This window comes from Tardiphaga sp. 862_B3_N4_1, assembly GCF_051811085.1.
Taxonomy (GTDB): Bacteria; Pseudomonadota; Alphaproteobacteria; order Rhizobiales; family Xanthobacteraceae; genus Tardiphaga; species Tardiphaga robiniae.
The window spans coordinates 226,365-341,707 of the sequence record NZ_JBPWQB010000002.1 but is presented as its reverse complement, the minus strand read 5'-3'; the positions used below and the strand labels follow the sequence as shown (position 1 = coordinate 341,707).

At 59.0% G+C, this 115,343-nt stretch carries 97 protein-coding genes, 3 pseudogenes and 1 riboswitch (1 of these 101 only partly in view); of the genes and pseudogenes, 74 read left to right on the top strand and 26 right to left on the bottom strand.

The window, feature by feature from the left end; translation table 11 throughout:
* Positions 1-236 precede the first annotated feature (236 nt).
* A complete protein-coding gene (locus AB8B02_RS18880) occupies positions 237-1,193 on the bottom strand; it encodes a helix-turn-helix domain-containing protein (RefSeq protein WP_439064828.1) in 957 nt (318 codons plus the stop codon).
* A gap of 1,580 nt (positions 1,194-2,773) precedes the next feature.
* On the opposite strand from AB8B02_RS18880, the gene AB8B02_RS18875 reads away from it, so the two are divergent.
* On the top strand, positions 2,774-3,439 hold the full coding sequence (locus AB8B02_RS18875) for a response regulator transcription factor (protein ID WP_439064827.1): 666 nt from the start codon (positions 2,774-2,776) through the stop codon (positions 3,437-3,439).
* A 606-nt stretch (positions 3,440-4,045) separates the two neighbouring features.
* Here the strand turns inward: AB8B02_RS18875 and AB8B02_RS18870 are convergent.
* Positions 4,046-4,561: a Dps family protein gene (locus tag AB8B02_RS18870; protein WP_439064826.1), complete on the bottom strand. Its 516-nt coding sequence runs from the start codon at positions 4,559-4,561 to the stop codon at positions 4,046-4,048.
* 45 nt (positions 4,562-4,606) lie between these two features.
* A complete protein-coding gene (locus AB8B02_RS18865; protein WP_439064825.1) occupies positions 4,607-5,551 on the bottom strand; it encodes a sensor histidine kinase in 945 nt (314 codons plus the stop codon).
* 439 nt (positions 5,552-5,990) lie between these two features.
* On the opposite strand from AB8B02_RS18865, the gene AB8B02_RS18860 reads away from it, so the two are divergent.
* The 3 genes from AB8B02_RS18860 to crcB all read left to right on the top strand — a co-directional run bounded on the left by AB8B02_RS18860 (position 5,991) and on the right by crcB (position 7,809).
* Positions 5,991-6,740: a hypothetical protein gene (locus tag AB8B02_RS18860; protein WP_439064824.1), complete on the top strand. Its 750-nt coding sequence runs from the start codon at positions 5,991-5,993 to the stop codon at positions 6,738-6,740.
* Positions 6,741-6,883: 143 nt separating this feature from the next.
* A complete protein-coding gene (locus AB8B02_RS18855; RefSeq protein WP_439064823.1) occupies positions 6,884-7,354 on the top strand; it encodes a DUF1348 family protein in 471 nt (156 codons plus the stop codon).
* Positions 7,355-7,410: 56 nt separating this feature from the next.
* Positions 7,411-7,809, top strand: a complete 399-nt coding sequence (gene crcB, locus AB8B02_RS18850) for a fluoride efflux transporter CrcB (RefSeq protein ID WP_439064822.1) — start codon at positions 7,411-7,413, stop codon at positions 7,807-7,809.
* A gap of 125 nt (positions 7,810-7,934) precedes the next feature.
* Here crcB and AB8B02_RS18845 read toward each other — a convergent pair whose 3' ends face one another.
* Entirely contained in the window at positions 7,935-8,753 is an 819-nt protein-coding gene (locus AB8B02_RS18845; RefSeq protein ID WP_439064821.1) for an alpha/beta fold hydrolase, read from the bottom strand.
* Between the two features lie 266 nt (positions 8,754-9,019).
* Here AB8B02_RS18845 and AB8B02_RS18840 point away from each other — a divergent pair, with 266 nt between their 5' ends.
* From AB8B02_RS18840 to AB8B02_RS18810, 7 genes are all read left to right on the top strand, one after another.
* Positions 9,020-9,541 carry a Dps family protein gene (locus tag AB8B02_RS18840; RefSeq protein WP_439064820.1) on the top strand — a complete coding sequence of 174 codons (522 nt, stop codon included), beginning with the start codon at positions 9,020-9,022 and terminating at the stop codon, positions 9,539-9,541.
* Between the two features lie 881 nt (positions 9,542-10,422).
* Positions 10,423-11,805: a cytochrome ubiquinol oxidase subunit I gene (locus AB8B02_RS18835; RefSeq protein ID WP_439064819.1), complete on the top strand. Its 1,383-nt coding sequence runs from the start codon at positions 10,423-10,425 to the stop codon at positions 11,803-11,805.
* A gap of 32 nt (positions 11,806-11,837) precedes the next feature.
* On the top strand, positions 11,838-12,824 hold the full coding sequence (cydB, locus tag AB8B02_RS18830) for a cytochrome d ubiquinol oxidase subunit II (RefSeq protein ID WP_439064818.1): 987 nt from the start codon (positions 11,838-11,840) through the stop codon (positions 12,822-12,824).
* Between the two features lie 188 nt (positions 12,825-13,012).
* Positions 13,013-15,325, top strand: coding sequence for an FdhF/YdeP family oxidoreductase (locus AB8B02_RS18825; protein ID WP_439064817.1), 2,313 nt, complete (start codon positions 13,013-13,015; stop codon positions 15,323-15,325).
* Positions 15,326-16,406: 1,081 nt separating this feature from the next.
* Complete coding sequence (locus AB8B02_RS18820) at positions 16,407-18,278, top strand: potassium transporter Kup (protein WP_439064816.1); 1,872 nt, start codon at positions 16,407-16,409, stop codon at positions 18,276-18,278.
* Between the two features lie 189 nt (positions 18,279-18,467).
* A complete protein-coding gene (locus AB8B02_RS18815) occupies positions 18,468-21,113 on the top strand; it encodes an MMPL family transporter (protein ID WP_439064815.1) in 2,646 nt (881 codons plus the stop codon).
* A 135-nt stretch (positions 21,114-21,248) separates the two neighbouring features.
* Positions 21,249-21,752, top strand: a complete 504-nt coding sequence (locus tag AB8B02_RS18810) for a hypothetical protein (RefSeq protein WP_439064814.1) — start codon at positions 21,249-21,251, stop codon at positions 21,750-21,752.
* 43 nt (positions 21,753-21,795) lie between these two features.
* Here the strand turns inward: AB8B02_RS18810 and AB8B02_RS18805 are convergent, their stop codons facing one another.
* On the bottom strand, positions 21,796-22,170 hold the full coding sequence (locus tag AB8B02_RS18805; RefSeq protein ID WP_439064813.1) for a winged helix-turn-helix domain-containing protein: 375 nt from the start codon (positions 22,168-22,170) through the stop codon (positions 21,796-21,798).
* 223 nt (positions 22,171-22,393) lie between these two features.
* On the opposite strand from AB8B02_RS18805, the gene AB8B02_RS18800 reads away from it, so the two are divergent.
* The 5 genes from AB8B02_RS18800 (at position 22,394) to AB8B02_RS18780 (ending at position 30,693) form a co-directional block, all read left to right on the top strand.
* A complete protein-coding gene (locus AB8B02_RS18800) occupies positions 22,394-22,921 on the top strand; it encodes a hypothetical protein (protein ID WP_439064812.1) in 528 nt (175 codons plus the stop codon).
* Between the two features lie 402 nt (positions 22,922-23,323).
* Positions 23,324-24,556: an MFS transporter gene (locus tag AB8B02_RS18795; RefSeq protein WP_439064811.1), complete on the top strand. Its 1,233-nt coding sequence runs from the start codon at positions 23,324-23,326 to the stop codon at positions 24,554-24,556.
* 257 nt (positions 24,557-24,813) lie between these two features.
* Positions 24,814-26,193, top strand: a complete 1,380-nt coding sequence (locus AB8B02_RS18790) for a cytochrome-c peroxidase (RefSeq protein WP_439064810.1) — start codon at positions 24,814-24,816, stop codon at positions 26,191-26,193.
* Positions 26,194-26,269: 76 nt separating this feature from the next.
* Entirely contained in the window at positions 26,270-27,544 is a 1,275-nt protein-coding gene (locus AB8B02_RS18785) for an efflux RND transporter periplasmic adaptor subunit (RefSeq protein WP_439064809.1), read from the top strand.
* On the top strand, positions 27,541-30,693 hold the full coding sequence (locus AB8B02_RS18780; RefSeq protein WP_439064808.1) for an efflux RND transporter permease subunit: 3,153 nt from the start codon (positions 27,541-27,543) through the stop codon (positions 30,691-30,693). Before AB8B02_RS18785 ends, AB8B02_RS18780 begins: the two co-directional genes overlap by 4 nt.
* Positions 30,694-30,709: 16 nt before the next feature.
* Here AB8B02_RS18780 and AB8B02_RS18775 read toward each other — a convergent pair whose 3' ends face one another.
* Both AB8B02_RS18775 and AB8B02_RS18770 read right to left on the bottom strand, forming a co-directional pair.
* Positions 30,710-31,867 (bottom strand): NAD-dependent formate dehydrogenase, encoded by a 1,158-nt coding sequence (locus AB8B02_RS18775; RefSeq protein WP_439064807.1) that lies wholly within the window; start codon positions 31,865-31,867, stop codon positions 30,710-30,712.
* Positions 31,868-31,917: 50 nt separating this feature from the next.
* Positions 31,918-32,313: a hypothetical protein gene (locus tag AB8B02_RS18770; RefSeq protein ID WP_439064806.1), complete on the bottom strand. Its 396-nt coding sequence runs from the start codon at positions 32,311-32,313 to the stop codon at positions 31,918-31,920.
* Positions 32,314-33,503: 1,190 nt separating this feature from the next.
* On the opposite strand from AB8B02_RS18770, the gene AB8B02_RS18765 reads away from it, so the two are divergent.
* Positions 33,504-33,770, top strand: a complete 267-nt coding sequence (locus AB8B02_RS18765) for a DUF3551 domain-containing protein (RefSeq protein WP_439064805.1) — start codon at positions 33,504-33,506, stop codon at positions 33,768-33,770.
* Between the two features lie 932 nt (positions 33,771-34,702).
* Positions 34,703-35,752 carry a cupin domain-containing protein gene (locus AB8B02_RS18760; RefSeq protein ID WP_439064804.1) on the top strand — a complete coding sequence of 350 codons (1,050 nt, stop codon included), beginning with the start codon at positions 34,703-34,705 and terminating at the stop codon, positions 35,750-35,752.
* A gap of 1,108 nt (positions 35,753-36,860) precedes the next feature.
* Here the strand turns inward: AB8B02_RS18760 and AB8B02_RS18755 are convergent.
* Complete coding sequence (locus AB8B02_RS18755; RefSeq protein WP_439064803.1) at positions 36,861-37,493, bottom strand: dihydrofolate reductase family protein; 633 nt, start codon at positions 37,491-37,493, stop codon at positions 36,861-36,863.
* Between the two features lie 402 nt (positions 37,494-37,895).
* Positions 37,896-37,977, top strand: a riboswitch (ZMP/ZTP riboswitch).
* 110 nt (positions 37,978-38,087) lie between these two features.
* Here AB8B02_RS18755 and AB8B02_RS18750 point away from each other — a divergent pair.
* From AB8B02_RS18750 to AB8B02_RS18730, 5 genes and pseudogenes are all read left to right on the top strand, one after another.
* A pseudogene (locus AB8B02_RS18750) lies at positions 38,088-38,382 on the top strand (transposase); the annotation flags it as partial.
* A gap of 415 nt (positions 38,383-38,797) precedes the next feature.
* Positions 38,798-38,953: pseudogene (locus AB8B02_RS18745) on the top strand (hypothetical protein); the annotation flags it as partial.
* A gap of 270 nt (positions 38,954-39,223) precedes the next feature.
* Positions 39,224-40,057 (top strand): MEDS domain-containing protein, encoded by an 834-nt coding sequence (locus tag AB8B02_RS18740; RefSeq protein WP_439064802.1) that lies wholly within the window; start codon positions 39,224-39,226, stop codon positions 40,055-40,057.
* Complete coding sequence (locus tag AB8B02_RS18735) at positions 40,054-41,994, top strand: PAS domain-containing sensor histidine kinase (protein ID WP_439064801.1); 1,941 nt, start codon at positions 40,054-40,056, stop codon at positions 41,992-41,994. The genes AB8B02_RS18740 and AB8B02_RS18735 overlap by 4 nt, the downstream gene beginning before the upstream one ends.
* Positions 41,995-42,651: 657 nt before the next feature.
* Positions 42,652-42,864, top strand: a complete 213-nt coding sequence (locus tag AB8B02_RS18730) for a hypothetical protein (RefSeq protein WP_439064800.1) — start codon at positions 42,652-42,654, stop codon at positions 42,862-42,864.
* Positions 42,865-42,960: 96 nt separating this feature from the next.
* On the opposite strand, the gene AB8B02_RS18725 is transcribed toward AB8B02_RS18730, so the two are convergent.
* The gene (locus AB8B02_RS18725) at positions 42,961-43,587 is read right to left on the bottom strand and encodes an isochorismatase family protein (RefSeq protein ID WP_439064799.1); all 627 of its coding nucleotides are present in this window, start codon (positions 43,585-43,587) and stop codon (positions 42,961-42,963) included.
* A 188-nt stretch (positions 43,588-43,775) separates the two neighbouring features.
* Complete coding sequence (locus tag AB8B02_RS18720) at positions 43,776-44,525, bottom strand: pirin family protein (protein WP_439064798.1); 750 nt, start codon at positions 44,523-44,525, stop codon at positions 43,776-43,778.
* A gap of 131 nt (positions 44,526-44,656) precedes the next feature.
* Between AB8B02_RS18720 and AB8B02_RS18715 the strand changes: the two genes are divergently transcribed.
* The 3 genes and pseudogenes from AB8B02_RS18715 (at position 44,657) to AB8B02_RS18705 (ending at position 46,646) form a co-directional block, all read left to right on the top strand.
* Positions 44,657-45,517: a LysR substrate-binding domain-containing protein gene (locus tag AB8B02_RS18715; protein WP_439064797.1), complete on the top strand. Its 861-nt coding sequence runs from the start codon at positions 44,657-44,659 to the stop codon at positions 45,515-45,517.
* Positions 45,518-45,788: 271 nt separating this feature from the next.
* Positions 45,789-46,133: pseudogene (locus AB8B02_RS18710) on the top strand (UbiX family flavin prenyltransferase); the annotation flags it as partial.
* A 63-nt stretch (positions 46,134-46,196) separates the two neighbouring features.
* Positions 46,197-46,646, top strand: coding sequence for a TIGR02444 family protein (locus AB8B02_RS18705; protein ID WP_439064796.1), 450 nt, complete (start codon positions 46,197-46,199; stop codon positions 46,644-46,646).
* Between the two features lie 462 nt (positions 46,647-47,108).
* Here AB8B02_RS18705 and AB8B02_RS18700 read toward each other — a convergent pair whose 3' ends face one another.
* Both AB8B02_RS18700 and AB8B02_RS18695 read right to left on the bottom strand, forming a co-directional pair.
* Complete coding sequence (locus tag AB8B02_RS18700) at positions 47,109-47,333, bottom strand: hypothetical protein (RefSeq protein ID WP_439064795.1); 225 nt, start codon at positions 47,331-47,333, stop codon at positions 47,109-47,111.
* A 657-nt stretch (positions 47,334-47,990) separates the two neighbouring features.
* Positions 47,991-49,010 carry a zinc-dependent alcohol dehydrogenase family protein gene (locus tag AB8B02_RS18695; RefSeq protein WP_439065896.1) on the bottom strand — a complete coding sequence of 340 codons (1,020 nt, stop codon included), beginning with the start codon at positions 49,008-49,010 and terminating at the stop codon, positions 47,991-47,993.
* Between the two features lie 99 nt (positions 49,011-49,109).
* Between AB8B02_RS18695 and AB8B02_RS18690 the strand changes: the two genes are divergently transcribed.
* Positions 49,110-49,967, top strand: a complete 858-nt coding sequence (locus AB8B02_RS18690; RefSeq protein WP_439065895.1) for a LysR family transcriptional regulator — start codon at positions 49,110-49,112, stop codon at positions 49,965-49,967.
* Between the two features lie 91 nt (positions 49,968-50,058).
* Here the strand turns inward: AB8B02_RS18690 and AB8B02_RS18685 are convergent, their stop codons facing one another.
* Complete coding sequence (locus tag AB8B02_RS18685) at positions 50,059-50,946, bottom strand: LysR substrate-binding domain-containing protein (protein ID WP_439064794.1); 888 nt, start codon at positions 50,944-50,946, stop codon at positions 50,059-50,061.
* Between the two features lie 181 nt (positions 50,947-51,127).
* On the opposite strand from AB8B02_RS18685, the gene dps reads away from it, so the two are divergent.
* The 6 genes from dps (at position 51,128) to AB8B02_RS18655 (ending at position 56,105) form a co-directional block, all read left to right on the top strand.
* Positions 51,128-51,607 carry a DNA starvation/stationary phase protection protein Dps gene (gene dps, locus AB8B02_RS18680; protein ID WP_439064793.1) on the top strand — a complete coding sequence of 160 codons (480 nt, stop codon included), beginning with the start codon at positions 51,128-51,130 and terminating at the stop codon, positions 51,605-51,607.
* A 10-nt stretch (positions 51,608-51,617) separates the two neighbouring features.
* The gene (locus AB8B02_RS18675) at positions 51,618-52,631 is read left to right on the top strand and encodes a zinc-binding alcohol dehydrogenase family protein (RefSeq protein ID WP_439065894.1); all 1,014 of its coding nucleotides are present in this window, start codon (positions 51,618-51,620) and stop codon (positions 52,629-52,631) included.
* A gap of 66 nt (positions 52,632-52,697) precedes the next feature.
* On the top strand, positions 52,698-53,222 hold the full coding sequence (locus AB8B02_RS18670) for a cupin domain-containing protein (protein WP_439064792.1): 525 nt from the start codon (positions 52,698-52,700) through the stop codon (positions 53,220-53,222).
* Between the two features lie 61 nt (positions 53,223-53,283).
* Positions 53,284-53,721, top strand: coding sequence for a GlcG/HbpS family heme-binding protein (locus AB8B02_RS18665; protein WP_439064791.1), 438 nt, complete (start codon positions 53,284-53,286; stop codon positions 53,719-53,721).
* Positions 53,722-53,851: 130 nt separating this feature from the next.
* The gene (locus tag AB8B02_RS18660; RefSeq protein WP_439064790.1) at positions 53,852-54,976 is read left to right on the top strand and encodes an L-dopachrome tautomerase-related protein; all 1,125 of its coding nucleotides are present in this window, start codon (positions 53,852-53,854) and stop codon (positions 54,974-54,976) included.
* A 31-nt stretch (positions 54,977-55,007) separates the two neighbouring features.
* Positions 55,008-56,105 (top strand): L-dopachrome tautomerase-related protein, encoded by a 1,098-nt coding sequence (locus tag AB8B02_RS18655; protein ID WP_439064789.1) that lies wholly within the window; start codon positions 55,008-55,010, stop codon positions 56,103-56,105.
* Positions 56,106-56,117: 12 nt separating this feature from the next.
* On the opposite strand, the gene AB8B02_RS18650 is transcribed toward AB8B02_RS18655, so the two are convergent.
* Complete coding sequence (locus AB8B02_RS18650) at positions 56,118-56,687, bottom strand: hypothetical protein (RefSeq protein ID WP_439065893.1); 570 nt, start codon at positions 56,685-56,687, stop codon at positions 56,118-56,120.
* Between the two features lie 494 nt (positions 56,688-57,181).
* Between AB8B02_RS18650 and AB8B02_RS18645 the strand changes: the two genes are divergently transcribed.
* The 4 genes from AB8B02_RS18645 to AB8B02_RS18630 all read left to right on the top strand — a co-directional run bounded on the left by AB8B02_RS18645 (position 57,182) and on the right by AB8B02_RS18630 (position 60,329).
* Positions 57,182-58,441, top strand: a complete 1,260-nt coding sequence (locus AB8B02_RS18645) for a tyrosine-type recombinase/integrase (RefSeq protein ID WP_120286960.1) — start codon at positions 57,182-57,184, stop codon at positions 58,439-58,441.
* A gap of 88 nt (positions 58,442-58,529) precedes the next feature.
* Entirely contained in the window at positions 58,530-59,069 is a 540-nt protein-coding gene (locus tag AB8B02_RS18640; RefSeq protein ID WP_120286959.1) for a lytic transglycosylase domain-containing protein, read from the top strand.
* A 194-nt stretch (positions 59,070-59,263) separates the two neighbouring features.
* A complete protein-coding gene (locus tag AB8B02_RS18635) occupies positions 59,264-59,539 on the top strand; it encodes a hypothetical protein (RefSeq protein WP_199711954.1) in 276 nt (91 codons plus the stop codon).
* Complete coding sequence (locus tag AB8B02_RS18630; RefSeq protein ID WP_439064788.1) at positions 59,508-60,329, top strand: IS110 family transposase; 822 nt, start codon at positions 59,508-59,510, stop codon at positions 60,327-60,329. The genes AB8B02_RS18635 and AB8B02_RS18630 overlap by 32 nt, the downstream gene beginning before the upstream one ends.
* A gap of 1,053 nt (positions 60,330-61,382) precedes the next feature.
* On the opposite strand, the gene AB8B02_RS18625 is transcribed toward AB8B02_RS18630, so the two are convergent.
* The 5 genes from AB8B02_RS18625 to AB8B02_RS18605 are packed head-to-tail and all read right to left on the bottom strand — an operon-like array spanning position 61,383 to position 67,286.
* Entirely contained in the window at positions 61,383-63,863 is a 2,481-nt protein-coding gene (locus tag AB8B02_RS18625) for a glycosyl hydrolase 2 galactose-binding domain-containing protein (protein WP_439064787.1), read from the bottom strand.
* Positions 63,864-63,896: 33 nt separating this feature from the next.
* Complete coding sequence (locus tag AB8B02_RS18620; RefSeq protein WP_439064786.1) at positions 63,897-64,889, bottom strand: DUF1839 family protein; 993 nt, start codon at positions 64,887-64,889, stop codon at positions 63,897-63,899.
* A gap of 3 nt (positions 64,890-64,892) precedes the next feature.
* Positions 64,893-65,822 carry an amino acid--[acyl-carrier-protein] ligase gene (locus AB8B02_RS18615; protein WP_439064785.1) on the bottom strand — a complete coding sequence of 310 codons (930 nt, stop codon included), beginning with the start codon at positions 65,820-65,822 and terminating at the stop codon, positions 64,893-64,895.
* A 5-nt stretch (positions 65,823-65,827) separates the two neighbouring features.
* Positions 65,828-67,021, bottom strand: a complete 1,194-nt coding sequence (locus AB8B02_RS18610) for an acyl-CoA dehydrogenase family protein (protein ID WP_439064784.1) — start codon at positions 67,019-67,021, stop codon at positions 65,828-65,830.
* 19 nt (positions 67,022-67,040) lie between these two features.
* A complete protein-coding gene (locus AB8B02_RS18605; RefSeq protein ID WP_309942668.1) occupies positions 67,041-67,286 on the bottom strand; it encodes an acyl carrier protein in 246 nt (81 codons plus the stop codon).
* A 499-nt stretch (positions 67,287-67,785) separates the two neighbouring features.
* On the opposite strand from AB8B02_RS18605, the gene AB8B02_RS18600 reads away from it, so the two are divergent.
* The 3 genes from AB8B02_RS18600 to AB8B02_RS18590 all read left to right on the top strand — a co-directional run bounded on the left by AB8B02_RS18600 (position 67,786) and on the right by AB8B02_RS18590 (position 72,098).
* Positions 67,786-69,591 (top strand): alpha/beta fold hydrolase, encoded by a 1,806-nt coding sequence (locus AB8B02_RS18600; RefSeq protein ID WP_439064783.1) that lies wholly within the window; start codon positions 67,786-67,788, stop codon positions 69,589-69,591.
* A gap of 122 nt (positions 69,592-69,713) precedes the next feature.
* Positions 69,714-70,895 (top strand): acyltransferase family protein, encoded by a 1,182-nt coding sequence (locus tag AB8B02_RS18595; protein WP_439064782.1) that lies wholly within the window; start codon positions 69,714-69,716, stop codon positions 70,893-70,895.
* A 204-nt stretch (positions 70,896-71,099) separates the two neighbouring features.
* A complete protein-coding gene (locus AB8B02_RS18590) occupies positions 71,100-72,098 on the top strand; it encodes an FkbM family methyltransferase (protein ID WP_439064781.1) in 999 nt (332 codons plus the stop codon).
* 164 nt (positions 72,099-72,262) lie between these two features.
* Here the strand turns inward: AB8B02_RS18590 and AB8B02_RS18585 are convergent, their stop codons facing one another.
* Together AB8B02_RS18585 and AB8B02_RS18580 are read right to left on the bottom strand one after the other, a co-directional pair.
* Positions 72,263-73,261: an aldo/keto reductase gene (locus AB8B02_RS18585; protein WP_439064780.1), complete on the bottom strand. Its 999-nt coding sequence runs from the start codon at positions 73,259-73,261 to the stop codon at positions 72,263-72,265.
* 23 nt (positions 73,262-73,284) lie between these two features.
* Positions 73,285-73,407 (bottom strand): hypothetical protein, encoded by a 123-nt coding sequence (locus AB8B02_RS18580; RefSeq protein ID WP_439065964.1) that lies wholly within the window; start codon positions 73,405-73,407, stop codon positions 73,285-73,287.
* Between the two features lie 193 nt (positions 73,408-73,600).
* Between AB8B02_RS18580 and AB8B02_RS18575 the strand changes: the two genes are divergently transcribed.
* On the top strand, positions 73,601-74,020 hold the full coding sequence (locus tag AB8B02_RS18575) for a BRCT domain-containing protein (protein WP_439064779.1): 420 nt from the start codon (positions 73,601-73,603) through the stop codon (positions 74,018-74,020).
* 83 nt (positions 74,021-74,103) lie between these two features.
* Here the strand turns inward: AB8B02_RS18575 and rpoH are convergent, their stop codons facing one another.
* Together rpoH and AB8B02_RS18565 are read right to left on the bottom strand one after the other, a co-directional pair.
* Positions 74,104-74,979: an RNA polymerase sigma factor RpoH gene (rpoH, locus tag AB8B02_RS18570; RefSeq protein ID WP_439064778.1), complete on the bottom strand. Its 876-nt coding sequence runs from the start codon at positions 74,977-74,979 to the stop codon at positions 74,104-74,106.
* 110 nt (positions 74,980-75,089) lie between these two features.
* On the bottom strand, positions 75,090-75,542 hold the full coding sequence (locus tag AB8B02_RS18565; protein ID WP_231081045.1) for an Hsp20 family protein: 453 nt from the start codon (positions 75,540-75,542) through the stop codon (positions 75,090-75,092).
* 242 nt (positions 75,543-75,784) lie between these two features.
* On the opposite strand from AB8B02_RS18565, the gene AB8B02_RS18560 reads away from it, so the two are divergent.
* The 13 genes from AB8B02_RS18560 to AB8B02_RS18500 all read left to right on the top strand — a co-directional run bounded on the left by AB8B02_RS18560 (position 75,785) and on the right by AB8B02_RS18500 (position 91,032).
* Entirely contained in the window at positions 75,785-76,111 is a 327-nt protein-coding gene (locus AB8B02_RS18560) for a hypothetical protein (protein ID WP_120286740.1), read from the top strand.
* A gap of 462 nt (positions 76,112-76,573) precedes the next feature.
* Positions 76,574-79,126: a bifunctional diguanylate cyclase/phosphodiesterase gene (locus tag AB8B02_RS18555; protein WP_120286741.1), complete on the top strand. Its 2,553-nt coding sequence runs from the start codon at positions 76,574-76,576 to the stop codon at positions 79,124-79,126.
* Positions 79,127-80,128: 1,002 nt separating this feature from the next.
* Complete coding sequence (locus AB8B02_RS18550; protein ID WP_120286742.1) at positions 80,129-80,740, top strand: TetR/AcrR family transcriptional regulator; 612 nt, start codon at positions 80,129-80,131, stop codon at positions 80,738-80,740.
* Between the two features lie 88 nt (positions 80,741-80,828).
* On the top strand, positions 80,829-82,559 hold the full coding sequence (locus AB8B02_RS18545; protein WP_439064777.1) for an FAD-dependent monooxygenase: 1,731 nt from the start codon (positions 80,829-80,831) through the stop codon (positions 82,557-82,559).
* A gap of 20 nt (positions 82,560-82,579) precedes the next feature.
* The gene (locus AB8B02_RS18540) at positions 82,580-83,593 is read left to right on the top strand and encodes an ABC transporter substrate-binding protein (protein WP_120286744.1); all 1,014 of its coding nucleotides are present in this window, start codon (positions 82,580-82,582) and stop codon (positions 83,591-83,593) included.
* A 19-nt stretch (positions 83,594-83,612) separates the two neighbouring features.
* Positions 83,613-84,371 (top strand): ABC transporter permease subunit, encoded by a 759-nt coding sequence (locus AB8B02_RS18535; RefSeq protein ID WP_120286745.1) that lies wholly within the window; start codon positions 83,613-83,615, stop codon positions 84,369-84,371.
* Position 84,372: 1 nt separating this feature from the next.
* Positions 84,373-85,164 carry an ABC transporter ATP-binding protein gene (locus AB8B02_RS18530; RefSeq protein ID WP_120286746.1) on the top strand — a complete coding sequence of 264 codons (792 nt, stop codon included), beginning with the start codon at positions 84,373-84,375 and terminating at the stop codon, positions 85,162-85,164.
* Complete coding sequence (locus tag AB8B02_RS18525) at positions 85,164-85,988, top strand: ABC transporter permease (protein WP_120286747.1); 825 nt, start codon at positions 85,164-85,166, stop codon at positions 85,986-85,988. Before AB8B02_RS18530 ends, AB8B02_RS18525 begins: the two co-directional genes overlap by 1 nt.
* A 9-nt stretch (positions 85,989-85,997) precedes the next feature.
* A complete protein-coding gene (locus AB8B02_RS18520) occupies positions 85,998-86,618 on the top strand; it encodes a glutathione S-transferase family protein (protein WP_439064776.1) in 621 nt (206 codons plus the stop codon).
* Positions 86,615-87,601, top strand: a complete 987-nt coding sequence (locus AB8B02_RS18515; RefSeq protein ID WP_439064775.1) for a Bug family tripartite tricarboxylate transporter substrate binding protein — start codon at positions 86,615-86,617, stop codon at positions 87,599-87,601. Before AB8B02_RS18520 ends, AB8B02_RS18515 begins: the two co-directional genes overlap by 4 nt.
* A 34-nt stretch (positions 87,602-87,635) precedes the next feature.
* Positions 87,636-88,607 (top strand): VOC family protein, encoded by a 972-nt coding sequence (locus AB8B02_RS18510; protein WP_120286750.1) that lies wholly within the window; start codon positions 87,636-87,638, stop codon positions 88,605-88,607.
* A 4-nt stretch (positions 88,608-88,611) separates the two neighbouring features.
* Positions 88,612-90,132 carry a bifunctional 3-(3-hydroxy-phenyl)propionate/3-hydroxycinnamic acid hydroxylase MhpA gene (gene mhpA / locus AB8B02_RS18505; protein ID WP_120286751.1) on the top strand — a complete coding sequence of 507 codons (1,521 nt, stop codon included), beginning with the start codon at positions 88,612-88,614 and terminating at the stop codon, positions 90,130-90,132.
* A gap of 42 nt (positions 90,133-90,174) precedes the next feature.
* Complete coding sequence (locus AB8B02_RS18500; RefSeq protein WP_120286752.1) at positions 90,175-91,032, top strand: fumarylacetoacetate hydrolase family protein; 858 nt, start codon at positions 90,175-90,177, stop codon at positions 91,030-91,032.
* A gap of 378 nt (positions 91,033-91,410) precedes the next feature.
* Here AB8B02_RS18500 and AB8B02_RS18495 read toward each other — a convergent pair whose 3' ends face one another.
* Positions 91,411-92,250, bottom strand: a complete 840-nt coding sequence (locus AB8B02_RS18495; protein WP_147421554.1) for a DNA-binding transcriptional regulator — start codon at positions 92,248-92,250, stop codon at positions 91,411-91,413.
* 295 nt (positions 92,251-92,545) lie between these two features.
* Between AB8B02_RS18495 and AB8B02_RS18490 the strand changes: the two genes are divergently transcribed.
* The 6 genes from AB8B02_RS18490 to AB8B02_RS18465 all read left to right on the top strand — a co-directional run bounded on the left by AB8B02_RS18490 (position 92,546) and on the right by AB8B02_RS18465 (position 99,059).
* Complete coding sequence (locus AB8B02_RS18490; protein WP_231079513.1) at positions 92,546-93,508, top strand: DUF6282 family protein; 963 nt, start codon at positions 92,546-92,548, stop codon at positions 93,506-93,508.
* Between the two features lie 54 nt (positions 93,509-93,562).
* Positions 93,563-94,903, top strand: coding sequence for an MFS transporter (locus tag AB8B02_RS18485; RefSeq protein WP_089265630.1), 1,341 nt, complete (start codon positions 93,563-93,565; stop codon positions 94,901-94,903).
* A complete protein-coding gene (locus AB8B02_RS18480) occupies positions 94,900-95,940 on the top strand; it encodes an NAD(P)H-quinone oxidoreductase (RefSeq protein WP_439064774.1) in 1,041 nt (346 codons plus the stop codon). The genes AB8B02_RS18485 and AB8B02_RS18480 overlap by 4 nt, the downstream gene beginning before the upstream one ends.
* 18 nt (positions 95,941-95,958) lie before the next feature.
* Positions 95,959-97,005: an Ldh family oxidoreductase gene (locus AB8B02_RS18475; RefSeq protein WP_120286754.1), complete on the top strand. Its 1,047-nt coding sequence runs from the start codon at positions 95,959-95,961 to the stop codon at positions 97,003-97,005.
* A 90-nt stretch (positions 97,006-97,095) separates the two neighbouring features.
* The gene (locus AB8B02_RS18470) at positions 97,096-97,998 is read left to right on the top strand and encodes a 3-keto-5-aminohexanoate cleavage protein (protein ID WP_231079515.1); all 903 of its coding nucleotides are present in this window, start codon (positions 97,096-97,098) and stop codon (positions 97,996-97,998) included.
* A gap of 14 nt (positions 97,999-98,012) precedes the next feature.
* A complete protein-coding gene (locus AB8B02_RS18465) occupies positions 98,013-99,059 on the top strand; it encodes a tRNA-dihydrouridine synthase (RefSeq protein WP_120286756.1) in 1,047 nt (348 codons plus the stop codon).
* Here the strand turns inward: AB8B02_RS18465 and AB8B02_RS18460 are convergent.
* A complete protein-coding gene (locus AB8B02_RS18460) occupies positions 99,056-99,877 on the bottom strand; it encodes an IclR family transcriptional regulator (RefSeq protein WP_089265626.1) in 822 nt (273 codons plus the stop codon). The two genes, AB8B02_RS18465 and AB8B02_RS18460, sit on opposite strands and share 4 nt — an antisense overlap.
* A gap of 262 nt (positions 99,878-100,139) precedes the next feature.
* Here AB8B02_RS18460 and AB8B02_RS18455 point away from each other — a divergent pair, with 262 nt between their 5' ends.
* The 14 genes from AB8B02_RS18455 (at position 100,140) to AB8B02_RS18390 (ending at position 114,446) form a co-directional block, all read left to right on the top strand.
* Complete coding sequence (locus AB8B02_RS18455; protein WP_439064773.1) at positions 100,140-101,036, top strand: DUF6282 family protein; 897 nt, start codon at positions 100,140-100,142, stop codon at positions 101,034-101,036.
* Between the two features lie 79 nt (positions 101,037-101,115).
* Positions 101,116-102,015 carry a hypothetical protein gene (locus tag AB8B02_RS18450; protein ID WP_093758665.1) on the top strand — a complete coding sequence of 300 codons (900 nt, stop codon included), beginning with the start codon at positions 101,116-101,118 and terminating at the stop codon, positions 102,013-102,015.
* Between the two features lie 39 nt (positions 102,016-102,054).
* On the top strand, positions 102,055-102,819 hold the full coding sequence (locus tag AB8B02_RS18445; RefSeq protein WP_089265623.1) for an HpcH/HpaI aldolase family protein: 765 nt from the start codon (positions 102,055-102,057) through the stop codon (positions 102,817-102,819).
* Positions 102,820-102,886: 67 nt separating this feature from the next.
* Entirely contained in the window at positions 102,887-104,038 is a 1,152-nt protein-coding gene (locus tag AB8B02_RS18440) for an ABC transporter substrate-binding protein (RefSeq protein ID WP_115031017.1), read from the top strand.
* A 5-nt stretch (positions 104,039-104,043) separates the two neighbouring features.
* The gene (locus AB8B02_RS18435) at positions 104,044-104,763 is read left to right on the top strand and encodes an ABC transporter ATP-binding protein (protein ID WP_244558396.1); all 720 of its coding nucleotides are present in this window, start codon (positions 104,044-104,046) and stop codon (positions 104,761-104,763) included.
* Positions 104,735-105,718 (top strand): branched-chain amino acid ABC transporter permease, encoded by a 984-nt coding sequence (locus AB8B02_RS18430; RefSeq protein WP_309945854.1) that lies wholly within the window; start codon positions 104,735-104,737, stop codon positions 105,716-105,718. The genes AB8B02_RS18435 and AB8B02_RS18430 overlap by 29 nt, the downstream gene beginning before the upstream one ends.
* A gap of 2 nt (positions 105,719-105,720) precedes the next feature.
* Positions 105,721-106,494, top strand: a complete 774-nt coding sequence (locus AB8B02_RS18425) for an ABC transporter ATP-binding protein (RefSeq protein ID WP_120286759.1) — start codon at positions 105,721-105,723, stop codon at positions 106,492-106,494.
* Entirely contained in the window at positions 106,487-107,374 is an 888-nt protein-coding gene (locus tag AB8B02_RS18420) for a branched-chain amino acid ABC transporter permease (protein ID WP_120286760.1), read from the top strand. The genes AB8B02_RS18425 and AB8B02_RS18420 overlap by 8 nt, the downstream gene beginning before the upstream one ends.
* 30 nt (positions 107,375-107,404) lie before the next feature.
* The gene (locus tag AB8B02_RS18415) at positions 107,405-108,103 is read left to right on the top strand and encodes an NAD(P)H-dependent oxidoreductase (RefSeq protein ID WP_231079521.1); all 699 of its coding nucleotides are present in this window, start codon (positions 107,405-107,407) and stop codon (positions 108,101-108,103) included.
* Positions 108,100-108,870: an SDR family NAD(P)-dependent oxidoreductase gene (locus tag AB8B02_RS18410; RefSeq protein WP_439064772.1), complete on the top strand. Its 771-nt coding sequence runs from the start codon at positions 108,100-108,102 to the stop codon at positions 108,868-108,870. The genes AB8B02_RS18415 and AB8B02_RS18410 overlap by 4 nt, the downstream gene beginning before the upstream one ends.
* Positions 108,871-109,364: 494 nt before the next feature.
* On the top strand, positions 109,365-110,891 hold the full coding sequence (locus AB8B02_RS18405) for a porin (protein WP_439064771.1): 1,527 nt from the start codon (positions 109,365-109,367) through the stop codon (positions 110,889-110,891).
* 223 nt (positions 110,892-111,114) lie between these two features.
* Positions 111,115-112,083 carry a Bug family tripartite tricarboxylate transporter substrate binding protein gene (locus AB8B02_RS18400; protein WP_120286764.1) on the top strand — a complete coding sequence of 323 codons (969 nt, stop codon included), beginning with the start codon at positions 111,115-111,117 and terminating at the stop codon, positions 112,081-112,083.
* Positions 112,084-112,177: 94 nt separating this feature from the next.
* Positions 112,178-112,939 (top strand): SDR family oxidoreductase, encoded by a 762-nt coding sequence (locus AB8B02_RS18395; protein WP_120286765.1) that lies wholly within the window; start codon positions 112,178-112,180, stop codon positions 112,937-112,939.
* Between the two features lie 91 nt (positions 112,940-113,030).
* The gene (locus tag AB8B02_RS18390; RefSeq protein ID WP_120286776.1) at positions 113,031-114,446 is read left to right on the top strand and encodes an aldehyde dehydrogenase family protein; all 1,416 of its coding nucleotides are present in this window, start codon (positions 113,031-113,033) and stop codon (positions 114,444-114,446) included.
* 671 nt (positions 114,447-115,117) lie between these two features.
* On the opposite strand, the gene AB8B02_RS18385 is transcribed toward AB8B02_RS18390, so the two are convergent.
* Positions 115,118-115,343, bottom strand: the end of a protein-coding gene (locus AB8B02_RS18385; RefSeq protein WP_439064770.1) for an IS110 family transposase. 827 nt of this gene lie beyond the right edge of the window; 226 of the gene's 1,053 nt are visible here — the last part of the coding sequence; the start codon falls outside the window, past its right edge — the gene reads right to left on this strand; it ends in the stop codon at positions 115,118-115,120.

Below are 115,343 nucleotides of genomic sequence, written 5' to 3'. Positions count from 1 at the left end.
TCTGCCATATCCTCGGTCATGCATTCCAGAACGCCGTGAACTCGGAGAGGTATGAGACACTGTGAGGATCGTCTCCAGTACAGGCCGCATTATAAGTACTGCGAAGTATTGTGCTACCGATACTATGGTGTCGCTTTCCTGATATGTTCTCCTCAAATGGCCCTATTTGGGAGCCTCTTCCCGCTCCGCCAGTTTGATCGAGCGGTAGGTTGCCACCATCAAACCGGAGAGCGGAATCAAACGCCAGACTGCAAGAGCACGTCTCTGGAAGCGGACGTTGGCTGGGGTGGCGTCTCTCGATCTGCTGATCTCCATCGCGCGGGAGTCGCGCGAACGACGCGCTTAAAGACGGTCGAAAAGTGAGCCTGAGTACAGAATCCAACTGTAAGGGCGACTTCCACCAAAGGCATTTTGGTAGTTGCCAACAAAAGTTTGGCTTGTTCAACACGCTGCAGCAAAAGATACTCCCGTGGTCTGTATCCCGTAGCGGCCTTAAATTGGGCGGCGAAGTGCATCCGTGACAGGCCAGAGACCCTTGCTAAATCGGACAACCGTATCCGTTGATCGAAATGCGTTCGGACGTATTCCTCAACGCGCTTGAGGCGCCATTTTGGTAGTACGCCGGATCGCGCATGGGAAAACGCGCAGCGCGCCAGGTAGAGTGCAAGCGTCTGAGCGACACTGCGCGCGAACGTACTCTCTGCATAAATTCCATCGTCATCCAAGGATCGCGCTAGCTGTTCTGCCAACGGGTCGCGAAGCAAAATCAAGTCATTCAAGCGCTCCGTAGGAAGGATCTCGTTACCCACGTCGCCAGCGAAGAATAATTCAGCTGGAATATGAAAGTGGATGAAGTCGAACGGTTCATGAAAGATTGCCAACAACTCTTTAGATGGTCCGCTCACGTAAAGAGTGCCGGTCGGCATAGTGCCGTCAAAAATCGTATGAGCACCGCGCATAAGCTCGATACGCGTGGGCTTTAAAGCAATAGCGACGAAAAATCGATCGCGTGGCGTGACGGAGCGCTCCTTTAAAAAACGGTTTTGCGGCCGCCGCCAACGCGTGACCGCAATATCGGTGTTTCTGTCACCGGAATGAAAGAGAGTGGGCCACGCCGACTCGTTGTGAAGAACATGCTCATGATTCACGTGAGTCTGGTGACATCGATCTTGGTCAAAGGCCGCTTCGCTCATTATCGCTGCTCCTCGCCGATTTAACATCTCGTCGCAGAACATAAGGCGAGCGAGAGCGAGAGACGATTGTACGATGGTGTCGCCAATACTTTGGTGTCGGGTGTGACATTGTGGGAGGCCGACGGGTCGGCGACCACGATGCGCGGGGAAACGCGGCGTCGTACTGGCCTCATACTACGATCAATAAAAGTGCATCGAGCGTCAGCCGGGATTCGCTCAAGAGCGTGGGCTTAACGGCGGATTAAACAGCTACATGCAAGTGCCGTCCTCGGCTCGATCGCGGGTACGTAACCGTCTATTCAACATTTGTTGCTGTCATGTACCACGCTATAGATGTACTCTTGAATCGGTAGGTGACACAACGTGACAACCTGTATTGGGCCTACGCCGACACGTCCCGCCGCGGGATCATCATACGACGATGTGAGGGCGAGCCGTCCGCCGGTGAACTGCGCGAGGCCGCTAATGGCGCTGCCGATTCGGTCGAAGCACGTACGGATCCTGGAGAGTCAGCTGGCCCGCCACTTAGCGATAGCGCCAGGCGCATTCGTGAAGTTGATGACGTTGCCCGAGACGCGAGTCGAGCTCTGAAGCTGGCTCGAATAGTTCGTGATTGTGAATGTACCGCGATCAAGCGATGTTGCCATACCAACCGCGCGGGACGCGGCGTGTAATTGCCCTTCGCTTGCCCGATGACAGGTTGGGCCATGCGCTCTCGTGCGCTTCTCTTCTTGCGGTAGGATGGGCTCCGGATCAGATCACAGAGTGGCTGGCCGCATGTCAGCATGCGGATGATCGATCCACCATCGTGCGCGTGACAAGTGCATAGGATATTCAGCAGCTGAATAATCAGACGTGGTAGCTTGCGTGGGGGGGGGTCGTCAGCAAGATGCAGCGGCGGTGGCCCCCAAACAAATGCCCTCCCGGTCCCTCTTGCCCTTGGGCTCGATGAAGCAGACGGCAATCGGCTTTGTTCGGCTCTACTCAGCGCGTTGTTTCCTCAATACGATGTTGTTTGCGGATCGCGGCTACGGCCGACCGAATGGGTGAACTTGCCCGCCTGCAAGGAGCTTGACGAACAGTCCTAAAATAGAATTAGAAAAACCCGGTCTGCCTAACCTATATCTGTACCGCGCGCAGACTCGGGCCGAGCGGTTCTTCACGAAGCTGAAGCAATGGCGCCTCGCAACACGATCGCTCGCAGCGAACTATCTCGCGTTCATTAAATTCACCGCTGATCAGAACTGGTTGCGTGCTGATGAGCCTACGTCCTCCACACTTAGTGAATTTCCCGGCCGAGCGCGGTTTGGTAAACGTGATTCACAATGTCGCATGAAGCGCGGTGCCTCGAGCAGTCGGTACGACACTTCGTGCGACGCTTCCAATGTTGCTGGCTCAGACTAACTAACCTTCTCTAAACACACACCTGAAGGAGCAGGTCGAGTGCTCACGTTTTCATCAATCGGCGATATCTAGAAGTAGAGCAATGGCCAGGCGCACGTATAAGTCGCGGGGTTGCATGCGACGATTGGACATGAAAATGTACGGTTTACGCAAGTCCCGGAGCGAGAACATCCTCTATGTCGCAATCTCGTCCTATCGTGTTTGTGGTAGACGATGACATCTCCGTGAGAGAGTCGCTGGAGGATTTAATCCGCCATCAAGGCTGGGTACCGGAAACGTTCGCCACTGCTCGAGAGTTCTTGTCGCGTCCACGCACGTTTGAAGCATGTTGTCTAATACTCGACGTTTCACTTCCGGATTTGAACGGCCTTGACCTGCAAACCGAAATTGCCGCTGATCGGATCGACATGCCAATCATTTTCATAAGCGGTGTCGGCGACGTGCCTATGACGGTGCGCGCTATGAAAGCTGGAGCGATAGAGTTTCTGACAAAGCCGTTTGGTAATGAGGCCTTGCTGTCCGCCGTCCGCGGCGCGTTGGAACGCAGTCATGCGACTCGTGACACGGAAGAAGAGACGCGAACTTTACTGGAACGCTACGCCTCACTGAGTCGTCGTGAACGACAAGTTATGGCGTTGGTCGTGATCGGCATGCTGAATAAGCAAGTCGGGAGCGAGCTTGGCATCAGTGAGATCACCGTGAAGGCGCATCGAGGCAGAGCCATGCATAAGATGGGGGCACGCACGTTTGCCGATCTGGTGAACATGGCTGCCAAGCTTCGAGCGCTGCCGGTGATTAAGGCGCGATCGAACGACACTCAAATAGACCTCGCAAGCGAATAGCTTGGGTGGCGTTAGCTTGATGACGTGGGCATGAGGTCGGTTCTCCGTTAACTTCATGACAGCGCGGCGACTACAAATAAAACTAGAAATACGACAAGTAGATCCCCTGGCATGGTTCTCGGCAACGGAGCCTCTCTTACTTGCATCTCGCGCTCCGCGATGCTGCGGAGCGGCAAGCCTGATAGCGCGCCCAACATTGCACCTAAGAATCCAAGAAACTCCAAATTCGCGATCGAGTCGACCGTCGCGCCGCAGATCGCAGCGGAGACAATGCTGCATACACAAGCGAACGGACGCTTAGCCGAATCGGATCGGTCGGAGTTGTTTCCGAAAAAATCTATGAACGTCGCAGCAATTAGCGCACAAAGCACGCACGGCCAAGACCAAAAGGAGAGTAAGCCGGCTGGCAGCGGAAGCGCCCCCGAAGAGATACCTAGGGCGAGCCCGGCAAGGGGGACCGACGGCCGGAATGCGCATGCCAAGCCGAGGAGAAGCGTTAAAAATAGAATCACACGATCCTCTATCGCTGGGAGTGCACTCAGTCCTGCAGATCGCCGGGACCAACACTGGCAGCTGTAGTGAGATTCCAGTGGACCACATCGATCGCTATTCGCGAGTGTCGCGGCTGCACTCGAAGAGGAACCAGATGCGTCGTTCCGTTTCGTCAATCCAATTCTCCAATAGGCTAGTCGTTGCGACGTCACCTAATTCGTCGCAAAGACTGTGTGTCTCCCGCATGCTCCGAACCAGTGATAGATTGTCATCGCGAAGCTCTGCCAACATGTCGAGCGGTGTGACGTAGTCGGCATCATTATCCAGAAGACGCTGTATCCTGCCAATCTGGCCGACTGATCGGAGAGTTGTTCCACCGATCTTGCGTACGCGCTCTGCAACCGGATCCGTCATTGCGAAAATCTGGTCGCCCTGCTCGTCAAGCATTAGATGGTAGTCGCGGAAATGCCGTCCTGACATGTGCCAATGGAAATTCTTGGTTTTCAGGTACAGTGCAAAGATGTCTGCGAGGGTCAATGTAAGCGCCGCCGCGATATCGCGTACAGATTCGCGGGAGAGGCTGGTCGGTGTAACAAGAGCGCTACCGGGAGTGACGAGTAATCTATCCATATCATTTCTCCATGTCTTGGCTTTGATAGTTAATTGTTTGGCGAATTAGATATCGCGTGGCGTTTTACGCTGCACCATTGGAATGATCAGCGAGATAGATGTGCCGGACCCGACGGTACTCTCGATTTTACTTCGCCCGGAAACGTCGGAAAGGAAGCGCCGGACCATAGCGAGCCCTAGCCCGGTTCCTCCGTTGCTAGCACGCGTCGAATAGAAAGCATCAAAGGCGCGTGTGGCGACGGCTTCGGACATGCCATGTCCTGAGTCAGATACCGTTATTACGACGTAGTGGGAATCATCCGTACGGGGGGACATTGACAAAGACGGAAGCAATTCCACGGATGTTTTGATGGTGATCCGTCCTTCGTCAGAAATAGCGTTCTTTGAATTTGTCACCAGATTGAGTAACGCATTCTCAAAGTCGAGGATATCACAGAAAATGAGCGGTCTCCGCAAAGAGAGAGCAAGCGACACGTCGATGTCGGAACCCGCTAATACAGAAAAGAGGTCACGCAATGATGTAATGGTCGCATTAACGTCGACCTCTTCAGCGCGATCGGATGGATGAACGGGTAGCTGGATCAACCGATGTATGACCGATTGAGCGCGATTGAGCGCGAGTGACGCTTTTTCGATGAGCCCCGGAATATCGGCGTCGCGGCCTAGTTTAGCGCGAAGTTCGATCAGCGAAAGCGCAGACGTCGCGACCTGAAAAAGATTATTGAGATCGTGTGCAAGGCCGTTCGAAAGCATGTGAAGGGCCTCGATTTCCCGAATGCCTGGCGCCACCGAGCCGATGTTCGGCACTTCTTCATGGCGGACAGTAACGAAGCGTTCGTCCTCCGTTTCCTCGCGCGCATCAATCTGGGGCTCACGAAGATCCACGATTAGTTCGGGAGATCCGCTTAAGGAGGCAATAAGAGGAAACATTGGGCGTAGGTCAGTGCTGAGGAAACGACCTTGCGTGGGCAGAAAGGATTCTCTTTCCATGGTATTCCCCTGTCAGAGACTAGCGGGTGCAGGATGCGCCGCTCGTCCATCACCGTATATTGAGAAACACGTCGCTTTTCCCAGATGGAACGGAATCAATAGAGATCGTCATCTCGACGGCCGGGCGTCGCGAGCAGCGACGCCGTGCAGATGCGAAACCCACCAAAGTACGTCGAAAGACGATGGCGGTCAGATGCATTCACCATTCTCCAGTGACCCAACGGCCGATCACACGTTGGGCAAGATTGGCGCGCGGTGAAACATCGGGAAGTCTCTTGAAATGACCAAAAAGATGAATGGTAAAGCGCGGGCCGCGGGGGCGGTAGGTTCGGAGCGGCGGTCCAGGGCGGCCGTTCTCAGGAGCATCCATCGTATGCAAGTGGCTAGACAGCTTGTTGGCCGAGTGTCTAATGACCTCGAAGCAAGACTCCACGGAGTCTTGAGCGCGCTTGACATTATGCACACGCGGATCGGTGAAGAAGAGCCAAAAGATCTCGGACCCTTGCTTGACGCGGCCGTTAGCTCGCTGCATCAGGCTGCAATACTCTCGCGTAAGCTAATGGCGGTTTCGCGCCCAAAGAAAAGCGAAGTCGGACCGGTCAGTGTCAATGCGATCCTTGCCGGTATGAGCGTGCTTCTACGCAGCATGGCCGGGTTTACGATTGATATTGAGATCGATCTCGGTAAGAACCTGCCGAACGTGTTTTGCGATCCCGGCCATCTCGAAACCGTGCTGTTCAATCTTGCGCTAGATGCGCGACATGCCATCATTGGCGCCGGAAAGATAATTATCGAGACGCGTTCTAACGTGGTGAGAGCAGAGCCCCAACATGTCTTCTTGCAAATCTGTGTCGTAGATACAGGCGATGTGGATCCTGCGACGTCTGGTGCTCGCCTGCTTGCTTGGGAAGCGAACACTACCCCGCAGCCTGACCGCCGCGCGTCAGTGGAAATGGCCAGGCACTTCGCGGCGGGGTTACGCGGCCGCGTCGTCGTAGATCGGCACCCGGACTCGGGCACTTCAATCACGGTTCTCCTTCCGATACAGCACGAAGACTACGGCAGCCGCAATCCTGCGGCAAAACCGGATCAAGAGCGCACTATTGTCCCAGAAGAGCTCGGCCAAGTGCCACTTTATAGTGTTATCCCGCCCTCATCCCACTTCGCATGTCGGATCGACCGGGCTTAGCGAACCTGCCTAGACTTGTATGCCGCCCCTCGAAGATCGAGCGTAGTGCGTTCGTATAATCCTGAAACGCTTTCAAAAGACGACAAGACACCTCGAGCCTATGCCGTTGGACATAAGTAACCGTAGACAGAAGGTGTATTGCAATGGAAAGCCGCCCGCCCTTACCACCCTTTAACCTAGAGACTGCGATTCAGAAGGTGCGCGGCGCCGAAGACGGTTGGAATTCTTGTAATCCGGGCAAGGTTGCACTCGTCTACACGCCAGACAGCTACTGGCGGAATCGTGCCGAATTCATCCGTGGCCGCGAAGAGATTGTGCGATTTTTGACGCGCAAGTGGCAAAGAGAATTGGACTATCGTTTGATCAAAGAGTTGTGGGCGTTTACCGACAACCACATCGCGGTACGGTTTGCCTATGAGTGGCACGATGACTCGGGAAGTTGGTATCGATCATACGGCAATGAAAATTGGGAGTTCGATTCGAACGGACTGATGCAACGCCGCATTGCGAGCATAAATGATCTTCCAATCAAAGAGGAGGAGCGCAAGTACCACTGGGATCGCACCAAGCCGCGTCCCTCAGATCATCCGAGTCTCTCGGATCTTGGGCTTTGAGTGTCTTAGGCTCGCGATCGTTTTCGCGAGCCGATCCAAGACGAAGGCATGATGAGATGTGGCGTACAACCTTGGTAGTGGCAGCTGGCGGCGCGTTAGGTTCTATTTTGCGATTCTGGATATCGCTGTGGCTGCTGCCCATCAGTAAAAGCTTGCCGTGGAGCACGATCTTAACCAACGTGATCGGCTCGTTTGCGATCGCTCTCTTCGCGGCGATCACCGCTTCAAGCGGCCGCTATCCGACGGCAGATCTGTGGCGGAACGCCTTTATGGTCGGTGTGTGTGGCGGCTTCACAACCTTCTCGTCGTTCAGCTTGCAATCCGTTGACCTGCTTCGCGCCGGGGCGCCAGTGCGGGCGCTGTTAAATGTCGGAATGTCGGTTGCGCTCTGCCTTACCGCGGCCATCGCCGGCTACCTTGTGGCTGATTGGCTCAGCCGGCCGTCGCCGCGATAGGGATAGTTCAACGGCGTATCTGTTCAGCTCCGAGTGCTACATAAAATCGACCCCAGCGAAACGCCGGAGTCGATTGATGAGCGTTAGTCGGCAAAGATAAATGGTCTGAAGATGCGCTAGGTCGGTTATTTGCAGAACGCCAGCAGATCTTCACTGACCTGGCTCTTGTGCGTCGTGCATAGCCCGTGGGGCGCGCCCTCGTAAACCTTCAAGATAGCTCCCTTGACGAGCTTGGCCTGGAGCGCACCGGCATCGTTGAACGGCACGATCTGGTCGTCGTCGCCTTGAATGATAAGCGTCGGCACGTCGAATTTTTTCAAGTCTTCGGTCTGATCGGTTTCCGAAAATGCTTTGACACAGAAGTACGCGCCCGGGAATCCAACCATCATTCCTTGTCGCCAAAACGAGTGACGAACCCCTTCTGAAACCTTTGCGTTCGGCCGATTGTAACCGTAAAAAGGCATGCTGAGATCCTTCCAGAACGCCGAGCGGTCGGTGATTATGCTCGTGCGCAGCCCATCGAAAACCGAGGTGGGCAAGCCACCAGGATTGGCCTTTGTCTGCAGCATCAAAGGCGGCACAGCGGCAATCAACGCAGCCTTCGCCACTCGCCTTGTGCCATGACGCGCGATATAGCGCGCGACCTCACCGCCTCCCGTGGAGTGCCCCACATGGATAGCGTCAGTTATATTCAATGCTTCGATCAGTTCGGCGAGGTCGTCAGCATACGTGTCCATATCGTTGCCATTCCACGGTTGGCCTGATCGTCCATGACCGCGGCGATCGTGAGCGATGCAGCGATAACCGCGCGAAGCCAGAAAAAACATCTGGTCTTCGAAAGCTTCGGATGACAACGGCCAACCATGACTGAAGACAACAGGCTGCCCGGAGCCCCAGTCTTTGTAAAATAGTTCTGTGCCGTCCTTGGTTTTGAAAGTACTCATGTTGATCCTCGGTTGTTTGGTTGGTGGGAGCAGCTCACGTTACTTGAGTGCGCCATAAAGTGTATTTCTGCATCCTCTATCCGTTACGGAAATGCACGCCAGGTTCGAGTCTTGGAGAATAATCCGAACCGAGAGTGCTGACGGGTCTAATCGCGCCGTGCCATTGCGCAAGAGATCGCACGGCCGTGCAAGACGCTGGCTTGGCGCAAGCATAGACAACGACGAAATAAGGATGGTTTGATCATCCCACCATTGAGGACAGTAGAATGCTCGACAACGCGCGTCTTCGCACGCCATTAACGAGCCAGACCGATTTAAGCCCCGACGCCGTGAGGCGTATCCCGCGCACTTTGAGAATTCTGTTGGCGGACGTCCTTGCCTTGTATGTAAAAATCAAAAACTTCCACTGGCATATGTCTGGGGCCCACGTTCGTGAATACCATCTCATGTTAGACGAACATGGTGATCAAGTGCTTGCCATGGTAAGCGAGATTGCCGAGCGTGCGCGCAAGTTGGGCGGATCCACGATTCGTTCTGTTGGCGATATCGTTCGATACCAGACGATCGCGGATAATGACGCAGATTACGTCAGTCCGCGAGATATGCTGGCTCAGCTGTGTGCCGATAATCAGAGATTAACACGTGAGATGCGTGCCATACATCGGCTCTGTGGTGAGTATGTTGATTTCGGAACAGCGAGTGCGCTCGAAAAGTGGATCGACGAGACTGAGCGGCGTACCTGGTTTCTTTTTGAAGCCTCCCAGAGTCGGATGAATTCGGACACTTGAATAGTCCATCGACATGACCAGCCGATGGAGTCAAAAGATCGAAGCTTCGCATAGTTTACGCGCTTATCTCAAAAGTGAAGCGCCCCGCGTCGCTAGGACCTGGCGCGTTCACACCCGGGCATTCGGTTCAATTCTCCGCACTAGACCTAGGCGAGACCCCTCTGGGTGTGGTCGCCTTTGCGGGTCAGAGCGATAACGGTCTAGCGTCAGCTCTGGAACCCTCGACTTTTGATGTTATTAGGCCGAGGTGTGGATCGTGCACCGCTCCTCGTCAACCGGGGCGGGAGTCAGCAACGGTGCGCGGGAAAAAGGGTATGACGCACCGGCAGTTGTTTTGATCGTCGGTCTTCTTTTAAGCGTGAGTCGCAAACCGCGCTCGGTGCCGCTAAGCGGGCCTGCGAGCGAGATGGCTTCGTTGTCGCAGCGACGAACCTTACTAACCTAATGCGCTGTTGCATTTGCCATGGTCGTCTTTCCTTCGACGTGCCTGCCGACAGGGAGCGCTGGATGAGCAAACCGGCGAATCATCTGTCGAGTAATATGACTGGGAAAATGCTTAGCATGCGTTGAGCTAACGCTTCGGTGACCGATTCTGATGGTGGACGCGCAGTAATGACGACGGCGACTTCGCGTCTTCTGTTTCGTCATCACAGCGCGGTTCGGCAATAAAGAGTCCCGCGGGATACAGTCCGTCGATACTCGCCACCTTTTGGATGTCTGTGGTGTCGTGTGCTGCTGATGGGAATGGAGTTCAAGATTAGCATGAGATGATTAATTCCATGCGTATTTGCAAGCCACGCGCCTTTTCGGAAGCCAGCGGGCACATGCACAAAGTATCTCCTGTGTCGCGGTCTATTATCTGGCCGCGGGGAGATCGATCGATGGATGAAACGGCTCTTCTTCTTTCACGTATCCAGTTCGCCTTTACTATTTCCTTCCACATCATTTTCCCGGCCTTCACAATCGGCCTTGCCGCGTGGCTCACAGTGCTGGAGGCGCTGCATTTGTACACCGGGCGGCCCGTGTATCAGACGCTGTTCGAGTTTTGGCTCAAGATATTCGGCGTGGCATTTGGTCTTGGTGTCGTGTCCGGTGTGGTGATGGGATTTCAGTTCGGAACTAACTGGAGTGTGCTGTCAAAGATGTCGGGACCGATCCAGGGCCCGCTGTTATCGTATGAAACATTCACTGCCTTCATGCTTGAGGCAAGCTTCTTTGGCATTCTGGTCTTTGGTAGGTCGCGTGTGCGTCCAGGTGTTTATCTGTTTGCGGCAGCAATGGTAGCACTCGGAACCGCGCTATCCGCTTTCTGGATCATGGTCAACAACAGCTGGATGCAGGTGCCGGTTGGTTACGTTGAGCAAGACGGGATGTTTGTGCCGACCGACTGGGGTCAGATTGTCGTTAACTGGGTCGTGTTTACGCGCTTCGTGCATATGTTGCTTGCGGCTTACTTGGCAGGCGCATTCTGCATCGCGGCCACGGGCTCATGGTATATGCTGCGAGGCATCTATCGAGCTGAGGCCCATGTCATGCTTCGAATGGGCCTTTTCCTTGCGGCCGTCATTCTGCCCGTGCAGGTCGTGTTCGGGCATTTTGTTGGCGACAATGTGCACCGATACCAGCCGGCCAAATTTGCGGCCATCGAGGCGCGCTGGCACGACGAGCAGCCCGCAAGTGAAGTGATCATCGGTATTCCGGATGCGACGACGGAATCGAACCTCTACGAAGTTAAGATCCCGGTGCTTGGCAGCATCATCGCTAGCATGAGCACGACCTCGAAGGAAGTCGGGTTGACGTCCTTCCCGCCTCAAGACCGGCCACCAGTGTTAATCCCTTTCATGACCTTCCGTGTCATGGTTGGCTGCGGATTAGTTATGTTAGGGCTGGCTTGGCTCGGATCTTGGCGTGTTGCCCGTAATAGGATCGAACGAGGCCGTTGGCTCCTGTGGTGCCTTTTCCTCAGCTTTCCGCTGCCATTCATCGCAACCCTAGCTGGATGGTACACTGCGGAAGTTGGCCGCCAGCCTTGGGTCGTCTACGGCAAGCTACGAACGGCTGACGCGGTAACCCCATTTCTCACGGCACATGCCGCGGCCACCACATTGGCATTGTTCGCCGCAGTCTATCTCTTCATCTTTTCGTTTGGCACCTACTATATCTACCGGCTCCTGCGCGCCGGCCCAGTCGGACGTCTGGCCACCGTGCCGGTGGATGCCGCGCCAAATCGTCCCATGTCGCTTGCCGATACAGATTCCGTTTGATGGCGCGTAATGCCCAAGCAAGAGGATAACCTATGCTGATGTACTGGGTTGCGTTGCTGGCGATCAGCATCCTGATCTATCTCTTGCTCGATGGCTTTGACCTGGGTGTCGGCATCCTGTTCTTGCTTCCGAACAGCGAGCCAAGGCGGCGCGCCATGCTGGGGGCGATCGCGCCGTTCTGGGACGGCAACGAGACATGGCTGGTCGTGACCGGCGTAATACTATGGGGCGCCTTTCCGATCGTCTATTCGACCGTTCTGTCGGCGTTTTATTTTCCGGTCGTCTTCATGTTGCTGGGTCTGATCTTGCGTGGTGTGGCGTTCGAATTCCGAAACAAGACGGTGCAATTTCGCTGGGTCTGGAATGTTAGCTTCGCCGGCGGCTCGCTTGTCGCCACGTTCATGCAGGGCGTGATGGTAGGAGCTCTGGCAAAGGGGCTGCCGGTTATGGACGGTGCGTACACGGGAGGAATGTTCGGCTGGCTCAGTCGATTTTCTGTTTTGTGCGGTGCAGGCCTTTGCCTGGGCTATTCGTTGCTTGGTGCCTGCTGGCTGGTAAGAAAGTGCAGCGGCGCGGTTCGCCAAAAGGCACATCGCCAGATACCGCTTTTAGCAATCGGAGTGTTGCTATTTTTGATCCTCGTCTTCAGCCACGCACTTTTACAGAATATGCCGATTCTGAATCGGTGGATGGAACGACCGTATCTGTTTGTCTTCCCAGCCATCGGCGCTGCCGCAGCCTGCGTGTTGGCCGTGAGTATACTGCGACACAATGATCACTGGCCGTTTCACATGGTCTCACTGATCTTCGTATCGGCGTTTGGCACGCTAGCACTATCGTTCTGGCCTTACATGATACCGTTTTCCATCACCATCGACCAGGCAGCAGCGCCGCATTCGACCCTGGCGTTCATGTTTTGGGGAGAGGGGCTTTTCATCTTTCCGCTGATGCTGATCTACACGGTCACTGGCTTTCGAATCTTCAAGGGAAAGTTAAGGCCCACATCAGGGCACTATTAACTTCGCGCGGACGTCAATAGGTCGCCGTTTGCGCCCGTCAAGCCGCATGGTCGTTGCCAGTAGCCAAGAATATGTGATGCTCGCTCCAGTGGACCAATTGCAAGGTGTAGTTCTGGAAAACGGCGGTCCATTTGAAGGACGATCGCGTCATCTTGGCTGCGGTGCTGTTTGAGAGGAGGAATGTTAAGATGACCAAGAAAGCCATTCGCAACTATCGCAAACCTGCCGGTGGTTGGGGGGCGCTGAAAGCGCTGAGTGAACTTCTTCTGGAACAGCGTGTCGCGCTTAAGGGTGCCGCAACGTTAAGTCGCATGAATCAGCCGGAGGGATTTGACTGCCCCGGCTGCGCTTGGCCGGACCCGAAGCACACGTCTTCGTTTGAGTTCTGCGAAAATGGCGGCAAAGCGATCGCCTGGGAAACCACAGCGATGCGCTGTACGCCGGATTTCCTGGCCGCCCACCCGGTAGCCGAACTAGCGGGATGGAGCGATCACGAGCTCGAAATGACCGGGCGCATCACGCATCCCATGGCCTATGACTCGGCGTCCGACTGCTACATGCCCGTGGAATGGAGCGAGGCTTTCGCGATCATCGGTCGCCATCTGAAAGCGTTGTCTAGCCCCGACTTGGCGGAATTCTACACATCCGGCCGGACCTCAAATGAAGCCGCGTTCCTGTACCAACTCTTTGTGCGCGAATATGGGACCAACAACTTCCCCGACTGTTCTAACATGTGCCACGAAGCCACCAGTGTCGGCTTGCTACAATCAATCGGGGTCGGCAAGGGAACGGTGTTGCTTGAGGATTTCGACAAGGCGGATTGCATCTTTATCTTTGGCCAGAATCCGGGCACCAACAGTCCGCGAATGATGACCAGCCTTCGCAATGCTTCACGACGCGGCGCCACGATTATATCGATAAACCCATTTCGTGAGCGCTCACTCGAGCGCTTCCAGGCGCCTCAAAGCCCACTCGAGATGCTCACGCTGACATCAACGCCGATCAGTTCAAGATTGTTTCAGGTACGTGTCGGCGGAGATGTCGCAGTGTTAAAGGGCATCATGAAAGTGATAGTGGAGGCAGATGATGCGGCCCATGCAATTGACCAACCATCACGGCTCGACTGGGATTTCATCCGCGGCCACACCGTCGGCATCGAAGCGCTTGTTCAGGATCTCAAGAGCACGCAATGGTCGGACATCGAGCGGCAGTCCGGCCTGACACGCGAAGACATGCAGTATGCTGCAAATGCTTATATGAAATCGGAACGGACGATCATCGTCTATGGCATGGGTATTACGCAGCACCGGTGCGGGACGCGCAACGTGCAGCAATTGGCCAATCTAGCGCTATTGCGAGGGCAGATCGGAAAAGAGGGCGCTGGCCTCTGTCCAGTTCGGGGGCATTCGAACGTGCAGGGCGATCGGACGGTTGGGATTACGGAAGTGCCGAGCGCGGAGTTTCTTGCCAAGCTGGAGCAGCGCTTCGGCTTCAAACCTCCGTCGGCGCCGGGGCACAACGTCGTCACCGCGCTCGAGGCGATGATACGTGGAGAGGTCAAAGTGCTTTTCGCAATGGGCGGAAATTTCGCCGCCGCAATTCCCGACTGGCAGATGACTCGCGCAGCGTTGCGGAACCTCGATCTGACTGTTCATGTCTCCACCAAGCTCAACCGCAGCCATCTTGTCCATGGTCGTGCAGCTCTGATCCTACCGTGCCTGGGGCGTACTGAGATCGATGTTCAGGAGGGGGGGCTTCAATCGATCACTGTAGAAGATTCTATGTCTATGGTACATGCGTCAGCCGGCCGTAATACTCCCGCGTCTGATCATCTTCTCAGCGAACCGGCGATAGTCGCCGGTGTCGCTAAGGCGACGCTTGGTAATCGGACGGTTGTCGACTGGGATGGCCTTGTCGCGGACTATGACGGCATACGCGATGCGATAGAGGCCGTATTTCCGATCTTTCAAGGTTACAACGCGCGCATTAGAGTCCCTGGCGGCTTTCATCTTACATCAACCGCTCGAGAGCGGATCTGGAAGACTCCCTCGGGCAAGGCAAATTTCTTGGTCTTTGACGGACTCGGCGAAGATATCCGTGACGACGATCAGGATGTCCTCTGGCTCAGTACGATCCGCAGCCACGACCAATACAACAGCACGTTGTATTCATTGTCTGATCGTTATAGGGGGGTATATGGCCAACGCGACGTTTTGTTCCTCAACGAGTTCGATATGCTGAAACGAGATCTTGCCGACGGGGACCGCGTCGACGTGGTCACCGCGTCGTCCGACGGCATCGAGCGCATTGTGCGCAATCTTCGTGTCATCCGCTACGCGTTTCCGGCAGGTTGCTGTGCGGCGTATTATCCAGAGGCGAACCCGCTCGTCCCGCTGTATTCCCGCGATCCGGAAAGCTTAACGCCCTCTTACAAAGGCGTACCAGTCAGGCTTGCGCATTCGAAAAGCGACGGAGCGGCTGTCAGCGTCCACGAACAATAGCAGGATACTAGTGCTCTCGATGTGAGAGCCGTGGGCCAGTCAAACTAACGCCGCTGCTTTCGCAGCAGAGAGCGCGCCTGTGCGAGCTCGCGGCCGCATGCTGCGGAACTACCTCTGCGGTCGGCAGCGCGAGCACGATCTATCGAGTCGAGGATGGCTTGGAAGCTGACACCCTTACGCCCTTCGGTCGCAGCTATTGAGCCGGGGGTCGGCTGGTTGTTGCGCAACGCCGCCAGGCTCTCGGGCTTCCAGTGGCCCGTCCGGGCCTGACGCTCGATGGCCGCATCTATCCTAACCTGAAGATCGATAATCGATTGCTTACATGCCCCGGCGAAAGCTGGCGGCGCCAAGGCCAAAACAACCAGGGTGACGAAGATTGGTTTCACGATAGTTTCCAGCGTCAAGATCATGCCACGCTTAGATTGTTGACACACACGTTAGCGCAAGTCTTGCCGAAATGAACGATGCTGAAGCTCGCGAGACCCGAATCTACGCAACCACACCGCGCGAACTGGGCATGTCAGGCGACGTAGTGTGAGTGCATAATCAACGTTCGAAAAGCGCAGCAGACGATGTGGCGCTCGCAATGTCATTGGACACATCGGCTGTTAACGAGGAGCGAGAATCCTTGGAATACGCAACTGCAAACGATGCATTTTGATGCAGCCATCGTCGATATTGTTCTGCAAAAATCAACGGAGAACGAACGTGGCGAGATAACTACGTGGTTGGGATACTGCGGCATGACACGAATATCTGCGCCGGTATAACTCGTCCCAGAGCGGCTCTATTTGGTTAGGCCGTTGATGTCAGAAAACTCCGCTGAGCGTAAATTGAAGGCGGGGTACGCTCTGAAAGGCCGGCCTGCTCGGTAAAGCGTTTTCATTTCTACAGCAGAAATCTCTAGTCGAATCTATGGCGAAATCAGCACTAGATGGCGGTCGTGCATATATGACATCGACACACTCCGGTCGAAAGAAGTTTCCGGTGGCGTAAGCAAGAGTAGCTGAACCGGCGTCGACCGGCTCGGGCTGTTTACTGTGCAAAGTACCGGAAGCTTGGAGCACGGTCTCGCGGGATCATGATGATCATGAGTTGTGATGCCACCGCTCGGGGCTCCAAAGCCGCATTGTTGGCTCTTGGCATAGTTTATGGGGATCTGGGCACAAGCCCCCTATACACAGTCCAGGCGATCGCGTTGACCATGGGCGGTCAGTTTACCCCGGATGCGGCACTGGGTTCGCTCTCGCTCATCGTTTGGGCGCTCATCATCACCGTCTCGGTGAAGTACTGCTGGATTGTAATGAGCGCCGACAATCAGGGCGAAGGAGGAATTCTCGCTTTGATGATCATGACCGGAGCCAGATGGAAGGGCTCCGCGCGATCGTTGATCGTTATGGGTTTGTTTGGAGCGGCCCTGCTTTACGGCGACGGTATGATCACTCCAGGAATTTCGGTTCTCAGTGCGGTGGAAGGTCTTAACGTCGCTACGGGGCTGTTCGTGCCATACACGACGCCGATGGCTGTGGCGATTCTTGTTCTTTTGTTTGCCCTACAAAAACGCGGAACGGGTTCGGTTGGCAGGGCCTTCGGCCCGATCATGCTGATTTGGTTCGTAACGATAGCAATCCTCGGCATCGGCGGCATCTGGCGGCATCCCGAGGTTCTCAAGGCGATCAATCCAGTCTACGGGCTGCGCTTGCTGGTCAGCAACGGCGGTGTGGGACTGACGACGCTTGGGGCAGTCTTCCTGGCGCTTACCGGTGCTGAAGCGCTTTACGCCGACATGGGCCAGGTCGGACGCCGACCGATTCGAACGGCGTGGTATTCCCTGGTGTTCCCCGCGTTGATCCTCAATTACGCCGGACAGATCGGCAACGTGCTCGATTCCGGCAGGATCACGAATCCATTCTTCGAAATGGCGCCGGTTTGGGCTCTCTATCCCCTCGTCGCATTGGCAACGATGGCATCGATCATTGCGAGCCAGGCGATTATATCGGGATGTTTTTCAATGACCGAGCAGGCGACGCAGCTGGGGTGGTTACCAGCGATCCGAATCAAGCACACGTCCGCCGATCAGTTCGGACAGATTTACGTGCCGGTTGTGAACTGGGCCATGATGACCATCACAGTCCTGCTAGTCGTTGGGTTTGGCAGCGCCGATCGGTTGGCAGGCGCTTATGGCACCGCCGTCTCCGTAACGATGGTGCTTACGACAGTGCTGCTTTATAGAGCCCTGCAGACACAATGGCGGCATTGGCCCGTGGTGTGGTTAGCGGCGCTGATAGCCATATTCCTCATCGTTGATCTTTCCTTCTTCATGGCGTGCGTTCTGAAGATCGGCGACGGCGGATGGATACCGCTATCGATCGGGGGTCTTTTATTCGGCATAATGGCGACGTGGCATTCGGGAGCAGAGTCGCTGCGGCTTAGAGATAGCGCTCGATCGAGGTCATCTCAGCAATTTCTTCGGTCCCTCGATAGCGACAAAATTGTCCGAGTGAACGGTGCGGCGATATTTCTTACACGGCTGTCGGAAGACGTGCCGCCTGTCGTCGTCGACTATGTGCGAAGGACCGGTTCATTGCAAAAGATCGTGGTTCTATTGTCTGTCAATTTTGACCGGGTACCGCGCGTTGCCGCTGCCGGTAGGGTCAGAATTGCGAAGTTTGCAGATGACTTTTGGCGCATCAACGTGCACTTCGGTTTTCGGGAAGACCCCGATCTGCCAGCCGCCCTTCTTGCTTTAACCGATCTTGATGGGCCGCAGCTCTCGAGCGCCTGCTATTTCATCGAGAGTCATGATGTCGTGAGCGGAATAGCCAATCCATTGGTGGACCGCCTGCGGACAGCGTTGTTTGCATTCATGCTGCGGAATTCCGCCCGCGCCATCGACCAGTTTAAGATGCCGACCGATACGCTTGTCGAACTCGGTTGTCGCCTCGAACTGTAAGCTTGAGCGATGTGGCCGCGAAGTCTCGCGTTCGAATTTGAAACCCGGCGATAACGAGGAAGACGTTACCGCACACCAATGTACTGGTGGCGGGCATAGTCCGAGATCGAGCGTCAAAGCGGTTCGGGTTTGCCGCTTACGAGCAGTGCCAAAGATCGATGTAGCAACGCGCGGATATACGGAAAGTTGATGCAGATGGTGAGATCGGTCGTGATCAGGGTGGTAGATTTTTGCGCGCGTTATCCATGGCCAGTTTTCATTCTTGGAGCACTACTAGCCGCCTCCGCCGCTGTCTACGACGTGACGCGCTTCTCGATCAATACCGATACGGAAAACCTAATTGCGAGAGACTTACCCTGGCGGCAGCGTCAGACCGACTTCGAAAAAGCGTTTCCACAAATGGGCATTCTGGTCGTGGTTACAGCCCCGACGCTTGAACAAGTAGCGCAAGCCACCGATGTTTTACAAGTCGAACTTGCCAAGCACACGGACCTGTTCGAGTCGGTGCTTCGGCCGGAAAGCGGTACATTCTTTCAGCAGAACGGGCTTTTGTTTGAGCCTTTGCAAAATGTCACGGAATCAATGGCGAGCCTCTCGAAAGCGGACGTGCTTGTTGACACGCTCGCCGGCGATCCGAGCTTGCGCGGCGTCCTGACCGCTCTCAATCTTGCAGTTGGCGGGGTTGAAGGCGGGCAGGTCAAGCTCAGCCAGCTCGAATGGCCACTGTTACTGTCCGGGAGAGTGTTAAGTGATGTCCTTGCCGGCAAGCTTTCGGTATTCTCGTGGCAGGCTCTTGTGCAGGGAGCGCCGCCGCCGGTCACGCAATTGCGGCGTTTCATCGAGGTCCAGCCGGTACTAGAATTTTCGGCACTGCAGCCTGGCAGAAAGGCGACGGACGGCATCCGTCGTGCGGCAGCCGACCTCAAACTGAACGAAATGTTCGGCGCCACTGTGCAGCTGACCGGAACAGTACCGATAAATGACGACCAGTTTTCGGTCATTCAGGAGAGCGCGTCGCGCGACACGATATCTGCGTTGCTCGGTACATTGATCATCCTTTGGATGGCGTTGCGGTCGTGGAAGATTGTCCTTGCTGTCACGTTCGGCGTTCTGGTCGGACTTGCTGCGACCACCGCGCTAGGCCTCGTGCTGCTGGGATCGTTCAATCTGCTTTCGATCGCATTCTTTGTGCTGTTCGTTGGGCTGGGCGTGGATTTTGGCATTCAGCTGAGCGTCCGATACCGCTCCGAAAGACATCTACATGACGATCTGCATGAGGCGCTGCGCCGGGCAGCTAGTGAGGTAGCAATGCCTCTAACGCTCGCCGCGGCTGCCACCGCCGTTGCGTTTTTTTCGTTTCTGCCAACCAGTTACAAGGGCCTCTCAGAACTGGGGCTGATAGCAGGCTGCGGAATGTTAATCGCATTCTTATGTAGCATCACACTGGTGCCGGCGGTTTTGGCGCTTCTCTCTCCGCCCGGAGAGGTTATGCCTGTAGGGTTCGCCAGGCTTGCGCCACTCGACGATTTCCTGCAGCGCCATCGCGCTGTGGTCATTGCCGGCACTTTTCTGATGGTTATTGCCGGGGCACCGCTGCTGTTTCGACTTCCATTCGATTTCAATCCGATCGACTTGCAAAATCCGAATGCGCCGTCTGTGGTCACGTATCGCGAGATTCAAGACAATCCGCTGACTGGCGGAAGCGATGCAGAAGTTGTCACGAAATCCATTGCCGACGCAGAAAGCGTTGCCAAACGTCTGGCGGCCCTGCCGCAGGTATTGCGCGCGCTGACACTCAACAGCTTGATTCCAGACGATCAGGAGCAAAAAATCGCAGCGATCAGAGCTGCCGGATCCACTCTTCGCAAGTCCCTTGACGAAAAGCGGGACCCGGCGCCTGCAGATGCGGACACGATTGATGCTATTCGAGCGACGGCAGCGAATCTTACGAAGGTGAGCAGTGCATCCGCCGGGCGCGGCGCGGACGCTGCGCGAAACCTTTCCAGCTTGCTGACGCGCCTCGCACAATCAGACATGGGGATACGCCAGAAGGCTGAAAGGGCATTCGTACCATCGTTGATCGACGGGCTAGATCACCTCCGGGACAGCCTTGGCGCGGCGCCGGTGACGCTTGAGAATTTACCGACAAGCCTGGTTCGCAACTGGCTGTTGCCCGATGGCCGAGCGCGGGTTCAGATCATGCCGAAGGGTGATGCTAACGATGCCGCCGTGCTACGAGCTTTCGCAACTTCGGTGCTTTCGACGGAGCCGTCAGCAACGGGGCCGGCGATCAGCCTGTATGAGTCAGGAAGAACCGTCATCCGTGCATTCGCGGAGGCTGGTGCAATTGCGCTCGCGGCGATCGCGCTTTTGCTCTTTATTGCTCTAAAACGCGCGATGGATGTCCTGTTGACGTTGATACCGTTGCTGCTAGCCGGTCTGGTGACGTTGGAGATATGTTCGATAACCAACACGGTGCTCAATTTTGCCAACATCATTGCCCTTCCGCTGCTGCTCGGCGTCGGGGTGGCATTTAAGATCTATTTCATTCTGGCTTGGCGCGAAGGCCGAACGCACTTGTTGGAAACAGCCCTGACCCGCGCAGTTGTGTTCAGCGCTTTGACCAACGCGGTTGCGTTCGGAAGCATGTGGTCTTCAAAAGATCCCGGCTTGTCAAGCATGGGTAGGATGATGGCGCTGGCACTGGTTTGTACGATGGCCGCCGCCGTTCTGTTCCAACCGGTTCTGATGGGAAGGCCTCGGCAGATCATAGCCCCCAAGCCAGGAACGAGGTTTGGGATCGAGACTGCGGAGCAGACAGCAGAAGATCGTTAACGACGGCATTTTTAAATTATACGCGCTTCATCGTAGCAATCAGCGCGCGCTTCGGAAAGCCAGTGAGGCGGCAATGGATCATGCTGTTGCAGTCGACGAAGAGCTAGCCTTTCGCTGAGAGAAGGAGTGAATCTCATGTGGAATTTCGTAGTAATGGCCGGAGGCGTGCTTACCTTGCTGCTGGGGTTCACCATTCCGGCGCAGGCGGCGCAGCCGCGCTTTGAGTGCCCCGAGTCTATAGACGTCGCAACGACGTCCCAAGCGAGAGCGGAAGTGCAAAAATTGCTTCCTCCGGGAAATGCGATAAACGATCCGACTCGTCTGAACGCGAGCATCGATGCGTTGAAGGCGCAGGGCTTGTCAAGAACTCTCATAATCGATCATCTGATTGGCGCATATTGTCCAATCGTTGCGTCGGAGAGCTCGCTCTCCGATGCCGACAAGTCCGCGAAGGTCCGGCGGTTCGCTAGCCGCATCATCCCACTTGTCTACCAAGTGGAAAATGTCTCCGAGATCATCCTCAACGTTCCACTGAAGCCGACCGTAGTCGACGAAATCAATGCGAAGGCTCGGAAAAGCCGCACGTCTGTGGAGGATTGGCTCGCGAAAGCGATCGAAACGGCGGTCAACCAGCCTTGATGAAAAGTCAGAAGTTGTCTTGACAGCATGTAGCGTGCCGAACTTATGGTGGAGGTTCGGCGACGAGCATGTAGCCACGTCCCGGGATGGTTTTGATAACGTCTCGATCGGCGCCTAGAGCAGACCTAAGGGTAGCCATCTGAACTCGCAGATTGCTTTCCTCGACGATAGTCGATGGCCAAACTGCTTTCACGATCTGCTCCTTCGCTACGATCCAACCTCGATTTCGAAGCAGAACGAGCAGAATATCGAACGCGCGGCTGCCGATATCGACTGGCGCGCCCCGTGAAACGATCCGGCGCGCCCGCGGCAACACAGTGAAACCTCTAAATGAAAAAGCGTCGAGCTTCGAATCATCGAAAGTTAAATTGTGCGTCATCGCGTCGGCGCGCAATGCATGCGGGAAGTTCTGCATCATGGTGCTGCCCCTTAGGAAGTCCCATTGCAGATTTATGGTGGTATCAGACCGCAGGTATTCTCTGCCGTCGCACTAATTGTCGCGATGAACGGATTAGCAGTTCGCCATCTTGGTCTCAGCTCATCAATATCGTGCTTATCCGACATGACGAGGCGAGCTCGAAATACGGTGCGCGCATCATAGTCCACCGTCACGAAAGTGAAAGAGCCAGAGGAGAATTGTCGTGAGCATCCCATCCGTCGCTGTTGCCGTCTTCGCCTCGCACGAGGCCGCCGAGGTTGCAGTCAAATCGCTTGCAGCGCAGGGCATCGACCTGAAGACGATATCGATCATCGGAAAGAATTATCAAACCGAAGATACTCCGGTCGGCTTCTTCAATGCTGGAGATCGAGCAAAAGTATTCGGCAAACTCGGTGTCTTCTGGGGCGGATTGTTTGGACTTTTGTTCGGGTCGTTCTTTTTGTTCATTCCGGTGTTCGGTCACCTCGTTATCTTAGGACCACTGGCGGCGATGGTCGCGAATGCCTTCGAGGGCGCTATCGTCGTCGGCGGCGTGAGCGCGCTCGCGGGGGCGCTCAGCGCGATCGGTGTGCCCCGGAATTCCGTGGTCCGGTACGAATCGGCATTAAAAGCGGACAAGTTTGTAGTTGCCGTGCACGGGACGCCTGAGTACGCGGAAAAAGCGAAGCATATGCTGGCCCCCACTGCGGACGGCGAGGTCGCGACGTTTACCGAGGCAGCATCTGTTTAGCAGTTGTTCGGTGGTGCGGGCTGGGCGAGAAGTTGGCGCTTAGCAGCCGGTTCAGGATGCCTGCCGCAAACGGTTGTGCTCTCGGGATTGCTTCCGTGGAGTATCGATATGGCGGAGTGAGGTGGCTGACACATTCGCCGGAGATGGCGGGGCGCTGACGATTTTCGTCACAGGGTGAATCCGCCCCTCAACCGGTGGGCGCGCAAAGGCGGTCGGCAGGACGCTTGGGTAGCTGAGCCTCGCTGTAAGTGTACCACGGTTCAGGCGGCGGCCTCGCATTTAAGGCAATAGCGTAGCGCACGATAAGAGGGACACGAGCGACGGCGATTGTGACCTGAATGAATGTCAAGATGAACCACGATGCGGTTGTTTCGATCTCTGACACGGAAAGCGATACTTAGCGTGAACGAGCCTGACAGTCATTCAACTCTCGCTGCGTTCTCCGTCTCGAATTTCCGTAGATTTGTGACTGGCCAAAGCGTCAGCCTGATCGGATCGTGGACTGAAACCGTTGCGCAGGCGTTGCTCGTGTTGCAATTGACCAACTCGGCGAAGGCGGTCGGGTTCGTCACTGCGGTCCGTTATCTCCCGGTCCTCCTGTTGACTCCGTATGCTGGCCTTGTCGTGGATCGCAGCAACAAGCGGCACGTTCTAATCGCAACTGCGAGCAGCCTCGCAATCCTTTCATTCCTGCAGGGCGGCTTGGTTCTGTCCGGGGCGATCAACATTTGGTGGATCTATGCTTTGGCGCTCTGCTTTGGCATTTTGTCAGCGCTGGATAATCCGGCGAGACAAGCCTTTATTCCAGAAATGGTAGGACAGGGGCTGATACACAGTGCTGTGACTCTGAACAGCACATTCGTGAATGTCGGTCGCGCTATCGGCCCTGCCGTCGCCGCGGTGCTCATTGCGACTATAGGAATCGGGTGGTGCTTTCTGGTCAACGCGGCGAGCTTTGCTGCTGTCCTTTACGCGCTCTTGACCATGAAGGTTGCTGATCTTCATCCGGCCTCGCGAGTGAGGGCGGCCAGAAATCAGTTGGTGCAAGGTTTTCGATACGCAGTTCGGAATCCGAATATCATCGGTCCCATTGCGATGATGGCGCTTATCGGGACGTTCACCTATGAATTCGAAGTGAGTTTACCGCTTTTCGCGCGCGTCTCGCTTGATGGATCAGACAGCACGTACAGCTGGTTGATCGGCGCGTTCGGCATAGGATCCGTGCTCGGTGGACTGTACTGCATGTGGAAGCCCGAGACTGGTATCAGCCGACTGCTGCGTGCAGCATTGCTTTATGCCGCCGCGATGGCGGCGGGAGCGCTGGCGCCTAGCCTGCAGATCGCGGTGCCGATTTTTGTTGTGGTTGGGATGGCCAGTATTGTGTTCATCACGACCGGAAACAGTACAATTCAGCTCGCATCATCTCCCGAATACAGGGGGCGCGTCACCGCGTTGTGGTCAACGGCGTTCCTCGGGTCGACGCCGATCGGCGCTGCCATTATCGGATTCGTAGATGCCGTAAGTCCGCGCCTGGCTCTCGGAGCAGGTGCAGCGGCCTGCCTGGTCGCCGTCGTTGTCGGCGCCTACTTTGCGAAGTTGCGCACCGCGCAGCAGAAAAGCTGCAGCTTGACATAACACGGGCGGGGAACAGCGGTTTGATCGTTCGCCCGTGCCTTCAGGCAATAGAACAAGGATTGAGCAAGACGCCGCGCCAGCCCCGCGCCATAAGTGGCCACGTGTTGCCTGCAGGGTCCTATCGGATGGCTCAGTCGAAGGTCAAGTCATTCTGGTGTCGGACGATGCTAACAGCGTGTGCGGTATGCGTCGTGGTGGCATGGTCCGCCATCGGTGCGGATCGGGCGTCACCTGACGTCGAGCCGCTATCGGCTGTGATGTCCAGCACCGTTCTTGAGGAGATTGCGCAAGTGGAGGCGGAGATTGATCGAATCGAAGCCGAAACGATCAAGCATATTGAAGCGCCGCCTGCCGATCAGGTTCAGCAACTTGAGCTTCTCGGCAAGGCGCTCCTATACGATAAAAACTTGTCGGTGAATCGCAACCAAGCGTGTGCCTTCTGTCATATGCCGGCGACCGGGTTTTCGGGCTCGGTGTCGCAGATCAATCAGACGACCGCCGCTTACCCCGGTTCTATTCGAACGCGATATAGCGAACGGAAGCCGCAGAGCCACAGCTATGCGGCCTTGTCACCCGTGTTGCACGTCAATCCCGGCCAGAACGATCTGGTAGGCGGAAATTTCTGGGACATGCGCGCGACCGGCAGACGCCTCGGGAGCGCGGCTGCCGAACAAGCGCAGGGGCCTCCTACCGACCCGGTCGAGATGGGGCTTCCAGATATCGCCTGCGCGGTCTACCGCGCATCGCAGCGCCCTTATCGTGCTCTGTTCGAGCGCGTGTGGGGGGCGCAGGCGTTCATCATCAATTGGCCGGCGGACACTGACGAAATTTGCGATCGGCCGGGCCCGCCGCCGGCAAGTGACCCGTTTCCGGTCCATCTCGGCCTTTCGGACCGGGGCCGCGTTTCTTCGACGTTTGATCAGATGGCGCAATCGATTGCGAGCTATGAGATTTCGCCGGATCTCGCGCCGTTCTCCTCGAAATACGATGCGATGTTGGCGGGCAAGGCAACGTTCGAGGTGCCCGAACAGCGTGGCCATGCGCTTTTCACCGGTAAGGCGAACTGCAATTCCTGCCATCGAGATGGAGGCCCCGGAGAAGACCCGCTCTTCACGGATTTCACCGCGAGCAACATAGGCATTCCAGCTAACCGGCGGCTCCCCTTTTACACCGAAGACAAACCCGATTCCTACGGATATGTCGCCAACCCCAAGGGCGCGTCGTTCGTCGATCTAGGGGTCGGCGGGTATCTCGCTAATGGTCATCCGCTAAGTCAGCCGTCCGCGATCGATCCGCGTTGGAAGAAGTTAGCGCCGCAGTTCGTGGGACGATTTCAGGTTCCAACGCTTCGTAACGTTGATAAGCGGCCGCGACCCGATTTCGTAAAAGCCTATGGGCACAACGGCTATTTCAAGAGCCTCAAGACGATCGTCCATTTCTACAACACACGTGACGTGTTGCCCCGCTGTGGCAACGACGATCCGCGCGAGGGAGCCGGATGCTGGCCGGCGCCGGAGGTGATCGAAAACATGAATACATCCCATATCGGGCGGCTTGGCCTCACGGATTCCGAAGAAGATGACATCGTGAGTTTTTTGAGAACGTTGAGCGACGGCTTCACGCCGGTTGAAAAATGAATCATGCGGCCGCTGGTGGCGGATACCGGTAGCGGCACGTAACACAATTTCTTCGCTGATAGATCGGAGTGAGATCATGGATCTGCAGAGCGCGGACACGCGGGACGCCAGTGTCAGCACGACCCTGAATGCGGCGCGGGTTGCCGCGGCAATGTCCCTCGTCTTGGTTTACTGCGAGGCGGCAGCCGCGCAACCTGCGGCGACTGCGCCGCTCTCCGTCGGCGTGGTGGCGGCGATGCCGCGACCGATTACAGAAACGAATGAATTTCTAGGCCGTATCGAGGCGACAAATCGCGTCACCATCGTTGCCCGGGTAACGGCCTTTCTTGACAGCCGCCTCTTTGAGGAAGGTGCCGAAATCGAGACCGGGGTCAGTCTGTATCGTTTGGAGCGAGCGCCATTTGAGGCCGACCTTGCCGCTAAGCAGGCGACCGTGGCGGAGCTGCAGGCAACTCTGGAGAACGCGAAACAGACGACAGAGCGGGCAAAGGCTCTGCTAGGCGGTCCGGCCGGGCAGCAGAACATTTTCGATGCTGCGATCGCCAGTCAGCGCAGCCTGGAAGCGCAGGTCCAAGGCGCACAGGCGCAGGTGAAACTGTCGCAGATCAATCTCGGCTATACCGATATTAAGTCGCCAATCGACGGCAAGATTGGCAGAACCGGCGTTACCGAGGGCAACGTGGTGAGCGCGAACTCTGGTGCGCTGACGACGGTCGTGAGCCAGGATCCGATGTATGTCACGTTTCCGGTTTCCGTCCGTCAGCAGGCGGCTCTTCGCGAACGCTATGCAAAGATCGGCGGTTTCAGCGCGGTGACTATCAAGTTGCGCTTGCCAGACGGTCGCATGTACGGGCAGGCTGGTCAGTTAAATTTCGTCAACAACACCGTGGCGCAGGGCACCGATACCGTTCTTCTGCGTGCGACGATCGCCAACCCGCCGGTGAAAGGGTTTTCCGCCAGCAACGGTACTGCGCGCGAACTCATAGACGGCGAATTCGTTACTGTCTTTATGGAAGGGCTCGAGCCAGTTCAGGTCCTCGCCGTTCCGCGTTCCGCGGTCTTGGCCGATCAACAGGGCGATTATGTATTCACTGTTGATGCCGACGATAAAGTCGAGCAGCAGCGCGTCACGCTCGGACAGTCGACCAAGACGGTTGCATCCGTGACCAGCGGTCTGAAGTCGGGTGATCAGGTGATCGTCGAGGGATTGCAGCGTGTGAAGCCGGGGCAGATCGTCTCGCCAGGCCCGGCAAGTGACACGGTCCTGTCGGAGCTAAATAGACCAGCAGGCGCCGCGCCGCCAGTAAAAGGAAAGACAGCGACGATGCCGGTGACGGGAGCGAAGCAATGATCTCCTCGTTCTTCGTTGATCGACCGCGCTTCGCAATCGTGATCGCGCTGGTCATCACCATCGCCGGCGCGCTTGCTATGCTAAACATCCCTGTCGCGCAATTTCCCAACATCGTGCCCCCGCAGGTTACCGTTTCCGGAGTGTTCCCAGGCGCTTCGGCAGAGGTCGTCGAGGCCAGCGTCGCCCAGCCGCTGGAAGCACAGATCGTTGGCGTCGATCGTATGCTCTACATGAAGTCTACCAGCGGCAACGACGGAACGTATACGTTGACGGCCTCGTTTGCCCTTGGAACGGATCCAGACATCGACACAGTCAACGTCAACAACCGGGTTCAGTCCGCGCTGTCGCAACTTCCCGCAGAGGTTCAGTTGCAGGGTTTGCGTATTCAGAAGAAGTCTTCGTCCATCCTTCAGTTTATCGTTCTTTATAGTGAGAATGGCGAACAGGATCCATTGTTCATCTCCAACTACGCGATCATTAATCTGCTCGACGAGATCTCACGCGTACAGGGCGTTGGCCAAGCTAGCCTGTTTGGAAAACTGAATTACTCAATGCGAATCTGGTTTGACGCGCAGCGGCTGACGAGCCTGAATCTCGCGCCGTCGGATGTAATCGCGGCAATCCGCGCGCAGAGTGTTCAAGCTCCCGTGGGCCGCATCGGGGCACGGCCGATTAGCAACACACAACAGATCCAGTTAAACGTGCAAACTCAGGGGCGGCTGACGACGGCAGAGGAATTCGGCAATATTGTGCTCAGGGCTGATGCCCACGGCGGCGTGCTGCGTGTCAGCGACGTCGCTCAGGTTGAAATCGGCGCGCAGAGCATGGACACCGAGTCTCGAATTGATGGTAGATCGGGCGTGCCGATCGGCATTTATTTGTCGCCCGGAGCGAATGCCGTCAGTACGGCGAAAGCCGTACAAGAAAAATTGCAAGAGCTGAAGAAGCGATTCCCCGCTGGCCTCAACTATCTCGTACAATACGATTCCACGACTTTCGTTGAAGACACGATTAGAGAAGTGTTGAAGACGCTCGGAGAGGCCTTTGTTCTGGTCGTGATCGTTGTCTTCCTATTCCTTGGTAACCTGCGCGCCACCATCATTCCCGCGGTGGCGGTACCGGTCAGCCTGATTGGCACGTTCGCGGGACTGCTTGCACTGGGTTACAGCGCGAACACGATCACGCTGCTGGCCATGGTTCTGGCAATCGGGATCGTTGTCGACGATGCGATCGTTGTGGTCGAGAACGTCGAACGCGTGATGGAGCAGGAACCCAACCTTTCCCCCGCCGACGCGACTAAAAAAGCGATGGCGCAGATTACGGCACCGATCATCGCCATCACGCTGGTGCTGCTCTCTGTATTCGTGCCCATCGCATTCATTGCCGGCATATCAGGCACACTGTTTCGGCAATTCGCCGTCACCATCAGCGTGGCCGTGCTCGTCTCGGCGTTGAACGCTCTGACGCTGTCCCCCGCGCTGTGCGCCGTGTTTCTGCGGCCGACCGGTTCTCGCTCCGGCATCCTCGGCCGCGTTCTCACCGGTATCGATTGGGTCAGAGACCGCTATGCCACTGGCGTTCGCGCGCTGCTGCGGAAATCGGCTCTCTCATTGCTGCTCGTTGGGATTTTTGCAGGTGGCGTATTTGGCCTGTCACGGGTCACACCGACAGGATTCCTTCCGGAGGAAGACCAGGGAGCGTTTTTCGTATCGGTGCAACTGCCGGACGGCGCATCTGTGGCACGAACTAGCGAGGTCGTCACGCAGGTGGAAGGGATCGTGAAGAATATGCCGGCGGTCGAACACACGTTGTCGATTATCGGATATTCCCTCTTGGACGGTGCAAGCGAATCGAACTCAGCGTTCATGGTGGTCCGTCTGAAGCCGTTCGCTGATCGCACGCAAGTCTCGGAATCCGCGCAAGCGCTGATCAAACAGACATTTGCGCAAAGTTCGCAAATCCTTCTCGCCAACGTTCAGCCATTCAACCTGCCGCCGATCATCGGCCTGTCGACCAGCGGCGGCTTCGACTATCAGCTCGAGGCGCTCGAAGGACAAGACCCGGTGTCCCTCGGCGCGGTGGCAAGTGGACTGATCAGTGCGGCGAACCGCGACCCGTCCCTTACGCGCGTGTTCTCGACTTTTACAGCCAGCAATCCCTCGATCTATCTCGACATCGATCGCTCAAAGGCGGAGACCCTCGGCCTCAACATCAGCGACGTGTTCACGGCGTTGCAGGCGACTCTGGGCGGCATCTACGTGAACAACTTCAATCTCTATGGGCGAACTTGGCAGGTCAATGTGGAGGGAATCGCGACCGATCGCGGGGAGATATCGGACATTTGGCAGATCTATGTACGCAACAATCAGAACGAGATGGTGCCGATCCGGTCGATCGCCAGTATGAAGACGGTTACGGGCCCTCAGGTGATCACGCGCTATAACAATTACCGTTCCGTCTCGATCAACGGCAGCCCGGCCCCGGGCGTATCTTCGGGTGACGCGCTTCAATCGATGACGCAACTTTCCGGGAAAACACTGCCGAGCGGCTACGGGTTCGAATGGACCGGGACGGCTTTCCAGGAGCAGCAGGCTAGCGGCCAGACGGGGATTATCATGGCTCTCGCTGTCCTGTTCGCTTATCTCTTCCTCGTCGCGCTGTATGAAAGTTGGATGATTCCGGTACCGGTTCTGCTGTCCGTGGTGGTCGGCGTCTGCGGGTCCTATCTTGCGGTCAAGGTCGCCGGCTTGAATCTAGACCTCTATGGTCAGATCGGCCTAGTTGTGCTTATCGCGTTAGCAGCCAAGAACGGTATCTTGATCGTAGAGTTCGCCAAGGACAGACGGGAAGAAGGCGTTGCTATTCTGGAGGCCGCTACATTGGGCGCGCAAATGCGTTTTCGCGCGGTCATGATGACGTCGATTGCTTTCATTCTGGGCCTCCTTCCGCTTGTGACGGCTACAGGCGCAGCTGAAATCAGTCGGCGGGCGGTTGGCACCGCGGTGTTCGGCGGAATGCTGGCGGCGAGTTCAATCGGGATCTTCCTCGTGCCGATGCTCTACGCGACGTTTGAGCGCCTGCGCGAGCATGGAAAGGAATTGCGACCGTCTGAGGGAAAATCAGCGCCGTCTCTCGACGAGACTGCCTGACGAGGATGGACCGGTATTATGTAAGGTTGTAGGAACGCGCACCGGTGCCGGCCAACTGACCATGCTCGACGATGACGTACTCGGGCCGAATAGATCTCCCTTCCAGAAAACATTGAAGAATCTCGAGAGTACCGGCCGCATAGCGGGCTTGTGCAGAAAGCGAGCTTCCTGACATGTGCGGTGTCATTCCATTGTGCATCATGGTTCGCCAAGGATGATCTACCGGTGCCGGCTGAGGGTACCACACATCCCCAGCGTAACCGGCGAGCCGGCCGGAATTCAACGCTCGCACCACGGCATCCTGATCGCACAGCCTGCCGCGCGCACAATTAACGAGATAGGATCCGCGCTTCATCAGCCCGAGCAAGTTATCGTCGAACATGCCCTCTGTTGAGGGGTATAGGGGAACTTGTAAGTTGACGATGTCGCAGGCCTGGACCAGAGATTCGGGTGTGGCATGGAATGTAAGGTTCAGCTCCCTCTCAACCTCAGCGGACAGACGGTGTCGCTGGTTGTAGTGGAGCCTGACATCGAATGGCTTGAGCCGACGCAATATGGCCAGTCCGATACGTCCGGCGCCAATCGTGCCAAAATGCATCCCCTCAATGTCATAGCTGCGGCTCACGCAATCGGCGATGTTCCAATCGCCTTCGACGGCATATTCATGCGATGGCAAGTAGTTGCGGACGAGCGACAACACCATCATGACCACGTGTTCGGCGACGCTGATGCTGTTGGAAAAAGTCTGCTCCGCAACCGTGATGCCGCGCGCTGCCGCAGCTTTCAGATCGACGTGATCGGATCCGATCCCAGCTGTTAGCGCCAATTTAAGACACCTGGCTTTCGCGATACGGTCGGCTGATAGATATGCAGGATAAAACGGCTGAGAAATCACGACGTCCGCGTCTGCGAGGTTCGTTTCGAACACGGAATATGGCCCGTCTCTATCACTTGTAACGATGAGTTGGTGGCCGTGAGATTCGAGATAAGCCCGCAGTCCCAACTCTCCCGAGACGCAGCCTAGCAACTGCCCAGGTTTGAATCCGAGCGGTGCGCGCGGACTGGGCAGCGTCTGGCCGTCGGGGTAGGTCGAAATGACGGGGATATCCTCGCGAGCATAAGCTGGTGGATAGCCGGTGACCGGATCGGGATAAAGAACGCAAAGAATTTTCATTTTTGCCTCGCAACAAACTCTGACAATTTGGCGCATGATCCGAGACGGGCCTAAGGATTGGGCAAGGAGCGGTACTGAAGTGCCTGGCGAAATCCAAGCAATTCATACTTTCCTCGTACATTCGTAATGAGGCTGCCAGGAGCAAAAGTTACCTTCAGCTGATCGGTGACAAGCAGATCAGTGCAGCTGTTTTGCAAAAGGTAAGAAGTTGAACCCTTGCTGCTAAAAACCTCGATACGCAGCGAGGGGCCGAGCTCCCCCGACAGGCACACGCGGTAATAGGCCGGGCTTGCCACGTTAGCGAGAACGATCGATGCCTGCGGCACCCCAGGGAGGGTAAACCACCCCTCACTTTGCTCGCCGGGCACCTGCGCTACGACGGAAGTAGATACAAAAAAGCTCAGCACAAATGCTGTACTTACGCTCTTGATGCTGTGGACTCTCATCAGTAAGCCCAGCCGAAACATCGGCCCTGGGATCGATACAGCCGCTGATATTGCGGACCATTCCAGCATCCATCTATGAATTCGAATCCATTATTGATACCTACACGATTCTGAAAGATGCTCCCGCTGAATGAGCGCGGCTCCGAAAATCCGGAAGTATCGTAGAATCCATTTCCGTCGAAGCGACGCAACCCGGAGATCCGTCTGAATCGCGGGGGCCAGCGCCGACTTTCAAAACGAATGAATTGTCTCTCGTTCCTCGAGAAATCACCAGCGGCAGTTTTTAACTCTCCGCGTGTCGGTCGGCCGACGGGACCCGCGGCAACATCGTCATTTGAGCAATTTTCGAAGTTCGGACCCATGGCCGCCGTGTTGTCACTCCATAGGCCGATAACAAGGAAGACGCTAAGCATCGTCGCTGTGCGGATTGAAGGCATGACAAAATGATCTCTAATGTTATGGACGAATGCGGTGTTGACGGTCCGACTAGATTAAAGCACTGGCCCCGACGAGCCGAGTGAATTGTCGGGAAAGCGCGTGAAGATTGGGGAAGGCAAAGGTAGTCAGCGTCATAGCGAAGGCGCAGGGTCCGACGCACGGTACCCAACCGACGATATTCTCTGTTGCATCAACGGCGCTCTGTCCAAAACTGTTCTCTCTAGATGAAGCTTCCATATCTGTGTTCAGATGCTGCCAAAGAGCGTCACATGAAGAGATGATCGTTAGAAATCCATCCTGCGAATCGGAATAGCGGGATGTATTTGGAAAGAACCAGTCGCTCGGAGGAGATAACCTCAGGCTAAGAGCGTCACCTCGGACCGACCCATGCTTCGTGCTCGACAAACTGTTCGTCGGCGCGTGTCGGGTGATTTGGGCTTCCTATCAATACTAAGGAAAACATGAGTTTGACTTTGTATGTGGAGAGATGAGTGAGAATTCGGCGTTCGCGCCGTCCAGAACCTTGGGGGTAACGTTGCCTCCTAGGTGCCCGCTTGGGCGTTTCCTCCCTTAGACTTGGGCCGTCTCTGTAAGCAGGGGCGGCCCCTTTTTTATTGCCATGCATTTCGGGCACTGGTCGCTGACCTCCATTTAGTTTGGTAAGCGCATCGCGGTCGGTTGAATCAATAACGATGTCAACGGTGACGAAATACAAACATTCAATCAGTTGAGACTCTAAACCACGGCAGAAAATGATTTCGCCGATACCATGGAGTACTGCGATGCGATTTACGATATTGACGGCAGCCGTTGGAATGGCCGCCCTCGGGGTGTTCTCACAACCGGCCGCTGCTGCCGTCAAATACCCCTACTGCGCTCAGGGATCGAATAGCACGGGATGTTGGTATAAAACTCTCGCGCAGTGTAGAGCGGCTACTTCCGATCTTGGACGAGATTGCATAGTGAATCCAAAGCTCAGCGTTTCTCGCCAGAAGACAGCTAAGAAAGCATTCGACTGACAGTGCGCTGCCCGGGTGCGCTGGAGAAAAAAGCGCGAGCGCACCCGGCTCAAATCGAGACACGACGCTAATCAACATAAAATGTGGAAGGTTCTTGTGGCGAGGTTTTCGCGAGACAAGAAGCGCAGGGATCCGGCGCTGATACCGGCTTTGTGGAATTTCACAACATTGTCTCGTGCAAGCTCAAGCACAATCCCCAACGGGTGATGCAACGCGAACTAACCGCTCTTTCAATCTCCCGTTAAGCTAGTTCATTATCTGGCGAAGGGCGGCTTAATGAACCGCTCGAGCCGTCTTCAAGATGGCCGACATCCAGATTCCGTCGATAACGCCAAGTGAAAAGCCAGTCGAGATCCCGGCGATGCACAGCATCGACGAGTGCGCCGCGAACCGTCGGCCGCGTCGGGGAGAAAAAAAGCCGAGTAGAGTATGCCGGCAATGCCTGCCGACGCCAAGCAAATAGCTTCTGACCCTATTAAAGTCACCTGCTCATGCCACAATATTGGGTACGTGGAGAAAGCTCGCTGTCACCTTTTCGTTGACAGAGCAAAACAGCTTCTCTCCGTTTCCCGGTATTCGTTCATCTGTGGAATCGACCGACGGTCGTGAAATATATCAGACAGCATGTCTGCTTGAATCGGCAAGTCGATGTGAGACGTGAATCCCTCAAACGCGGCGTTCATATTCTCAGTCGCCTTGTTTGCCGAGTCGCATCGATGTCCGGGCTCAGCGCGTCCCCCCGTCTGACCCCAGAGCCGCCCTTCCCCCGGAGGGCGGCTCTTTGACGTCCTGTGATGCACACTCCAGATGTCAAATGACGTCAATGGCGCTGGCAAGAGCGTGTGATTCGGTAACGCGAGAGCAATTGTTAAATACCCACAGACGAAGTAGGTCACTTATGCAGCTCCACCCTCAACAATCAGGATGCTGCCATGACGCAAAACTCAAACTTGTCATTTCGCTACGCTCTAGAGAGCCAGAAGCCACGAATCGGAGCTGGCGGTACAACGCGCGGTGCGTCGGTACATGAGTTTCCAGCAAGCGTCGGAATCGCCGGGGTTTCAATGCGTCTTAATGCTGGTTCGATGCGCGAACTGCACTGGCATGCCAATGCAGCCGAATGGGGTTACGTCATTTCGGGACGTTGCCGCACCACGTTGCTCAATCCGGATGGTCCTACTGAGACCGATGAGTTCGGGCCGGGTGACTGCTGGTATTTTCCGCGCGGATGGGGGCACTCGATCCAAGGCATCAGCACTGAGGAATGTCATTTTATCCTCATGTTCGACAATGGCAATTTTTCCGAAGACCACACTTTTAGTATTACCGACTGGTTAGCACATACGCCAGCGTCAGTCGTGGAGCAGAACCTCTGTGTGGGCTCGAGTGAAGTAGCGAAGATGCCGAAAGCCGAGGCCTATTTTGCGAAGGGGCCAGTTCCAGATAATCGCTCACGAGATGCCTCACCCAGAGCATACCCTGAATTAGTTAGCACTCACCGTTACCCGCTTCTGGCTCAGCAACCGCGGCGCGTGGCCGGCGGTGGGACCCAATACATCGCATCCGTTAAAGAGTTTCCCATCTCAGTCTCCATGGCAGCGTCAGTGTTGGAGATAGAACCCGGAGCTTTGCGTGAACTGCATTGGCACCCCAATGCGGATGAGTGGCAATACTACATCGAGGGCCAGGCTGAGATGGCCGTGTTTCTCGCAGAAGGTCAGGTGGTCATCGAGCAATTCAAAGCGGGTGACGCCGGATATGCCCCAATGGGATCCGGTCACTATATTCGGAATACGGGTGATGGCCCTCTGCGGGTGCTCATCGGGTTTAACGACGGCTTCTATCAGTCAAACGATTTGAGCGCATGGGTCGCGGCAAACCCGCCTGACGTTCTCTCTAGCAATCTCGGCGTCTCGCGCGCCACGGCCGATAAGCTTCCGCACGGCTCTCTATTCATGATCCCAGGGACCGAGGATCGTTAACGTCTCACCGAGCAACGGCGTTGCGCGGCGACCATCTGCCATTCAGCGTCGTTGTTCTTTATTGTATCCCTGGCTTAATGCGAACCGAATGTCTCGGTTTCTGCGCGGGACATGTTTCGCAATCGCGTGCGCTCGTGCATCGATAAATCGATCTTGTGGTTTCATCGACCAATTAACGCCCGGTGACCATCTTCGAGTATTACGCTGGATATAGCATTTGGAAAAAAAATTCGAGTAAGATCAAAGGTCCGTCGAGATACTTCTTTGGCTTCTCCGTGTGCTGCTGTTTGCGAATTCGTTCGCCCGCTGCACGTTGTTATTATGCTCCCTTAATCACAAAAGTTTAGCCAGCAGTGCGCTTTCGAAGTTTTCGTGCAGACGTCGAAGACGTTGGTTTGAAGCAATCTAGAGTGCATCCGTATTTGATTAAGAAGTTGTCGGCACCGCGAGGCAGAAAATGCGGATTAAAGCAGTTGGAATTCTGACCGGTATCCTCATAACCTTAATCGTCAGTGTTGTTAGAGCTCACGATAGCGGGCAGTGGGAAGCAGCTGATCCGTTGATACGCGAGTGGTACCGAAGCCTGATGCAGCCTGATCACCCCGAGCGAAGTTGTTGCGGCGAAAGTGATGCATATTGGGCGGACGAAATTCGAATACGCGATAACAAAGTCTTTGCTGTGGTTACAGATCCGAGGCCCGACGGGGCTTTGATGCGGCCTCACGTCCCTGTCGGCACTGAGGTGGAAATACCGAACCATAAGCTCAAATATGATCGGGGGAATCCGACGGGTCACTCGATTCTCTTCATGGCTCGTAGCGGTGTAGTTTTCTGCTTTGTTCAGAACACGGGAATCTGATCGCGAGAAAGTATTCGATGGTTTGATGCGAGCTTTTTAATAGAAATGATTGTTTGTCCTAACGATGGCGTAGAGTTCACGAGAGGACTTGCAAAGTTAGGCGTGTACTCATAAATCACGCGTTTGTCGGGGAGCGTGAGGAATGTCCGCTATCCACCGTGTTACAGACTTAAATTTGAGATCGCCTCAGGTCCGAAAGGTGCCAACAGCAGATGCTGCGCGCCAAGGCGTCTGGTCTGCGATCGAGAGTCAGCGCGTCAGCACGAGGTGGGTCGCCAGCTGCGTTGGGACCACCTCCGCCACCCGATAGCCAAGGCCCGGTAGGTCGACGCCTGCGAACAGGGATTCACCGCGGCCCAGAACGACGGGCGACAGCGCCAAGTGCATCTCGTCGATTGCTCCTGCGAGTAGATACTGGCGGACAGTCGCAACGCCCCCGCCTATCTTTACGTCCAGGTCGCCCGCGGCAGCCTTTGCCTCGGCAAGCGCCGCGTCGATCCCGTCGGTAACGAAATGGAAGGTCGTCCCGCCCTCCATCACGATTGGCGCCCGGACATGGTGGGTGAGGATGAAGGTCGGCGCGTGGTACGGCGGATTGTCGCCCCACCAGCCCTTCCAATCGGGGCCGCCCCAATCGTCGCCGGCCGGCCCGAACATATTGCGGCCGAGAATGAAGGCGCCGAAGCCTTCCATTGCGGCATCGGCAAAGTGGTCGTCGGTGCCCCCGTCTTTCCCGATCATCGATCGAAAGGCCAGGGTCGGGAAGAACCAGTTCATCAATTCCTGGCCCCGTTTGCCGAGCGGATGTTCCAGGCCCTGGTCCGGACCGGCCCCGAAGCCGTCGATCGACACTCCAAACCCAGCTACGCGTACCTTGCCCATCCGGGCCTCCTTTTAATTGTGAACTGACTCAAGACGAATGGGCACGTGCGTTTCCGACACCATCAGCCTCCTTTGACACAAAACCTTTAGAATTTCCGACCTTCGCTGACTCGGCTGGGGAAGCCAGTCCTGTTGTGATGGTCCGTAATGGGTCAATCGCGTCACTTAGACTGTGCGCCGATCATTTCCGGTCTGCCCTCAACTCCCAACATGCCGCTGCGCCACAGTAACCGACGCTTTCTGCCATCAGGCGACATCACCAAGATTTGGACCTAATTGCTACACGGGTAAACCCGTCGGAATTGTCGGCCCGAAACTTTGTTGTGAAAATCTTGATTTCTGCATGTTTATCCGATCCGGCGTGCAGCCACCGTTGAAGCCATGTTGCCGTTCTGCTATGTTTCTCTTCTGCGCAACTTGCGAAGCAAGATGGGGCACCATCGGGAAGCGCAGATCGTGAGAGCCGATCGCCTGGGCCGCCGAGAAAATTGATCTCGGCTCATCTAATTCGATGGAGCCCAGCCAATTATGGTTCATGATTTGAAATCACAGCGTAGCCTTCGTTATGGCCTTAACCCCATCAGGCGGGTGCATCTACAATCAGGCGCGATGTTGCTGGCTGATCGAGGGTACGACGCAGACGGGATTAGAGCATTCGTCGGTGACCGAGGTGCGTGTGCTAACATTGCTCCGAAGCGAAATAGCAAAAACCCAATCTGTTTTAGTCGATATTTGTATCGGGCACGCAACTTGGTGGAGCCCTTCTTCAATAAGATCAAGCAATGCCGGCGCATCGCCACCCGATATGATAAACTGGTCGCAAACTACCTTGCCTTCATTAAACGCTGCGATTCGGATTTGGCTGCGCGCTTATGAGTCCACGTTCTAGATAGCGTTGGCGGCTACCCGTTAGCCCCGATCAGCCCCTCGGGAATGGCGTAGAGCCCGAAGATTGCACTTTAGACAATGGTCTATTCAGTAACGCACATCAGTTGCGGTGATGCCATGCAGTTTGCAGATAGACTTTGGAAGCGTCGCCGGAATACTTCTTTGCTTAATAGTGCTGCATGACAGAATATTGTGTCTCCTCGCTGGATGCCGCGACAAAGCGCCTACGCGCGAGAAGCAACTGCCCGCGGTCGCTGGCGTCCGTCTGCAACGTGAATGCCCGGCCTGCCGATAGAAATCGGGAAGGCGGTATTTCTCGTCGGCGGCGATTCTCACGTCCATCCACCATCCACCATGCACCCATGTGGTCAGAGATGACTGCATGCCGGCATTAAAATGCCGGCGATGTTGGCTGGAAGCTCTCTGCCGTCCTTCGAACTGCGGCAACAAGTCTGCTAAACACCCACGAAGAAGAGCGACGTCCTGTCGCGCAAATGGCTCTGCCATGCGTGATGTCGGCGGCCGTCGCTACTATTCGAATTGGCGTGAAATCGAACTCGCGTCGCAAATGACGTCGAACCCGCAGCACGAAGCTCAAATGCACGTTCCGGCTCCGGAGAGCTTTGCAACGATATGTCGCTTTTAGAAAAACCGACACCAAGGTATCATTGACGATGGGCCTAAATACGATGGAAGTAGCGCTAGTGCCAAGATAATACCCTCAGAACTGCACTGGCAGGGGCCCGGCGACCCGGCTGGCGCGGTGAAACTCATGACGGACCAGGCTCAGTCCGCGCGTCCGCACGTCAACATTTGAGCCCGTTAGCAAGAAGGCAACGGCAATGGACGACGGAGATGACATTTGCCACGAGCATTCTGACCACTCCTGGGAGCAGTTAATAACGAATGCTAAGGCTTGCGATCACATCGTGCAGCTTTACCAAGATCAAGACTTTCTAAATCGTGCGGTGTGCCGGTTTGCCGGGGCGGCCGTTGCGAATGGCGAAGGCGTTATACTGGTTCCGACCCGCGCTCATTGGGACGGTATCCGCCCACGTCTAGAAGCAGAAGGCGTGGACGTGGAGGCGGCGAGGGCCCGCGGACAACTAACCGTCGTTGATGCCGATGAGTTCCTGCCGCGTTTCATGACCCGGGATGCGATGCCGGACTCGCCGTTGTTCCTTGGCCTTGCCGGAGACGTTATCGCAAATGCGCGCGCTGGCGGGCGCTACAAGTGCGTGCGCTGGTGGGGCGAAATGGTCAACGTACTGTGGGAGCGCGGCGACGTCGCTGCAAGTATGAACCTTGAAGATTTGTTCGATAAACTGGCGGAGCAGCACGATATCGCCATCTTCTGTTCCTTTCTGATGGACAATTTCAATGGTGAAGTGCACGCACACGTACTGCCGAGGTTAGGCGTAAATCATTCTCACCTGATTCCGGTGGAGGACTATGCGCGCTTGGAGCATGCAGTCGCGGCGGCACTTCGTGAAACAGTTGGTAGCGACGAGGCGCGCGTGATCGAAGGCCGGTTGCTGTCGAGCTATGTGCCACCGTTTACAATGCCGCGCGCCCAAGCATTGCTGTTGGCGTTACGCCAAGCATTTCCCTCGGTTGCCGAATCGGTGCTGTTGAGAAGCCGTGATCTATACGCTGCGAAGAGGGGCGGCGGATGACCGGAGAACGCGTATCGCTCAATGGCGGCACCTGCCCTCAAGCAACAGAGGGCCGCATCGCTGGGAGTGTCACGGCACCTGACCTCGTCTCAGTCCTTAACACTGTTGATGTTCCGATCATTGTGGTGCGCCGAGATTTCACGATTTCCTACTTCAACAAATCTGCGTCGAGCGTCCTTGAATTGTCGGCAACTGATCTCAATCGGGCTCCCTCTGAGAACCCCGTAATGTCGGGTATGGCGCGGTTAAAGGATACTTGCAGCAAGGTCGTGGCGACCGAAGCGGAGATGAGGATCGATTTTCGTCATAAAACAAAGTGGTTCGTTGTTCGAATATCTCCGCACTGGGGAGATGACGCGCGATGTGTCGGAACGGTGCTTACCGTTACCAACGTAACTGCGTTTCGCGCGAGTATCGATCTCGCCATTTACGAGCGCGAATGCAGTAAAGCGATCCTAAATACTGTTGCTGACCCTCTCGTGGTGTTGGGCGCAGATGAACGAATTCAGTCAGGCAATCGCGCCTTCTATGCGATGTTTGATGTGTCGCGAGAGCAGACGCAAGGGGGCTCACTCTACGAGCTGGGAAACGGCTCATTCGAGCTGGCGTCATTGCGGAAACAGTGTCAGCAAATGTTTGCCGGCTGCGATAAATTCGAGCCGATCGAGGTCGAGAGTTACATAGTGGGCAAAGGAAGGCGGACGATAGTTGTCCATGCGCGCCCACTGTCATTGCCAGGCCATTCGGAACGTAGAGCCTTACTGACATTTCAAGATATAACGATCCGCAAACAGGCCGAAGAGGCGATCAATCTGCGCGCAATTTCCGAGCGTAAGCGATCGGAAGAGGAGTTGCGACGCAGCGAAGCGTTTTTAGCTGAGGCACAGCGGCTGAGCGTAACCGGAAGTTCTTCCTGGCGAGTTGAGACGGATGAAATTACCTGGTCGGATCAACTCTATCGCATTTTCGAGATTACTCCTCCTCTGACGCCGGCCCGCATCCGCAGCAGAGTACACCCGGACGACCTAGGCATGTTCGACGCGACGCTCGCCCAGGCAAAAGCTCGCGGCGATGATTTCGAATGTCAGTACCGACTACTTATGCCAGATCTCTCGGTTAAACACCTTCACGCAGTGACACACGCGACCTGGGATTCTGACGGGAAGCTCGAATACATCGCGACGGTTCAAGATGTTACTGAACGGCGACTGTCGGATGAAGCGCTTGACGCCGCTCGATCGGAGCTCGCACGTGTGACCCGGGTGATGAGCCTTGGAGCGCTAACGGCATCCATTGCTCATGAGGTGAACCAACCATTATCGGGCATTATCACCAACGCTGGCACATGCTGGCGGATGCTTAACTCAGATCCGCCAAATCTTGAAGGGGCACGGGAAACGGTGCGACGGACTTTGCGAGATGGAAATCGCGCGTCCGAGGTAATTGCTAGGTTACGTGCGTTATTTGATAATAGAAGCGCGAATACGGAGCCGGTCGATCTGAACGAAGTTGCCCGGGAGGTGATTTCTTTACTCTTGAGCGAAATTCGACGGAAGAAGATCCGCTTAGGAGTGGAACTGGCCGACGACCTTCCTATTGTCGTTTGTGACCGAGTGCAGATCCAGCAGGTGATTATGAACCTCATTCGCAACGCCTGCGATGCACTGAGCAGAGTCAGCGATCGGCCGAGAACGCTAATTGTCAGAAGTGATAGTGATGATGGCAGCGTTGGGCTATCCGTCTGTGACGTCGGGACTGGGTTTGACCGTGAGGCTGCAGACCGCCTGTTCGACGCGTTTTATACAACGAAGGAAAGTGGCATGGGCATTGGGCTCTCCGTCAGCGAATCAATTATCAAGAGCCATGGCGGAGAGCTAAGTGCAATGTTAAACGAAGGGCCCGGCGCGACCTTTACGTTTCGTCTTCCACGCGATTAATGTTGGCGGTACATTTAAGAGAGCGCTTGCTGCAGAACGTTATTCCATATGGTGAGGCCAGTCGATCGGTCGCTATGGACATCGCTTCTCTTCACAAAATCACGCCCGAACTATCTGGCGTTCGTTAAACTCCGCGCCAATGCGTCCACGCGCTAACAGCCTCGACATATACCATTAAGCTTCGCTGCCGTTGCGGCTTCCTATTTCGCTAATGGATATCTTCTATCGGGAAATCTATCAGCGGCGGGCGTTACCTTCGGCTTCATCCCGCTCCACGCCGGAATCTTCGGCACCGAGATCCCGATCGGCGTCGGCAAGACGGATCCGGCCAATGACGGCGCGGCCACGCCGTGCGACCAGGGAGACAGTTTACCGGCCGTCTGATCGAACTTGCCGGCACCATCCAGACCGCCGCCAACTAGCTGATCTCCACCTGTCGCCCATCAAGCTGGAGGACTGCGCCTGCCGGCGCCTGGTCTGCGTCACGAACGCCCAGCTCGTCGCGAGAAACATCTGATCCAGACGTTGTGGCCGCTCTGGAATCAGGAGACGAAGGCGTGCTGGGGAATGAGCAAGCACGGCGACGCCGAGACGACACGTAAGAACAGGCGGTCGCGTGGGACGTCGTCCATCCGGGACGGCTCTGGGCGATCGACGATGAGATCGAGGACTCGCTGTCGCCCGACGCGATTAAACGATCGCATTGGCGAGATTCCGGAGAAGGTGCCGCCGCGCAAGGATCATGTCGCGCTGATCGAGGAGATGATCACCGGCTTCCATCAGGACGACGGCGCTGTAGATACCGGGACTGCACCGCCGATTGACGCTAATACGCCAACGCGTCCGATAGCGTTTCGCCTGTCATTATGATCGCCCAGATCATTCTACTGAAGGCATGAACGGGAAAGCCGCCCCGGCGAGCGCCGGGGCGGCTTTGTTCGGGCGACACGCGCGCGCGAAGCGGGTTCAGCGTGCGGCCCCCTTTGCTGCCAGGAAGCCCGCCATGTTGTTCGCCGAAAACGGCAGGTGGTCGCCCATCAGCTTAGCGTGTGCTTCACCAGTCGGCGAAGCCCAGGAGCCAAGGAGTTCGGCGCCGACTGCGACCCAGGTGATCGGCACGACACCGGCTTGCACCATGCGGGCGACGGCAGCGGCCTCAACGAGCTTGCTCCAGGTGCCGGAGGCGTCGAGCACGGCGTAGACGTCGTAGCCCAACTGCTTCGCGGATAGGGCGGCGAAGGCGACGCAGACCTCCGTGGATATGCCAGCGATCAGGAGCTTCTTGCGTCCCGTCTTCGTCACGGCCGCAGCGAAGTCCTTGTTGTCGAAAGCGTTGATCTGGCCGGGCCGGTGCACGATCGCGGCATCCGGCAGGCCCAGTTCGACGACCGGCATGATGGGGCCGTTCGGGCCGTCGTGGGCGCTGGTGGTTACGACCGTTGGCAGCTTGTAGATCTGCGCGATGGTGACAAGGGCCTTCACATTGTTGATGAAGTCGGGTGGGCTCTGGGTCTGCACGCCGTTCGCGAGGCCGGTCTGATGATCGACGAAGAGGACGGCGGTGTTGTCTGCGGTGAGGCGATCGTAGGACATGGTCTATTCCTTTCGGGGTTAAGTCGGTTTCGACACGCCCAACATGCCGTTGCCGATGCCGGGTCACTAGCCAGCGAGATTGACACCCCGCGTATCGAAAAGTGGAACGTGAGGTCGCGACCCCATGGCCCAAACGACAAGGGTCGGGGCTTCCCGTTGGAAGCCCCGACCCTTGTTTCCGACGGGGGTCAGGCGTGGACGAGCACATTTCCGCTGAACATACCGCCCTTAAAGACGGGCGCGCCTGCGTCGGTGGCGAACAGCACCAGATCGGTACCGGACCTCGCCGCGACGGCGGTCTCGTCTTCAGCAAGGAATGCACCTTCGCCCGTTCGTAGGGTCAGGCCGCCGATGCGAACCTCGCCAGAGAAGACGTAGAGCAGCCGGATCGGCACGGGCGCCGGCATGCTCGGAAGCGCCAATGTCTTGCCGGCGGTCAGACGCGTGTCGTGTATCCAGGCCTGCGCCCGGACTTCAAAGGGGGCGCCTTCGGGAGCGGCGAGGAGCCGCCAGGCATCGCGGCTCACCGCTTCACCGAAGTTGTGGAATTGCACCTTCGGATCGAGCGACGGTGCGCGGGGGCGCAGAAAGATCTGCAAGGCCTCCTGCGGCTCGTTACCGAGGATCGTCTCCTCATGCTGGAAGGTGTGTCCGGCGTTCATCATCATCAAGCGCGCCGGCCGGATCTCCTCGCGATTGCCGACGGTGTCCTTATGGAGCATCGATCCGACGCGCACGTAGGTCAGGATCTCGTCGTCGCGGTGGGGGTGCATCGCGGTGGTGTGACCCGGATGGATGCGCGCGCGGTCGATGCGACCGATCGCGCCGATGCCGCTGTCGCCCTCACCGAAGGTCAGGCCGGGGTAAAGGATCTCCAGGGAAAAGCCTCGGCTCGGGTCGCCGCGCGTGGCACCGCGTTTCATCTTGATCGTATTCATGGTCTCGGTCCTTTCACTTTTGGCGGCGGCAGGAGGACCGTCGCATTAACCAGAACGAAGCTGTCGTTGCGAAACCAGGTACAGTAGCGACGCCATGTGGTATGCCGTGTCTCGAACATTGGAACGCCAAAATGGAATTGGAAGACCTTCGGACCTTCGTTGAAGTCGCGGATGCTGGCGGCGTCTCGTCCGCCGCGCGTCGTCTCGGTGTGGCCAAGTCAATCGTCAGCAGGCGGCTATTCCGCCTTGAGGACGAGCTCGGGAGCCAGCTTCTGTCCCGCAACACGCGGGGCGCCGCTTTGACCGAAGCTGGTGTGTCGTTTCGTGAGCACGCGGTCAGGATTTGTGGTGAGATCGATGCGGCACGCGAAGAGCTCTCGCCAGAGGGGGACCTCAGGGGATTACTGCGCGTAGCGGGACCTGCATCTTTCGGCCAGCACTTCGCGCCGGCGCTCGCAGCATTCGCCCAGCAACATCCGCTCCTGCAAGTCCATTCGCGCTACAGCGATCGCTACGTTGACTTGGTGGGTGAGGGCTTCGATTGCGGGATCCGCGTCGGCTATCTTCCAGATTCCAATTTGGTCGCCCGCCGCATCGGCTCGTTCTCCGTCAGCCTTTACGCGAGTCCGCACCATGTCACAGCGCGCGGCGCTCCGGAGAAACCGGCGGACATCCTCGGCCATCAGGCGGTCATGATCGGTACCGAAAGCTGGAAGTTCGCCAATGGCAAGAAAACGATCTCGGTCAACCCGCAAGGGCGGTTCAAGTCAGATAGCGCCATCGCGATCGCAGAAGCCATCGCAGCCGGGGTCGGTATTGGCGCACTTCCGGACGTCATCGCCGAGCCCTACGTGGCATCGCGCGCCATCGCTCCCGTGATGACCCGCTACCGCTTGCCGGAAGTCGGCATCTTTGTGGTCCGGCCGCCCGGCGCGCACCTGGCCCGGAAGGTCAGGGCGCTTATCGATCTGCTCGCCGAAAGATTTGGCTAGAGCGAGCTTACGCGCTCTGCAGAACGCAAAACCGCTCGTTTCCGTCGCGGTCGCAGGGGTCGCGAAGACCAGACATCAGCGAGCCGTGGGGACCACCGTGTCAGGATGGCGGCTCGCGATATTTCGGCGGACTTTAATATCCGCCGGTCTTCGAAACTTGGTGGACGTTTGAGGGAGGTTTCTGTGACCGAAGGGCACAGCCTCGCCTGCGAGGCGAAGCTGCTAACGAAGAGCGCTCGAAACTCGGAGCCGCGCCGTCGGTCAGTATTGGATAAGCGCACCTTGTAACCTGCAGGCCCGGGTCGCCACCGGCGGCACGTCCTCGCTGGTCACCCGCGCTGCCGATGTTGTGCTGAAGGAGCGTCGCCGACTGGTGTTGATGGCACGGGAAACACCGCTGCATCTCGGACATCTGAAGGGGATGGCGACGGCCACGGCCACGGAGATCGGCGCCATCATCTATCCACCCGTCCTCGCGTTTTATGCCAAGCCAATCAGCATCGAGCAGATGGTCGATCATACGTTGGGCCGGATACTCGATCTGTTCGACATTCAGACGGACGTCGTGAGCCGCTGGCAGGGTCTCGCACCCATTAAGGCACCCGATGCTTCGTAACCGCCCCGCACCGGAATGGGGCGGCCGGTCGAAGCGGCGTCGATAGCAGACGGGTTTTGCAGCATGGACAGTTGGACCTTCGCCCTAAAGCTCTGCGCAGAACCCGGCGTGTCCGAGGCCTGCCTGAAGCTGCAGGACGAAGAGAACGTCGACGTGATGCTTATGCTCGGCGCTGCCTTTGCAGCTTCACAGCGAAACGTCCATCTCGACGCGACCGACATAGGATCGATGGACCACGCGGTTCGACCATGGCGAGAACAGGTCGTGTCTCCGCTTCGATCGCTTCGCAGGCGATTGAAGGTCGGTCCGTCAGCCGCGCCCTCGGAAGCCTCGGAGAGACTGCGGGCCCTCATTAAGGCCAACGAGCTCGACGCCGAGCACATCGAAAACGACATTCTGTCAGCTTGGCTTGAGTCCAAATCTTCCGGACAGACTGCACTCACAACCGCCGAGGTTCGTGTAATCGTCACGCTCGTAGTGAGGCATGCACTTGGCCACGGACCGGCGGACTGATCGAAAGTGTATTGCCTGAGATCGAAACGAAGTCATTCATTTAAACGAAGTCATTCATCATGCTCACAATGCCACCTTGGTTGGTCGGGCCGTAGAACAGGCGAAGGGTGGTTTGGTTCCGAGGGATAAACGTGCAGTCCGTCCAATGTCAGTCGTCGGACGGCTTATACTTCTGCCGAAGCTCAAGGGTGAGAGCACCAACGATACGAGCGCACTTAAAGTGGGCTAGGCTATCGGCTGAGCTCGTCACCGCCCTCCATCCGCGACCTTCGGAGGTCTTTACCTCTCGAATCTCGACGGATACTGCCGGTGGACACTCCGGGTGCGCGTTCATGCGCTCGCGAAAAAGCTGCGCCAGGCGGCTTGGGAAATCGGCTTCTTTGCCATCGGTGCCTGCCTCCAAGCAGTAACCTTAGCAGCAAACGGCCGCAGTCGGCGGTATTAGCTTCGCCCAGCGTGAAGTCAGCTTTCCTTCGAACTGTAGCGTAACCGCAGCTGCTTCTCGATACGTGCGACTGTCTTTGCAAGATCAGGGTAGTGCCGGCGTTCGTTGGCATTTGTCAGCGCGGACCAATTGCCGCCACCGATTGGAATAATCGCGATCCGGGCTTTGGGGAAGTTGGAATCTGCAAGCTTCTCGTGAAAGAACCAGACGAGCTCGTCGGCGGCAATTTTCTTTTTGGGCATGGAGGTCAGACGTCAGTACGAGGCAGGGCACCGGCTTCCTGTAAGGGGTCACCCGGGCGAGCGCAATTCGTATCGGTGCCGAATTCAAGCGCGGCGATGCTCGGTCGCACACCCGCCTGGCTTTCCAGATCGAGCGGATATGCATCCGCAGATTTTGAACGATGTGATCGGCTACGGCCTGAGCCTCCTTGATGTTGATCGATGTGCTCGGCGACTCCGAGAGGAGGTTTCAGAACCAGGGCAGGTCTCGAATAGGGCCATCAAGCTAGCCGGGCGTTTTCGTAGGGTCATCTCCGTAGTTTATTCGACGGCGGCGGCGCTACAAAAAGGTGGCCCCGAAAGGCCACCAGCATATCATTTGCGTTCAGCGACAAACTCGCCGGGAAGTCACGATGCGCCGACCATGAGGTCCGCGCCGGACGATTCGCTCGGTCCGGCATACTTGGGGGCGCACGCGATGGCGATACTGCACTGCCTCGGTATCGCTGACGCAGTGCCATGTCGCGCTGGGGCAGTAGCCGCAACCCCGGCTTGACGCGGCCGGCGGTGCAAGCGCCGCAGACGCCATGTTCGCAACCGGCGTGTGCGCCGTTGACGGCGCGGCCAATCATCTGCGCTTCTTCTCTCGCGCTCGTCGGCTCGTTGACGAAGCTTCGATCAATCTTGATCTTCAAAGTTGTCATCTATTTCGATCACGACCTTTCCGGACGCAGTTTTTGAGCGGATTGCATCATGGGCGTCGGCAATCGTGCGTAGCGTGTAGCGATGCAAATCTAGTCGGGGCACTAGCTTACCGGCGTGGCACAGCTTTGCGGCCTCGCGCAAGATTTCGCCGTGCCGGGCACGGCCTTCGCCGGTCAGGATCGGCAGCAGCGTGAATACGCCGGAGTAGCTCGCTGCGCGGAACGACAAAGGCGCGAGGGCATGCGTTCCCCAGCCGAGCGCACTGACCACATGGCCGAACCTTGCCACGGCCTTGAAAGATGCATCGAGGGTAGCTCCGCCGACAGTGTCATAGACGACGTCGAAGCCACGGCCTGCGGTGTGTTTCGCAACATAATCGGAAACGGTAGTTACCGCGTAGTCGATGAACGTGGCGCCGGCGTGTTCGATGATGTCTTTGTCTTTCGCAGCGCCCGTGGCGAAAACGGTGCCGCCGAAAGCCCGTGCAATCTGGATGGCCACATGGCCGACGCCGCCGGCGCCGCCATGGACCAAGACGGTCTGTCCCGCGCCGACGCCAGCGCGATCAATCAACCCTTCCCAAGCAGTGATGACCACTAGCGGCAACGCGGCAGCCTCCCGCATGCCGAGGTTGACGGGCTTCAGGGCCAGCAGCTCTGCATCGACCGCCGCAAATTGCGCCAGAGAGCCCTGCACGCCGCCGACACCGCCGGTGAACCCAAAGACCTCGTCGCCGGGCCTAAACTGTGTGACCCTTGCACCCACTTGTTCAACGACGCCAGCAAGATCCATTCCCAGGATTCCCGGCAGAAGATGGCGCGCATGAGCTGCCTCGCCGCTATATATCTTGAGATCAAGCGGGTTGACGCCGCTGGCTCTGACGCGGACGAGAACCTCAGTTGCTGCGACGGCAGGTAGCGCGACCTGCTCGCTCCGGAACGGCACATTTGGGGCTGCGAGAACGGCGGCTGTCATAAAAAGGGGGAGCGACATGGGTTGTTCCTCTGCGATAGTCCGCAAATAATCGTGGTGATCCCGCTTTGAAACCGACAATGCTGCACGCTTCGCAAACGAAATTGAATGGACCAACCGATGGAATGGAGTGACCTCCGCGTTTTTCTCGCCATCGCCCGAGAAGGCACGCTCGGCGGAGCCGCTCAGAAGCTGGGCAAGAGCCAGCCGACCATGGGTCGCCGGCTTCGGGCGCTTGAACAGGCCGTCGGCCAGACGTTGTTTCAGCGAACCGGCGACGGTTTCGTGCTTACCGACGAAGGCAGAGCCGTGTTGACGCATGTCGAGCACATCGAGGATGAGGCTCTTGCCGTTCAGCGCCAACTCGATGGCCTGCACCGCGAACTCGACGGCCCCTTGCGAATTTCGTCATCAGACTGGTTCGGCGCACATCTTCTGGCTCCGGTGTTTGCAGACTTCGTCAAACAGCACCCAAACGTCGTCATCGAACTTTTGACGAGCCAGGTTCAGTTCAGCCTGCCACGACGCGAGGCAGACATGGCGTTTCGTATCCAGCCATTCGAGGAGGCCGAAGTCATCTCGCGGAGACTGATGCATATTCCATACGGCGTCTACCTCCGGGCCGACCTCGAAAGGCCGGTTGCCGGCGATGGTGGCGGGACGTCTCTCATTACGATGGACGCAAACTTCTCGGGTATGCCGGACGCTGTTTGGCTGAAAGCCATTCTGCCGAGGGCCCATGTTGCATTGAGGAGCAACAATCGCGACGTGCAGGCCCGCATGTGCGAGAGCGGCGCCGGCCTCGCCGTCTTGCCACGCCCGCTCGGTGATGCAATGCCAAGGCTGATCCGGATCGAATTGGGAGAGCAGCCACCCGGTCGTGATACATTTGTCGGGTATCACCGCGACATGAAGCGCCTAGCCAGATTGCGAAGTCTCCTAGACTTCGTCATTGAGCGGCTAAGCGACTACAGGTGATGTTAAACTTCGAATAAAAGGCGCTATCGGACGAAAATTAGGTCGATGGTTGCTTCAGGCGCGAGGCGGACATTGGCTATCTCCACTTGTTCTACGGAACGGCTTGCCCGGAAGAAAAAGCGACAGATTGCGGGGTCCGCATGCCTTCGACAAGGAATTCCAGCAGCGGTTGAACGAGCGACTTCTCGGCAGTGTCATCTCCGAGCACGACGATTTCAGTCATTGGCAACGGTGGCCAGTGCTCGGGCACATCAAGGATCTGCATTCCGTCCTGAATGAACGAACGGCCAAGCAACGTGATGCCGAGCCCGCCGGCAACGGCAGCCTGAACACCCATGAGGCTGCTTACCGTGCAGGCCGTCACCCATTCCTGTCGTGCGGTATCGAGCGTTGTGAACATGAGCTCTCGGTAAGTGCAAGGCGGTTGCAGAAGCACAAGCGGGAGCGGCCGGTTGAGATTGAGCTGGAAGTCGGAGGCCCCGAACCACACCATTGGTTCGCGCCAAATCACGCGACCTCGCTCCTTGAACTCGCGCGTTGCGATCACAAGGTCCAGATTTCCTGCTTCGAATTCCCGGAGCAGGCTATGCGTGAGACTTGTGTTGATGTCGAGCTGGACGCCCGGATGCAACCGAAGAAAGCGTGCCAGAAGCTTTGAGAGTTGGAGCGGGACAAAGTCCTCGCAAATTCCCACCCGTAATCTGCCTGTCGTTTGCGGCGTCTGAAGCGAGCGAACCACATCGTCGTTCAGGTCAAGCAACCGGCGCGCTCCGATCAGCAACTGCCCGCCGGTGCCCGTCAAAGCCAACGATCGGCTGTTTCGGTCGAATAGCGGAAATCCGACAAGCTCCTCGAGCCTTCGAATTTTTTGACTCACGGCAGACTGCGTGCGGCCGACTGTGTCTGCTGCAGCGGTGAAGCTGCCCGCATCGGCGACCGCAACGAAAGCACGCAGTAAATCTAGATCAAGGTCGCGCACACTGCATCCATTAGGTTAGCTACTGGGCCCATTCAAATTATGCGTTTCTCTTCTCGCCGCCGGACGGCAATAGATTTGTGAGAGCGTAATGCAGTCGCACGCAGCTGGCAAATAATGAAGGTTTTGTGCGCGCTACTCCGTTACGGCAGCGCGCTGCAAAAATCTGATCACAGGAGCAATCGTGCATTCCACCAAGAACGACTTGCCCCAAGACACGCGCGTCGCAATTATTAGTCTATGCAATGCTCGTTTGGCCGATGCCATCGATCTTCAAACGCAATGCAAGCAAGCGCACTGGAATGTGAGAGGCGCTACGTTCATCGCACTCCATGAACTCTTCGACAGCATCAACGAGCAGGTCGAAGACTTCGTTGATCTCATCGCGGAACGCGCTGCGCAATTTGGTGGCGCGGTGGAGGGGACCGCCCGCACCGCAGCGCGGCGTTCCACACTTGCGGAGTATCCGCAGGCTAGGAGCGGCCGTGATCATGTGGACGCGCTCAGTTCGGCGCTCGCGGCCTTTGGCAAGTCAATCCGCGCCGCAAACGATGAGAGCGGCCGGCTCGGCGATGCAACCACGGCCGACATCTTCACTGAGGTCTCGCGCGGCATCGACAAGTGGCTCTGGTTTGTCGAAGCTCATCTGGACAACGAAGGGTGAGGCTAGGGATATGAAAGCCATCGGTTATCGAACCGCAGGTCCCGTTTCGGCGCAAGACTCGCTCATCGATTTCGATTTGCCAGCTCCACTGCCGGGCCCGCACGACCTGCGCGTCGCCGTCAAGGCGATCTCGGTCAACCCGGCAGACGTGCAGATGCGCGCGCGCATGTCCCCGCCCAATGGCGAAGTGCGGATTCTCGGCTTTGACGCCGCCGGCGTTGTCAATGCGGTCGGCTCGGAAGTTACGCTCTTCAAGCCCGGAGATGAGGTATTCTATGCCGGCGCAATGAATCGGCCGGGCACCAACAGCGAGCTCCATCTCGTTGACGAACGCGTCGTCGGCCATAAGCCGAAAACATTGACCTTCAGTGAGGCGGCGGCGCTTCCGCTCACGTCGATCGCGGCGTGGGAGCTGCTATTTGAACGCCTTGCCGTTCCCTATGGGGTGAAATCTCAGACCGGCGCGCTCCTCATCATCAACGGCGCAGGCGGTGTCGGATCAATTCTGACACAGATGGCACGCCGGCTGACCGGCCTGACGATCATCGCGACAGCATCTCGTCTGGAAACCGAGGCGTGGTGCCGCAAGATGGGCGCCGATCACGTCATCAATCACCATCATCCGCTGGACCGGGGGCTGAAAGAGATCGGTATCGATCAGGTCGAATATGTTGCGGGACTGACCGCGACCGACAAGCACCTGCCGGCCATCGTGGAAGCCATTACACCGCACGGCCGGTTGGCGTTGATCGACGATCCGCACGTGTTCGATATTGTCAGTCTCAAACTCAAGAGCGTCTCGGTTCATTGGGAGTTGATGTTCACGCGCACGCTGTACGGGACGTCCGACATGATCGTGCAACACGAGCTGCTCAACGAGGTTGCGGCTCTCGTTGACGCGGGAGTGTTACGCACGACGCTCACAGAAGATGCGGGCGCCATCAACGCGCTCAACCTCAAGCGCGTTCACGCATCGATCGAGAGCGGGCGAAACATCGGCAAGACAGTTTTATCCGGGTTTTGAATCCCGGCTCCAGCCGGACCCGGTCGCAGCTATCCATCATTGCACGCCTTGTAAGGGACACACAAAATGCGGCTTCACATCACTGCTCTTGCCTTGGTTCTTGCTGGCTGGCCAGTCTTCAAAGCGCCGACGATGGCGCAGGACCGTCCAGCGCCTTCGCTGTCGGAAGCGCCTGCCGTCACCCATGCGCCGGGGAAGGGTATTCAGCCTGGCGTCAGTGGCCATTCCGCCAACATGCCGATTCTCTATCGGCTTGACCAACAGCCGATCGAGCAGATCTCTCCGCTGGTGCAACGTCAGTACCTGTCGGGCGCGCAATCAACATTCGTGAAATGGACCGTGAAGAAGGGCGGCGTGTTTCCGCTGCATCATCATGCCAACGAACAGATCACCTGGATTACCGAAGGGCGGTGCGAGGTCAGTTCGCAAGGCAAGAAGTTCATTATGACGGTGGGGACGGTTCTGATCATTCCACCAAACACACCGCACGAATTCGTCTGCACGGAAGACACGATCGATATCGATTTCTTCGCTCCCCAGAGGCAGGACTGGATCGACGGCGTTCCTTCGATTGCCGCGACGTCAAAGTGAGACGGGCGCGCAATCAGCCCGGTTAGAACAGACGCCAAATCCTCTTTCGAAAGGTCACACTATGTCCAGCCAGTCCCTCATACGGAACAATCAACAACTGACGTACGCGGCGGCCGCCATCGCGATCGAAGCCGCAGTCGCGAAATCCAGGGAGATCGCGGCGCCGGAGTGTATCGCCGTCGTCGACGCCGGCGGCAACCTCCTGGCATTCGCGCGGGTCGAAGGCGCTGCCGTGCTTGCCCGCGATCCTGCGATCGCCAAGGCCGCGACCAGCGCGTCGATCGGCACGGCGACCGGCGGAATTCCGTACGAGTTTGGGGCGAACCTGGGATTTGCAAGCCACGGCAGCATCGTTAATCTCGGCGGAGGTTTTCCAATCGTCTTTCGCGGTGAACTGGTCGGCGCGATCGGCGTCGGATCGGGGACCACCGAACAAGACGTCGCTGTGGCCGAAGCCGGGCGCGATGCAGTGCTGGCGGCGCTCGCCGCTTCAGCGTGATGTGTGTGTGCGTGTTGACGGAACCGGAAATCGGCTGATGAATTTGTCCAGAACAGCAACGATCGCTTGTCTCACTGTTCTCGTCGGTTCAGCGACGGTGGTACTTGCGCGACATCAGGGAGACACTGCTATGGCTTCGAAGGCGTCATCGGCATCCGGCTCGGCTACACACCTTGCCAGCGATCGTCCGATTGGGAGGATCGAGTCTGTGTTCGAGTTCCATGATGCTATGCCGACCGGTGTGTCTGTCGCCGCCGATGGGCGTATCTTCATCAATTTCCCGCGATGGGGCGACGACGTGCCGTTCACCGTCGGCGAGATCCGCAACGGCGAGGTTGTTGCTTATCCTGATGCTGCGATCAACAAATTCGATCCGGCGCGGCCTGCAGAGACGCTGGGCAGCGTGCAGAGCGTGGTCGTCGATGCCGCTAACCGACTGTGGATTCTCGACACAGCGGCGCCGGGTTTTTCGACACCTGTTGTGGGTGGCGCAAAGTTGGTCGCAGTAGATCTCGCGAGCAACAAGGTGGTGAAGACAATCGTGTTGCCTTCATCGACCGTGTTGCCGACGACCTATATCAACGACGTGCGCTTCGACTTGCGTCAGGGCAAAGCTGGTGTCGCTTTCATCACGGACTCTTCCATCAGCGGACCAGGCGGCATCATCGTGGTCGATCTCGACAGTGGTGAAAGCTGGCGGAAACTGACGGGGCACAAGTCGACCTCACCAGATCCCGCATTCATTCCTGTCGTGGAAGGGGAGCGGCTTGCGGTGCGTGAAAAAGGAAAGCCTCCCGCGCCCTTCAACGTCGCCTCCGACGGCATCGCCATTTCTGCGAACGGCGCGACGCTCTATTACTGTCCTTTATCCAGCCGGCACTTGTATTCGATCCCGACTGCTCTCCTTCTCGATCGGTCCGCAACGGACGCGACCGTCGCCGAGGCCGTGGTTGATCTGGGCGAGAAGGGCGCGTCGGACGGTCTTGAGGCCGATGACAAGGGCCGCATCTACGGGGGAGACTACGAGCGCAACAGCGTTCGTCAGCGCCAGACGGACGGCGAGTGGAAGACCATCGCGCACGATCCGAGGATCCTTTGGCCCGACACGTTGTCGGTCGCCTCAGACGGCTACCTGTACTTCACCGCCAACCAGCTTCATCGGCAGGCGCAATTCCACGAAGGGCAGGAGCGCCGGGTGAAGCCTTATACTCTGTTCCGTGTTCGGATCGATGCAGGTCCGGTGCTGCTGAAGTAACTGAGGTGCATCGATGCAGGCGGGATGCGTGATGCGCCACTTGTTGCTTGCCCTTTTTCTCGCCCCTCTTCTCGCCTTTGTTGTTGCGAGTTCATCTGCAATGGCGGCCCCCATGGATCAACTCGTCCCGGAGTTTGCGTCAAACACGCTGATCATGAACGGCGTGACAACGGCGCTTGACGGGCGGCGCTTCGTCGTCCTCCAGCCGCAAAAACCGGGACAACCCGAAATTGCTGAAATCACCTCCGGATCGGCGAAACCTTATCCGGACGCGGCATGGAATAGCTGGCACGTGGGTCAGGATGGACGCGCGGCATTTGTCGGCGCGAATTCCCTGCGTATCGGCCCGGATGGCGCGCTGTGGGTCGTCGATCGCGGAGCCCCGGGGATAGGTGCGCCGTTGGCCGACGGCGGCCCGAAACTTGTCCGCATCGATCTCGCCACCAATCGGGTGAGCCGGGCCTACGATCTGGCCACGGTCGCGCAAGGCGCGAGCTTCGTCGACGACGTGCGATTCAATGGCGGCGTTGCCTACCTGACCGACGCAGGCCGTCCCGCGCTGATTGTGCTCGATTTGACCACAGGCCAGGCTCGCCGCGTGCTTGAAAATCATCCCTCGACAATCGCGGCGCGGCCGCTGATGGCGGAGGGCGGGCAACTCATGGATGCACAAGGCCATCCGGTTGTCGTTCACGCCGATCAACTCGAAGTCTCCGACGACGGGCGCTGGCTGTTCTATCAGCCGTGCTCGGGCCCGATGTTTCGACTTGAAACGCGCTTTCTAGACGATCCATCGCTTGACAACGAGATGCTGTCCGGCCACGTCGCGCCGTTTGCCGACACGCCCTCGACTGGCGGGACCGCCATCGACGCTACAGGAACAATCTATGTTAGTGACACCGATCGTTCGCGCATTCTGAAGGTTTCTCCCACCGGGGAGATCTCGACCCTGATCGCCGATCCCCGGCTTGCCTGGGTAGATGCCATGTGGATCGACGATAGTGGCAAGTTGTGGCTGCCGGCCGCGCAGCTCAATCGAACGTCGGGCCTCAATCAGGGCAGGGACGCAGTCGACTGGCCGGTGACTCTTTATTCCATTGCAATCGGAGCGAAGCCGGTGCGGCGATAGCAGCGCAATAGCCTATTGTGATGCAGCCTCACGCATTTGCGAGGGTTGATTGGAGACATGATGAGAATCGCAGATACGCCGATCAGTGCAGGCGCTGATTGGGGAAGACGGCCTCTCGCCGTCACCGCCGCGTTGGTGTCTGCGGTCTTCTTCGGCGTCAATGCCGTCGCGTCGAAGATCCTTTACGCGCCCGAGGCCTGCCGCCGGGTTCGATGCGGTCAGTCTTTTCGTCGCGCGGGGGACCCGGTGGCAGGCCTGCAGATCAAGCTGATCCTGACTTTTCTCCCGGACGGTACGCAGGTTAGGCCTTAAAGCAGCTTCGGCAATTGCTTCAGCGTCGTTGTAGTCGTTCTTCTGCCCCTTCACGAATGGCTTCACATAGATCGCCGGAATGATCCGCGGCTCATGGCCGAGCTGTCGCAAAACGCGGCTGACGAAGTGGGCGCTGAGGCAAGCTCCCATGCCGCGATGCATGGCGGCAGCTTCTTGAACGTCCCAACAAGGGCTAGTCGCTTGATCTTGACGGAACGCGATCTTGCCGTCGGTGCCGAAGTCGACGAGGTGGAAGACGTCCTTGCCAATATCGATGCCGATCGAGGCGAGTGGCGCAATGGTCCTATCCGTGGCCTGCTTCTCCGGTTGAAATGCAGCAGTCTAGGCCGACTGCCGCGCGGGAGAAGCAGCCGGTCCATCCCATTAGCGGGCATTGGCTGTCAGGCGCGCGATTGGCCGCTCAAGGTTGTTGGTAGATTGACTGCGGGGATCTAATCGATGCCGACTGCGTCGAGCCAGTCGACATTAATACAATTGAGTGATACACAGCCATAAAATTAGGTGGCTCTAAGTAGTTGTTTTTGCAGAGTTTAAGGTGAGCGTGGTACAACCCGCCCCTGGGCACCATTTGTTGTCCCCCAGCTTCCTCCTCTGTCCGCTGATGTGCTATAAGTGCTTGAATTAGAGCGCTTTCTCGTTCGCTGACATTCGCGACCGTCCGCCGGCAGCCGTTGTTTTTGTTGGTATTGCTGTTGGTATCCCGTCGATCGCGTGTTGGTAGATTGACTGCGGGGACCTAATCGATGCCGCTTTCGGATGCCGCCTGCCGTGCCGCCAAATCCGCCACGAAGCCCTACAAAATCAGCGACGGAGGCGGGCTGCATTTGCTTGTTGAAAAGAACGGGTCGCGGCTTTGGCGGCAGGCGTATCGGTTCGACGGAAAGCAGAAGCTGATCGCGCTGGGCGCCTATCCGGCGGTCAGTCTCGCCGACGCCCGCGCCGGTCGGGACGCGAACAAGACGCTTCTGGCCAAGGGCATCGATCCGTCCGCGCAGCGCAAGTTGGATCGCAGCGCGGCGCGCATCGCGCGCAGCAATACGTTCCGGATCGTCGCGGACGAACTGATCACGAAGTTCGAAGCCGAGGGCGACGACCCAAAGACAATTGAGAAGAAAAAATGGCTTCTCGGCTTCATCAACGCCGATTTGGGCGATCGACCGATCGCCGAAATCAAGGCGTCGGAATTGCTTGATGTACTTCGAAAGATCGAGAGGCGAGGGCGATATGACACGGCCCGACGCGCCCGCAGCATTAGCGGTCGTGTCTTCAAATATGCGATCAGCACCAATCGCGCCGAGCGCGACCCATCGGCTGACCTAACGGGGGCCCTCATAGCGCCAAAGGTCAATCACCGGGCCGCCATCACCGAGCCGAAGGCCGTCGGCGCGCTTCTCCGCGCGATCGACGACATGGACGGTCAGATCACAACACGCGCAGCGTTGCAGCTGATCGCCCTTACCTTCGTTCGGCCGGGCGAACTGCGGCACGCGGAATGGAAGGAATTCGATCTGCGGGACGCCGTCTGGAACATTCCGAAGGAAAAAATGAAGATGCCGCGGCCACACAAAGTGCCGCTGTCTCGACAGGCGATTGCGATCATCAATGACCTTCGCGAAGTCACAGGCACGTCGCCCTATTTGTTTCCGCAGATCCGCTCGTGGCATCGTCCAATTTCCGATGGGACGCTAAACGCTGCGCTTCGCCGGCTTGGGTACACGAAAGCGCAAGTGACCGCGCATGGCTTCCGGTCGACGGCATCGACACTGCTGAACGAAAGCCGCCGCTCGGATGGCAGGCGCCGTTGGGATAGCGATGCTATCGAGCGTCAATTAGCGCACCAAGAGGAAGACGAGGTTCGCGGTGCCTATAATGGCGCCGAATATTGGGAAGAACGCGTCCCGATGATGCAGTGGTACGCAGATTACCTGGATGACCTCCGCAGGTCCGGAACCGTTCTGTCGACCGCGAAGGCCCGGCGATCCCGATCGTCGTCAGCATCCTAGCCGTCGAACCTACCGTACTAGCTAGACAACGCCGCTTCAATCGGTCGCGGCGCCGCTTGCTGTACCGGCGCACTGGATACGCGCCGTGATGACCGTCGAAAGTGCCGGTGACCCGCGGGCCAGATCGCCAAAAGGTGCGATGGGATTGATGCAGATCATGCCCGAGACCTGGGCGGACCTGCGCGCACATCGCCGCTTCGGCAACGATCCCTACGATCCCCATGACGGCATCCTGGCCGGTGCTGTGTACCTCCGCGAACTGCACGACCGCTATGGCTCGCCCGGTTTCCTCGTCCCGTACAATGCGGGCCCGTGCCGCTACGAACACTATCTCGCGGGCCGTCCACTGCCGGCGGAGACCCTCGCCTATGTGGCAAAGATTACTCTTTTGTTGGGTGGCGGTGAACTCGCCGGTCCGCCCTCCGTCGCTGCTGTTCATTCGAAGTCATGGACCGAGGCGCCGCTGTTCGTCGGGCGATCCGAACGCGCAACCGCTGCCGATCAGGTGTCGGCTGAGCTTCGATCGAACCGCGCTTCGACGAGTGATCCGATGCGCGATCTCCCAGCAATCGTGCCGCAAGCGCGCAGCCTGTTTGTTGCTCGATCTAATGCCGGTGGCCAGTCATGACGGGATGTGCAGTCTCGCGCGCCATAAGGTGCTTCGGGATAGAACGGCTGGGAGGGCGAGAGCAGCAGGGAAACACGACGACGGCTCTTCAAATCGGGCTTCGAGAAACCGGTGCACGAGAATAGCACGGCCGTGGCGGAATCCGAAGCGTGGTGCAACGACTTATGTGGTCGTTCACACAACGGAGAGCTCCAATGAAACTGTATGTTGGATTGGACGTCGGCCTTGAGGAAACCAGCCTTTGCATCGTCGATAGTGAGGGTCTTACGGTGCGCGAGATAAAGATCAACACGGTGCCGGCGGCGATCCGCTTCGCTCTTGAAAGCTACGCGGATCGCCTCGATACGGTCGGTGTCGAAGCGTCGTCGCTCGGCATCTGGTTGTACCGTGAACTTTCAGCCGGCCGGGGTCCCGATCATTGTTGTCGAAGCGCGCCATATGCGTGTCTCGCTGTCGACGATGCGCAATAAGACGGACCGTGACGACGCCCGAGGCGTTGCGCAGATGATGCGCCTGGCCTGGTACCGCGCGGTCCATGTCAAGAACATCGAGATGCAGAAGATGCGCTCGTTATTAGCCAACAGGAAGCTCCTCAAGCGCAAGCTGATCGATATTGAAAACCACATTCGTGGTACGCTTAGGGCTTGCGGTCTGATGGTTGGAGCAGTCGGCCGCGGGGGATACGAAGCGCGAGTCCGCGAGTTGATCGAGCACGGCGATCCGGTATTTACCATGATGATTGAAGCTATGCTGGAGGTGCGGCGAGCGATCTTCGAAGGCTACGAACGATTGCATAAGGTGCTCCTGCAGGTAGTCCAGCATGATGCGATTTGTCGTCGATTAATGACCGTACCCGGCGTGGGTCTCGTTGCGGCCCTTTCGTTCAAGGTCGGTGTTGATGGTCCTCTTCGTTTTGCGCGATCTCGGACACTTGGTGCGCATTTTGGCCTGACGCCGAGAGGGCACCAGTCTGGAACCTCCATCGACTATGAAGGCCGAATTACGAAGCAGGGTGACGTCGCGGTTCGCGAGGCGCTTTGCGAGGCGGCCGCAAGTCTTCTGCTGCGGGTCAGGAAATGGTCGGCGTTGCGGGCGTGGGGCCCGCGGATAGCCAAGCGGTCAAGCATGCTGTGCGCGATCGTCGCGGTCGCGCGCAAGCTCGCGGGCATCCTACATCGAATGTGGGTCGGCGAAACGGACTTCCATGTCGGCTTTGGTGCAAAGGCGACGCAGCGACTGCGATTGAAGCCTGCAAAGTAACTGCTGCAGGAGCACGAAAGCTTAACGCTGGTGTTGCACCCGGCATGTTGAGGAGGAGCAAAGATTAGAGATCCGCGCGCGCGTTGAGCGTCCGCTGGCGGGGCCGTGAAACGGGGAATGTCCGCTATCTCTTGCCTGCTTCCGTCCACGTGAGGAGAGCGCCGGACTGCTTGAACAGCCCTGTTTACGAACCTGATGAAGAGCATGCGACAGCCAAGTGCTGAACGCGAAGGAACGCATGGACCCCGCCTGGAGAATGCAGATCGTGCACGTGGTTGTGGCGGACTCTGCTCACCATCAGCGCAGAGAGAAAGGAATTGGTGATATGCGGAAAATCGCGAAAAAGCGTAGCGAAGTGTTGACTTTGACCGCCCGATTAGGAAGGCGAGATAAAAGAGGCTCGCCGCTTAAACCACAAGCCATTGGAATGGCTTGGGTTCGGGCGTGCCGTCGGTCGGGGCGCGTGCCGCGCCTGATGCTTTCGCCAATGAATTCAACAGTGTTTTCGGCACTGCCCGGCATTCCCTGTTCGTGGAGCCTTTGCGATGAGCGCGGGCGACAGCGATTTACGCATCCGGCCTGGCCGCATCCGCGGCACGCGAGCGCCGAAGCCGAAGAGCTTCATCAACTAGGTGCTGCCTGCGCCGGCCGTAGGCTTCAACCTGACAATGCGGTTGTACGGTTCCCAAACTCCGATACGGATCGTACCGGCTCCTGCGGTCTGTAAAGTGAACTAGCGAAGGCGGCATGAGCGGCTACGACGTTTTCGCTGCGCTGGTGAGACAGCATACGCACGGCTTATCGCGATCTGCGGGAAGGTGAGAACGACCGCTTCTGGCGCAAAGGAGACACTAGTAGCGCTGGTCTTCCTTGGGACCGGGTCTTGGCTTCCAATTCGATTTCATTCGCACAGATGCTCAGTTCCTGAATAACATTTCCGCTCGCGGCCGGTCGAGGCTTGAAGGAGCACCTGGCGGCTGCTGGCGGTACAAATTATCGGATGAAACCTCTTGGCTGAGAACTGCATGCCGACACCAATGGACCACTGCGAAGTCAGTATTCGACTTCAGTTCGCAGAGTGAGCGCAGAAACCCTCCCCGATGGGCGCAAATGGTGGGCCGAATGCAGACGCGGTGCCAAACGCACGATCTTGCGATGGCCGAACGCTAAATGGAAATAATTGTCGTCGGGCAAGAATTCGTTGTCCACGATTTCAACAAAACGCGTCGCCGTGACGGCTCGCAGGTCGAGAAAGAAACCGGCGTCGTCTTCACCAAGCACCGCGCCAATCGTCTGGTCAACCGCCGACGTCGGGGGGCAAAGAAAATGAAAGGCCTCTCGAGGTTGATCGGAGTCCTCGGCTGCGAACGTTGCATGCACGGTGTTATGCGCGGCTGGCCCAAAGCGATAGCAGTGACCGGCGTCGAAGAACCGGTCGAACATCTCGAACGCTCCGATTGAAAGCCCGGCATGCGGTGCGATGGTCACATTGCGCACCGCTTCGATCACCGGCGTCTTGCCGTCTCTCAGGCAACGCAAAGTCAGTTTGCCTGAGGCGGCCCGCGGCGTGTCGTTGACGAGATGCAGATAGAGCCCGTTGGTGCCTTCGTCAGTGATCGACAAGCGCAGCGGCTGCGAGGCGCGGCGCAGGGCGTAGAAGGCCGATTTCGGGCGGCCGTCGGAATCCAGCAAGCCCCAGCCTGCTCCGGGCCGCAGATCGCGCCACAGCCATATCAGCGCGCCAGCCGTAGTGGAGGCTGGACGGCGCCATTCGTCGATCGTCCGTTCGATGACCTCGGCTGTGATCGCGCGCGATAGCTGGCGCCAGCGCTTGGGTTCGCTGGAGCGCAGGCTGCGGCCGTCTTCGTTCCACAGCGCCTGAAGATAATGCTCGCGCACATCGTCGAAATCCCAAGACGCGCCTCCGTCGCGCGGGACGCCGGCGAGCCAGCGTTCCGAATTGCTGACAGGATCGAGCCGATGGCTAGCGAAGTGACGATCGTCCGGCAGGTTGGCGAAAGCGAGACACTCGGAGGCAAAGCGGACATTGGCGCGGCGCGCATCGTCGAGGGGCCGCAAATATGCGCCAACCCCGTAATAATGCGACGGGCCTGCCTCGGCCACGAAGGGCAGGGCGCCGCCCGACGGAGAACCCGGCACATAGGCGACGTCGCTGAAGCCTGCCAGAGCCTCGGGAATGACGGTTTCGGCCAGCGGGACGTCGCGCATTTCGCGCGGCAGGCCCATCATCGCAGCTTGCTGACCAACCTCACTGCCCCCTGATATCACGACCAATGACGGCGACGCGTTCAAGCGGCTAACGACTGTCGTGACTTCGCTGTGGATGACTTCAGCAAAGGCCACATCCGACGGGTAATCAAAATTGGCCATCATGACGTCCTGCCAGACCATGATGCCGAGCCGGTCGCAGAGGCGGTGGAAACTCCGGGTCTCATAGACCATGGTCCCGCTGAGACGGACCATGTTGAGGCCAGCACCTTGCACCAGGCTAAGGTCCCGCGCGTAATCCGCCTCGGATGCCTGCAGGCCGACCACGTCGATCGGCGTCCAGCATGCGCCGCGGCAAAAAATGCGGACGCCGTTCACATGCAGGGTGAAGCCATGTCCGTCCGGCCCGCGATCGACCGCGATCCGGCGAAATCCAACCTCTCCCAAATCGATCCGGACGGTACCGATGTCGATGGTCACCGCATGGAGCGTCGGGCTACCATGCGTGTGAGGCCACCACAGATCCACATCGGGGATCCGCAGTGTGCCCTGCCAGCGCACCGTTTCGGTCAGCGGTGTTTCCGCGTCGAGCGGTATCAGCAGCGCCTCCGCCCCGGCGCAGTGCAGGACCGGCGTCACGCCTTCGGCCACTCCCGACAGATCGAGCGAGAGCGTCAAAACGCCTTCGGTGTCGTCGAGCCGGCTGCGCAGATCGACATTGTCGGCGCGACCAATTCCCTCTTCGATCAGCAGCACAGACCGGTATGGGCCGGCCACATCGACGGGCGGGCACCATCCGGGCATGTGCCCGATCAGCGTGGTTCGCAGGAACCGCAGCCGTGGCTCCTCGATCATCATCGTCTTCCAGCGTGGCCGAGGGCCTTTCGTTCCTGCCAGCACGCCGCGGAGGCTCCTGAAGGCGATATGCATCCAATGCTCACCGCCGAGCACAATCTCGGCCTCACACGGCTCGAACATCGAGCTCCCGGTCAGGATGAGTCTGCCATCGAGGAAAACCTCGGCGAATGTCGCGAGCCCCTCGAACCGCAGCTTGCGCTTGCCGCGTCCACTGATTTGGACCCGGTACCAGACGTCCTTGTCGTGCAGCGGCTGAGGGTCGGTGAGGCTCCATTGTCCGAGGGCCCGCAGCGCACCCGAGACCGTTCCAGGGACGATCGCGGGCAACCAGACGGCTTCACTCAACCCGCCGGGCTCCTGCCATGCGTGAGGGAGAGACAGCGCCAGTTCCCAGCCGCTGTCGAGCGGCTGCACCTGGCGTCCCGTCATGGCGCGGATGTCGGTCATGGCAATCAACAGGCCGATCAGGTCACAGGGAAATCATGCCGCGGCGCCGCGAGCCGCGAAACCGTTCATGAGGCTGTCGAGGGCGATATCGTAATCGGTCGCGAGCTGGCGGATGGCATCCGCCACATCCGGAACCTTGCCGCGGGCCGAGGCACGGGCGAATTGAAACTGCATGATCTTGGTGCCGCCGGCGATCGCCTCCGCGGCCAGCCTGGCGCGCTCAAGCGTCGGGTCACCGTGCTCCTGCAACCACGCCAGATAGGTCGCGAGCAGTTCGAAATTCGCGCCGGCCTGACGTAATGTACTGAAAGCGTAGGCGTGAAACCACTCAGGAGGCCGTTCCATCAGCCGGCCTATGTCGGCACCGATCACGCCGCCCCATGCGGTAAATGGATTCCGCGCCGGACGACGACACAGATGTTGCGCCAGCAACGTGCGAGACATTTCGATCTGCTTATGAGCAGAAGACGCCGGACCAAACTTGATGAATTCGACGTAAGGGAAAAGCGGCAGGCCGTTGTCACGCACGGGCCGCAACAGCGCCTCGAAATCCTCGCCTTCGAGACGGAAGTATCCGCCGTTATGAAAGTAATCGAGCCGGCGGTCGACCGAATCCAGGACGTTGACGCCGATGGTCGTTTTGCTGTGGCTGTGGCGATAGGTGATGCCGCGGGTATCCGGCAGATAGTAGGAATCGACCTCGATCAGCGGCAGACGGCCGCTTGCCAGCTGCACGCGGGCGTGCTCTTCCAGCTGATCGAAGATCGCGAGCTCCAGAATCTCGACCCCGTACAGCAGCGCGAGATCGGCGGCCGGAATCTTGAAAAACGTGAACTGGTCGCCCTCGTAATCCTGCGCGACCGTGAAAGCCAGCGCGGCGCGGGGATCATGCCCGCGCTGGGCCAGCACCTCGATCAGCAGATCGACGTAGCAGTTGGTCTCGGGCCAGTTGCGCGCGGGATCATGCAGCCCGTGACGCACATAGGTTGCGGGATCCAGTCCATCGATGGCGCAGGCGGTTTGCAAGGCCTAGCCCCACAGCACGCGGCGGACATCCGCGGGCCACGCGTCGACCTTGGTGCCGTGGTGACGGAATAGCGCCAGCGCCGTCCGCTCCAGGCCGAAGCCGACGCAGGCCGAATGTGCGACTTCGCCGCCTGCGAAATGCACGCCCCACAGGCTGCCGAAATGGCTCTGATGATAGTTGAATGACAGACACGCGGTCGGATTTTCATCGCTGGCGACCGGGATCAGCAACTCAAATTTCAGACCTTGGTCGCGCTGGCTCGACGCCATGACGCGGCCAGTGCGCCCGAAGAAGGGATCGTTGGCCACATCGATAACGCAAGGCAGGCCCAACGAAGCGATCAGCTTTTCGCCGCGCTCGAGCCAAGTGGCCCGGAAAGATATCACTTCGTCGGCCGTGCCGATGCGGACGAATTCGCGCATCCGGAACAGCTGCATCCGCGCCGGATCCTTCGAGGGCTCATGGCGGAAGCAGTATGACTTGAGATCGAACAGCCGACCGCCTTCCGGCACCGGACCTTCCGCCGCGACAGTAGGATAAAGCGGGTAGCAGGCAGCTGGCGTCAGCGCGACTTCCGTCGCATCCTGCATCTCGGTCCAGTCTTCGCCCCGCTCGATCATGCCGACGAGCTTGGCATGGTCGGCGTTATCGCCCATGAAAGAGTGGACGCAGCCGGCCAATTGCGGAAAGCTCTTCAGGTAACCGGCTTTCACAAGATTTTTGCGCGGCATGCCTGGCGGAAAATGAATCCGCGTCGCCTGATCGCCGACGGCTATTTTCGTCACCGCGGCTTCGAACCCGTCGATGACCTCTTCGAACACACCGGCGCGGCCATAGAGCCCGTCGACGCCGGTCCTGATCAGGATCGACTCGTCGAACAGGGCGTCGAGAAATGCTTCCGGACTTTGCACGACTTTAACAGGCGCGTTCATCGCTATCACTCCAGATCTGAGTCAAATCGGCTCGCGACCACGAGGCCAGCGGTGTTGGCGAGGATGCGATCGTTAGCCACCATCAGCGGCGCCGACAGCACATCCCTGAGATGGCGGCCGACCGAGAATGGACCGTCGTTGCGATAGCCGGCGATGCCCGTCACCATCAGCGCTTCACGTACGATGTCGACGGCCATGGTCGAAGCCATGACCTTGAGATTGTTCATTTCGATCGCGAAATTGATCGAGCTGAGATCGTCTTCGTTGCGCTTCGCAGTCTCGAACCGCTCAATATGGGCGACGAGCGTGGACTTGAACGTCTGCAATTTGGCGGTGGCCTCGGCCAGTCGAGCCGCGCCTGGGAGCGGCCCCGCGAAATCGGACGGCACGCGCCGCGCCGTTGCTCGAACCGAGGCATGCCCGCGCGACAAAGCATCGGTCGCGATCCCGAACCAGACGCTCGCCCACAGAACATGCGCGGTGGCCAGCATGGATTGCACCGCGATCTCGTGGAACGGCTTCGGAAAGATCTGATCGGCTCCGGCTGTTGCCGTCAGCAGGAAACCCTCGGAGCAGGTGGCGCGCATGCCGAGCGTATTCCACTCAGCGGTGCGCTGAAGTTGGTAGTCGCTACGCCGCAGCGCGATCAGGACCTGATCGGACCCGACGGACGCCGGAGCGCGCCGCGCGGTCGCCATGATGATATCGGCTTCTGCGGCATAGGACAGGACACTTGCCTGCTTTGTCAGCGAAACCCGATCACCCGTCGTCTCGATCGCGCAATTCGATATCCGCAGATCGCCGCCGATACCAGCCTCCGTGGTCGACGACGCGATCAGCAGCTGCTCGACAGCTACATCGCGCATGAGCCCGCGATGATATTCGGTTTGCATACCATGGGCGACCAGGCTCGATAGCTTGATCTGATGCATGGCGTAAATCATGCCGCTGGCGCCGCACGCGCCCGCGAGAATCGCGCAAAGATTGGCAATCTTGCGCAATTCCAATTCCTGACCACCAAGGCTTCTAGGTACCATCAAGCCGAGCATCTTGTTACGACGAAGAGCTTCGAATGTCTGCGCTGGAAACGTCGCGGTTAGGTCCGCAAGAGCGGCATTTGGCGAAGCAACGTCGATGGCAACCCGCCGCATCGCGTCACGCCAGGACACGGCTTCGGGCACGTCAATGCCTTGCTTCACCGCGTTCGGGATCACGACCCTAGACTTTCTCAGAGACGAGCTGTTCGACGGCAGAAATCAACCCACCAAGCGTCGCAAATGTCTTGCGAGTCAGCAGACTGTTGGGAAATTCTATATCGAATTCTTCCTCGATGGCCATCATCAGCTGAACTGAACCGAACGACGTCATGCCCGCATCGAACAGATTGTCCTGGTCGGATAAGCCATCGACTGGAACGGGAAGTAGGTTCAGCGATCCGACAATGGTGCGGACACGGTCACGCATGAAGTTTCTCCAACGCTACAAAAAGTCCATTGCTTCGCCAGGGATGCGAGCGGCTCATAGTGATATGGACCAGATACCAATCAAAGGTAGAGAGAATCGTAATAAGCCTCAAATGCAACAGACCGTTCCGGCGTCAAGATTAACAAAATGAAGATGCAATCACGCAAAATGGACGCTTTCGTCAATCCTGGCGCGGGTTGCTGCGGTCGCGATTATCAGTCGGGTGCTTTTGAGCCACGGCGCTGATGGCAGGATCAGCGGCTTCAAGTCGATAGCGCGAGATAATGCACCATGATTAGGAAATAGCTAACTATCGGCGGCAACGTATCGCGCCGGGTACACGTTAATGATGGAACGCGATATCGAATGACACCTTCGTCGCCCCTGAGTTAATAAATTGGCATCCGGCAAGGGCGGCTGCTAAGCAGCGAAAATATCGATATGCTGACGCCGTTCGGCCGACGAATTGGATTCGGCAAACTGTGATAGTTTCAAGATCATGACATCCCGATATGGCGCACCTGTAACGTTCGATACTTTCGGCGGCTTTTATCACACGGGCTGCATTGACCGGTGCGGACGCAAGGCGGTGCTGTTGCTTGCACCGATCGGATATGAGGAATTGTGTACCCGCGCCACATGGAGTGCTTTGGCCGAGTACATCGCGGCGGCAGGTCATGCATGCCTCAGATTCGATTATCCCGGCACGGCAGATGCTATCGATCTCGCCGGCGACCCCGAAGGCATCTCTGACTGGTTTGTTGCTGCCCGTGAGTGCGTTGCATTCTTGCGGGAATACAATCCCGGCATCGAACTCGTTCTGGTCGGACAAGGCCTTGGCGCGAGTCTGGCCGTCCAACTCGCAACCGAATTACCGGACGTCGCAGCAACGGTCCTGATGGCGCCGGTCGTCAAAGGCCGCGCCTATCTTCGTGAACTCCAGGCCTGGTCACGCATGTTGACCGACCGGATGGGTATCGGGCCCGACCCTTCCGACAACGGCTACAGCGTCGCTGGTATTCCTCTGGCAAGCGGCCGTGCCGCAGCCATCAAAACTATCGATCTTACTCGGACAACTGAGCCTCCCGCCGCACGGGTCCTGTTGGTCGAGCGCAGTCAAATGTCCCGCGACAGCTCAATCGGCAGCCACCTGAAGACGCTCGGAGCCGATGTTTCGTCCATCGACTACGAGGGATACGAAAATATCCTGCAAAATCCAAGCTTGGCCGGTCCACAGCTCGGCACGCTGACACGCATTGTGTCATGGATCGACAATCTCGGGCATCTTCCAATCGCGGGCGCCAACTGTTCTGCCAAAGTGGTAGGGCCCGCGCGGCCAATCGCCGGACCTCACTATGACGAGTTGCCGGTTCGGTTTGGGCCAGACGAGCGGCTCTTCGGAGTCCTGTGTCTGCCGCTCGGTCGAAGGCCTACAGCTATCGCAGTGCTCGCTAATTCGGGGCGCGACTATCACATCGGCTGGGGTCGCGCGGCAGTAGAACAGGCTCGGGCCCTCGCGGAGCGCGGGATCGCTTCGTTGAGAATCGACGCCGGCGGTATAGGCGACAGTGCGGCGTCGGCAGGCGCGCCGGCCGAAGTGCTTTATTCGGAAGAGCAAACTGCTGACCTGCGTCACGCGATCGACTATGTAGAGAAGCTCGATGCCGGCCCGATCGCCTTGGTCGGACGCTGCAGCGGTGCTTACGCCGCATTCCTTGCAGCGGTGCAAGATGTGCGCGTTCGCAATGTCGTCGCCATCAATATCATGCGTTTTGTCTGGGACCCACGGGAAACCGTCGCTGAAGCCTTGTTATCGGCCCATCGCACCATCGGCGGGTCCCTTGCGATGTTGTTTAGCAAGCGAAGCCTGAGACGACTGCTGTCAGGCAATTTGCGCGTCAAAGCTCCGGTTATTTCTCTCTCAAGACGCCTTGTTCGAACTGTCTCATTAATAGCCAGCCACATCCCGGGCGGGGCCGGCCAGAAGCTCTACAGCGAGGGTCATCGCCGCTTCCAAATTCTCGAAAGTCGCGGCGTTTGTCTAGCGATGTTTTTTTCGGAAGGAGATCACGCGCTGGGCGAATTCCGCACGTATATGGGAAGAAGGGGCGCGCGGCTACGCCGCTATACGAAGGCTTCGTTTTCGATAATACCTGATGCCGACCACGATTTCACCCATTCGGCGGCGCGTGCGCGACTAACGAACGCCTTGTGCGACGTGCTTGCGGCACCTTCGTCACCGCCATCTCGCGAACAGCGCCGACAGGCATCCAGGTTTCCCTTGAGATCTCTTTTGCGCCGTTAACGTTCCTTGACTGCTTCGTCTTGTCCTCGGGCTGAGGAGCCTTATGGAAACGTGTTCATGTCGCTTATCTGCGTACGATTAGATGAAGCTTAACCCTATAGACCTTGTGGAGGAGGGCCATTATGTCTGACTCAGAGGTCAGCTCTCAACGGCTGACAAAATTTCCGGCGTTTGACGGCTTTCGTGGCGTCGCGGTGCTCGTTGTCGTCTTCAGCCACTTGCCGCAAGTTGTTGACAGTGAGCTATATAACGTCGCTTGGAAGCTCAATCAGGCGCCGCGGACAGGTTATGTGGCGCTGGACATTTTCTTTGCCATCAGCGGCTTCTTCATTACCCGGCTGTTGCTGCGGGAACGCGCCAAGACCGGCCGTATTTCCTTCTCTAACTTTTATGGGCGCCGCGCCCTGCGCATTTTCCCGGTCTATTATATGGCCGTAGTCTCTTGCTACTTCGTTTTTCATTTTGGGGCGTGGGATACGCTCAGTCTGCTGTCCTACACGTCCAATTTCTACCACCCTTTTCATCCTGCGCCGCATCCGCTCGAGCAAACATGGTCGCTCTCCGTCGAGGAGCAGTTTTATTTCTTCTGGCCGCTGCTGGTCCTGTTGGTGCCGCAGCGCCTGTTGAGCGTTGTTACGGGGCGCGTGATTCCAGCACTTGCAATTGTCAGCGGGCTCGTGATCGCTGCAATTTATGGCAGCCGGGATAATGTTTTGTCCGGCGATCTCGTTTATATGTCGATCTTTACGCGCATGCTGTCGCTATCGCTTGGCGGTTGGTTGGCGGTGCGCGAGTTTGAAAAACGCTCGCTGCATGGACTGCATTGCGTGCTGTTGCTGGCTGTCGCGATCTTACTGCTGATTGTCGATCGGGTCGGCCGGGACACTGGCATCATCACGTCTCAAGCGGCATATTGGACGGTGGCCCTGGCTGCCTACGCTATGATCAGTGTATCCTTCGTCAGCACGATGGTTTTCGATGATGGCATCGTGAAGCGTGGGCTGACCACATTTCTGTCGATGCCGATCTTGCGCGGCTTCGGCCACATCTCCTACGCGATGTACGTTGTCCATCTCCCGGTGTTGTTCTATTTGGGCTTGAACGACGGTGCGCTAAACGGCAATAAAGCGCCATTGATGCAGGTGGCCCTCGCCTTCGCGATTACCCTTGCGCTTTCTGTTCTCTCGTATTTTGCTCTCGAGAGCCCGCTATCATCCTTCAGGGCAAACTTTGGCGGAGCGCCGGGGCAGCCTGCGGAGAGCCCCGTCGTTGAAGCGTTACCCACAGGGGCGCCGTCAAATTGAAGTCTGCGTCCCTGTCTTGTCGCGCCCAATACAGCAGACTGTCCGCGATCGTTGGGAGGCTTTAGGTGAGAGATGGCGGTCTCCTAGAGACCGTTTACGTTAATCAGAACTCCCCGCGATTGCTGTAGACAAGTACCGATAATAGCTGTTCGGTCCTCGGTGGCGGCTGAGGCAAATGCTGCGAACCTGACGATTAGATTAAAATTGGAAGTACTTCCGGAGTTTTACGGCTTCCAAGGGATGGGTGGCGCCATTTGCTCCCTCAATATCCTGCACTGCAGTTCATGTTTGGTATCAGGCAATCTTCAGAAGGCATCCTTTATGGGAAATCTGGCCGATCTCTACCATCTGTCGCGCTTCGCAAACCGTCATCCGCTGGCGCGCGAGAATAAACGTCGCACGTTCTTAAGGTTCATGCGATGGCAGGTTGCCAGCCGCGCCATTCAACAGCCCATCGTTTTACCCTTCGTCGGAGATTCCCGGCTTATTATATCCAAACAGATGCCGGGTGCTGCGGTGAATTATTACTTCGGCTTGCCTGAGGTCGAAGAGGTCTCGCTCGCGCTTCACTTCCTTAGAGAAGGTGATCTTTTGGGAGATGTCGGCGCCAATATCGGCGCACTTTCGATTGCGGCAAGCAGCGTAGCAAAAGCACGCGTGATCGCCATGGAACCGGTGCCGTCGACATTCAAAGCTCTGCGCGACAATGTCGCGATCAATGAGGTATCGAACCTGGTGACCACGCTCAACATGGGGGCGGGAAAGGAGGCTTCCGATCTGAATTTCTCCACCGACCGCGGGGGAAACGACCGGATCGTCTTGGATGGTTCGGGGCTATCAATTCCCGTCCGAGCACTTGACGACGTGCTCCCCGAGACTCCGAACATGCTGGTTATCGATGTGGAGGGATTTGAACCCGCGGTAATCGCGGGAGCGAAACGGCTTCTTGCTGATTCCAAGCTTGAGATCGTCATCGTTGAGACGCTCGGGCTGGCCTCCGACTACAATCTCGACGATCGCGCGATGCATGAGACGATTCTCAGTAATGGTTTCGTTACAGCGAAGTACGATGGATTCACGCGCGTACTGGAACCGACAATGGGCATGGATAGATTCAATACAATCTATGTGCGTGATGTAGCGAGGGTGAGTGAGAAAGTCCGCAAGGCAAATGCTTTCCGAGTCGGCGACCGCCTTATCTGAGATCACCTGGTGCCAGTGTTAACACGAGCCGCAGCGTGTATGTGCGGTAATGATCGGTGTATCGACGAGACTCAGACTGTGTGAATCGGTGTTACCAAATTTTCGCTGCGATTTTGTCGAGCGCCGCGTTGCGTCCTTTGATCGGTCATGGGTGTGAGGATGCATCATTCGGGCCACATTAGGCAGATGAGACCTAACGGGGGGCAGAAATCGCTGACGGCGTCCTTTCTATCTCGGGCGAGAAGAAGTCGGAATCGGAAGACAAGGGGCGTCGATTCAGCGAGCGATACTACGGCCGGGTGCGCCATGACCCATTTCAGGAAGAACTGCGCCCAACTGGTCGCTCCGAACTCCTGCGCGAAGCCCGGTAGTGCCCGTCCCTCGACCACCTTCATCAGGCGTGCTTTCTCAAGCGGCAGGTTGATGAGCACGCCGACGCCCTTGTCGGCGGCCGCTGGGAGCAGGCGGCGCTCGGCATCGCGATTGAATATCGAGTAGTTGGTCTGGACGAAGTCCACACCGTCGCGTTCCACGATGGTCGTCAACTGATCCTGCGCCGCCGACTCATGGTGGGTCACGCCCACATGGCGTATGAGGCCTTCGCGCTTCCAGGACTTCATGAGCGGGATGATGACGGGCGCATTGGTGATGCTGTGGCATTGCATGAGATTGATCGTCGCGCGCCAGGTGCGCAGCCGCGACTGTCGAAAGCTTTCCTCGGCGTGGCTCTCATCACCGAGATATTCTCCGGTGGCCCAGACCTTGTTGGCGAGGAACATCCCGTCAGATCCCGCATACTCGCCCATGAACTGGCTGACGCTGACCTCAGCCGAGCCATAAAGCGGCGAGGTGTCGACGACGCGGCCGCCCGCGGCAACATATCGCTCGAAGACCTGCCGGAGACCGTCGCGGCGCGCGCCGGGCTTCAGATCGAATGTCAGGAAGGTGCCGAGGCCGAGAGCGGTGAGCCGCTCACGGGTGCGCCGCAAGGTGCGGGTCAGCACATCTGGACTGGTCCCCGAAGCGGGCGAAGCCACCTCCGTCCGCTGGGCCTGCGTCGTCACCTGGGCCTGTGCCGTCGCCTGGGTGGCGAGACCGAGCCCCGTTGCCGCCGCGCCCATCGTGCCGAGGAAAGTGCGTCGATTGATCTTCGATTGGTCCACGAGGGCCTCCTCTTTCCTGAGCGTCAGAACTGCCAGTTGGCGGGCACCCAGGCGTAGGCGCCATCGGTCTTCAGCAGCCGGCCGAGGCCCGGGAACGGAAAGTGGAAGAACGCAGTGATAGTCCACCACAGCCCTTTCGATCGCACAGCGCTTGCGCGCGCTGCTGGGCGATACCGGACGGGCGGGCTACCGTGCACCTGGGTGGATTCCTGCCAAGCCGCGAAACGGACTTGGGATCAGTTTCGAGGGAACGGCGGCTACGGTCTTGCGAACCTTACCAAATCGTTCGGGATCGAGTTTACGCATCATCAGGCCGTCGATGACGCACGAGCATCTGGAATGTTGATGTTGCTCGCGATAGAGGCCAGCGGAACACCGCTGCATCGATGGGTTGATGACATAGGTTACGCGTCGACGGTCGATACATCTCCGCGTCGCATTCAGGCGCCTGCTTATGCCGGCAAAAAAGTCGCTCAGTCCGGCCTGTCTGATGGCCCGCTTGCAGGCGAAACGGTCGTTTTCACGGGCGCTCTTCAGATCGCGCGACAGCAAGCTGCCAGCGCCGCCGCGTCGGCCGGCTGCGATGTCGCCGACAGCGTGACCAAGAAAACGACGATTCTCGTGGTCGGAGACCAGGATCTGCGGTTGACGAAGGGGCAGGAAAAGAGATCGAAACACCGCAAGGCGGAAAGCATGATCGCCAATGGCGCGACCATCCGCATCGTAGGAGAGACGGATTTCATGCTGATGGTGCAGTAACTCGCGCCCTGCTCCCTCTCATTGGTTGTGATTGATCGGCATGAACATGTGGAGTGTGGCGAGCCTGCGCACATCGACGTTCACTACGAGTCAACACTCAAGAGCGATGCTGCATATGTTCGGGCCTTTTCCAGCGCTCTGGCTTCTACCTGACGTACCCGCTCCCGTGACACGCTCAATTCTGCGGCCAGCTCATCAAGTGTAAGCGGGGCGTCCGATAGCCATCGTGCTTCGATAATTCGCTGCTCCCTCGGTTTCAGCTGGTCGAGTGCTCGCCTGAGGATCTGCCGCCTCCAGTTTAGCTCGCTGCGTTCCGCGACATCCTCTTCAAAATTAGACGTGGGATCAGGCAGGCGCTCCTGCCACTCGGCTCCCTCTTCGTCATTCTCTCTTGACGTTGCGTTGAGCGACATGTCCCCGAGGAACCGACGATTCATATCGATCACCTCGCTCTCGGGCACGTTCAAGCGATGCGCAATCGTTGCGACGTGGTCGGGCTGCATGTCGGCGTCTTCAAGAGCTGCGATCTTGCTCTTTAGACGACGCAAGTTGAAGAACAGCCGCTTTTGGGTCGAAGTGGCGCTTATGTGGACGATCGACCAGGAACGCAGGATGTAATCTTGGATCGTCGCCTTGATCCACCAGGTGGCGTAGGTCGCAAGTTTGAACCCTTTGGCCGGATCAAATCGTTTCACGGCTTGCATCAGGCCGATGTTGCCTTCCGAAATGACGTCGGCGATAGGCAGCCCATAGCCGCGATAGCGCATCGCCAATTTGGCGACCAGACGGAGATGACTTGTCACAAGATGATAGGCAGCGTCCCTGTCGCCGTCTTCGCGTAAGCGCCTGGCGTAGGCGAGCTCCTCTTCAGGTTTGAGGAGAGGAAACTGCTTAATCGCGGTAAGATAATTTGTGAGGCCCTCTCCAGCGGCCAAGGCTGGAAATGCGAACTGCGTCATGCCTGTCTCCTGGCGATTTCACGAACGATCAGCGCACCATTCGAATATCGCGCGTATCCGCGACGGCCGAAGCCGTCGCGGAACGATTGCACAAAGTGATCGAATAGGCGTCAGGCCGCCTTGGCTTCAAGTTGCTCGACGTTTGAGCGCGGGCCAGCGTTGATGGCGATCTTTCGCGGCTTCATGGCCTCGGGAATCTCGCGGATCAGGTTGATCTGCAGAAGGCCGTTCTCGAAAGTCGCGCTGGTTACCTGGACGTGGTCGGCGAGGTTGAACTGCCGCTTGAACGCGCGACCGGAGATGCCCTGGAAAAGGAAGTCACGCTTCTGTTCACCTTTGCGGCCCTCGACAGTCAGAACGTTCTGCTCTGCCGTCAAGCTGATCTCGTCCGGCGAGAAACCCGCCAGAGCCAGGGAGATGAGGTATCGGTCGTCACCGACACGCTCGATATTGTATGGGGGAAAACTGTCCTCGTTGGCGCGTTGTGCGGCATCCACAAGATCAAACAGGCGGTCGAAGCCAATGCTTGAGCGCCAAAGCGGAGCAAAGTCATAAGTCTTCATAGCCAAATCCTCCAATGAGCAAGATGGGTATGAGCAGGCGCCGGACACCCCCGGCGTCCGCCTCACACTGGACCCGACCTCTGGCGTCCAGCAGCACTAAAATAAAAAAAACTGCGAGAAAGTTTCAAGGGGGCGTCGCAAATTTTTTTGGGCTTCTGCCAGGGCGATGTTCTTGACCTGCCGGCCGACCGCTCTACATCGCTCGTCGCCGTCTTAAACAGAAAGGAGTAAAGGAGGCGACCATGAAATCGAACCAGACACTCTTCGACATTCATGCAAATTCACTTCTGGCAGCAACCTACAGCGACCCGTCAGAGGTGCTCGCTAACCCGGTCCTCTCAAGCCTAGAAAAGCGCTGCGTGCTGGCGGCATGGGCGTCCGACGCATTTGCCGTCGAGAATAGTCCGTGGCTCAGGCAACTTCCCGGTTCACCGACCGCTATCCCGGTGGGACGCATCCTGAGTGCTTTGAGAGACCTCGATGAGGAGGATGATCCTCCCCCTCTGAGCGGTGCGCCGGCGGCGCGGCTTCCCATTTTGGAAGAGCCCAAATTGGCGGTCGGCTTTTAGGCTAACGTCGAGCCATGACGTAGTTAGGGACATTCATCTCGATTGCGGTCGAGACGCTTGATGACGAGCCCGCCGTGGGTGCGGCGGGCTCAAACCTCGGCCAGGGGCGCTGCACCAATAGGATCTGGAGCAGCGATGGGTACCCCTTCCCTTCGAAAGCATGGCATCCGATGCGCAAGCGGCGAGAAGCCTTGTCGTGACGTGCGGGATAAACGGACACCTAACTCTCTGAGAGTCGCAAAACCTTCACTGCGGAATATCTTCTTGCACACGTACCGGCGCAACACCCGTTCGGTCGGAAGGTGGTGCCGAATCCAGTTCGACGTTCTCAGCTGCTATTTACCCAAATTATACCAAGATGCAGGGCGCGCCCCTACCGACGCATCATCCGCTCAAATCGTTTAAGGCTGCATGCTACCAAGCTAGTTCTATTATTGTGCGCGTTCGTCTTGGTGGGGAAAGATGGCCGTTCGAAGATTGTCATTGGGGCAGCCTCCCGCACCAGAAGCGCGGAGGCGCTGGCATGAGGAGCGGTCGCTGCATCGCGCGATGAGGATGGCTCGCGTATGGTATTGGGAGTCGCACAGCGCCACTGCGGCCAATTTCTGGGAATCAGCAGAATTCGCTTCCCTTTACGACTTCCAAACTCCCGATGGTTCCGCTCCCATTGCTGCAATGCGAGAGCGTTACCTACCCGAAAGCCGCGATGTTTTAGCGGCCCATTACTCAGCATGTTGGGCGGAGGGTCAGCCATTTGCGATACAGACGAAACTTCTCAGATCCGATGGCACTCAGCTTGATTGCGTAGTGCATGGCGAACCAGAGTTCGCCCCGAACGGTCAGGTTCAGCGGGTGTTCGGCGTTGTCCGGGACGTAACCCCGGAAACTTCTGCCCTACGACTTTTGGCAGAGAGCGAACAGCGGCTCGCGGATTTCGTCAGTACCGCTTCGGACTGGTGTTGGGAGACTGGCCCCGACCATCGGCTGCTTCCCTATCCTAAGTCACTTGATGGAAATGCAGCCTTACAAAATGTAGCTTCCGGCGGAAAGGCGCGCTGGGAGCTATCTTATGCACCCGAAGAAGAAGGCTCCATGGCCTTGCACAGGGCGGACATGGAAGCCCAGCGCCCCTTCCGTGACTTTGTCTACACATCGATTGGGAATGATGGCTCGCGGATCAGTATTTGCACGAGCGGCAAGCCGATCTTCGCCGATGACGGGACATTCCTAGGCTATCGCGGCACGGCGAGCGATATCACACAGCTCAGAACAGCCCGCGCGTTGCTCGACCAGCGAACCCACGCTCTGGAAGATGCTCATCGCCTGGGCAAAATAGGAACCTGGAATCACCGACTGGACACCCGCCGAACGGTATGGTCGCTTGAACTCTATCAAATGCTTGGCCTGGACCCTACCACCTTTGAACCAACCGATGAGAGTACCAGGCCTTATTTTCTAGAAAACGATGCCGATCGTCTTCTGAACATGCAGAAGCGCATTCTTCGCAGCAGCAAGACGGAAGCCACAGACATACGAATTGTGCACGCTGACGGCACGACGCGCGATCTGGCCGTCATATGCAAAGCGGAGATTATTCACGGAGAGATTGTCGGCATAGTTGGCACTGCTCAAGATGTCACCGATCGCAAAGAAGCTGAGCGCAAGCTCGAGCTGCTTGCTTATACCGATCCTTTGACAGGACTTGCCAATCGCGCTCTCTTTAAGCGTAAACTCGCCGGTCTTTTCGAGAAGCCGATCTCGGAAAACGGACACGACGCTCTGTTACTAATAGACCTTGATCGATTTAAAGAGATCAACGATTCCCTCGGTCATTCCGCTGGCGACAGCTTGCTGATCCACGTCGCGAATGTCCTGAGACAAGAGCTGGGTCCGCAAGCTTTCGTTGCCCGGATCGGCGGCGACGAATTTGCCGTGCTGACGGACGAGCCCTCCACGTCTGCCAAAGCGCTGCTCATCCTAGCAAATCGGCTTATCGCTAAGTTATCGGTCCCCGTCGAACTCGCCGAAGGCGAGGCCTGCATTGGCGCCACCATCGGCATTGCTGTCTTGCCAGAACATGGGGCAACGGCGGAGAAAGCTTCTCGCAACGCAGACCTTGCGCTTTACATGGCCAAAGAGGCAGGACGCGGCCGAGCGCAGCTTTTTGAGCCTATTTACGCTCAGGCGGCTGATCAAAGGCTAGACCTCGGCCGACGCCTCCGCCACGCCGTAGAGACTGGGGGCCTCGAAGCACATTACCAGCCACAAGTCGATTTGAAGACCGGCCGCGTAAGTGGTTTCGAAGCGCTACTGCGCTGGGATCATCCTGAGCGGGGGCCGATTGCACCTTCGGAGCTCATTCCCATTGCGGAAAGTACTGGTCTCATTGTTGATCTCGGCCATTGGGTGCTACGCAACGCCTGCAAGCAAATGCGCAGTTGGCTAGATGCCGGATTGCCGCCACGATCCATTTCGGTGAACGTTTCTCCGGCTCAAATCTGCAGTGGGGATTTTGAGGCAGTAGTTTCAACTGTGCTCGCAGAGACCGGCCTTCCTTCAGAACTGCTCTGCCTGGAACTGACTGAAAATTTGTTTGTCGATCATACCAAGCAGAAAGTCAGTAGCACGCTTGCAGCCTTATCGAAATTGGGCGTCCAGCTGGCGCTTGATGATTTCGGCTCCGGCTATTCTTCGCTCGGCTATTTGACGCGTCTTCCATTCAATTGTCTGAAGATTGATCGGACATTCGTGGACGGCATTGCAACCGTGCCCGAGAAACGTAAGCTGCTCGGTGGGATGATCGCTCTATCGCATGGGCTGGGAATGAGTGTCGTCGCCGAAGGGGCCGAAATGGCGACGGAGGTGGACTTGCTCGCCGCGTTCGATTGCGATTTCGTGCAGGGCTACGTCTTCTCTCCGCCTATCGCAGCCGAGCAAGCGCCTTTGGTGGCGGCCAACATAGAACGCGACGCCAGATGGACGAAGTCGAAAATCATAACCATCATCCCGGAATAAAAGCCGAGCGTGAGGGATGATGGTTTCAGAAACGCGCACGACGTAAGGAAGCTGTCTTAGGCGCGAGCGCTACTGCCAAAACGAGCACGACCGCCTCTTCGCGAAAGTGGCAGAAGAGATGACGTGTGGCCCCGCTGTTTTCTCAACTTTTGGCGACGCGCGCGTATCTCGCAAACGCCAAGTTTGAACGGTCGCTTCGTGTTCGTAGCGACGGATTTGGAAATCATGACGCGGGCTACGGGGGCACCTGATCCCTCGGAAGATATTGCAACTCGAGTGGCGCGAGACGTAGTCGCGCATAACAGATCCGCAAGTTTCGTATCCTTATCCGATCGGCGGGATCGCGATCCCCGGCTTAGCTGCGGCCGCCAGGTTTCGCGCCGCCGGGATTTGGGTCGACTACACTTTCTCCTGGCTCCTAGTCTCACACCTTCGCTGGTCGCAAAGGGGCGAGAACGCTGGCCAGCAATAGAGCGGGAAATAATGGAGGCCGCCGCGAGTATTGAACGGCACAACTATTGTTTTGCGACGTGGCAGCCCGACGTGACGGCACCTTCAACCCCTATCGTCGTCGAAGGACGTCCGATCTAAGTCGTCAATGTTAGCGCTACCTCGGCTGAACCCGCAAGCAGATGGGTGGAGCCATTACTAGAGCCGCTCGTGAAGTTAAGTTCGCAGATCAGAGCAGCTATCGTTGATCTGAATTTTCCATAGGCAGACGCGTGGCGCTTCCCGGCGCGAACCACGTCGATGGTCTGCTTGGGATTCCATAGGGTGGAGGGTAGGGCCCGATACCGGGAAGTAGCGTGAGTTCGACACTATTTTTGTCGGCAATCGAACATGGTATCGATAAGAGCGAAAGGCAAGTCATTGGCGCCATTTGGACGTTTAAGAAACAGCTGGGCTGATCTAGTCTTCCGTTGCTTTCTGTTAGAGCAAATACTTCGCATTGTAGATGCGGTCGAGATAGGCGATGTCGGAGTGATACGGGCGGTCAAATCAATGAAGCAAATAAGCAGTAAGGCCGGAAGTATCGAATCCAGAAGGAAGATCATCGACGCCGCGACGAGTCTTTTTACGAAGACCTCGTTTCAAGATGTACCCGTTGAGGAAGTCGCCCGCCGGGCCGGGGTCGCGCACGGTCTTGTCTTTCACTATTTCGGGACAAAGGCGAAGCTCTATGAGGCAGTTTCGCAGGTCGCCGCCGATCGCCTCGATCTGCTTCACATCGAAGCGACGCGGCGGCCGAAGACACCGAACGCGAAACTTCGCGCTTTCTTGGTAAGCCATATGGACGCCGTCAGCCAGCGGCGGGCGGACTATGTGTTTCACTCGCGCGGCGGAGGCACGCCCGCCATTCAGGCTATCTGGGAAAAATCCCGCAGCAATGCCATCCACTTGGTTCTCGGCTTTTTCAACATCGAAGAGCCTTCAGAGCCGCTTGTCGTCGCCACGAGGGCGTGGCTTGGATTCTACGACGAACTGGTCCTGGAGTGGATTCAGGGGCGGCGTGTGCTGCCCGATGGTGTGATCACCGCATCCCTGCAGCTGTTTCCCGTCGTAATGGCGCAAGCGCACGTCCTCGGCGCAGATGATGCACCGCAAAGCCTATGAGATACGGCTTGACTGCTAGTCAATCTAACGATTGACTGTCAGTCAATGAAGGTGATGCGGCTTAGAACGCGTCATGCCGGAGGAAGCGATGCCTGACGTTGCGGTTATCGGCGCGGGTCCTGTGGGGCTGACGTGCGCCTTGTTGCTCTCCCATGAGGGCATAGCGACGATCGTCTACGAACAGAATGCAACGACGTCCACGCATCCCCGTGGTCATGTCGTCAATGCGCGCAGCATGGAGATCTTTCGCTCTTTGGGGCTGGAAGAATCCATCGTGGCCCAAAGCCTTCCAGCCGACCGAAACCAGGGCGTTGCTTTCCTGCGACGGCTCGCCGAGCCTGCAGTTGCGGTGCTGCGCACGCGCGGTGTAACGGAACGCGATGCAGCCCATCGCGCCGCTAGTCCCAGCTTGCGCGCATCGTGTCCGCAGGATCGCCTCGAGCCGATCCTGCTGCAAGCGGTCCGCAACGATCCGAATATCGAGCTCCGCTTCGAAACCGAGATCCAAAGCGTTGCGCGTGAAGGCGATGGCGTGCGTCTGGTCGGCATCGGTCCGGATGGCGCGTTCGAAATCGCCGTTCCCTTCGTGGTTGGTGCCGACGGCGCGCGCAGCCTGGTTCGCCGACAGGCCGGCATCGAAATGTCCGGGCGCGGCCGGATCGGACGCCAGATCGGCATCTATTTCGAAGCCGACTTGTGGTCGCTGGTCGAGGATCGCCCGTATCTATTGTGGTGGATCTATAATGCACAGACGTGCGGGGTCCTGATCGCGCTCGATGGGCGCCGTCGCTGGACCTATAATTTCGCTTTCGATGAGCAGAAGGAAACGGCAGCTGATTTCACGCCGGATCGCTGCGCCGACATCCTGCACGAAGTAATCGGCCTCGACAGCATCGACATCAAAATCCATTCGATCATGCCATGGCGGATGCAAGCGCGGCTGGCCGACCGCATGAATGCGGGACCGATTTTCCTGGCGGGCGATGCGGCCCATCCGCTCCCGCCGACGGGCGGGCAAGGTATGAATACAGGGATCGCAGACGTTCAGAATCTCGCCTGGAAATTGGCGCTGGTGTTGCGCGAACGGGCGCCGGGCGCACTGCTCGACAGCTACAATACGGAGCGGCGGCCGATTGCGCAGATCAACATCGAGCAAAGTGTCGCCAATGCCTTGAAGATGGCGGAGCTTGGCTTGTCCGGTATGGCGACGGCTGACAGCGCGATGGCGAGGAGCCTCGACGGCGATGGCCGCGACGCGGCGGAAGCTCATATTCGCAACGTCGTGCCGAGCCTTCGGGAGCATTTCGATTATCTTGGCCAGACTTTTGGCCACGTCTATCCAAGGGGAGCCTTCGTCAGCGACGGGACGTCGGCTCCGCCGTTTTCGGTAATCGACTACACGCCGGATGGCCGCCCCGGTCATCGCGCGCCGCACATCTGGCTGGAGCGCGGCGGACAGCCCGTTTCGACCATCGATCTGATCGGCTACGGGCAGTTCACGTTGTTCACGACGCCGGAGTTCAAGGCCTGGCACGCTCCATTCATGCAGGCCATCGACGCTCGGCAGTTGCGGGGCGGCGCCTGGTCGATCGGCGCAAGCGGTGACCTGGACGATCCGTCCGAACAATTCCGTGCGCTGTACGGGCTCGCGCAGGGCGGCGCCGTGCTGGTTCGGCCCGATGGTTACGTGACCTTCCGGACTACAGACCCGCACGCGGAGCTGCCCGACATTGTCGATGAAGCATTGGACGTCGCGCTCTGTCGGACGCCGAGACGACATCCGGAACACGAAGCATATCTGCAAAAGACAGGTAGCTGAACATCAAGGGGAGGGACGTCATGAGCTACTCGGTAAAGAAAGCGCGGTTTGCAGCGCTAGTTTCCTGTCTGATGTTCGCGTCGGGCGGCAGCGCCGTGAAGGCGCAGACCGCCGTGACGATGGCGCTGCCGGCGCAGTCGCTGCTGTTCGCGCCGGCTTACATCGCCGTCGAGCGGGGGCTGTTTCGCGAACAGGGGATCGACCCCAAGATCATCTATGTCGCCGGGCCCGGTGTCATTCCGGCTGTGCTCGGCAAGAGCGCCGATTTTACGCTGATCTCCGGCGGCATTCAGATCGCGGCAGCCGCGCGCAACCAGAAGCTTGTCGCGATTGCCAATACCCAGGATCGCTTCACGACCGATATCATCGTGCGCAAGCCGGTCGCCGACAAACTCGGGTCGATGGCCTCCGCAGGCGCCCTCGACAAGGTCAAGGCGCTCAAGGGACTGACCATCGGTATCGATGCGGTGAACGGTCTGCCGCACAGCTTCCTGCGTTATCTTGCCCGCAAGGCGGGCATGAATCCCGAAACAGACTTCACCATCACGGCTCTGCAGCCGCAGGCGATGGTCGCCGCAATGAAGAGCGGGACGATCGACGCGATGGCGTTCTCGCCGCCGTTCTCCCTGACGGCGGTCGCCGACGGCGGCGTGATGTGGGTGTCGGGTCCCGACGTCGACCTGCCGGAGATGAAGACGTTTCCCTACAACGTCGTTCTGGTGCGTCCGGATCATTGCCAGGCCCAGGCGGCGATCTGCCGTGGTTTCGTCGCGGCGCTGAGGAAGGCCGTCGCCTTGATGAAGAGCGATCCGACCGCGAGCCTCGCGGCGCTCGGCAAGACCTTCGACAAGATGGAGCCCGGAGCGCTGAAGCAGTCGTTCGAGATCTTCGCGAAATATGCGCGGTCCGACCTCGAACTGACCGACGACATGTATCGTAACGTCGTCTCCTTCGACAGGATCAGCGGCATCATCCCGGAGGATGCCAAAGTTCCACCTGCCGGCGAGCTGTACTCGCCGGCATCCGCCAACTAACGCCATCTGGAGCTGAGAGATGTGGGATCGCATCATCTTTGCGGCTGCACTGGCTGCCGTCTGGCAGGCAGGAAGCGCCTGGGCCGGGCCAGAGCAGATAAGCTCTCCGGTCCTGGTGGTGCACCAGATCTATGTCTGGATCGCATCCGGCGTGCTGCTCGGTCATGTCGGCTACACCGTGCTCGAGGCGGCGCTCGGCTTCTTAATCGGAGCGGTGCCCGGCTTGCTGCTGCCGTTGGTGCTGCGGCGACACGTGTTCCTCGCCGCCGTGCTCGATCCCTTCATCATGATCGGCTACGGGCTGCCAAAAATCGCGTTCATTCCGCTTTTCATCGTCTGGTTCGGGATCGGTATTTGGAGCAAGGTCGCGCTGGTCGCGAGCGTTAGTTTCTTCCTGGTTTTCTTCAGTACTTCTGAGGGAGTGCGAGCCGTCGATCCACGCCTGCTGCGGATGGCAAAGGTCGCCGGCGCCAGCGAAGCGCAATTACTGCGCACCATCGTGCTGCCCTCGGCGACGCCGTTCGTCTTTCAGGCGGTCCAGATTGCCCTGCCGCTGTCGATCGGCGGTGCGGCGATCGCCGAATTGATCTCCTCAAACCGCGGCCTCGGTTACTTGATCCAGTCCTCGGCCGGCAACTTCGAGATCACGGGCGCGCTGGCCGCCGTCGCGGCGCTGACGCTGATCGTGGCGCTGACCAATATCGCCGTGGCCGCTGCAGAAGCGCAGCTACTGGCATGGCGTCCGCAGACGAACCCCAGCACTCCGAAGGCGGCTTGACATGACTTGTGAACCCGTTCTCGAAGCCCGCGATCTTGGCAGGTTCTTTAGCGACAGAGCGACGCAGAGCGAGCGTTGGATCATCAAGGGGCTCTCATTTGCGCTGCACGAAGGCGAGTTCGTCACGCTGGTTGGCCCATCGGGATCGGGAAAGTCGACGCTTCTGAATCTGCTCGCCCAGATCGATAGGCCTTCGGCGGGAGAGATCCGGCTCCACGGCGAGGTCATAAGCGCGCCGTCGCGGCCGGGTCAGAGCGCGGGCGCAAATGGACGCATCGGCTACATCATGCAGGACGACAACCTGCTGCCGTGGCGCACGCTGCGCGCCAATGTCGAATACCCGCTGCAGATCCAGGGCCGGCTCGATGCCTCGTTTCGCAAGCGGGTCGATGAGTTGATCGCCGCTGTCGGCCTGAACGGTTTTGAGAACCACTATCCGCACGAATTGTCGGGCGGCATGCGCAAACGCGCATCGATCATCCGCACGCTGGCCTACGATCCGCCTGTGATCCTGATGGACGAACCATTCGGCGCGCTCGATGCGGAGTCGCGCCTGCACATTCAGAAGGATCTGGTCCGGCTGTGGGAGCTTGGTCGCAAGACCATCCTCTTCGTAACGCACGACATCACCGAGGCCATCGCGCTCGGCGATCGGACGCTGACGCTGACGAAATCGCCGGCCTGTATTCGCGGCGAACACCTGATTGACATTTCCCGCCCGCGCTCGGTCGACAGTCTGGTCACCGAGCCGAACTATCCTGGCATTTTCAGCCGCATCCGGGCGGAGGTCTGATGAGCCAGTCCATCAGCCACATCGTCCCCGAGATCGCGCAGCCGCTGTTGCGTCGCTCTGCAATGCCGTGGCTTGCGCTGGCCCGCGGTGGCGTCGCCATCGTGTTGCTGACGGTGTGGGAAGCATCCGCACGCTGGGTGCCGGATTTGATTGCGGGCCCGCTGCCGACCCTACTACGTGTGATCGATCTGGTTCGGACCGGTGAGATCGTCTGGATGTTGTGGACGACGACGCTGGAGGCCATCGGCGGACTTCTGATCGGCGCAGGCCTCGGTGTTGTGCTGCCGTTTGTCGTGCAGATGTCGCCGCGGCTGTCATCGGTCATTGAGCCGTTTGCCAAGGCCACGGTCGGGATTCCGAAACTCGCGCTAAGCCCGATCCTGATCATGTGGTTCGGGATCGGCCTGACGTCGAAGATCGTGCTTGTGGCGCTGATGACGTTCTTCCTTGTCTTCGTCGCCACCTTTATCGGCATTCGGTCGGTCGGACCGAACCTGATCCGGACGGTCGCGATTTTCGGCGCCGGCAAGCGCGAGATCGCGCGCGAGGTTTTGTGGAATTCGTCCCAGCCCTTCGTATGGGCGGCGCTGCGGGCGGCGCTGCCGTGGGCGATCAATGCGGCGCTGGTCGGTGAATTCCTCGCGGCCGAAAACGGCATCGGTTACTACATCCACCATTCCTACAACGTTGCCGATATCACCGGTGTTTATGCCGGCATGGTCATTACCGCAGCACTGGTGCTGCTCGCCGACGCCGTGCTGCGCCTGTTTCAGCGCCGTGCCCTAGCCTGGCGTCCCGACAACGCAGATCAAACTCTTCATTAGAGGACGAGCATGAAACTGTTTTACGCACCCGGCGCGTGTTCGATCGGCATCCACTATCTGCTAGAGACCATGGGAGACCCCTACGACCGGCAGAAGATCGACATCAAGACGGGCGAGAACCGCCAGCCCTGGTATCTAGCTCTCAACCCGAAGGCCAAGGTGCCCACGCTGCAGCGTGACGACGGATCGGTGCTGACGGAATTTCCGGTGATCGCGCAGCACATCGCTGCGTCGGCGCCGGGCACTGGTTTGTCGCCGTCCGATCCTGAGTGTGCATTGCGAGCGGCCGAAATGACAGACTACTTGGTCTCGACCCTGCATATGCAGGGTTTCTCGCGCATCTTTCGTCCGGCAAAATTTTGCGAAGATCCGACGACGCACGATGCCATCCAGCGGCAGGGGCGCGACGTGGTCACTTCCGGGCTCGCGGTTGTAGAAAACGAATTGAAACCGGGCGGCGCTTTGCACGGCGAGGCGACCTTCGCGGATGCGGCCCTGTTCTACGTGCTTTTCTGGGCCATCGACCGCGTCAAGCTCGAAGTCCCGCGCGCCTGCGCCGAGCGCTACGCCACCTTGAAGTCGACCGAAGCAGCGACGCGCGTGTTCGCGGAAGAGGGGATCGCGCTATGACGTGGCGCTGTCCGTCAAGACGATGGATTGGGTCGGTCGCGGCCGTACTTGCCACTGTTCTTTCGACGGCGGGCGGGCAGGCCGCGGACGAGTATCCGAATAAGCCGGTCCGCATCGTGGTGGGGTTTGCGCCCGGCGGTAGTTCCGATACGGCGGCGCGGTTGGTCGGCGAACGGCTGTCCAGGCGGCTTGGCCAGACCGTGGTGGTCGAGAACAAGCCCGGTGCCGGCGGCATGCTCGCGACAACGCAGGTCATGAACGAGCCGGCGGACGGCTATTCGCTGCTGCTGCTGGCGAGTGCGCATTCTGTGGCAGCTGCGATGCGCGCCAAGCTCCCGTTCGATCCCGTCGCAGATCTGGAATGGATCTCCACGGTGTCGACCTACGGCATGGTGGTCGGCGTTCGACCGGCGTCACCCTACAACTCGCTGGCCGAGCTGATCGCGGCGGCCAAGGCAAAGCCGGGGTCGATCAGTTTTTATTCGGTGGGATTCGATACGGGACACCACCTGGTGGGCGAATGGATCAATGCCGCCACCGGTGCAGGACTGCTCCACGTGCCGTATCGTGGAAGCACGCCCGCACTGACCGATTTTCTCGGCGGGCGTGTCGACGTGATGATCGATACGATGACCTTCGCTTATCCGCAGTCGCTGGCCGGCACCGTTCGGCCGCTCGCGGTGACGACGCGCGACGTCCCCGCGGAGATGAAAAACGTTGCCTTCTCTGGGGACGTCGTGCCGGGGCTGGAATACGAATCGTGGCTCGGTATCGCGGCTAAGAAAGGCATCCCATCCGAGGCCGCTGACCGTCTGCGGCAGGAAGTCGTCGCGATCGTCAAATCAGAGGACTTCCAGAAGGAGATGCGGGCTCTGGGGGCCAATGCGACGCCGAGCACCGCGCCCGAATTCGCCGGTCGCGTGAGGCGGGAGATCGCAGAATTTAACAAGGTCATCGATGCCCGGGGCATCGAGCGTCAGTAGCGGTACCGACCGCATTTCCGACAGGAGATATTCAATGGCTCTCAAGTCTCTCGGCTATATCGGCATTCAGTCCACCAAACTCGAGGACTGGAGTGGCTTTGCCACCAGTCTTCTAGGCATGCAGCCGGTCGACCGGGGCGGGGCCGTGCGAACCTTCAGGATGGACGATCGCAAGCAGCGACTTGTGGTGACCGGAGCGGACAACGAAGGGCTCGGCTTCATGGGCTGGGAGGTCGATCATCACGACGACCTGGAAGCGATGGCTACGCGGCTTGATGCGCATGGCGTCCGGGTCAGGCGCGGCACGCGGGCGCTCGCGGACGAACGCCGCGTCGCCGACTTGATCGTCTTCACCGATCCCAACGGGCACCGCGTCGAGATCTTCCACACGCCAGAGATCGCGAGCGACCCGTTCAGTCCCGGCCGGCCGATTTCCGGGTTCAAGACCGGACCGCTGGGCATGGGCCACGTGGTCCTGAACGTCGACAATATCGAGCAGGCGATGTTGTTCTATCGCGATGTCCTCGGTTTCAGTGTGACGGACTATGGCTTGAAGCCCTATCCGCTATATTTCTTCCACATCAACGGGCGCCATCACTCCTTTGCGATGGTCGGGTCCGGCAGGCAGAGCTTCCACCATTTCATGGTTGAACTGCAGAGCCTCGACGATGTCGGGCAGGGCTACGATCTGGCCCAACTCGACGAGGGCCGCGTCGCCTATACGCTGGGACGCCACACCAACGATCACATGACGTCGTTCTATGCGCACTCGCCGTCGGACTTTTTTGTCGAATACGGCTGGGGCGCGCAGGTCATCGATCCCAACACCTGGGAGCCGTTCGAGACCCATGACGGCCCGAGCCTGTGGGGCCACGAGCGGCTCTACATGGCGGAGGAACAACGCAAGCGCATGCGGGACATGCGGCTGGATGCTGCCCGCCGCGGCGTCCGCGTTCCCAACCCGGCAAACTGCGCCTGGCTCGACTCCGTGGTGCGGGCGGAGTAGCGGAATGTCCGTCAGCGATAAAACCGTCGATGTGGCAATCGTTGGCCTCGGGCCGGTCGGCGCCACGCTTGCGCTGCTGCTAACCCAGGCCGGTCTCTCCATCACCGTGCTGGAACGCGAGGCCGAACCGTATCCGCTGCCGCGCGCGGTTCACTTCGACGACGAAGTGATGCGTGTCTTTCAGACGATCGGCATCGCCGCCGACGTCCTGCCGTCCACCTGCCTGTCCCCCGGCATGCTGTTCGTCGATGCCGATGGCCGGTGCATGCTCGATTGGTCTCGGCCGGCGACGATCGGGCCGCAGGGTTGGCACGAAAGCTACCGCTTTCATCAGCCGGACCTCGAGCGCGTGCTGCGCCACAAGCTTGAGACGCTGCCCGAGGCGACGGTGCTCACCCGTCGCGATGTGTTCGCGATCGATCAGGACGCGGACGGCGCAACGTTGCGCTTCGAGGATCTTGCCTCGGGCCAACTTGAACAAATCCGTGCGCGCTATGTGGTCGGCTGCGACGGGGCGCGCTCGTTGGTTCGGCGTCTGATCGGTTCGACATCGACCGATCTGGGTTTTCACGAGCGCTGGCTGGTGGTGGATTGCCTGTTGAAGCGCGACAGGCCGGATCTCGGCGATCACAGCATCCAGTTTTGTGAACCGGAGCGGCCCGCGACCTATGTGCGCGGTGTGGGACAACGCCGCCGCTGGGAGATCACGGCGCGCGATGACGAAAGCAACGCCGCGCTGATCGAGCCCGCAAAGATCTGGCAACTGCTGTCGCGCTGGATCACGCCGGACGATGCCGACATCGAACGCGCCGCCGTGTACATGTTCCATTCGGTGGTGGCGCGCAGGTGGCGACGGGACCGCTTGCTGATTGCCGGCGATTCCGCCCATCAGACGCCGCCGTTTCTTGGTCAGGGGCTTTGTGCGGGGATCCGCGATGTGAGCAATCTGGCGTGGAAACTGATCGCAGTGATCGGGGGCTGCGCTGACGATGCGTTGCTCGATACCTACGCCAGCGAACGCGTGCCGCATGTCACCGAATATATCGAGCTTGCCGTGCGTCTCGGCGGATTGATCAATACCCGCGCCGTCGAGCGCGCGTTGCCGGGCGCGTCGGCCACCGCCGAGCCGGTCCGCATGAGTTCGATCAAGCCCCGTCTGGGCCCGGGTCTGGCGCCGGACGGCGTTTGCCCGATCGGGATGCCCGGGCCGCAACCGCGCATGTCGGACGGCCGCCTTCTCGACGATCACGTCGGATATGGATTCGCCCTGATCGCGCGTGCCGGCGACATCGGCGCCGAGGAAACGCTGCGGCGGCGATGCCGGCAGCAGGGCGTGGCATTCGTGGCGGCCGATGACGACGGTCCGCTTCGGGACTGGCTGGATCAGGGCAATATCAGCGCCGCGCTCATCCGGCCGGATCGATACGTGCTCGCCGTGGCCGCGACTCCGGGTGATGCAGCAAGCCTGCTCACCCACGCGCTCCACCTTCCGCCTTCACTGCACCGGGAATCCTGCGCCGCATGAGCGCTCCAGATCATTTTTTCATTCAACTCAGAGAGACCGATCATGAAACTCGTATCGTTCCAAGCCGACAACGTCACTCGCTTCGGCGGCATAAAGAACCAGGGCATCGTCGAACTCGGCCCGCATTTCAGGGAGCGCGGCATCGCGTCGTTACGGCAGCTACTCGCGGCGGATGCGCTCGGCGAAGCGAAGCGCATTGTCGAGCAGGCTGCGCCGAACTGGAAACTCGATGATGTCGCCTTCCTTCCAGTGATCCCCGACCCGGGTAAGATCATCTGCATCGGTCTCAACTATCGCGATCATGTCGCGGAAACCGGGCGTACGGTCACTGAAAATCCGTCGATCTTCGTCCGTTTCCCCGAAAGCCAGGTCGGTCATCTGCAACCGATCGTGAAGCCGCTGGAATCCGATCATTTCGATTACGAGGGCGAATTGGCCGTGGTGATAGGCAGCGGAGGTCGTCGCATCGCAGAAGATCTCGCGTTGGCCGCGATTGCCGGATACGCTTGCTACAATGAAGGCAGCATCCGGGACTGGCAGCGCCATACGTCGCAATTCATTGCAGGAAAAACGTTCGCGCGAACCGGGTCGTTCGGACCGTGGCTAGTGACGGCCGACGAGATTCCCGACCCGTCGAAACTGTCATTGCAGACCCGGCTCAACGGCGAGGTCGTTCAGAGATCAACGACGGATCTGCTGATCACGGGCATCCCAGCGCTGATTAAATATTGTTCCACGATCATGACTCTCGAGCCGGGCGACGTGATCGTCACCGGCACGCCCGGCGGTGTGGGTGCGAAGCGCTTTCCGCCGCTGTGGATGAAAGACGGCGACACTGTTGAAGTAGAGATCAGCGGAATCGGTGTGCTGCATAATCATGTCATCGCCGAAAAAGCCTAGGTACCCGAACAAACAGAATGTTGCGCGTGCAGACCACGAAGCAATCCTTCGCCTTTCGATATAAAGCCGCGCAACTGGCGCGGCAGGCCCAAGCCGAGCCTGAGCCCGATAAATCGGCACTTCTGCTTTCGGGATGCACTAGCCTGGACCGGGATAGCCGAGAACGAAGAAATTTTGGCTCAAGACAACGTTAATATGCGGAATGATTAGCCCATGAAAAGCTAGTCGAAGCTCTCAGAAACCCAACTGGACCGCTCTTGGCGCAAAGCTGACGTCGAGATGCAAATTTGACCTATTTGATCTGACCCGTACTTGACGTGGCGTCGCCATCATCGGGTCCAGCGACCTTCGTGGAAATCTCGGTGCTATTGATCGTATTCACTTGAGGGCAGCTGCGCTTCGAGAAATGTTCTCTGCCAAGGTCTGAAGGCTGGGCAGGAAGGTTTTGAGCAACTCACGTCGATCGATTGCAGAGATGAAATAAGTCATACCAACCGTCGCAAGCACCTTGTCGCCACTCATGATCGGGATGGCGATCGTCCCGGATGAGCGAGGGTCGACGGCGCGATCCCGCTCGGCATAGCCTTGCTTCCGGATTGATCTCAGCATCAACAATGTCTGAGCACGATCGCCGATGAGTTGATCTTCATCAATCGTCGATCGTGAAAGTAGGTCGAGCAGCATCAGGCGCTCCCCGATGGGGCAGAATGCCAGATAGGCACGACCGAGCGCGCGGCGCAGCAGGCTGAGATGCATGTTGATCGTTCCGTGGAACGGCGACACCGGACTGTCCGCAATAGTGCTGAAGCGCACGACCACGGACGTGTGGTCGAGAACGCCAATCGCCAACGGCCACTGATGCTGTGACGTAAAGGACAGCGCCCAGGGTCGCGCGGCTTCGACCACCAGTGGGTCGCCGTGAAAGCCGTTGCTCAGGGATTTGACGCGCGACGCCACCGTGTAGCCGCCTTGCCTGCGGTCATTGGCGGCATAGCCCATGGCGCACAGCGATTTCATCAGCCGAACGATGGTCGATTTAGGCAGGCCGGTCGCGAGATGAAGGATCTGGATCGAGGCGACGCGATGCCGGTTCAACTCCTCCAGCAGGATGAGCGTGCGGGCTGCTGCTTCGACCTTCGGTGAACGGGGGGCCATACCAAGATTCCACTCTGCGGAACGCTGGCGAATAGATATGGCAAATGGCCCGGCTGGTTGCAATATCGGCCCAACAGAATGTGCCGGTGTCGTTCAGGCCACCGAAGCGCAACCGTGTCGTGGGAGGAAGTGCCGTGTCTTGCGGAGAGGTCAGCGCGCCAATGGCGTCGTCGCGCCCCACCAGTATCGCGTGGCAATTAGTTCACCTGCCATATCCGGAAAACGTCGGGCGCTATTGCGATCTTTCGCGTACGCGCCGACGCGGGAGTGCCGCTCGATGAGGCGTGGGCTGCGGCCCCGCCATTCATCGGCAGATCGCCATTTTCTCAGAACCAGCATCCACTGAAGGGCAGCCATCATGGCCGAGAATTCCGTTTCATATCCTGACACTGTCGCGCTCCCGCCGCTCTCGCGTCCGAAGGAGGTCGAGGAGCTGCTGGTCGATGCGATCGATCTGCATTGCCACAGCGGGCCTGCCGCGATGCCGCGGATACTTGATCACTATGAGGAGATGCAGGACGCTGCCGCGGCGGGTTTTCGCGCGGTGCTGTACAAGGATCACTTCTATCCCGGGATGGCGCATGCCATCATTCTGGAAAAACTGTTTCCGCAGTCCGGCGTCCGCCTGTATTCGGGCGTGGCGCTGAACAATGCGTCGGGCGGCATCAACCCGCACGCGGTCGATCATGCGATCAAGCTCGGCGGCAAGATCGTCTGGATGCCGACGCTTTCGGCGGCGAACCATATCAACGTTCAGGCCAGCGGTCAGGCCAAGACATTCCCGAAGACATCCCAGAAGATGCTGGATCCGATCCCGCTCACGGCGCTGGACGCCAACGGCAAGCTCACGGATGACACGAAGAAGGTCATCGATCTGATCGCGGAGGCAAACATCATCCTGGCTGGCGGTCACCTCCACGTCTCGGAACAGCACGTCCTCTTCGAGGAGGCCAAACGCCGCGGCGTCAAGAAGATGATGGTCAATCATCCGACCTACGTGGTCGGCTTTGCCGATAGCGATATCCGCCAGTTGGTCGCGCTCGGCGTGACGATGGAACATTCCATCTGCATGTTCATCGAAGGCAAGTCGAAGAAGTTCAGCGGAGACGATCTGGCCCACCTCATCGAGGTCGCCGGCGTGGAGAGCACCATTCTGTCGTCCGATCTGGGCCTGCTCGGTTCGCAGCGTCCGGTGGATGGTTTCCGTAGCATCACGCAGATGCTGCTCGATCTGCAGATGCCGCGCGCCACGATCAAGAAACTGATCAGCGAGAACGCGGCGGCATTTCTCGATCTGCCGGCGAAGCGCGCCGCTCAATAGAATCCTGACAAGAACGACCGGGGAAGGTCGGCCAACAAGATCGACGAGGAAACCATGAACGTGGATCGCGAAAGCGAAGAAGCCCTGATGAATCGCATCATGTGGCGGGTCATGCCGCTTGTGATGGCGATGATGATGCTGGCCGTGATCGACCGGTCGAATGTCGGCTACGCCAAACTGCAGATGGCCAGCAGCCTGGGCATGTCCGAGACCATGTACGGACTGGCGTCCTCGCTGTTCTTTATCGGTTATTCGTTCTTTGAAATCCCGAGCGCCTTGGCCGCGCATAAGTTCGGCGCGCGGCTCTGGTTTGCGCGTATCCTGCTGACATGGGGCATGCTGACGGTGCTGCTGGGTTTCAGCATGACCGGCTCGATGTTTGCGGCGGTGCGCTTTCTGGTCGGCGTGGCCGAGGCGGGGGCGTATCCGGGCATCATCTTCTACCTCACGCTCTGGTTTCCCAAGCGCTACCGCGTGCAGGCCGTGGCGCTTCTCACCATCGGCAGTCCGCTCGGCAACATGTTCGGCTCGCTGTTTGGCGGCATCCTGCTGGATTTCGATGGCATGCTTGGCCTCGCCGGCTGGCAGTGGGTCTTCATCGCCACCGGTGCGCCCGCGGCCATCCTGTTCGTTTTGGTGATGCGCTATCTCCCCGACAATCCGCAGACGGCCGGTTTCCTGTCGTCCGAGGAGAAGGAGCGGCTGGCGGCCGCGCTCGGCCGCGATGAAATCGCCACCACCATGCATACCAGTCCGCTCCGCGTCCTGATCGACGCGAGGGTGTGGTGGTTTTCGTTCGTCTACACGCTGATCACGCTGTCACTCTACGGAATCATCTATTGGTTGCCAACGGTCGTCAAAGGATTCGGCACGACCGGCACGCAGAATGGTATCTTGAATGCACTGCCATGGGCTGTGGCTGCCGCGGTCCTGGTCTGGCTCCCGCGCCATCTGCGCGAGCACCGCACAGTGCTGATCGGCATGGCGGTGATCGCTTTGTGCGGGATGGGGGCGTTCTTCACCTCGACCCTGCTGACCGAGAACTGGATGCGTTATGTGGCGCTCGCGGTTGGCACCCCATGCGTCTCGCTCATGTTTCCATGCTTCTGGTATTTGCCGTCGCAGATCTTCAAGGGAGCGCATGCGGCGGCGGCGATTGCAGCCATCAGCACGATCGGCAGTCTCGGGGGCTTTGCCGCGCAGAATCTCATGCCCTGGGTCGCGGGCTTGTCGGGCAGTGCGCTGGCTGCGATGTCGGTACCCGCCCTCAGCCTGGGTCTGCTGGCCGCCAGCGCATTCGCGATGTTGCTGACATGGCGCGTCCTGCCGAAGACGGACGGCGAGAGTGAGGTCACTGTTGCGGCTGCTGCCGCTCGCCGGCAGGTCGTGTCATGACGGCGCTTCCGTCGGACATGCGGGCGGTCAGGATCGCCCGCTTCGGCGGTCCCGAGGTGCTGGCGCTTGGCGAAGAGGCCTTGCCGACTCTGGCGCGCGGCGAAGTGCTGGTGCGTGTGGTGGCGGCCGGCGTGAACCGGCCAGACATCCAGCAGCGCCGCGGACTCTATCCGCCGCCGCCCGGCGCAACGGAGATTCCAGGCCTCGATATTGCCGGTATTGTGGTCGCGACAGCGCCGGATGTGAACTGGCCGCGGGTCGGCAGTGCGGTCTGCGCGCTCGTCACCGGCGGCGGCTATGCGGAGTATTGCAGCGTGCCTGCCGTGCAATGCATGTCGGTCCCTCGGGGATACGACTTCGCACAAGCGGCGGTACTTCCCGAGGTGCTGTTCGCCTGCTGGAACAACGTCATTCTTCTCGGCAAGCTGGCGGAGGGTGAGAGCATCCTCGTACAGGGCGGCACCAGCGGTGTCGGCATGGCGACCATCCAGATCGCAAAGCTGCTGCGATCGGCGCGTGTCTTCGCCACGGCCGGGTCGGAAACCAAGCGTCAGATCTGTCGCGATCTCGGCGCGGAGATCGCGCTCGACTATCGCTGCGATTGGGTCAAGCCGCTGGTGGAAGCGACGCAGGGGCAGGGCATCAACGTCATCCTCGACTCGCAGGCTGGTCCTTACACCAATCTGGAGCTGGAACTGCTGGCCTTCGATGGTCGCCTTGTCCTGATCGCGAGCCACCTCGGTGAACGCGCCGACATCAATGTCCGGCAGATCGTGCGCCGCCGGCTGACGCTGACGGGGTCGACGATCCGGCCGCGTCCGCCGGAATACAAGGGCTGGATTGCCAAGGCCCTGATGCGCGAAGTCTGGCCATTGCTCGAGGATCGGCGGATGCGGCTCAGCATCTGTGCGGCATTTCCGCTGGAGGACATGGCCAAGGCGCATGCCCTGATGGATGCCAATGAGCAGATCGGCAAGGTCGTGCTGATCGTCGATCCGGCCCTTGCCTATGTGGTGCCGGACGGTCGACCGAACTAGAGCACGAAAGACGACGTGATGAGTGATGTCCTGTCAATGCCGGTCGCGGCGGCCGAGGAGTTTCTCGCCGATCTGTTCGAGCGCGCCGGTCTTCCGTCGCTGGCGTCCGGGCAGATGGCGTGCGCGCTGGTCGATGCCGATGTGGCCGGCCTGCCGTCGCACGGTCTGTCGCAGGCCGACATGTATATTCGCCGGCTTCGCCTCGGGAGTGTGTCGTCCGTTGTGAAGCCGATCGTGGTTGAGAGTCGCGCGGCAATGGCTGTGCTGGATGCGCGGGGCATGTTCGGCCATCTGGCGGGTGACGCGGCCATGCAGATGGCCATTGAGCGCAGTAAAGAGATGGGTGTCGGTGTCGTGGCGGTTCGCAACAGTTTTCACTTCGGCGCGGCGGCCCGGTATACACGCCAGGCAAGTGCCCGTGATTGCATCGGCATCGCCATGTGCAACACCAAGCCGATGATGCCGGTTCCTGGCGGTCTGGAGAAACTGGTCGGTAACAATCCTCTCTCGATCGCTCTTCCGGTGTCCGACGGGCCCGAGTTTGTGCTGGACATGGCGCTGAGTGAAGCTGCGCTCGGCAAGATCCGTGTCTATGAGCGGGAAGGGAAGCCGCTCCCGCCGACATGGGCCGTCGACCGCAACGGGGAGCCTACGACGGATGCCAAGGCCGCTATCGACGGCATGCTGTTGCCGTCGGGCGGCGCGAAGGGCTTCGGCCTGTCGCTGGCGATCAATCTGATGTGCAGCCTGCTGTCGCAGGGGCCCGGCGGCGACGAGGTTGCGCCGCTCTATGGCGACCTTTCGAAGCCGTTTCTGTGTTCGCTGCTGTTTCTGGCGATCGATATCGAACACTTCCGTTCGGTCGAAGACTTCCGCAATGAAGCGTCCGCCGAGCTCGCGAAAATTCGCGCGTCGCGCGCGCAGGCGCCGCCGCGTACGCCGGGTGAACGCAGTTGGACGAAGCGCCAGAGCGATGGCGGCCGGATAGATATTCCACGCGCACTGTCCGCGACGTTGAACGCGCTGGCAGAGGAAATCGGATCGCCAGAGCGTCTGCCGTCTTAACGGTACGCGCTGCCAAAGAGCATCACCGTAAGAATTAAAATGAGACCGGCCGTCATGTCGACGGCCGCAGAATGAACAGGAGCACGGGCGATGCAGGCGCCGCGTCAAAAGGTTTTCATCACTTGCGCCGTCACCGGCAATCTGACCACGCCGGAGCAGACACCGCATCTGCCGATCACGCCGGCGGAAATCGCCGAGGCCTGTCTCGGGGCGGCCGAGGCCGGCGCCGCCATCGTGCATATCCATGTGAGGGAGCCTTCCACCGGGAAGCCTTCGATGGAGCTCGAATATTACCGGGACGTGGTCGACCGGATACGCGCGAAAAACACCCAGCTGATCCTCAACATCACCACGGGCCCCGGCGGCCGTTTCGTTCCATCCACGGACCAGCCACGCGTCGCAGCGGCGGGAACGACGCTGATTGCACCTGAAAAACGTGTCGAGCACATCGCCGCGCTTCGCCCGGATATCTGTACCCTCGATCTCAACACCATGAATTCGGGCAGGGAAGTCGTCATCAATACGCCCGGCAATGTTAGGCGGATGGCGAAGGTGATCCGTGAGGCCGGGGTAAAGCCGGAGATCGAGCTGTTCGATTCCGGCGATATTGCGCTGATGAATGATCTGCTGAAGGACAACACACTCGACGGGCCCGTACTCTGTTCCTTCGTCATGGGGGTTCGTTATGGCTTCCAGCCAAGTCCCGAGACGGTCATCTACGCCCGCAACATGCTGCCGCCGGATGCTCAGTTCACCGCCATCGGCATCGGCAAGACGTCATTCCACAATGTCGCGCAATCCTATCTGTGCGGCGGACACGTTCGCGTTGGTCTGGAAGACGCCGTCTATCTGTCGCGCGGACAACTCGCGCCATCGAATGCTGCCATGGTGGAGAAGGCCCGTCGCATCGTCGAGGAACTCGGCGGAGCGATCGCATCGCCACGCGAGGCGCGGGAGATCATCGGCCTTCCCACTCGCCTAGCGGCAAGCTGACGGAGGTCTGCTGGATGACGCGTCTCAACGTTACCGTCGGCCGAACGGCCCTCAAGAATCCGCTGATCGCCGGATCCGCGGAGCACCATATCGACCCCGAAGGCGTACGTCGTGCGCTGCGCGCCGGCGTTGGCGCGGTGGTGGTCAAGTCCATCAACGAATCCGAGCGCGGCCGTGACCAGCTGCAGCGCGCCGAATACATGCTGCTCGACAGCGAGTGGCGCGAAATGGCGTGGACGCCGAACGCGCCTGACACGGCATTCATCGCCTGTCGCTCTGGCCTGACGCCGCAGAGCTTCGATGCGTGGCTCGATCAGACGGTCCAGCTCGATCGCGAGGCCAGCCAGGTCGAATCCTATGCGGTCGCGAGCCTGATCGTTGCGGACCTCGCGCGAACGGTCGAGATGGCCAGGCAGGTCGAGCAGGCGGGCCTGCGCGTCCTCGAGCTGAATATCGGCACGCCCTATGCCAGCCAGGCAAAAGGTGTGGTGTCCACCGAACTCGATCCCGAGCGGGTGTCCATGATCGTGTCTGCGGTAAGGCAGGCGATCGGCATCCCGCTATGGGTCAAGATCACCGGACAGAGCGAGCGCGTGCCGGACCTGGCGGATGCCGCATGTCTCGCGGGCGGCGAAACCGTGGTGATGGCCGGGCGGCTGCTCGGCTTCGTGCCTGACGTCGAGACGATGCAGCCGTTTCTGGGAACGACGCTGGGCGTCGGAGGATACTGGAATCTGCCGCTGACGTGTCACTGGCTGGCTGTGTCGCGGCAACAGCTTGGCGCCGACAAGCCGCTGATTGCGACCAATGGCGCACGCAACGGTCTCGATGTCGCGCGCATGATGCTCGCTGGCGCCAGCGCGGTGGAGATGGCATCGGCCGTGATGCTGCGCGGCGCGGCCGTGCTGTCATCCGCGCTGGATGAACTCGACGCTTACCTGCGCGGCAAGCGGATGACCGCTGCCGAACTGGTTGGCAGGGCTGCAGACCAGCGCAAGACATTTGCCGACATGCCGCTGCGCACCGACAACTGGAGAAAATACATTGCCGATCAGCTTTAACGCGGGCGCGCCGTCCGCGCGCTGCGCTTGACGGGTGGTGGCTGATGAGCGCCGCGGCCGTGCCCGAGCTTGTGCGAGATCTGGCGTGCCGCCTCGATGAGCTGGGCGACGTCGGACGGCCGTGTCTTCTCCGGCAGGACCTGAATCGATGCCACGATGGCGACCGAGGCGATGCAGGCATCCTGCGCGTCGAAGATCGGCGCGGCCACCGCATTCATCCCGATCAAGCTCTGCTCTGGGGCCGTGGCAAAACCAAGACGCACGATCTCCAGATATTCCTGTTCGAGCTTGCGGACGCTAACAATGGTCTTGTCGGTGAAACGCTGCAAGGGCTGCGCGAGGACGCGCGCCCTCATGGGGCTGGGGGCGAAAGCCAGCAGGACCTTTCCCTGCGCCGACGCATGGAAGGTCAATTCGCTCCCCGGGCGAACGCCGAGTTCAATCGCCGCCGTGCCCGACAGTTTGTGCAGGATCAATGCGCCGCGCGGCGTCATCTCGGAAAGAACGACGAAATGGCCAAGGGCATCGCGCAACTGCCGCATCGGTCCTTCCGCGAGCTGAATGAGATCCGCATCAGGCGCGTGCCGGGCGAGCAACCGGCCCTTCGGACCGATGCTGTAGCGCGAGGTGCTGGAGTTCTGCGTGAGATACCCGCGGTCGACCAGCGTCTGCAGATGCCGATGCACCGATCCCTTCGTCATGCCCAGACGGTCGGCGATCTGCGTCACGCCCAGTTCATCGTCCGAGAATGCAACGGCTTCCAGTACGTCGATGGCCAGTTGCACGGAGTGGACGCCGGTTGATGCTGAATCGCTCATCGTTTCTCAAATTCGTGTTCGCCTGTGCTGAACAACGTAGCGAACTGGAATGCAAGTGCAATGTGATTGATGCGTTGAGCGTCGCGGACATATGCCCCGAAACTATTGACACGACCGTGCGCCGACCACTATCTTTAAATGAAACAGCGTTCCGCGCTCGAGAACGTTAACGAGATCGACGGTCTTCAAGGCAATCGGGACAAAATGCGGTGAGGGAATGACAGAGTTAGCTGATCCCAAGGTCGAGGCGCGCATCGCCGCGTTGTTGAAAGGCGCGATTGATCCGCATGTGCATAGCGGGCCGTCCATCGCGCCGCGCGGCATCGACCACGTCACGTTGCTTCGGCAGGCCTCGCAGGCGGGTTTCGCCGCGGTCGTTACCAAGGATCACGACTACAGCGGTGTCATGACGGCCGAGCTGATCCGGCAGCACTTTCCCGAGCTGAAGACGAAGATCTATTCCAGCATCGTGCTCAATAATGTGGTGGGCGGTCTCAACCCCTACGCGGTTGAGCACACCGCTGCGTTGGGTGGCAGGATCGTCTGGCTTCCCACGCTGGCCGCCGCAAACCATCTGCGATGGCAGGCGTCTGCTCAATGGGTGCACCCGGCTTCCACCGAGCGGATGCGACCGGTTACCGCCATTCCGGTGCTGGACGACGACAAGTCGGTACGCGACGACATGAAGGAAATTCTCGATATCGTCGCGCGCAACGACATGGTGCTGGCCAGCGGTCACCTGCACGTCAGCGAGACCTGGCTGATCTTCGAAGAAGCGCAGCGCCGCGGTGTCAAGCGTCTGGTGTTCACTCATCCGGAGGACATCGTCGACGCGTCGTTGAACGACGTTAAAGGCATCGCGGCGATGGGGGCCTTCGTCGAGCACTCGCTCTGCATGTTCCTCGACGGCTGCAAGTTTAAGAGCCGTGAGGCCGAGGATCTGCGCGACCAGATTGAGGCCGCGGGCGTGGAGCAGACGATGCTGTGCTCCGACCTTGGCCAGACCGGAACCTTCAGCCCGCTCGACGGATTCCGCCGCGGCATCAGGCTCTGTATGGATCTGGGCTACGACGACGATCAGATCCGCAAGATGGTCTCCGGCAACACCGCGCGCGCGCTTGGCATCGAAGCGGATGTAGCTGCGGCGCGGGCCAGTTAGCCTTCCGGACAAGATACAGGCTCAGGCCGGCGCATCGTGAAACGCCGGCTCCCAGAATTGACACCAAGGGAGATTCCACATGTACGACACCACCGATCCGAGGGCCAAGCTTGCGCCCGCAGCCGCAGGCGCCGCGCCGGCAGGTCCTTTCGGTCAGGCCGAATATCTCCGCTTCTACGACGAGCCGCCGCAGGAGGATGGGCCGTCAGGCAGGAGCTGGTATGGGCGCGGGCAGAACTTCCTACTCGTGCATACGGAGGGAAAAGCCGGCGGTGTGCTGGCGCGTGAGGAGCAGCCGGACGAATACGCCGTGCTGTTGTCCGACCCCAAGGTGGTCGTGGAGATCACCACGGCGGAGGGCACCAAGCGTGTCAACGGCCGGTCGCTGGCCTTCGTGCCGCCAGGACGGTCAAGCATCAAGATCATTGAAGCCGGCAAGATCGTTCGCATCTTCACCACGCGGTCGGAGGATCTTGCGGCGAAATGCGCCAATGCAGCATCATATGCCACGGCCAAGCCCTACGTCGCACCGCTGGAGCCGTGGCCCGCGCCGAAAGATGGCTTTCGTCTGCGCGTCTACAGCCTCGACGTGCCGCCGGAGCCGGGCCGCTTCGGTCGTATCTGGCGCTGCACCACCATCATGGTGAACTATCTCGACGGCTATAACGGCCCCCGCGATCCCAGCAAACTGTCGCCGCACCATCACGACGACTTCGAGCAGTGCTCGCTCGCGGTTGAGGGGGAGTTCATTCACCATTTGCGCTGGCCCTGGACGATCAACAAGAAGAACTGGCGCAAGGACGATCACGAACTGTGCAAGACGCCGTCCATCGCCGTCATTCCGCCGCCCTCGATTCACACCACCGAGGCCTGTGGAAGTGACTTCAACCAGCTCGTCGACATCTTCTGTCCGCCGCGGCTCGACTTCTCGCAGAAGCCCGGCTGGATTCTGAACGCCGATGAATATCCGATGCCGTAACCGGCAGTCCACCCAGCAACGGCAACAGGATTATCAAAGATGACAACTGCTTCCACATTCCGGCAACGCATGCTTGGTGGCCAGAAACTTGTCGGCACGTTTCTGAAGACACCGACCGGTCACGGCACCGAAATCCTCGGCGATATCGGCTATGATTTCGTCGTGATCGATCAGGAGCACGGTCCATTCGATCGCACCAGCAGCGACATCGCGCTGATGGCTGCGCGGGCAACCGACACGCCGGCGCTGGTTCGGGTGCCGGGACCGGAGGCCATTCTCTCGGTGCTGGATTGCGGCGCCACCGGCGTCCTGGTCCCCCATGTGAAGAGCGCGGCCTATGCGCGCGAGGTGGCGGCAATGTTGCGGTATCGTGGCGGCAGCCGCGGCTTTGCGACCAGCACACGTGCGGGTCGCTATTCCGGCATACCGATGTGGCGGCACATTGCGGATTCGGATGCCCGGATGGTGTTCGTAGCCCAGATCGAGGATCCGGTGGCGCTGGACGAGATTGACGCCATCGCCGCCGTCGACGGCGTTGACTCGCTGTTTATTGGGCGGGGCGACCTGACCGCGGCCTTTGGCGATGAATCGAAAGATCCGCCCGATGTGTTGCGCGCAGTCGAACGCATCTCGGAGGCAGCACGCAAGGCCAACAAGCCGATCAGCGTCTATGTTGGCAATGCGAGCGAGGCCGCCTGGTTGAATTCGCTCGGCGCCAACGTCTTCGTGCTCTCGTCGGATCAGGGCTTTCTGCGCCAGGCGGCGACTGCCGCCCTGCGCGATGTCCGGGACAAGGTTGGATGAGCACGCGTTAGATCGATCAATCTGCAATCAGCGCTCAAGCTGAAAAAACAGACAGGGGGACGGAGACATGAGACCACACAAGGCGTCAATTTGCGCCACGCTGTTCGCGCTCGCGCTGGCACTGCCGGCGTCAGCGCAGCAGACGATCAAGATCGGATCGTCGCTGGGTTTGACGGGATACGGGTCGGCGACCGACGGTCACTGGCGTGACGGGATGCAGATCGCCATTGAGGCGGTCAATGCGCAAGGCGGCGTCCTGGGCAAGAAGCTCGAACTGGTGATCGAAGACAACAAGTCGACGCCGCAGCAGGCAGTGGTCGTCTATCGGAAAATGATGACAGACGACAAGGTCGCCGCCTTCGACAGCGGCTGCATCTCGGCCGGCAACTTTGCCGCCGCGAGCTTCGTCTCCAGAGCCAAGTTGCCGATGTTTCTCTGTTCCATTCTGCCGCGCCAGCCGGATGAGCAGAAGTGGGCCTTCCAGTTCCTGCCGCCACCCAAATTCGAGGTGGATGCGCGCTATCGGTATCTCAAGGACAAGACCGATATCCGTAAGGTCGGAATCCTCTCCGATCCGAGCCCGTACAGCCTGTTGATGCGCGGCCTAGCGGAAAAGGGCGCCGAGGAATTCGGACTGACCGTCGTGGCCAACGAGTCCTACCAGCAGGACGACGCCGACTTCAGCGTTCAGATCGGGCGCATCAATGCGGCTGGCGCCGGGGCGATCATCATGCTGGGGCAAGGCAATGCGGTGGTAACCGTCGTCAACAACATCCGCAGCCTCGGCCTGACCAAGATGCTGATGTTGGGCAGTATCAACGAGCTCGATATTCTGCTCTCGGCGGGCAAGGTGCTTGGCGACCAGTATCTGGTCCCGTCGCCGCTTATTCAGGTGGCAGCCGACGACATCAACGTTATCACAGATCCCACCGCCCGCGCGGCTGCGGAGCCGTTCGTCAGGGCGATGAAGGCGAAGTTCGGCAAGTCCGACAACGCACAGGCCTCGCGCGCCTGGGACTCGATCATGATGATGGCTGCCGCCATGAAGAAGGCGAATTCGACCGATGGGACGGCCGTACGCGATGCATTCGAGAAACTCGGCCATTACGACGGTGCGGGCGCGTCCTACGACTTCAGCGCGGAGAACCATATCGGGATTATCAAGAATCCCTACGTGATCGCCTTCGTGAAGGACGGCGTTCTGGTTCTCAAGAAGTGACGGCGATGGCGGACATTGTCCCCCTGATCGCTGTCCGCGATCTGACGGCCCGCTACGGTCATATCGAAGCGCTGCGGTCGACCGCGCTCCATGTGGCGCCCGGTGAGTTCGTGACCATTCTGGGACCGAACGGAGCCGGCAAGACCACCTTGCTTCGCGCCATCACGCGGCTGATCGCCAGCACCGGGCAGATTGTGTTCAACGGCCGGGATGTCACTCATCTACGCACCCATGAGCTGGCCGGGCTCGGTATCATCATGGTGCAGGAAGGGCGGGGCCTGTTCGGTGACATGAGCGTGCGGGAGAATCTGCAACTCGGCGCCTACAAACTGTCCGGACCGCAGGCCCACAGCGAGCGGCAGCTGGAGAAGGTGTTCTCCCTGTTTCCACGGCTGCGCGAGCGTATCGACCAGACCGCATCGTCCATGTCCGGCGGTGAGCAGCAGATGCTGGCTGTCGGCCGGGCACTGATGGCCGATCCAAAACTGCTCATTCTCGACGAGCCGTCGCTCGGCCTTGCGCCGCGCGTCGCTTCCGAAATCCTGTCGACGCTCGGCGCCCTCAACAAGGAGGGTCTGGGTATCTTGCTGGTCGAGCAGAAAGCGCCGCTGGCGCTCAAACTCGCCCAGCGCGTTTACATTCTTGCCTCTGGAAGCGTTCGGGCCGAGTTGCCGACGCACGAGATTGAATCGCACCATGACCTTGCTCGCTATTACTTCACCTAAGCCGGTTGCGCGTCTCGACCGGTTCTCCATCGGCCTGCTTGGGGCAGGCGCGCTGCTGTTTGTCGCCGTGCTGATCTATGGCGGCTATCTGCTGACGGTGATGCAGCTCGCGATGATCTATGGCATCTTCTGCCTCGGATTGAATTTCTTCATGGGCTATACGGGGCAGGCCTCGTTCGGCCAGAACGCCTTCGCCTGCATCGGCGGCTATGGCAGCGCCATTCTCTGTGTGCAGTACAACTGGGAGCCTGTGCTTGCCCTGATCGCCTCGATGGGCGTGGCGGGAATAGCCGCGCTGGTGATTGGCTATCCGACGCTGCGTCTGCGCGGCCACTATCTCGCGATGGCGACCTTCGCGCTGGGCCTCATTACTTATGACATCTCGGTCCAGTGGACCAGCCTGACCCAGGGCTATATGGGCTATGCTGGCATTCCACCGCTCGGCATCGGCAGCCTGACCGTCGAGGACGAACGGCTGAAGCTGCTCTGCCTCGGTGGGCTGCTGCTGGTCGGTTTCTGGATCTCGCAGCGCCTGCGCGATTCCCGTTTCGGCCGCGGACTGCGCGCCATTTCCGGAAGCGAGAACGGCGCCGCTGCGCTCGGCATTCGGATTTCGCGCTTCAAGCTTATCGCCTTCGTCATCGCCGGATTGTATGCGTCGGCCGCCGGATCGCTGTTCGCGCATACGGTTGGCTTCATCAGTCCCGAAGTGTTCGGCCCGCAGATGGTCATCGTGACCTTTACGATGCTCTATGTCGGAGGCGTCGGCACGCTGATCGGTCCGGTCGTCGGCGCCATTGTTGCATCTCTGCTGCCGGAGATCTTCCGCAGCACCGGCCGCTTCCAGGACATCGCCTATGCGCTGGTGCTGCTGCTGATGCTGATCTATGCGCCCAAGGGCCTGTCGGCGCTCGGTGGACTGTTTCGCCCGCGCAAAGACAAAGGGGAGGCGTGACCATGGCGCTCCTCAAGGTCAAGGGTCTGACCAAGCGTTTCGGCGGGCTGCTCGCCAATAACGAGATCGATCTCGACGTGCCGCAAGGCAGCCTGTTCGCGGTCATCGGCCCGAACGGTGCGGGCAAGACGACGTTCTTCAGCATGATCTCCGGTTTCCTGAGTTCGACCTCGGGAAGCATCGCATTCGATGGCCGCGACACCACCCGCATGCGCCAGGATCAGATCGCCGCTATGGGGTTGATCCGGACGTTTCAGCTCGTGCAGCTGTTCAAGGGCATGTCCGTCGCCGAGAATGTCGAGGTCGGTTGCCACCTCGCGACCCGCGGCGGCGTCGCCGCGGCACTGCTGCGGCCATCCTGGTTTCGCCGGCAGGAAGCCGAGGTTCACGAGCGGGCGCGCGAACTGCTCGATTTCGTCGGGCTTGGCGCGCAGGCCGATCTCGATGCCGAATTGCTGCCCTATGGTCAACAACGACTGCTCGAAGTCGCACGCGCGCTCGCATCCAAGCCGCGGCTGCTACTGCTCGACGAGCCCGCCGCCGGTCTCAATACGCAGGAGACCGACGCGCTCGCGCACATCATCCAGAAGATCAACCGCCAAGGCACCACGGTGCTGCTGATCGAACACGATGTCGGACTGGTCACACGGATCGCGCACCGGATCGCGGTGCTCGATTTCGGACGAAAGATCGCCGAAGGCACGCCGGACGAAATCAAGGTCCATCCCGAAGTCATTGCCGCCTATCTCGGCGTAGAGGAGGCAGCCAATGCCTAGCGCAGTCGAACTCGTTCAGAGTCTGGTCAACGGCGTCGGTATCGGACTAATCTACGGACTGGTCGCGATCGGATTTTGCGTCATCTACAACGCCAGCGGTATCGTCAATTTCGCGCAGGGCGTGTTCGTCATGCTCGGCGGCATGTTCGCACATACGCTGCTGACGCAATTCGGCCTGCCGATCTATGTCTCGGCGGTGCTGTCGACAATCCTGGTCGCGGGCATCGGTGTTCTCGTCCAGATCACCATCATCAATCCGATGTGGCGTCGCAAAGCGCCGCTGTTCGCGATCATTCTCGCGACTCTGGCTATCCAGCTTCTGATCGAACAGGTCGTCATTCTCACGCTGGGCGATCAGCCGCGGACCTACCCTGAATTCACATCCGGCGGGCCGTTGAAGATCGGGCCGATCGCGATCGGCTATCAGTTGTTCTGGGTGCTCGGCTGCGGCGCCCTGATGGTGTTCGCTCTGACGCAATTCTTCAACCGCACGCGGATGGGACGCGCTTTGCGGGCCTGTTCGCAGAACCGCGAGGCCGCCGCATTGCTCGGCATTCCCGTCGAGCGCATGCTGATCGTGTCCTTCGCACTCAGTGCAGCGCTGGGCGCCGCAGCCGGCATTCTCATCACGCCAACGCAATATACGGCGTACAGCGTCGGCGGGCCGTTCGGCATCAACGGCTTCATCGCGGCGATCATCGGGGGCTTCGGCAGTGCGCCGGCGGCGCTGATCGGCGGCATCTTCCTTGGCGTCATCCAGTCCGGTGCCATCGTGTTCTTCGGCGCGGGCTTCAAGAACATCGTGGCGCTGACGGTGCTGCTCATCGTGCTGCTGTTTTTCCCCAGTGGGTTGTTCGCCGGCCGGGCTAAGAGCGCCTGATCCAATGATGTCGCTTGCGAGAGTATCGCGATGAACGTCCTGATGATCTATGCGCATCCCGAGCCGACCTCCTTCACGGGTGCCCTGAAGGATGCCGGTGTCGCGACATTGCGGCAGGCCGGCCACGCGGTGGTGGTGTCCGATCTGTATGCCGAACGGTTCGATCCGGTCGCCGGCCGACACGACTTCAATGCCGTGGCGGACGCGGGACGTTTTCACTATCAGACCGAACAGGCCCATGCGCATGGCACCGGCGGTTTCGCGGCCGACCTCGTGCGTGAGCAGCAGCGCCTTCGCGACGCCGATCTTGTCGTCTGGCTCTATCCGATCTGGTGGGGCGGCATGCCGGCCATTCTGAAGGGCTGGTTCGACCGCGTCCTTGCCTTTGGCTTCGCCTATGCCGATGGCCGCCGCTTCGACAGCGGCTTCTTTCCCGACAAGCGCGGTCTGCTGTGCCTCAGCACCGGCGGCACCCGGCAACGGTTCTCGGCTGGCGACGCTTATGGCGATATCCAGACTGTGCTGTGGCCGGCACAGCGCCTGATGATCGAGTATCTTGGCATGACAGCTCTTGAACCGTTCGTCGCTTACGCCGCGCCGCGCGTCGATGCCGAAGGCCGCGAAGTGTATCTGAGGCAATGGAGCCTGCGATTGCAAAAGGCAGTCGAAGACATGGCGCCGCACGCCGGCATCGCAGTAGTCACTCCCACGGAAAGAGGCAGGTCATGAGCACCAGCGATCAAGGGCGGCCCGACCGGGATTCGTTGAGCAACAAGGTCGTGCTGGTCACGGGCGGGTCGCGCGGGATGGGAGCTGCGATCGCACGGCGTTTTGCCGGCGCGGGCTGTCGTGTGGCGATCGGCTACCGCAATGAGTCCGCGGCGGCGCATGCGGTACTCGGTGATATCGCCGAGTTGGGGGCACAAGGCATCGGCGTTGCTGGTGACATTTCCAATCCGCACGAGGCGCGGACGATGGTCGCACAGGTCATTGCGCGGTTCGGGCATCTCGACATTCTGGTCAACTGCGCCGGTATCGCGGAATATCGGCCGTTCGAGGCGGTCGACCCCGAGCTGTTCCGCGCCACCTTCGATACCAATGTCCTCGGCACGATCGCTGTTATTCAGGCGGCGCTCCCGCATCTGACCGCGCCGGGAGGACGGATCATCAATTTCTCCTCCGCACTCGCTACCCGGCCGATCCCGACCACCTCGATCTATGCGGCCTCCAAGGCGGCGGTTGCTGCCCTGTCGCATGCGCTCGCCAAGGAATTCGGCCCGCGCGGGATCACAGTCAACACGATCGCGCCCGGCGTGATCGAGACCGACATGACGACGCAGATCCTGGCCGAGCGCGGCGCAGGGATCGCGGCGATGACGCCGCTCGGTCGCGTCGGGCAGACCGACGACATCGCCGGTGTTGCGCTATTCCACGCGTCGCCGGAGGCGAAATGGCTCACCGGGCGTACGATCATCGCCGATGGCGGCGTGAGCTGACGGAGCGCGCCAAACAGCAGTCCGCATCCGCTGCGGGATCGAACGACGCCGGTTCGACAATAGTTCGGCGGCATTCATACGCCGACCATGGATGCGCTGCCCTACACGCCCAATGATATCGCCGCGCGCGCGAGCCGCAGCGCGCGGCATCTTGCGGAGCGACTCACTAAATCGATCGCCGGCAGTTCGCAGCGAGGCGATACGAGTTCTATTGGCGGGCTCGCTATCATCGTTCTCGACGTGCGGCGCGCATGCGTTTCGATAGTTGTTCGCGATGACGAAACGGTACCCTTCGTTTGTGCGTCAATGCAACGCGAATGACACACTCCGTTCATCATTGGCCCGAAATTCGCCGCCATCGTTGACAGGCCGATCTCTCCATCAATATCCTATATCAAAACAGCGTTACGCCCTCGCGTACAACGAACGCGAGCCGGCGGTGGGCGGCCAAGTAACATTTCACTGAGGAAACGACGGCAATTCGGAGGGCTATAATGACGACGACTATCAAGACTCTTGTTCTCGGCTCGGCGGCAGGGATTCTCGCGATCGGCGGTGCATACGCAGCCGATCTTCCGGTGAAGGCCAAGGCGGTCGAGTATGTGAAGATCTGTTCGCTTTACGGCGCGGGCTTCTATTACATCCCGGGCACCGACACCTGCATCAAGATCGGCGGTGCACTTCGCATCGATACCGCCTTCAATGCTGCGAGCAATTATGACGTGCCGTACTGGTTCGGCGGCGCCGGCGGCAACAATCTCTACACGAAGGACTATTTCAACACCAAGCCGCGCCTGACGCTGACCACCGATACGCGCACAGCGACCGAATACGGTCTGCTCCGCACATTCTCCAACATTCATTTCGATTTCGCGCAAGGACGTGAAAGCATCGCCGGTGGCTACGTCGAAGTGGATTTCGCGTTCATCCAGTTCGCAGGCTTCACCTTCGGCAAGGCCGTCTCGCAGTTCGACCCGCAATGGGCGCTCGCCAAGCCGACGATCGCCTCCGGCTTTTTCGCGGGCTCCAACAACGCGACCGGCATCCCGCAGCTGGCCTATACGGCCTCCTTCGGCAACGGCGTCTCCGGCACCATCTCGCTCGAGAACGCGTCGCCCTATCGCAATGCCGGCCTGTGGAACGTGAACACGTTCATCGTGGCGCCCGGTGCCTCGCAGTTCACCGGTGCATTCTATGGCTCGTCGTCGAACACGTTCCTCGGTAATGCCGCCGGCGGCAACCATATGCCGGACGTCGTCGGCAACCTGCGCCTAGATCAGGCATGGGGCACGCTGCATTTCGCTGCAGCCCTTCATCAGGCGACGGCGCAATACTACACCAATGAACCCTCCGGCCACCCTGACGATGCCTATGGCTTCGCCGTAAGCGGCGCTGTCGAGTTCAAGAACCTGCCGACGGGCGCGGGCGACAGCCTCAAGCTGGAAGCCTCCTACGCCAAGGGCGCCGCGAAATACGTTTTCGCTGGGACGGTGGATACGCTGGGTGGCGGGCGGTTCGCCAAGTTCGATGGCAACACGGTCGGCTTCGGCTACGTTCTCGATGGTGTCTATGCGCCCGGCGGCCAGATCGTGCAGAGTTCGGCTTGGGAAGTCAGTGGCTTCTTCGAGCATTACTGGAACCCAGCGTGGCGCACCTCTCTCTTCGCCAACTACAGCCACATCTCCTACGGCGACGCGGGCAATGCTCTGTTGGCAGGGGCATTCGCCTCGACCACGCGGGGCTTCGGCACCAGTTCGTCCTCGGCAGCGGCTTCGTCCGCCGGCGTTCTGTCCGGGACCAGCAACAACTTCGACTTTGCCACCACGCAGGTCGGCACCAGAACAGCCTGGACGCCCGTTCAAAATCTGACGCTCTCGGCGGAATTCATCTACAGCCGCATGGATCAGAGCCTGGGTGGCACCTACACCGGCAACGTCGTGGGCAAGCCGGCGGGCACATCCTACGCCGTGCGCGATCAGAACCTCTACAACGGCGCGGTTCAGATCCTGCGATCGTTCTGAGCCTGATCGACCACTGGGGCGGTGTTGAAAACAAGAGCCCCCGGCAGACGTGCCGGGGGACTGTTCACGCAAGCGCGTGAGCGAGCCATGCCGTACAGCGGAACGGCGGCACATTCCGCAACTTCGATAGCGGTTTGATTGTAGGACATCGAACAGGGAAAGCGCTGCGGAAGATGGCGCTGAACAAGCGGGCACAGCCTGCATCGTAAAAATCGGAGGAAACATGCGTGCATTGCTAGTCGGCCTGTGCGGTCTCGTGCTCGCCCTGACGCCCATTCACAACGCCGCCGCGCAAGGATGGCCGGAACGGACCGTCACTATGATCGTGCCGTTTCCGGCAGGATCCGCCGTCGATACGCTCGCGCGCGCGGTCGGCCAGGCGCTGAGCGAGGCGCTCGGCAAGCAGTTCATCGTCGACAATCGTGCGGGGGCAGGCGGCAGCATTGGCGGTGCGGCCGTGGCCAAGGCGAGCGCTGACGGCTACACGCTCCTGTTTGGGACCCCTGCGCCGATTGCACTCAACAAGCTGATGTATAAGGGGCTGGCCTATGATTCCGAAAAGGATTTCACGCCGGTCGTTCTCGTCGCCAAGTCCCCGCTCATTGTAACGGCGCGCGCCGACTTTCCAGCGAAGACATTCGAAGAGTTGATCGCTTATGCGAAACAGAACCCTGACAAGGTCAATGTGGGACATCCCGGCAACGGCACGCTCGGGCACATCACGTCGGAACTGGTGCAGAGGTCCGTCGGCGTCAAGATGACCAACGTGCCGTATCGCGGCACATCACCGCTGATGACGGATTTGCTCGGCGGTCAGATCGACATCGTCATCGACTTCATGCCGACCTATGTGCCGCTGGTCACTTCGGGAAAAGTTCAGGCGCTTGCCGTCACGACCAGCCAGCGGGCCGCGCAACTGCCGGCCGTACCGACAGTGCAGGAGACGGGCTTCAAGGGCTTCGAGGCATCAGCGTGGTACGCCATGGTCGCGCCGACCGGGACGTCGCCAGAGATCGTCGCCAAGTTGAACAGCATCGTGAACGGCTTTCTTCAGAGTGAAAAGGGAAAGGCTATTCTCGGGCAGAATGCATTGCTGGGCGTCGGTGGATCGCCGGACGATCTCAAGGCATTCGTCGCGGCCGAACTCGCCAAGTGGCGGCCGGTCATCGAAGCGGCAAAAATTGCAATGTAGCAAGGGCGAGGCCGGCACCGCGCAGTGCAGCGTTATCCTGCTTGCGCTGGTCCGGGCTCGTCGTCTGACGATCGGGAGTGATTGAGTGACCCACATGATCCGCATCGATGTTCCCGCGCTATCGACTCCCACAGTGGCGCTCGTCACGGGCGGTGGCAGCGGGATTGGCAAGGCGACAGCGGCGCGGCTCGCCGCCAGCGGATCGGCTGTTGTGGTCGGCTACAACAGCCGCAAGGAGCTGGCGGAAGATGTCGTGAGCGGGCTGCAGGGTACCGGGCATCTCGCTCTGCGCATCGCGATCGACGATCCATCCTCTATCGCCGAAGCCGCGGCGCAGGTGGAGAAGGAGTACGGCCGGCTCGATGTACTGGTCAATTGTGGAGGCGCCACGACGCCAGTGCCCGCCAACGATCTTGACGCACTGACCGACGAGATCTTCGACCGGACCGTGACTGTCAACTTGCGGGGGCCTTTCGCCATGGTGCGCGCTTTCCGTCCATTGCTGGAGCGCGGCAGCGGCGCTGCCATTGTGAACATTTCGTCCATTGCCGCCCGCACGGGGCTGGGAAGCAGCCTCGCTTATCTCTCCGCCAAGGCGGGCGTCGACGCGTTGACGATCGCGCTCGCGAAAGTGCTCGCACCGAAAATCCGGGTGTTTTCCATTTCGCCGGCCGGCGTGGATACGGATTTCGTCGCTGGCCGGACGCGGGAACAGTTGCAGCGGGTCGCCGAAAAACTCCCGCTTGCCCGCATCACGACGCCCGACGATGTCGCAAGAGCGGTGATGGCCTGCATCGTCAGCCTGACGAGCTCGACGGGGATCGTCGTGCCCGTGGACGAGGGCAGGCACCTCTAAAGCACTCGGCGGCGGGAGTTGCGGCGAGATAGCGACGGCGGGGCCGCGAGCTCCAAACACAATGGCTATGTAGGCGTTACGGATGGAGAAGATGGACAAGCTGAAATTCTATATCGACGGCGCCTGGGTGGATCCCGTCACACCGTCAACTCTTGAAGTTTTCAATCCTGCGACGGAGGAGGCCTTCGCGCGGATTAGCCTGGGCTCTCGCCGGGATGTGGACCGGGCTGCGCAGGCCGCCCGCCGCGCCTTCGCGACATATTCCGAAGTGAGCGTGAAAGATCGCTTCGTCTATCTTCAGAAGATCATCGAGGGATTCAGGGCACGTCTGCCGGAACTGGCGCGGATGATGACGCTGGAAATGGGATCACCGATCACCTTTGCGATGGAGCGCCAGGCGACCGTTGCGCTGTTTCATTTCGAGGAAGCTGCGCGCGTGCTTGCGGACTACAGGTTCGAAGAACCGATGGGAGGCGGGGTCGTTCGTCGCGAGCCGATCGGCGTCTGCGGCCTGATCACGCCTTGGAACTGGCCGTTGAACCAGGTGGCTTCGAAGGTCGCGCCAGCGCTGGCGGCCGGCTGCACGGTTATTCTCAAGCCCAGCGAGATCGCGCCACTCAGCTCCATGCTGTTCGCCGAGATCGTGCACGAGGCCGGCATCCCGCCGGGTGTGTTCAACGTGGTGAATGGCGATGGTCCGACGGTGGGCGAGGCGATCGCCGCCCATCCCGAGATCGACATGGTGTCGTTTACCGGATCGACAACGGCCGGCGTCCGGGTGGCCAAGCTGGCGGCGGACACCGTCAAGCGCGTCGCGCAAGAGCTGGGCGGCAAGTCCGCCAACATCATCCTTCCTGATGCCGATTTGAAAGCTGCCGTGATACAGGGCGTTCACGCCTGCTACACAAATGCAGGCCAGAACTGCCAGTCGCCCACGCGCATGCTGATTCCGCGCGCGCAGCGCGACGAAGCCTTCGCTGCCGCAAGCGAGGCCGTTGGCAGCATCCGTCTCGGTGATCCGCTCGATCCGGCGTCTACCATGGGGCCCTTGGTGAGCCAGTCACAGTTCGGGAAAGTACAAGATCTGATCCAGTCCGGCATTGACGAGGGCGCGACCCTGATCACGGGCGGAACGGGCCGGCCGGCGGGGCTCAATCGCGGATACTACGTTCGCCCCACCGTGTTCGGCGACGTGACATCGCAAATGAGAATTGCGCGCGAGGAGGTGTTCGGTCCCGTGCTGTCCATCATGAGCTATGACAGCGAGGACGAGGCCATCGAGATCGCGAATGATACGCCGTTCGGACTGGCGGGCTTCGTGCAATCGCGTGACCGCAACCGGGCGCGCACCGTCGCCAATCGCATCCGCGCAGGACGCGTTTACCTCAACGGCGCTGCATTCGACCGCAGCCTTCCGTTCGGAGGATACAAGCAGTCCGGTAATGGACGCGAGTTCGGGGTTTTCGGCTTCGAAGAATATCTGGAGGTCAAAGCGATCATTGGGTAGCGAATCCGACTTCGCCCCAAAACACGATAGCGGTTCGCCGCAAGTAGTCCGCCACGAGGCTGTCGTAGCTCTCGCGGCGCCGCGGTCGCGCGCTTCCTCCAAGTTGGCGCGCGGCCGCACATTTCTTCCCGCGGGGAAATTTGGGCTTCGAGCGCCGCAAATTGGCCGGCTCAGGTCATACGGCCTAAAGGACTAGAAGTGTGACGTGAGGGCGGCTCTTGGCGCAAAGCGGACTTCTAAATAATCTCGATGCCGATGGCGAAAGATCGGTGCCTGTGCTGGGGGCAGGCCGACTGTTATGGAGAATATGGAAGATCTACCCGGTTTCTGACTGTATAAGAAATACGCAAAAGCTATCCAGACGACGACTGTATAAGAAACATGAATTTTCTATACAGTCTGAACCACGCTTGGCTGGTAGCTCATGGCGCAAATGTATGGACCGGCAGCTGATCGCAAGTGAAAGTTTGCGTGGATAGCGGAAGTCGCTGATATGTATCCGGCCTGTTGATCGGCTCGCGGGCCGTGGCCTTGATGGGGATACGCACGCACCTTTGGCCTCATTAGCGGACAGGTTTTCGAGTAACCATTTGCGCCACCAGGCTCTGAGCACGTCGATCGATCCGGTCCATGCAGCTTTTCAATCGCGAACTGATTTGGAGGTCGAGAGCCTAGATGGTTTCGGCCTCAAGTCTGTGGGTGTCGAAGGCCTTTCCGCTATAGAGCACGCTCCAGGCAATGCGGGCGAGCTTGTTGGCCAGAGCGGCGGCGAGCTTGTTGCGATGCATCCTCGGCGCGGCATTGGTCAGCCACTCTCCGAAGCTGAACTTCGCCCAGTTTTGAGGTCGCATCAAAAGGACCTTGGCAGCCTGGATGAAGAGGGTTCGCAGGTATCGG

Bases quoted from the DNA above. Each gene is read 5' to 3' on its own strand.
- AB8B02_RS18880 (WP_439064828.1), bottom strand. From the start codon at position 1,193: ATGAGCGAAGCGGCCTTTGACCAAGATCGATGTCACCAGACTCACGTG.
- AB8B02_RS18875 (WP_439064827.1), top strand. From the start codon at position 2,774: ATGTCGCAATCTCGTCCTATCGTGTTTGTGGTAGACGATGACATCTCC.
- AB8B02_RS18870 (WP_439064826.1), bottom strand. From the start codon at position 4,561: ATGGATAGATTACTCGTCACTCCCGGTAGCGCTCTTGTTACACCGACC.
- AB8B02_RS18865 (WP_439064825.1), bottom strand. From the start codon at position 5,551: ATGGAAAGAGAATCCTTTCTGCCCACGCAAGGTCGTTTCCTCAGCACT.
- AB8B02_RS18855 (WP_439064823.1), top strand. From the start codon at position 6,884: ATGGAAAGCCGCCCGCCCTTACCACCCTTTAACCTAGAGACTGCGATT.
- crcB (WP_439064822.1), top strand. From the start codon at position 7,411: ATGTGGCGTACAACCTTGGTAGTGGCAGCTGGCGGCGCGTTAGGTTCT.
- AB8B02_RS18845 (WP_439064821.1), bottom strand. From the start codon at position 8,753: ATGAGTACTTTCAAAACCAAGGACGGCACAGAACTATTTTACAAAGAC.
- AB8B02_RS18840 (WP_439064820.1), top strand. From the start codon at position 9,020: ATGCTCGACAACGCGCGTCTTCGCACGCCATTAACGAGCCAGACCGAT.
- AB8B02_RS18835 (WP_439064819.1), top strand. From the start codon at position 10,423: ATGGATGAAACGGCTCTTCTTCTTTCACGTATCCAGTTCGCCTTTACT.
- cydB (WP_439064818.1), top strand. From the start codon at position 11,838: ATGCTGATGTACTGGGTTGCGTTGCTGGCGATCAGCATCCTGATCTAT.
- AB8B02_RS18825 (WP_439064817.1), top strand. From the start codon at position 13,013: ATGACCAAGAAAGCCATTCGCAACTATCGCAAACCTGCCGGTGGTTGG.
- AB8B02_RS18820 (WP_439064816.1), top strand. From the start codon at position 16,407: ATGATGATCATGAGTTGTGATGCCACCGCTCGGGGCTCCAAAGCCGCA.
- AB8B02_RS18815 (WP_439064815.1), top strand. From the start codon at position 18,468: ATGCAGATGGTGAGATCGGTCGTGATCAGGGTGGTAGATTTTTGCGCG.
- AB8B02_RS18810 (WP_439064814.1), top strand. From the start codon at position 21,249: ATGTGGAATTTCGTAGTAATGGCCGGAGGCGTGCTTACCTTGCTGCTG.
- AB8B02_RS18805 (WP_439064813.1), bottom strand. From the start codon at position 22,170: ATGATGCAGAACTTCCCGCATGCATTGCGCGCCGACGCGATGACGCAC.
- AB8B02_RS18790 (WP_439064810.1), top strand. From the start codon at position 24,814: ATGTCCAGCACCGTTCTTGAGGAGATTGCGCAAGTGGAGGCGGAGATT.
- AB8B02_RS18785 (WP_439064809.1), top strand. From the start codon at position 26,270: ATGGATCTGCAGAGCGCGGACACGCGGGACGCCAGTGTCAGCACGACC.
- AB8B02_RS18780 (WP_439064808.1), top strand. From the start codon at position 27,541: ATGATCTCCTCGTTCTTCGTTGATCGACCGCGCTTCGCAATCGTGATC.
- AB8B02_RS18775 (WP_439064807.1), bottom strand. From the start codon at position 31,867: ATGAAAATTCTTTGCGTTCTTTATCCCGATCCGGTCACCGGCTATCCA.
- AB8B02_RS18770 (WP_439064806.1), bottom strand. From the start codon at position 32,313: ATGAGAGTCCACAGCATCAAGAGCGTAAGTACAGCATTTGTGCTGAGC.
- AB8B02_RS18765 (WP_439064805.1), top strand. From the start codon at position 33,504: ATGATTTCGCCGATACCATGGAGTACTGCGATGCGATTTACGATATTG.
- AB8B02_RS18760 (WP_439064804.1), top strand. From the start codon at position 34,703: ATGACGCAAAACTCAAACTTGTCATTTCGCTACGCTCTAGAGAGCCAG.
- AB8B02_RS18755 (WP_439064803.1), bottom strand. From the start codon at position 37,493: ATGGGCAAGGTACGCGTAGCTGGGTTTGGAGTGTCGATCGACGGCTTC.
- AB8B02_RS18740 (WP_439064802.1), top strand. From the start codon at position 39,224: ATGGACGACGGAGATGACATTTGCCACGAGCATTCTGACCACTCCTGG.
- AB8B02_RS18735 (WP_439064801.1), top strand. From the start codon at position 40,054: ATGACCGGAGAACGCGTATCGCTCAATGGCGGCACCTGCCCTCAAGCA.
- AB8B02_RS18730 (WP_439064800.1), top strand. From the start codon at position 42,652: ATGAGATCGAGGACTCGCTGTCGCCCGACGCGATTAAACGATCGCATT.
- AB8B02_RS18725 (WP_439064799.1), bottom strand. From the start codon at position 43,587: ATGTCCTACGATCGCCTCACCGCAGACAACACCGCCGTCCTCTTCGTC.
- AB8B02_RS18720 (WP_439064798.1), bottom strand. From the start codon at position 44,525: ATGAATACGATCAAGATGAAACGCGGTGCCACGCGCGGCGACCCGAGC.
- AB8B02_RS18715 (WP_439064797.1), top strand. From the start codon at position 44,657: ATGGAATTGGAAGACCTTCGGACCTTCGTTGAAGTCGCGGATGCTGGC.
- AB8B02_RS18705 (WP_439064796.1), top strand. From the start codon at position 46,197: ATGGACAGTTGGACCTTCGCCCTAAAGCTCTGCGCAGAACCCGGCGTG.
- AB8B02_RS18700 (WP_439064795.1), bottom strand. From the start codon at position 47,333: ATGCCCAAAAAGAAAATTGCCGCCGACGAGCTCGTCTGGTTCTTTCAC.
- AB8B02_RS18695 (WP_439065896.1), bottom strand. From the start codon at position 49,010: ATGTCGCTCCCCCTTTTTATGACAGCCGCCGTTCTCGCAGCCCCAAAT.
- AB8B02_RS18690 (WP_439065895.1), top strand. From the start codon at position 49,110: ATGGAATGGAGTGACCTCCGCGTTTTTCTCGCCATCGCCCGAGAAGGC.
- AB8B02_RS18675 (WP_439065894.1), top strand. From the start codon at position 51,618: ATGAAAGCCATCGGTTATCGAACCGCAGGTCCCGTTTCGGCGCAAGAC.
- AB8B02_RS18670 (WP_439064792.1), top strand. From the start codon at position 52,698: ATGCGGCTTCACATCACTGCTCTTGCCTTGGTTCTTGCTGGCTGGCCA.
- AB8B02_RS18665 (WP_439064791.1), top strand. From the start codon at position 53,284: ATGTCCAGCCAGTCCCTCATACGGAACAATCAACAACTGACGTACGCG.
- AB8B02_RS18660 (WP_439064790.1), top strand. From the start codon at position 53,852: ATGGCTTCGAAGGCGTCATCGGCATCCGGCTCGGCTACACACCTTGCC.
- AB8B02_RS18655 (WP_439064789.1), top strand. From the start codon at position 55,008: ATGCGCCACTTGTTGCTTGCCCTTTTTCTCGCCCCTCTTCTCGCCTTT.
- AB8B02_RS18645 (WP_120286960.1), top strand. From the start codon at position 57,182: ATGCCGCTTTCGGATGCCGCCTGCCGTGCCGCCAAATCCGCCACGAAG.
- AB8B02_RS18640 (WP_120286959.1), top strand. From the start codon at position 58,530: ATGACCGTCGAAAGTGCCGGTGACCCGCGGGCCAGATCGCCAAAAGGT.
- AB8B02_RS18635 (WP_199711954.1), top strand. From the start codon at position 59,264: ATGAAACTGTATGTTGGATTGGACGTCGGCCTTGAGGAAACCAGCCTT.
- AB8B02_RS18630 (WP_439064788.1), top strand. From the start codon at position 59,508: ATGCGTGTCTCGCTGTCGACGATGCGCAATAAGACGGACCGTGACGAC.
- AB8B02_RS18625 (WP_439064787.1), bottom strand. From the start codon at position 63,863: ATGACCGACATCCGCGCCATGACGGGACGCCAGGTGCAGCCGCTCGAC.
- AB8B02_RS18615 (WP_439064785.1), bottom strand. From the start codon at position 65,822: ATGAACGCGCCTGTTAAAGTCGTGCAAAGTCCGGAAGCATTTCTCGAC.
- AB8B02_RS18605 (WP_309942668.1), bottom strand. From the start codon at position 67,286: ATGCGTGACCGTGTCCGCACCATTGTCGGATCGCTGAACCTACTTCCC.
- AB8B02_RS18600 (WP_439064783.1), top strand. From the start codon at position 67,786: ATGACATCCCGATATGGCGCACCTGTAACGTTCGATACTTTCGGCGGC.
- AB8B02_RS18595 (WP_439064782.1), top strand. From the start codon at position 69,714: ATGTCTGACTCAGAGGTCAGCTCTCAACGGCTGACAAAATTTCCGGCG.
- AB8B02_RS18575 (WP_439064779.1), top strand. From the start codon at position 73,601: ATGTTGATGTTGCTCGCGATAGAGGCCAGCGGAACACCGCTGCATCGA.
- rpoH (WP_439064778.1), bottom strand. From the start codon at position 74,979: ATGACGCAGTTCGCATTTCCAGCCTTGGCCGCTGGAGAGGGCCTCACA.
- AB8B02_RS18565 (WP_231081045.1), bottom strand. From the start codon at position 75,542: ATGAAGACTTATGACTTTGCTCCGCTTTGGCGCTCAAGCATTGGCTTC.
- AB8B02_RS18560 (WP_120286740.1), top strand. From the start codon at position 75,785: ATGAAATCGAACCAGACACTCTTCGACATTCATGCAAATTCACTTCTG.
- AB8B02_RS18555 (WP_120286741.1), top strand. From the start codon at position 76,574: ATGGCCGTTCGAAGATTGTCATTGGGGCAGCCTCCCGCACCAGAAGCG.
- AB8B02_RS18550 (WP_120286742.1), top strand. From the start codon at position 80,129: ATGAAGCAAATAAGCAGTAAGGCCGGAAGTATCGAATCCAGAAGGAAG.
- AB8B02_RS18545 (WP_439064777.1), top strand. From the start codon at position 80,829: ATGCCTGACGTTGCGGTTATCGGCGCGGGTCCTGTGGGGCTGACGTGC.
- AB8B02_RS18540 (WP_120286744.1), top strand. From the start codon at position 82,580: ATGAGCTACTCGGTAAAGAAAGCGCGGTTTGCAGCGCTAGTTTCCTGT.
- AB8B02_RS18535 (WP_120286745.1), top strand. From the start codon at position 83,613: ATGTGGGATCGCATCATCTTTGCGGCTGCACTGGCTGCCGTCTGGCAG.
- AB8B02_RS18530 (WP_120286746.1), top strand. From the start codon at position 84,373: ATGACTTGTGAACCCGTTCTCGAAGCCCGCGATCTTGGCAGGTTCTTT.
- AB8B02_RS18525 (WP_120286747.1), top strand. From the start codon at position 85,164: ATGAGCCAGTCCATCAGCCACATCGTCCCCGAGATCGCGCAGCCGCTG.
- AB8B02_RS18520 (WP_439064776.1), top strand. From the start codon at position 85,998: ATGAAACTGTTTTACGCACCCGGCGCGTGTTCGATCGGCATCCACTAT.
- AB8B02_RS18515 (WP_439064775.1), top strand. From the start codon at position 86,615: ATGACGTGGCGCTGTCCGTCAAGACGATGGATTGGGTCGGTCGCGGCC.
- AB8B02_RS18510 (WP_120286750.1), top strand. From the start codon at position 87,636: ATGGCTCTCAAGTCTCTCGGCTATATCGGCATTCAGTCCACCAAACTC.
- mhpA (WP_120286751.1), top strand. From the start codon at position 88,612: ATGTCCGTCAGCGATAAAACCGTCGATGTGGCAATCGTTGGCCTCGGG.
- AB8B02_RS18500 (WP_120286752.1), top strand. From the start codon at position 90,175: ATGAAACTCGTATCGTTCCAAGCCGACAACGTCACTCGCTTCGGCGGC.
- AB8B02_RS18490 (WP_231079513.1), top strand. From the start codon at position 92,546: ATGGCCGAGAATTCCGTTTCATATCCTGACACTGTCGCGCTCCCGCCG.
- AB8B02_RS18485 (WP_089265630.1), top strand. From the start codon at position 93,563: ATGAACGTGGATCGCGAAAGCGAAGAAGCCCTGATGAATCGCATCATG.
- AB8B02_RS18480 (WP_439064774.1), top strand. From the start codon at position 94,900: ATGACGGCGCTTCCGTCGGACATGCGGGCGGTCAGGATCGCCCGCTTC.
- AB8B02_RS18475 (WP_120286754.1), top strand. From the start codon at position 95,959: ATGAGTGATGTCCTGTCAATGCCGGTCGCGGCGGCCGAGGAGTTTCTC.
- AB8B02_RS18470 (WP_231079515.1), top strand. From the start codon at position 97,096: ATGCAGGCGCCGCGTCAAAAGGTTTTCATCACTTGCGCCGTCACCGGC.
- AB8B02_RS18465 (WP_120286756.1), top strand. From the start codon at position 98,013: ATGACGCGTCTCAACGTTACCGTCGGCCGAACGGCCCTCAAGAATCCG.
- AB8B02_RS18460 (WP_089265626.1), bottom strand. From the start codon at position 99,877: ATGAGCGATTCAGCATCAACCGGCGTCCACTCCGTGCAACTGGCCATC.
- AB8B02_RS18450 (WP_093758665.1), top strand. From the start codon at position 101,116: ATGTACGACACCACCGATCCGAGGGCCAAGCTTGCGCCCGCAGCCGCA.
- AB8B02_RS18445 (WP_089265623.1), top strand. From the start codon at position 102,055: ATGACAACTGCTTCCACATTCCGGCAACGCATGCTTGGTGGCCAGAAA.
- AB8B02_RS18440 (WP_115031017.1), top strand. From the start codon at position 102,887: ATGAGACCACACAAGGCGTCAATTTGCGCCACGCTGTTCGCGCTCGCG.
- AB8B02_RS18435 (WP_244558396.1), top strand. From the start codon at position 104,044: ATGGCGGACATTGTCCCCCTGATCGCTGTCCGCGATCTGACGGCCCGC.
- AB8B02_RS18430 (WP_309945854.1), top strand. From the start codon at position 104,735: ATGACCTTGCTCGCTATTACTTCACCTAAGCCGGTTGCGCGTCTCGAC.
- AB8B02_RS18425 (WP_120286759.1), top strand. From the start codon at position 105,721: ATGGCGCTCCTCAAGGTCAAGGGTCTGACCAAGCGTTTCGGCGGGCTG.
- AB8B02_RS18420 (WP_120286760.1), top strand. From the start codon at position 106,487: ATGCCTAGCGCAGTCGAACTCGTTCAGAGTCTGGTCAACGGCGTCGGT.
- AB8B02_RS18415 (WP_231079521.1), top strand. From the start codon at position 107,405: ATGAACGTCCTGATGATCTATGCGCATCCCGAGCCGACCTCCTTCACG.
- AB8B02_RS18410 (WP_439064772.1), top strand. From the start codon at position 108,100: ATGAGCACCAGCGATCAAGGGCGGCCCGACCGGGATTCGTTGAGCAAC.
- AB8B02_RS18405 (WP_439064771.1), top strand. From the start codon at position 109,365: ATGACGACGACTATCAAGACTCTTGTTCTCGGCTCGGCGGCAGGGATT.
- AB8B02_RS18400 (WP_120286764.1), top strand. From the start codon at position 111,115: ATGCGTGCATTGCTAGTCGGCCTGTGCGGTCTCGTGCTCGCCCTGACG.
- AB8B02_RS18395 (WP_120286765.1), top strand. From the start codon at position 112,178: ATGATCCGCATCGATGTTCCCGCGCTATCGACTCCCACAGTGGCGCTC.
- AB8B02_RS18390 (WP_120286776.1), top strand. From the start codon at position 113,031: ATGGACAAGCTGAAATTCTATATCGACGGCGCCTGGGTGGATCCCGTC.